We start from the raw sequence: 109,459 nt of genomic DNA, 5'->3' as shown, positions 1-109,459 counted from the left end.
AGGCGCGGCGAAGCTCGCCGATCGGGCGCCCCGTGAGCACTACGCCGATGAAGCGACCGCGATGATCGTGACGAGGGGAGCTGTTGATGGCGAACAGATCCGAGCTGCCGCCCTCGCTCGAAAACCGCAGTTCGCCGTCGACGACATCGGAGGCACCACGCGGCTTCAGCAGCGGCACCAGTCTGGCATTATCGGCGTCGTCGATGACATCGGCGATGTTTTTGCCGACGATATCGGTCACACTGCGGCCAAGCGTATGCTGGAACGCGGAATTGACCTGCTGCACGAGTCCCTTCGCGTCGCAGACGATGAGGATGTCGGAGACGGATTCGATGACGTTGGTGACGAAGGCCTGGGCCTCCTCGAGCTCCGCATTCTTGTGCTCGAGGTCGACCTCGTAGCGCAGGAGGTCCGAATAGACCTCGTCCATCTTACGGATGACTTCGATCCAGGCGCCCTCGCGCTCGTGATCGAACTCGATCGCACCGCGATTGGTGATCAGCTTGAGCAGCGATTCCGTCTCGCCTGCTTCAGGAGAATGCGTCGCCTTTGGCATTTTTTCTCAAATCATACCTGGACAACTTGTTCCTGAGACCAACGCGCGACAGCCCAAGCTCGCTCGCGACCCGGCTGATATTGCCTTCGTACCGCTCCAGATAGCTGATGATAACCGACTTCTCGAGATCTTCCACCTTGTCCTTGAGGGTCGCCGAGCCGTTCATCTTGCCATGGACCGCCATGGCTGGCTGCTTGCCGTTGCGCCGGCCGAGCAGCGGCGGGGCGCGCAATTCGTCGGCATCGGCCAGAACGGCCATGCGCTGGATCTCATTCTGGAGCTCGCGCACATTGCCCGGCCAGTGGTATTTGACGAACGCCTCGAGGGCCGAAGCCGCAAAGCGCAGGCTCGGCCGGTTGAATGAGGTCTTGACCGACGACAGCACCCCTTCGGCGATCAGAGGAATGTCCATCGGGCGCTCGCGCAGCGCCGGCATGTGAACGGGAAACGCCGCCAGGCGATAATAGAGATCGCGCCGGAAGCGGCCCGCTTCGACCTCAGCCTCGAGATCCCTGTTGGTGGCGGCTACCACGCGGACGTCGACCTTGCGCACCCGCTGCGCGCCGAGCGGCCGGATTTCGCTCTCCTGGAGCACGCGCAACAGTTTCACCTGGAACGCCGGCGAGGTCTCGCCGATCTCGTCGAGGAAGATGGTGCCGCCATCCGCGACCTCGAACAGGCCGATGCGGTCCTGGTAGGCGCCGGTGAAGGCGCCCTTCTTGCAGCCGAACAACTCGCTTTCGAGGAGTTCGTCGGGCAGTGCGCCGCAGTTCTCGACCACGAACGCCTTGCTGGCCCGCGCCGAGCCGTAATGGATGGCGCGCGCCAGCAGCTCCTTGCCGGTTCCGGACTCGCCGGTGATCAGGACCGAGATGTCGTAGTCGGCGGCGCGCCGGCCGAGCTCGATCACCTTGTGCATCGGGCTTTCCGTCGTATGCACGATGCGGTCGAAGTCGTAGAGCTGCTTGGCCACGCCGCGCTTGACGGAGACGACCTTCTTGATGTGACCCGACGTCGCCTTGACGTCGACGCCGGCGGTCTCGGTCTCCTTCTGCAATCGATAGAGCTGGACCGCTTCCTTGACGGTGTCGACCAACTGGTCCGGCTGCCAGGGTTTCGTGATGTACTGATAGATGCCGGCCTCGTTCAGTCCTGCAATGATTTCCTCGGAGTCGGAATAGCCCGAAATGATCATCCGCACCGGATCCGGCCAGAGCTCCCGCACGCGCTTCAGGAAGCTCACGCCGGATTCGTGCGGCATCCGCTGATCGCAAAGGATCGCGTGGACGATCTCCCCCTCCAGCAGCTTCTCCGCGTCGGCTGCGTTGCCGACGCAGAGCACCTCGAAGTCTTCCCTGAGCACGCGTCGCAGCGCTTCCTGCGAGCGCACTTCGTCGTCGACGACGAGAACGGTCCCCTGAGCGCTCATGACGGCACCGCCTTGGCAACAGGCCGCTCGGACACCCGCCTTGACCGGTGGTTCGCGATGGTCAACGGCGTGCGCGATTTCGGCACCTTGTGAATGAAGTTGTAGCGTGCGACGTGGTAGCTCGGATCGAAGCCGTAGAAATTCTGTTTCATCTGCCGCAGCTCCTCGTCGCGGTAGGCCTGCAATGGCTTCGCGGCCTCGTCAGCCGAGCGCCGCTCCTGCTTGTCGGCAAGACGCGCGGCAAGGCCGGTATCCGACGCCATGGCTGCGGCGCGCTCAATGAGGCTTGCGTCCGCAAGCTCCACGCCCGACAGGATGCGATCGACGATGCCGAGACGCTGGGCCTCCTCCACCCCCATCGGCAGCCGGCATTGCGTGATCCGGCTCGCGTTCGCTAGCCCCGCACGGCGCGGCAACAGATAGGTCCAGTACTCCGAGCCGTAGAGATTGCCCATGTCCTTGTAATGCGGATTGAGGACGATCTGGTCGCTCGCCCAGACCTCGTCGGCGGCAAGACTCAGAAACACGCCGCCCGCCCCAGCATTGCCTCTGATGACCGACACGACCAGCCGGTCGGTGGTCTCGATGATCGCGCGGGCAAAGTCGTCGATCGCGTTGATGTTGCGCCAGGACTCATCCGCAGCGCTTCCGGCCGCCTCGATTTCGGCAAGGTGGATGCCGTTCGACCAATAGTCAGGGCCGCCGGTCAGGAGCAGCACCTTGGTCGGCCGCGCCAGCGCGGCGCGATAGGCGTCGAGCAGGGCCTCGCAGTCGCCGCTGCTCATGGCGCCGTTGTAGAAGGAGAAGCTGAGCTTTCCGACCTCGCCATGCTCACGATATTCGATCGGTGCATAGCCGCAACCGGGCCGGTGCGGCAGATGTGCGGCTTCCGCGGCGAAGATCTTTGCCGCCGGCAGCTTCAGACTCTTCGGCGCGAGCCGCCTGACATGGCCGATCCAGACCGCACCGTCGACCGTGGCGCGCGCCAGCGCACCGTCGCATTGTGCGACGACGGTTCCGGGCACACCGGAGATGTCGTGCGCTTCATGCGCATCGAACAGTCTGACGTCCTGGAAGAACAAGCTGTCGAGGAGGCCCGGCATGCCGTCGGCGCTGTCGATCTTGCGCAGGACGGTCGCGGTCGTGTCGTGCTGCCAGTCGATCGTCCGGTCCGCCTGACGGCAAGGTCCCCGGACACGAATGCGCGGGTCGTCCGCGCGCATCGGCAGCGGAGCCGCTCTTCCGGCCTCGATCGCCGCGACGGCTTCGAGCACCGCCTCGACCGCGCCCGAGGTCACCTCGTTGCGGTAAATGCTGGACTTCGCTGCGCGCCGCATCGGGAAAGTGCGAAACGCCCAGACCGGCCCGGCGTCAAACTCGCCGTCCGCCTGGAGCACCGTGACGCCCCACTCGGCCGCGCCTTCGAGAATGGCCCAGTCGAGCGCGGCCGGACCGCGGTCGCCGGGCGGGCCGGGATGGACGATCAGGCAACGCACGCTCCGCCAGACGTCGTCCGGGATCGCCCGCTTCAGGAAAGGCGCGATCACCAGATCGGGTCGATGCAGCGTCACGCTCTCGCGGGTGACGTCGGCATGGATGTCGAGCTCGACGGAGACCCCATGGCCCCGCTCGCTGAGCTCGACGTGAAGCCGCTGCGTCAGGCTGTTGAAGGAATGCGACAGGAGAAGGATGCGCATCGTCGGCCTCAGCAGATTCCTCAACAGATTCTTGGCAATTGCTCGCCCGACAGCCAGTCGACGATCCGCCCGCCGCCAAAGCTCGTTGCCATCTGCACGAAATGATGGTCGTCGGCCACGGCCTCGCCGATGTCGGCGGCTTCGTGGCCGAGCGGATGCGCCCGCATCGCGGCCAGAACGGTTTTGGCAACCTCCGGCGCGACGATAGCGACCAGCTTGCCCTCGTTGGCGACATGGAGCGGATCGAGCCCGAGCAGCTCGCAGGCCGCGGCCACGCCCGGCTTCACCGGGATCGCCTCCTCCTGGAGACGGAAGCCAAGGTCGGACTGCTGGGCGATCTCGTTCAGCGTGGCGGCAAGCCCGCCACGCGTGGGATCGCGCATCAGGCGGATGCCGCGGCCGCAGGCCTGCACCATTTTAGCGACGAGATCGTTCAGCGACGCCGAGTCCGAGACGATCTCGGTCTCAAAGGCCAGGTTCTGCCGCTTGGACATGATGGCAACGCCGTGATCGCCGAGCGTGCCCGAGATCAGAACGCGATCGCCGACCCGCGCGTTCTCGGCCGAGAGATCGAGCCCGTCGGGCACGACCCCGACCCCCGCGGTCGAGATGAACAAGCCGTCGGCCTTGCCGCGCTCGACCACCTTGGTGTCGCCGGTGATGATGTGGACGCCTGCCTCGCGCGCCGCTTGCCCCATGGACTCCGCGATCAGCTTGAGGTCGGCGAACCGAAACCCCTCCTCGATGATGAAGCTTGCCGAGAGATAGAGCGGTTTTGCACCGGCCATGGCGATGTCGTTGACGGTGCCGTGCACCGCGAGCGAGCCGATATTCCCTCCGGGAAAGAACAGCGGCGAGACCACATAGCCGTCGGTCGTCATCACCATGCGTCCGGCACCGACGTTGAATGCCGACTGGTCGTTGCCGCGCGCCAGCCATTCATTGCCAAAAGCTTCGTGGAACAGGCCTGAGATCAACTGCGCCATGGCGCGCCCACCCGAACCGTGGGACAGATCGACGCAACCGTTCTTGATATCAAGCTTGCGCTGATAGGACTTCATGACGCCCGCCTCTGCTGATGGTCGCGGAAGCGTCCATAGGTCCAGTGCGCGGCACAGGCGCCTTCGGACGAGACCATGCAGGACCCCATCGGCGTCTCCGGCGTGCAGACGGTGCCGAACAGTTTGCAGTCGACCGGCTTCTTCACCCCGCGCAAAATAGCGCCGCATTCGCAGGCCGGATTGTCGTCGACGCGCAGCTCGTTCATGTCGAAGCGAACCTCGGTATCGTATTTGGCGTAAGCGCGCTTCAACTTCAGCCCGCTATAGGGCACCTGACCGAGCCCGCGCCATTCGAACTGGTCGCGCAGCTCAAAGATGTCGGAGACCTCTTCCTTGGCGCGCAGATTGCCGTCGCGGGTCACGGCGCGGCTATACTGGTTCTCGACCTCGTGCCTGTTCTCGTTGACCTGACGCACCAGCATCAGGATCGCCTGCATCATGTCGAGCGGCTCGAAGCCCGAGATCACCACCGGCTTGCCGAATTCTTCCGCGAAGAATTCGTAAGGCGCGGTGCCGATGATGGTCGAGACATGCGCGGGGCCGACAAAGCCGTCGATCTCGACCCGGCCGATGTTGCGGATGTCGGGGCTCTCCAGGATGTTCTGCATCGCCGGCGGCGTCAGCACGTGGTTGCAGAATACGCTGAAGTTTGCGAGCTGCTTCTTCTCGGCCATGCGGATCATGACCGCGGTCGGCGGCGTCGTGGTCTCAAAGCCGATGGCGAAAAATACGACCTCGCGCCCCGGATTCTCCTCCGCGATGCGGATCGCATCGATCGTGGAATAGACCATGCGGATGTCCGCTCCGCGCGCCTTCGCCTTCAACAGCGAAGCGCCCTGCGAGCCCGGCACCCGCATCAGATCGCCATAAACGCACAGGATGATCTCCGGCCGCATCGCGAGCCGGATCGCCATGTCGATGCGGCCGGCCGGCAGCACGCAGACCGGACAGCCGGGACCATGGATCATCCGCACGTTCTTCGGCAACATGTCCTCGAGGCCGTAGCGCGAGATCGCGTGCGTGTGACCGCCGCAGAACTCCATGAAGCGATAAGGTCTTTCAGGATGGGCCTCGGCGCGGATCGCCTTGGCGAGCCCGAGCGCGATCTCCTTGTCGCGAAACTCGTCGGCATATTTCATGGCGCAACTTCCTGTCCCTCGGCGCTGAGCTCGCGCAACAATTCGAGCGTCCGCCGCGCCTCCTCTGGGTCGATCTTGGTGAGGGCGTAGCCGACATGGATGATGACGTAGTCGCCGACGGCGAGGTCCTCGATCAAGGCGACCGAGATCTCCTTGCTGACGCCGTCGATGGTGACTACGGCCATCGCGTCGGGCAAGAGTTTCGTGACCTCAGCGGGTATCGCGAGACACATCAGGCGTTTCCTTCCAGGCCTTGGTGTTCGAGGAGTTGGAGGGCGGCGACCCAGGCCTGCCCCAGGCTGAGGCCACCGTCATTGGGCGGCACCTGGCGGGACAGCAGCGGCGTGAGGCCGGCCGCGATGCAGCCGCGTTCGATCCCGGCGCCGAGGATCGCGTTGAGGAAGCAACCGCCGCTCAAGGTGACGGTGGTGATCCCGGCCTGGCGCGTCGCACGCACGATCCAGTCGACACAGGCGGCCGCAAACGTGCCATGGAACAGCTCGGCGCCGCTGATCGGATCTATCCGGTCGATCGCCAGGCGCTCAAGCAACGGACGCAGAGACAGCACGTTATTGTCGATGGTCCAGCCCTCTTGCGCGATACGCGGCGTGCGCACCAGCGCTTCCAGCTTCATCGCGGCCTCGCCCTCGTAGCTCTGCACCGGGCAGAGGCCGAGCAGTCCTGCCGCCGCGTCAAACAACCGGCCAGCGCTGGTCGTCAGCGGTACGCCTGACTGCCCGAGCAGGACGGAGAGACGCGCTGCCTGCGGCTGCGTCGCAAAGCGTGTCGCAATCGTCTCGTCGCGCTCGAGCGTGTGCAGGACGCCGGCGGCCATGCGCCACGGTTCGCGCGCGGCACGATCGCCGCCCGCCATCTTCATGGGCGCGAGATGTCCGAGCCGCCGGAAGCGCGCGCCTTCGCATAGTAAGAGCTCGCCGCCCCAATTGCCGCCGTCGCTACCATAACCGAAACCGTCGAGCACCAGCGCCAGCGCCGGTCCGGCGATGCCATGCTCCGCCATCACCGAGGCCGCATGGCCATGATGGTGCTGAACCGCGATCAGCCGCTTTCCGCTGGCCTCGGCAAAACGGGTCGAGGCCATGTTCGGATGCAAATCATGGGCGATGGCGATCGGCTCGACGTCCAGCGTGGACAGCAGGTGATCCACCGTCTCCTCGAAGAAGCGGATGCCTTCCGCGCTGTCGAGGTCGCCGATGTACTGGGAGACGAAGGCTTCGTTGCCCCGCGTGACCGTCACGGTCGATTTCAGGCTGCCGCCGACGGCAAGGATCGGTGGCACGAAGCGCGCGAGGCGGATCGGCTCGGGCACGTAACCGCGGGCGCGACGGATGAATTGCGTCCGGCCCGCCACGACCGATGCGACGGAATCATCGGCGCGGGTGACGATGTCGCGGTCGTGGGTGACGATGAGGTCGGCGATGCCGGCAAGACGCCGCTCGGCCTCGTCATTGTCGATCAGGAGCGGTTCGCCACCGAGATTGGCGCTGGTCGCAACGATGACCCAGCTCTCGCCGCTGCGGGGATGCGCCGATTGCAGGACATGGAAAATCAGGTGATGCAGCGGGCTGACCGGCAGCATGACCCCAATTCGCGTCAGTCCTGGCGCGATCGTGGGCGCGAGGCGCCGGTGCGAATTCATCAGCACGATCGGCCGCGCCGTCGTTTCGAGCAATGCAAGCTCGGCAGCATTGGCCTCAGCGATCTCCGCGACCACACCCTTGGAGCCCACCATCACGGCGAACGGCTTCCGGTCACGATGCTTGCGTTGCCGTAGCCGCACTACGGCGTCATCGTCGCGGGCATCGCAGAGCAGCTGATAGCCGCCGAGCCCCTTGATCGCCACGATGCTGCCCGCGGCGATCGCAGCCGCGATCTCCGCGATACCATGGCTGAGCCGCGGGCCGCATTGCGGGCAGGCAATCGCCTCGGCATGGAAGCGGCGGCTTGCCGGATCGGCATAGTCGGCGGCGCAGGCCGCGCACATGGCGAAGCGCTTCATGGCGGTCGTCGCACGATCGTAGGGCAGCCGTTCGGCGATGGTGTAGCGTGGACCGCAATGGGTGCAGTTGACGAAGGGATAGAGGTGGAAGCGACTGGCCGGATCGAACAGCTCGCCCAGGCAGTCCGAGCAGGTCGCGGCGTCCGCGACGATCCGCGTCGACACCCTGCCCTGCTCGCTGGCGCGGATGCAGAACGCGCCGCCCGCGACAGCGCCGATCGGCTGCACCGAAATCTCGTCGATCCGCGCGAGCGGCGGCTTCTCCAGCGGCAGGGCCGCGACGAAGTCCGAGGCGCGCTCGCCTTCGACCTCGATGACGACGCCGTGCGGATCGTTGGCGACGAAGCCGCCGAGGCGGTACCGGGTGGCGAGACCATAGACATAGGGACGAAAGCCGACGCCCTGCACGGCACCGCGCACGTGCAGACGCAGCCTCTTGCCGTCTCGTGCCGTGGCCTTGCCGCCCATCATCCCTGCGCCACCATTTCGGTCTGCTTCAGCTTCGCCCAGCGCCTGCGGATCCAGGCATAGAAGGCCGAAAATCCTTCACCCGTACGCGCCGACACCGTCAGCACCTCGATCTTCGGATTGACCCGCCGCGCATATTCGACAGTCCTGGCGAGATCAAAATCAAGCACCGGCGCGAGATCGATCTTGTTGATCAACATCAAGGACGAGGCTGCGAACATGTCGGGGTATTTGAGCGGCTTGTCCTCACCCTCGGTGGTCGAGAACACCACGATCTTGCAGGCCTCGCCGAGGTCGAACGCCGCGGGACAAACCAGATTTCCGACATTCTCGATGAAGAGGAGGCCGCCGTTCAACCAAGGCAGCCGGTCGTAGGCCTCGCCGACCATGGCCGCATCGAGATGACAGCCCTTGCCGGTGTTGACCTGGATCGCCGCGACGCCGGTGGCGCGGATGCGTTCGGCGTCGTTGGAGGTCTGCTGGTCGCCCTCGATGACACCGACCGGAAAACTGTCCTTCAACTCCGACACCGCGCGGACCAGGAGAGAGGTCTTTCCGGCGCCGGGGCTCGACACCAGGTTGAAGGCGAGCACCTCGTCGGCACGGAATCGGGCGCGATTGGCGGCGGCCAGGCTGTCGTTCTTGCCGAGAATGTCGCGTTCGACCTGGATGATGCGGTCGCTGCTCAAGCCGGCAATCGTCTGCCCGGCCGGATTGGCGCCGCGATCGAGCAGGCCGGCATCCGCGGGAACGTGATCATGGCCCGGACCATGGTGATCTCCGTGATGATGATGGTGGTGATGCCCATCGTGCGCATGGTCGTGATCATGGTGATGCCCGTCATGCCCATGATGATGATCATGCGCATGTTCGATGGACGTCTTGCCGTCGCTACAGCCACAGACCGTGCACATCAATCGACCTCCAGTTCCCTCACACGCATCTCTTCGCCGCCGGTCACCTGCAATTGGTGGCTGCCGCAGGACGGACACGGCTCGTAACGCTGCTTGATCTCGACGCTGGTCGAGCAGGCCATGCACCAGGCGGTCCCCGGCGTCTCGATGATTTCGAGCTTTGCGCCTCGCGCGATGGTGCGCGCTGCAACGGCCTCGAAGCAGAACTGCATCGCTTCCGGCGCGACATGGCTGAGCACGCCGATCTCGAGGCACACCACCTTCACCTTCGAGAACGAGCGCTTGCGCGCCTCGTCCTCCACGATCCCGATGATGCCCTCGCACAGCGCCATTTCATGCATGGGCGGCCTCGCGGAAGCTGAGGCTGAAGCCGACGCAGGGATCGAAGGAATCGACCAGCGCACGCACCGCATCCTGTCCCCGCCGCCCGGAAGCGAGCACCGCGCCTTTGAGGCTGCGGACCAGCGGCCCGCGCGCGTGAAAATTCCATTCGGTCGGTGCCAGGAATTCGAAGCGGACGATGCGGTCCCCCTCGTCGAGCTCGACGGCGTGGTAGAGCCGGCCGCGCGCGCATTCGACCGCGGCCGCACCCCTGCCGGTGCCGAGACGATAGCTGGCAACGGCGCCGTCGTCGTGATCCTGCCCGCTGCCATCGAGCCAGGCGCAGAGCCGGCCGGCCTCGGCGATCCGCGCCTTGAGACGTTCGGCAGCGCCGGCGCCCAACGGCACGACCGGCTGCCGCCCAACCCTGCGGGCCCAGACTCCGGTCTCCGGAATCCGGCCATGGAGGTCGGGCGCATCGGAAAAGTCCGCGCCCTCACGCGACAGCCGCGTGATGATGTCGAGATCATCGGCTATCGTCAGGAATGACTGCTCGGCCATCGGCGGCGACAATGCCTCACCGTCGAGGCCGGCGAGATACGCTGCGAGCATGCTGCTGGGCACCGGATCTTCGCCCGCGATCCCGAGCTCGCCGAGAGCAGACTTGATCTGACGCACCGCCTCGCGCCGCGGCGTGTCCGACCCGCTTTCGTCGACGCCACCGCAGAGCACCGCGCCCGCCTGCATCATCGCGCGCACGGACGCAGCTCTCGCGCCGTCGAGCGCGAACCGTCCGACGAACAGGCTTCGCAACAATTCCGTCAGCCGTTCGGCAATGACGGCCGTGACGCGGCGCCGCACTGTCGCGGGCGCAGCATCTTCGCCGCGCGCAGCTTCGACCGCCGAGCGATACGCCACCTGGTGCGCCGCCGAGCAGAGCGAGAACAATCGCGGCAGCACCGGGAGCAGCGAGGCGGCCGGCTTTCCCGCGAACAGACGCGTCAACGGCGGCCGGCTCCGCGGCTCGACCTTGACGTCGGCGATCGCACCGCCCGACAGCAGCACCGTGATGGCGATCTCGTTGCGGAAGGCCAGGTTCATCCGCCCCGCTCCGTCAGAACGCCACGCAGGAAATTGCGCCGGTCGATCGCAGGCGTCGCGGGGGCGCGACGACGGACCGCTTCGTCGCTGTCGGCCGGCAGCATCAGCTCGGCAAGCGCGGCTTCGGCCGTTGCAAGCGCCGCCGCCATGTCGGCGAAGGCGAACATCGGCGAGAACAGCGAGCAGCTCGCGATGCGGCCCACGGGCTGGACCTCGCCGAGCGCGAACTCGATGTCGCCGGCGGGCAGATGGACGCGCAGGCTTGCGCCGATGGCATCCCGCGCCATCTGGTCCGCCGGCATCACCACGTTCATGAACCACGGCGTGACCATGATGCCGACGATCTGTCCGTTGAAAACACGAAAGCCGACCGCCTCGACGCCGAGCGCATCGTTGTAGATCGGCAGATCGCGCATCGCCCGCGCGCCGATCTCGCGATAGGCCTCGGCCAGCCGCGCGCCCCATATAGCCGCATCGGCGTCGGTCGGCAGCCTGTGCGCCTCGCTCATCATGACTCGATCGCCATGAATTTGGATTTGGGAGCATCGCAGTTCGGACAGTGCCAGTCCTCCGGCAACGCCGCGAATGGCGTGCCGGGCGCGATCTGCGCCACCTCATCGCCATCGACGGGATCATAGACGGTCCAGCAGATGCCGCATTCCAGCCGCGTGAGCTCGGCGACATCCTGGCGCACGCCGAAATTCTCGAACCCGCTCATTTGAAATAGGCCTCGATGATTTCCTTGAGGCGTTCGGCCGAGTCCTCGAAATCCTCGTCCGCCGCGATCGCGACCGTGGGCACGCCACCGACCTCGAGCGTATCGAGGATGATGGTGTCCATGGCGTTGAAGAACTGCACCGACCAGACGTTGCGGATTCCGGTCGCAAGCACACGGCAGGTGCCGTAACCGCGCGAGACGAGTTGGATCGGCCCGTTGCCGATCGTCTCCTGCAGGAAGCTCATGTCGATGGGACTCATCGGCAGCAGCGTGAAATTGATGATCTGCGAGCGAATGCCGGGCCGCCAGGCCAGCGCCCGCTCGCGGATCTCGGCGAGCACCGGCAACACGTTCATGGCGCCCTCCGGCGGCTGCCCGATCTCGAAATCGGCGGATGTCAGATCGGCGGCCGCGCGCCTTACGATCTCGGGGATCGCGCCGACCTCGAGATATTCGTGATGGCCGTCGGTCTCGATCCTGATACGCCAGAGACCGGCGAGCACCGATTCCTGAATCTGCGCAAGCGAGCCGTCCGGCAGCGCGACGACGCCAGCCACCTCGCCCTCGCCGAGCACGTCGGCAATCAGCCGGCGCTCGAGATCGTTGAGATTGCCGAGCCGGAACAGCTGCGTCGGCGCATCGGCCTTCTGCCCGGCGATGACATCCGCGACCTTCGACAGCAGCTCCACCGCATTGGGGCAGCTCCTCGCGAGTTCCGCGCTGTCGAGCGTGGCGAGCTTGGCGAGGGCGCCGGCCGCCGTCAGGCTGCCGCTCGCGGCATTGAGACTTTCCTCGCCGATCGGAAACACGCTGATCGGCTGCTCGGCGCCTTCCGGCGCAGTCCAGAAACCGGCTTTCATAGTTCGACACCCTGTCCGCGATGCTGGGGAATGATGGTGGCCGCGACGGCCGCGCTGTGTCCGCGCGGACGGTCGATCAGCTTGGTGATGCGATCGATGTAGACCGACCAGTCCTGGATCTTGGCGATCAGCCCGAGCGTCTCGCCCTTGGCGACGAAGATCAGCGTCGGCTGCACGCGCACGCCAAAGCGCTGGCCGAGCTCGCTCTCGGCCGCGCGCGCGATCACCGCACCGCGCAGCCGTCCCTGGAAGGCGTCGATCAGCTCCGGCAGCACCACCGCAACGTCGATGGCCTCCGGGAAGCGCTTGGGGTCGCCCGCCGACAGCAGCACCGCGACCGCGCCGGCCCCGTCGGCCGCGCCGAGAAACCCATCGACCGTCGCGACATCGATCTCGGGCAGGCCGCGCCGCGCCAGATCCTGCCTTCCCTCCTGGAATTCCATCAGACCTCCCCTGACAAGCTTATGATTCTGCTCGGATTAGAGGTTAGCAAGGCACGTGCCAGGATCGACTATCGCCTTTCCGGATTTATCTCGTTGATCTGGATCAGATATTTTCTGAGGCGGAAGGCAAGGCAAGCTCCAATGAAAAGTTACTTTCCATATCGTCTGAGAGCTATCCTTACAGATAGAAAGCCACCTTCCAGCCGCGTTGCGGCTCCCGCAAGCCCGGTTCGCGCCCTGCTGTCGCGGCGCTTGATGCGAGGGGTCGGCAGCGCCTAGTCGAGCCGAAGGTGCTCGGGGAGCTGCGGCTCGCGGTCGATGAGGTCGGCGAAGAAGCGGTCGCAATCCTCGCCGTTGAGTGCCGCGCCGAGGCCTTCGATCGCATCCGCGATCAGGCGCGCCTCGGCGTCATCGAGCAACCGGATCGCGGTGTCGATATAGACCAGCACTTTGGCGCCGACCGGAGGACTGGACAGCAGCAGCATGGAGACGCGACGCTGCTCGCCGCGGAATTCGCACAGGGCAGAGACACCATCCGTCTCGACAATCGTCATCGGCAGGCCGAGGCACATCGCGATCTTCTCCGAAAGCGGTCAGGCCGGCCGCATCTCGTAGCTGAGATGGTCGATGTCGTTGGCGAGCAGGCGCTCCGAGGCCGGCAACGGCTCGTTGCGCAGGGTCACCGCGACGCCCCACCCGGCCAGCACCTCGCAGGCGAGCGCGATCGCCGGCGCGATCTGATCGCGCACCGGCTGCGTCAGCGGCCCGCCCCAGTCCTCCAGGTCGAGCGGCTGGCAGCCGATCAGTGCCAGATGCTCCGGGCAGCGGCCGAGCAGGTCGGCCGCGGAGATCACCTCCTGGAAACCGGTCTGGTGCAGGCTCATCTTCTTCGCGCCGGTGAAGCGCGGCACCTCGTCATCGCGCACGAGCTTCAACCGTCCCGGCTCGAGCCCGTAATCGATGGCGTCGAACACGATCAGGCAATCGGCCTCCTCGAGATAGTTGACGAGGTAAAGCCCCTGCGTGCCGCCATCGAGAATGGTGACATTGGGGGGCACGACGTAGCGGCGGTGGAATTCCTCCACCGCGCGCACGCCAAAACCTTCGTCGGCCCACAGGATGTTGCCGATGCCGAGCACCAGGATACGGTTGTCTAGTGAGGATGTCGGCATCGGTCTCACTTCTCTTTTCAGTCGCGGAACTGCCGCTCGCCGGAGACCATCGAGGAGATGATGCTCTGGCGCGACATGATGTCTTCGCGAATCGCGGCGTAGATGTGCACCGATACGAACATCACCAGCGCCCACATGCCGAGATGATGCCAGGTGTGCACGTCCTGGCTGTTCGGCCAGATCGCGAACACCCAGCCGAACAGCTTGTGCTGCCAGCTGTCGATCCCGGTGCCCTCCGAGTACAGCGCAAAGCCGGTGATGATCATGAAGGCCACGAACAGGGTGAAGCCCGTGAACATCGCGGTCTGCGCCAGCGGATTGTGGCCGACATACATCTTCGGCTCGCGCTCCAGGAACGCGTACCACCGGATCTCGTGTAGGACCTCCTTCCAGAACTGCTTGCGATGCACGGGAATGTAGAAGATCTGCCGCGAATGGTGGTTGCCGACGAAGGCCCACAGGATGCGGGCAAGGAAGAACACCGCCAGCACCTGTCCCGCCGCGAAATGGGCAAAGCGGATATAGCCCATCACGAAGTTGTCGGAAGCCTCGCCGGCGACCGTCGGCAACGGCGTGCCGATCAGATAACCGGTCACCATCAGGACCAGAATCGAGACCGCATTCACCCAATGGCAGATCCGCACCGGCGCCTCGTAGACGTAGACGGTGGGCCGGCCCACCGCCTGTTCTCCGGCGGCGTCGGCGGCAATCGCCGTGAGGTCCGGCTTGGCTTCGGAGGTCGGAGCAACTGCATCCATCATGGTGTCCCCTCCCTATCTGACCTTGACGGTCGCCATCTCCTGGCCGTCCGGGCTCATCACATGGGTCGAGCAAGCCAGGCACGGATCGAAGGAGTGGATGGTGCGCAGGATCTCGAGCGGCTGCTCCGGATTCGCCATCGGCGTATCCATCAGCGAGGCCTCGAAGGCGCCGATATTGCCCTTGGGATCCCGCGGCGAGCCGTTCCATGTGGTCGGCACCACGCACTGGTAGTTGTCGATCTTGGTCTCCTTGATCTTGATCCAGTGCGCGAGCGCGCCGCGCGGCGCCTCGGTGAAGCCATAGCCCTTGGCTTCCTTCGGCCAGCTCTCGGGCTTCCACTTCTCGACATTGGCGGTGGAGCTGTCGCCGGCCTTGATGCGCGCCACCAGCTTGTCCTGGAAGTAGCGCATCTGGTGCGCGGCCCATTCGCATTCCAGCGCGCGCGCGGCGGTGCGCCCGAGCGTGGAGAACAGGGCGGACACTGGCAGGCCGAGCGTCTTGAGCAGCTTCTCGGTCGGCTCCTTGAACTCGGGCTTGTTCTGGGCGTAGCCGATGATGTAGCGCGCGAGCGGCCCGACCTCGACGGCGTTGCCGCGCCAGCGCGGCGCCTTGATCCAGGAGTACTTGCCGCCCTCGTCGAGCTCCTTGATGTCGGTCTTGGTGCCCTTGGCGTTGGGGCCGAGCACGTAGTTCGGCTCGGTGACGCCGTCCCAGGGATGCAGTCCCTTGGACTCGTCGGGGTATTTGTACCAGGAGTGCGTGACGAACTCCTGGATCTGCTCGGGATCGCCGTGATCGATCGGCAGCACCTCGTTGAGATTGCCGTTGAGGATCACGCCGCGCGGAAGCTTCAGGCTCTTCGCCGAGTAGTCGTTGGCCGTCTCGGGGATGTCGCCGTAGGACATCACGCTCTTGCCGGACAGGCCGCCGCCATAGAGCCAGTCCTTGTAGAACGAGCCGATCGCGACGACATCGGGCAAGTACACCTTCTCGGTGAATTCGATGCAGCGATCGATGATCGAGGAGACGAGGTTGAGCCGCTCCATGTTGATGGCGCCGACCGCACCGGTGCCGTCGATGTTGATGGCGCAGGGCACGCCGCCGACCAGCCAGTTCGGATGCGGGTTCTTGCCGCCGTAGATGGTGTGGACCTTCACGATCTCCTTCTGGAAATCGAGCGCCTCGAGATAATGCGCGACCGCCATCAAATTGGCTTCGGGCGGCAGCTTGTAGGCGGCATGGCCCCAATAGCCGTTCTTGAACGGACCGAGCTGGCCGGACTCGACGAATTTGGTGAGCCGGATCTGCAGGTCCTTGAAATAGCCGGGCGAGGACAAGGGCCAGGACGAGATCGACTGCGCCAGCACCGAAGTCGCCTTCGGATCGGCCTTGAGCGCCGAGACGATGTCGACCCAGTCCAGCGCATGCAGGTGGTAGAAGTGCACGAGGTGATCGTGCACCTGCAGGCAGAGCTGCATGATGTTGCGGATCGAGTTGGCGTTGTCCGGAATGGTGATGGAGAGCGCGTTCTCGACCGCACGCACCGAGGTGAGCGCGTGGGTTCCCGTGCAGACACCGCAGATCCGCTCGGTGAACGCCCAGGCGTCGCGCGGATCGCGGCCCTTCAGGATGGTCTCGATACCGCGCCACATCGTGCCGGTGGAGACCGCGTTGCGGATGACGTTGTCGGAGTCGACATTGACCTCGACACGCAGGTGACCTTCGATCCGGGTGAGCGGATCGACGACCACGCGCTTGCCGGAATTGTCGAGCTTGAACCCGTTAGGTGTCTGGATGCCCATCGTTTGCGCTTCCTGAAATCGATTAATGATCTTGCTTGGCGTCTTCGCGCTTGCTGGCGAGCCGCTTCACCGCCGTCACCGCCGCATGCGCCGCGACCGCGGCTCCGACGGCGCCGGCCGCCGCCATGCCGATCTGGTCGGCGTTCTTCTCGATACCGAACTGCTTGATGTTGGTGAGGCGGTCGTAGAACGAGCCCTTGTCCCAGAAGCCGTCCTCAGAGCAGCCGATGCAGCCATGGCCCGACTGGATCGGGAAGGACACGCCGCCGTTCCAGCGCACCGTCGAGCAGGCGTTGTAGGTGGTCGGGCCCTTGCAGCCCATCTTGTAGAGGCAATAGCCCTTGCGCGCGGCCTCGTCGTCCCACTCCTCGACGAACTGGCCGGCGTCGAAATGCGGGCGTCGGTAGCACTTGTCGTGGATGCGCTGCGAGTAGAACATCTTCGGCCGGCCCTGGCGGTCGAGCTCGGGCAATTTGCCGAAGGTGGTGATGAAGGTGACGACGCCGGTCATGACTTCCGCGATCGGCGGACAGCCCGGCACCTTGATGATCGGCTTGTTGGTGATGACCTTGTCGATCGGGGTGGCCTGGGTCGGATTGGGCTTGGCCGCCTGCACGCAGCCCCAGGAGGCGCAGGCGCCCCAGGCGATGATCGCCATGGCGTCCTCGGCCATCACCTTCAGCTTCTCGACGAACGGCTTGCCGCCGTCGATGCAGAACATGCCGCCCTCGTTCAGCGGCGGATTGCCTTCGACCGCGAGAACGTATTGTCCCTTGTACTTGGCGCGAGTCTCTTCGAGAATCGCCTCGGCCTGGTGACCGGCGGCGGCCATGATGGTGTCGTCATAGTCGAGCGAGATCATCGACAGCACGGCATCTTTCACCAGCGGATGCGCGGAGCGAATGAAGCTCTCCGAGCAGCAGGTGCATTCGAGGCCGTGCATCCAGATGACGGGCACGCGCGGCCTGGTCTCGAGCGCATTCGCAATGCGGCTCGCCGCCAGCGGACCGAGCCCGAGGCTCGTCGCGGTCAGGCTGCAGAATTTGTGAAAGCTTCGACGCGTGATCCCCTGCCGCCTGATCACGCTGTAAAACGTCTCCGTCGCCGCGCCCATGAATCCTCCCGTCTTCGGCTTTGACTTTTCGATGCCGAAGGACAGCAAGAAGCAGGCCAACAGCCTGGAGTGATTCAAAAGTGAAACGATTCCAGAATGTTGGGATTCAAATTCCGCGCACAGGCGATACGCAAAAGCGCTGAAACGACGAGAAGCGGAAACAACTCGATTTGCAGGCGGCAACGAAGTTTCCGGCATCTCGCCGGAAATATCTTTCCTAAAGCGCGATGAGATTCGGATGGATCGTCATCGCGCTTCGGGTTGTCGTCTACGCATGATCTTTCCGGAAAACCGCTTCGCACTTTTCCGGATCATGCTTTAGTGCGCGGTGCACACCATGCAGGGATCGAACGAGCGGACGATATGCTGGATCGCGACGGCACGCGGTCCGGCGTCGCCGACATCGGTGCCGACCAACGCCTGCTCCAGGGGACCGCCGATGTCGAACGAATCGCGCGGCGAGAAATTCCAGGTGGTGGGTGCGATGATCTGGTAGCGCTCGATCTTTCCGTCACGCACTGCCATCCAGTGCCCGAGACTGCCGCGCGCGGCCTCCACCAGTCCGACGTAAGGGCCGTCAGGCATCGCCTGCGAGGGATTGCAAAAGGGCTCCGACAGCTTCAACGCGCGGGTCCATTGCTCCATCGCGAGCGCGATGCGCGCGAGCTCGATCAGTCGCGCGATCACGCGGTTGCGGACGTTGGTGCCGCCGGCCCCGACGAGGTCGTTGATCAACGGCTGCCCGGCCACCGTCTGGCGCGCGATCGCGCCGACCTCGATCGGCTGGCCGGACAGCCGCGGCGCCTTGCACCAGCTATAGGCGCTCGCCTTGTCCGGGTCCGGCACAGTGGTGCTGTGCGCGGGATCAGCGGATGAATCTCGCATCCAGGCGTGCGAGACGTCCTCGGTGATCTGCGCCAGCGGCAGCGGCTCGATCATGGCGCGTGGCCCGAACAGGCCACGCGGAAACAGCTCGCCCTCGGCGCCATGATAGGCGCCATAGCTCATCAGCAGTCCCGGGCCCTTGCCGAGCTCGCTCAGGGACAGCACGTCCGCGAGCCGGAGGAAGTGCGAGAAATCACCGCCGCGGCCGTCCCGCCAGCGATCAAGCTCTTCGGCGGTCGAGATCGCCAGCACGTTGTCCAGCGTGTCCGCGAAGACAATGCGCTCCAGGAACGAGCGAAAGGCTGCAGCGATCGAGAATAGCCGCACGCGCTCGCCGAGATCGATCGCCCGCGTCGTGCCGCCGGGCTGGAACGCCAGGCTGTGCGGCCATTTGCCGGCAATGATGCCCATGGTCTCGAGCAGCCGCGCCCGCGCCGGCAAGGCATCGCGCGAGGCACTGCCGCGCGTCGCCGCAAAACGTTCACGGGTCGCCTCGTGCCAGGGGTGCGCGGCATAGGCCTCGCGGGCGAAGTCCGGCATGAAGAAGATGTAGAAATGCGTGAGGTGATCTGCGGCATTCTCGGCCGCGTGCGCGATGTTGGTGGCAAGCAGCCCGTTCGGCGCCGCATCGATCGCCATGGCGTGGCGAAGCGCGACTGCTGCCGCCACCGATTGCGAGACCGAGCAGATGCCGCAGATTCGCGGCGCCAGCGCCAGCGCATCAAGCGGCGGACGCCCTTCCAGGATCTGCTCGAAGCCGCGATAGAGCGGCGCTGTGACCTCGGCCCGCGCGACGCGACCGCCCTCGACATCGAGCCGCACCTCGAGATCGCCCTCGACGCGGTTGAACGGACCGATCGTGATCCGGGTCATGGGGTGCGCTTGCCCGTCGGGCGGCCGGGCGGCACGACCACGTGATCGGCGGTCGCGTTCAGCCGCACGCGCCGCGGCGTTGCAGATTTCGACAAGGCGGCGAGCGCCACGAACCAGGCTTTCGGCATGTCGGTCGGCAGGCCGACGGGGATGCCGGCAAGCTTGGCGGTCTCCAGGAAATTCTGCGCGCCCTCGAAGCCCGGCGAGGTACAGGCGATGCAGGCATAGCCGCCCTTGGTGCAGGAGCCGCCGCCGTTCCATGAACGCTGATTGCAGTCGCCGACCGCCTGCGTCGCCTTGCAGCCGAGATGCTCCATCAGACAGCCGCGCTCGGACATCGTCTCGGCGCTGGCCTTGAACTCATAGAACTCGTTGCGCGAGCAGCCATGATGGGCGAGATGGTTGGCGATGAATTTCGGCCGCCCGTAGCCATCGAGATCGGTCGCGGACAGGTCCTTGGCCGTCAGTGCCAAAATGGTTTCCATCATCCAGCCCGGATGCGGCGCGCAGCCGGCGATGTTGATCACCGGCAGGCCAAGCCGGGAGCGGAAGCCGGCACCGAGCGCACCGCCGGACTCGGTGCCCTCGAATTGCAGGCCGACCGCGTCGGTCGGGTTGATGCCCGCCGCCGGCACGCCGCCATAGGCGGCGCAGCTTCCGACCGCGACCACATAGTCCGCCCGCGGCGCGAGATCGAGCATCCAGCGATAGACCGAGCGGCCGGTACCCGCCAGCATGTTGAAGCGGCCGCTGTCGTTCGGGCCGCGCGCGACGGAGCCTTCGAGCAGCAGCAGGTCGAGCGGCACGTCGCCGTCCAGCACCGATTGCAGCACCTCGACCGCTTCCTCGCCGGTCTCCTCGCTGACCGAGGGATGCCACAAGAGGTTGATGCCGAACTGCCTGAGTTCGTCGAACCAGCCGGAGGCGCCGCTTTCCAGGATCGACATGGTGCAGCCGCCGCAGCTTGCGCCCTGCAGCCAAAGCACGTTGGTCATCCCATCCGATCGGCTCATGGCTCCTCCTGAAGGCCCCAATCCCAAAGCCCCCGAGCATCGGCCGCTCCTAGCACAACAGCAAGGCCCCGGCTTGAGGGAACTCAATCATGTCCGCCCGACGTGCCCCCGTCGTGCTTCAGATGCCGCTGGCGGATCCGGTGCGTGACGATCCAGACCAAGCCGACCGCCACCGGCACGAACAAGGCGGTCGCCAGCGACGGCTCGACATGCAGGCCGCCGTCATGCGCGCCCTTGGCAAGATAGCCGAACAGGCTGACGACGTAATAGCCGATCGCCGCCACCGACAGGCCCTCGACGGTGCTTTGCAGGCGCAGTTGCAGCTTGGTGCGCTCGTTCATCGAACGCAAGAGGTCGCGGTTCTGCTCCTCGAGCTCGACGTCGACACGGGTGCGCAGGAGATCGGCGGCGCGCGCGAGCTTGATCGACAAATCGGCCTGGCGATCCCCCAGCGCAGCACAGGTCCGCATCGCCGGCGCCATCCGGCGGGCAAGAAACGACGACCAGGTCGGATAGCCCGCGATCTCGCCGCCCTCGATCACCGCAAGGCGCGCCTGCACGATGTCGTAATAGGCCCGGCTGGCTCCGAACCGGAACAGGCTACCGGCCGCGCCGCGCTCGAGCGTGGCGGCAAGCGCCGTCAGTTCGGTCAAGAGGTGGTTGTTGAGCTTGAGATCCGCCGAGCCCTGCATCTCCTCGAGCACATCGACCAGCCGGCGCCCGATATGATCGACCGACGGCGCCAGCTCGAGCGCGGCCGGCAGGCCGAGCAGAGCCAGCGTTCGATAAGTCTCGATCTCCAGCACGCGCTGCACCAGCGCGCCCAGACGGCCCGGCGACAGGCCGTCGTTGCAGACCAGGATACGCACAAAACCCTGCTCGTCCGCGCGGAAGTCGGAGGCGACGACGGCAGGACCACTGCGCACAGTGGCCATGGCAAGGCTGCCCCTCTCGAACAGCTGCTCGGCGCGCTCGACCGCGGCCGACGTCTGCTCGACCTCCAGCTTGAGCGCGACCAGCAATTGTCCGGCCTGCGGCAGCGCGCGGATCAAGGCGGCAAGCTCCTTGTCCATGGCACCGAACGGCTGCGCGGAGCTCGCGCGGCTCCAGATCCAAGTGAACGTCGTGAATTCGGAATGCTGCTCCCAGCGCAGCATGATTGCGCCGATGGTCACCTGATGGTGCTTGGCCGAGACCTCCGGTGTGGGTAGCCCTTGCGCCGCACAAAACGCCGCGAAGCTTTGCCGATCGCCGGCGGCGACATCGCCCTGGCTGAGAAATGCAAAGCGCAGCACGCCGAGCGGGGCGGTCAGCCGCGTGAACGGGCGGGCGTGCACCTCGCTCAGCACCGCGTCGCGCTGCGGATGCAGCGTAAAGTCGGCGAGATCCGGACCGTTGTTCATCGACAAGTCCTCGGCTCCTGGTTGCACGGCGTGCCTCTTCTAGAACGTCCCGGCCACAGTGACGCGAAACGTCAGCGGCTCGACCGGATGCAGCAAATAGTCCATCACGCCGCTCCGGCACACGGCCATGGGCGCTGCGCCTGACGTACAGAGAGTGTAGAGCGTATCGGTCTTCAGCAAGGAGCCATAGACATAAGTGATCTGGTTGGCTCTCGTATCGAACAGATTGAGCACGTCGAGCTGGATACGCCAGCCATTGTCGGCACGGTAGCCGAGGCGTCCGTTGAAGATGCTGGTGGCAGACGAGCGGAACGCGTTGTCCTCCGTCAGCGGGCTGGCGGCGAGATAGCGCCAGCGCAACGTCCCGAACCAGCCCGTCTTCTCGCCGAGTGTGATGCCGGCCGATGCCACCATGGGCGGCGCGTTCGGAATGTAACGGCCGGGCGCATTGCCTGCTTGCGCCTCCGGATAGCCGGCCAGCGAGGCATAGACCGCAGCCTGGTCGCCGTCATAGCCGCGAAAGCGTGCATGGGTCATCGCCAGATCGGCGTCGATGTCGATCCAGGATCGCGGGCGGTAATGGTTGGTCCATTCGAAACCATAGCGGCGGCTGGCGCGCCTCGCCTCGGTGTCGCCGGCGTCGCCCAAGAACAGGATCTCGGAATCCTGGTCGAGGATGAAGACGCTGAACGAGCTGTCGAGACCGGGAATGAACCTGCTGCGGACGCCAATCTCTGCGCCCCTTGTGCGCACCAGCAGTGGCGACGGGGAGACTCTTGTCGCGGGATCGCCCGGATCTTCCGTCGTCGTGGCACCGCGGGCGTCGTTCGAGTGCAGGCCGTAGCCGGCACCGAAGAAGAATTCAGTCCGGTTGAAGGGGCCGAGCGCCATCCTGAATTTCGGGCTGCCGAGCACGGCATCGGCGCGGCCGGAATTATTGGAGTTGAACAGCGAGGTGACGTTGGCGGCGTAATAATCGCCGCGCCAGCCGAGCGTGGTCCTGAACCAGTCGGTCCAGCGCACCGTGTTCTCGGCATAGACGCCGACACTGCCCTCGCCGACCCTGTCGCTGCGGACATTGGCAAGGAAGTTGCGCTGGAAGGTGCCGGTGAGCGCCAGGTCGATCGCGTCGTAGCGCGACTGCAGGCCGAAGGTGGTCTGCATCGGCAGACCCGCAAACGAGCCGCTCAGCGTGCGCGCCACGTTGGCACCGGCCATCACGCGGTCGTCGTGCTGGTGGAACTGGTCGCCGAGCACGGGATCGCTAAGGAAATAAGTGAAGTTGTTGAAGAGATCGAGCTGGCTCTTCACGACATAGGCATTGGCCTTCCACGACCCCGCATCGTCGCTCTGCGCGACGCGCGCCGACAGCGCGAAGCGATTGGTGTTGCCGCCGTCGGTGGGATCCTCCGAGCCGAACCGGCCGAGCAGGCCGGCCGCAAGCGCGCGCTGCGGCACCTGGTCGGTCGAATTCCATCTGTTGACATAGGCCATGCCGGTGACGGACACGCCGTCAGTCGCGGTGCCCTGGCTGTAGCGCATGAGCCCGTTCAGCTTGCGGACATTGTCCGGATTGTCCCAAGGACCATTGTAGGTGCCGACTTCGCCGGCAACTAGCAGCGAGCCGTCGCCGGCCTTGGCGGAGTCCATGCCGAGCAGCCGGCGATAACCGAAGCCGCCGGCCGTCACCTGCGCAAGGCCCTTTTCGGTGCGGTCGATCAGGCCGATATGGACGCTGCCGACGGATGCGAAATCGCCCTCGTCGGCGAAATACGGCCCCTTGCGAACATCCATCGCACCGATGGTTTCCGGGATCAGCCAGTTGAGATCGGCATAGCCTTGGCCATGCGCGTGGGTCCGCATGTTGACCGGGACGTCATCGACATAGATGGCGAGGTCGGTGCCGTGGTCGAGATTGTAGCCGCGCAGAAAATACTGGTTGGCTTTGCCCTCGCCGGAGTGCTGGGTCACGATCAGCCCCGGCACGGCTTCGAGCACCTCGCCGGGGCGCGCCACCGGTCGCGCGTTCAACGCCTCACCCGACACCGTCAACTGGCTCGCCATGCTCGGCGCGACGGCCGGGCCGGAGGCCGTGCCGCGGCCGTCCGATGCGACTGATGTCACGACCGGATGGACCACGATGCGGCTCGTGGGCGCGGCGTTTCGTTTGGGGCGGCGCGTCGATGAGTGTTGCTTCTGCCGCGGGGTGTCGTCAGGAGTCACTTGGACCGGCGGCAAGTTGGTGTGATCGCCGTCATGCGCAAAGCTGCGCGCGCCATCGATCAAGAGGACGCAGGCGCTTAGCGCCGAAACCCTGCCACACTGCCGGCCGAGTGCGGCAGCCCTAGGCCACCTCGACCGCATCCGCGCACTCCAACATTTCGGGCTCGGCGCGGACGAAGGCGCACGACCAGCCCTCGCCCCTGGACGCAGCGCGATACAGCAGGAAGGATACAAGCCAGGCGACCGCGAACAGCGCGATCACCGCAAAGCCGAAACTGGCAAGGGAGTCGTTGAGATGATCGACCAGCGTCCAGAGCCCGCCGGGCAGCCCGAACCGCTCGCCGATCAGGCCAAGCGCCTCGACACCGCCGATGAACAGCGCGACCGCGATGGAGGCGCCGGTGATCGTGAGGTTGTACCAGAGCTTTCGCATGGGATCGACAAGGGCCCAGCGATAGGCGCTGACCATGAGCGCGGAATCCGCGGTGTCGACCAGGGCCATGCCGGCGGCGAACAGCGCTGGAAATACCAGCACATGCGACAGCGACAGGCCGCGCGCGGCTTCGGTGGCGGAGATGCCGAGCAGGCCGATCTCGGTCGCGGTGTCAAAACCGAGCCCGAACAGGAAGCCCAGCGGATACATATGCCAGGACTTCGCCACCATGCGGAACATCGGCGCGAGCAGATGCGCGAGGAAGCCACGGCCGGCCAGCAGCGTGTCGATCTTCTCGGCGTCGTGGACGCCGCTGTCGCGCAGCGCGCGCATGGTGCGCCACAGGCTGACGAAGATGATGAGGTTGAGCACCGCGATCAGCAGCAGGAAGATCGCGGAGACCGACGTGCCGATCAGCCTGCCGATGCTCTTGAGCAGGCTGTCGCCGCCAAGACTCACCGCGCTCACGGCGAGCAGCACCGTCGCGATCACGACCACGGTGGAATGGCCGAGCGCAAAATAGAGGCCCGCGGTCCGCGGCGCGCCGCCGGCATGCATCAGCTTGCGCACGACGTTGTCGATGGCCGCGATATGGTCGGCGTCCACGGCGTGGCGCAGGCCGAACACCCAGGCGAGCAGCGCGGTCGCCATGACAGCGGGCCGGTCTGCGAACACGGCGAAGGCCCATGCCCAGGCCGCGACATTGGCCGCGACGAGCCCGCCGAACAGCAGGAGCGTGCCCGGCTCAACCGCGCGCAAAGACAACCTCGTCAATTGCTCCATCTACCCGAGCCTTACGGTATGACGTCTATCACAAACCATCATACCCACAGCAAGAGACAGGCCACTCTTGATCTAGTTCGCACGGACACCGCATCGATGGCCGCCAAATTGTTGTCGCTACGACAGAATTTTGCGCCAAACTCATCAAGATGCCGAAGCAGCGTGTATCGCCTTTGCTGGCAACAAACTATCCATCGAATTTGCCAAGTGACCGGCCGGCTGCCGCGACAAGTTCAAGCAACCTGACCTGCATCGCCAAGGCGCCGACGAAATTCGGGACACGGACCTCGGTGCCCAGTCAGGGGTATGAGTTCGCAGGCAATCCTATGGGCGTTCGAGATTGTACGATTGGCAGCGCAAGCGCTGCCAATCGCGCTCCAAGAGCTCTCAGTTGGATCAGCGGAGCCACGCTAATGCGCGCATACATGGCCCTAGACGAGTGCATGAATTGGAAGCGAAAATCACATCTTCGGATTATTCGCGAGAGGAGCGGCCTCAGCACGCAGCATGCATATGCGCTCCGCACGATTGCGTGCCGACCTCAGGTTACGCAGATGGTCGACGGCAACAAGGGCGTCCACTGCGTCCTAATCCCGCATGCCCTGATTGCGCCCTCGCCAGGCTAGAACTGCACGCCGCGCGTCAAGGCACCGTCGACGACGAGGTTCGTCCCGGTGATGAAGCTCGCCGCGCGGCTCGCGAGAAATACCACCGCGTTGGCCATCTCCTGCGGCGTGCCCATCCGTCCCGTCGGATTGAGCGCCAGCGCGGTCTTGTAGAGCTCGGGGTTGTTGTCCTTAATCATGTTCCAGACGCCCCCCTCGAAATAGGTATTGCCCGGCGAGACCGAATTGGCGCGGATGCCCTTTCCCGCGAGCTGATTAGCGAGCCCTTGCGTGTAATGGACGATCGCTGCCTTGAAGGTGCCGTAGGGACCGGCGGCGAAGTCGACCTCGCGACCGGAGACGCTGGAGATGGTGACGATCGCGCCGGCCTTGCTCTTCTCCAGATACGGCATGGCTGCATTCACCAGCCGCACCGTGCCCATCATGTCGGTCGAGAACTCCTTCTGCCAGCTTTCGTCATCCTGTCCGATCGCGAGCGCGCTGACATTGGCGACGACGACATCGACGCCGCCAAGCTTTGCCGCCATATCGCCAACCCAGGCGTTCAGGACGGCTGCGTCCGCGACGTCCACCGCACCGCCATAGGCTGCAACGCCCTTGGCCTTGAGCGCAGCGACCGTGCTTTCGACCTCGGCCAGATTGCGCGAGCACACACCGACATCGGCGCCCTCGGCGGCAAATGTCTCGGCGATCGCGCGGCCGATTCCCTTGGTGCTTCCGGTGACGAGAACCTTGGCGCCCTTAAGTCCCAAATCCATGGTCGGCTTCCTTTTCTTGGTTCAGTAGTTCTTCGCAGCCACTTTGACCAATCCGCGATAGCTGTGCGGCATGCGCATCGACACCAGATCCTTTCGGCGCACCACATTGGTCGGATAGACGCTGTCGAGATTGGTGGTGTCGACCAAAGCGGTTGCAAGCCCTGTGCCTCCGGCCGCGATCGCCTCCCGTCGCGGAAACGCGAACGTGTCAGGCCCGAATACGCCGCTCAGCCCGGGATAGCCACGCTTGGGATCGACGACATTGGCGAAGGCGACGAACAGATTGTTTTCGCCCGCGCGAACGCGGAGATGATGCCAGTGATGCGGATCCGGGCCGGTCGGGATCGGCTTCGGCTGTTCGACCTCCGTGCCGGCATGCGACGAACTGAAGCGTCCCTTGATCGCGGCAGGACAGGCGATGAGATCGCAACCGCGTAGCGCGAGCACCCGGCCCGCCTCCGGAAACGAGGCGTCGTGACCGATCAACAGCCCGATGCGGCCGACCGAGGTGTCGACGACGGTCCAGCCTTCTCCGGCCGTCGCCCAGCTTCGCTCGTCAGCGGTGAGATGCGTCTTGCGATAGACCGAGATGTCCCCATCCGGCGCGACAAGGCAGGCGCTGTTGTAGAGCGTGTCGCCGGCGCGCTCCGCAAGGCCGCAGACGAGATAGAGACCCAGCTCCTCGGCGAGTTCCGCAAGGCAATCGGTCGCCGGGCCAGGTATTGGCTGCGCCGTTCTTGCGGGATTGCCGAGACCGGTCACCGCGAGCTCCGGGAACACGACGAGATCCGCGCCTTCCGCGCTGGCCTTGCGCGCGAATGCCGCGATCTCCGTGAGATTCTGGTCGATGTCATCGCGAGGTGAAAATTGCGCGACACTGACCTGCGATGTCTTTCCGGCCGGCCACGGCTCATGACCATAGAGACCGAAGAAATCGCACGGGTTCCAGCTGAATGTGTCGGTCAAGAGCTCCGGATAGAGCTCGGGCCGGCGCTGCGCGAAAACGGCTTCGCCGAGCACGCGGCGCGCCCGCGCGGCATCGAGATCGATCTCCGAGAGCAGCACGCCGTCGCCCTTGTCAAGCACGGCGATCACCTGCCCGTCCGGCGCGATCACGCAGCTGCCGCCGCTGAACTGTACGGTGCGTTCGATTCCCCATCGGTTGCTTTCGATGACGTAGCAGCCGTTCTCAAAGGCGCGGCTGATCCAGTAAGGCGCCGGCGTGCGCTCCGCCAACCAGTTCGAGATGTGGCAGATGACGTCGGCGCCGCCGAGCGCCATCAGCCGCGCCGTCTCCACGAAGTGAATATCCATGCAAATCAGCAGCGCGATGCGCCCGATCGGCGTCTCGAACACCTGGTTATGCAGATCGCCCGCCGCCGCCCATTTCGGCTCGGAGATATAGGGATGCGTCTTGCGGTGACGGCCGACGATGCCGTCAGGCCCGATCAGGACGGCCGCATTGAAATAGATGTTGTCCTCGTCGACCTCGGGCATGCCGACCACGATGTAGCAGCCATGTTTGCGCGCCAGCGCTGCGAAACGATTTGTTGTCGGTCCCGGGATGGTCTCGACGAACGGTGCGACCTCGGCCCGGTCGAACCAGCAATAGCCCGTCGTTCCCATCTCCGGCGTGACGATGAGCTTTGCGCCCGCCAACGCCGCCCGCTCGCAGAGCTCGAGCAGGCGCGCGATGTTGCGCGCCTGCTCGAACATGGTCGGCTCGAACTGGACGGCGGCGACCTTGTGAAGGGTAGACATTCCGATCGGCCTCAAGCGAGATAGGACTTCTTGATGGAGGCGCCCAACGTGTATTTGGGATCGACCATGTTGCCGAGCCTGACACGGCCAGCCTGGGTCAGCAGCATGTAGGCATCGATCTCGTCGAAACCGTAATCGGCCGCCATCCAGCGGCACAGCTCGCGATAAGCGATGCGGGCCGCATCCTCCATCGGCCTGGCCGAACCGATGGTCATGATGAAGTCCTTCGTTTCCAGCCGCGGCCAAGCGATGGTCCAGTTCTTGATGAGGTCGACCTGCACCGTGGTAACGGTCGGATGCTCGATGGCGACGCCGCAGAGCTCGCCATCGCCTTGCGCGGCATGACAATCGCCGAGATAGAGCAGCGCGCCCTTGGTGTTGACCGGCAGGTAGATGACGGCGCCGACGCCGATATCGGGCAGATCCATGTTGCCGCCGTAATAGTCGGGGACCAGCGAGGAGATCGCCTCGATCTCCGGCGAGGTGCCGATGGTGCCGATGAAGGGCTCATAGGGGAGCGTGATCCTGTCGTTCCATTTGGTGCCGGTCTTGGCGTCGATCTCGAGCTTCTTGACCCGCTCCGGCAGCGCCGGGTTGAGCAGCGCCGTGTTGCCCGTACTGACCAGGCCACCGAATTCCGGCATGATCACCGTGGTCCCACGCGGCTGCGGCCCTCGCGGCACGATACTCTCGATGTAGACCGCCAGCGTGTCGCCCTTCTCGGCGCCGTTGACGTGGATCGGCCCGTTCTGCGGATTGAGGAACGGGAAGTTGAGGATCTTCGACGGGCTGTCGGTCTCCTTCTTGATGGCGCCCTCGAACGCGTCATGGGTCTCTGCGGAGACGACGGCGCCGGGATCGACGGTCAGCACCGGCTTCACATAGGGGCCGTAGACATAGTGGTACTTGCCCTGCTCGCTCTCGGTGATGGTGTACATTGTGCCGCGCTCGCCTTTGGCGACGCCCTTGCGGGCCATGATGGAGTCTTTCTGCCAGGACATTTGCTTTTCTCCTTCTGTCGTTGGCGTCAATCTTCAAACCGCGAGATGACGGCGCATCTCGGCTGCGTCGTCGAGCGCCGTGCGATCGAGGTTTGCGACGATGCGGCCCTTGTCCATGACGTAGCAGCGCTGCGCCATGGCGCGGATCATGTCGAGATTCTGCTCGACCAGGATGATGGTCACGCCGGTCCTGCGATTGAGCTCGACCATGTTGCGCGCGATGTCCTGGACGATGTTGGGCTGGATGCCCTCCGAGGGCTCGTCGAGCAAAATCAGATTGGGATCGGCGATCAGCACGCGGCCAATCGCAAGCTGCTGCTGCTGGCCGCCGGACATGGTGCCGGCGCGCTGATGCCAGCGCTCTTCGAGGATCGGAAAGGCCTCGACGATCTTGCGCCGGCCGGCTTCGGGAATGCCGCCGCCCTTGATCGCAGCGCCAACAGCGACGTTCTCGCCGACGGTCAGGCGCGGAAACACGTCGCGCCCTTGCGGTACATAGCCCATGCCGAGACGCGCCCGCTTGTGCGCGGGCAGCGATTCCACCGCCTCGCCGCGATAGACGATCGAGCCGCCCATCGCCGGCACGAGCCCGATCAGGCTCTTCATCAGCGTCGACTTGCCGACGCCGTTGCGTCCGATCACGGCGACGATCTCGCCTTCCCGCACCTCGATCTCGAGGCCCTGGAGCACCGGCTTGCCACCATAGCCGGCGCGCAAACCAAGAGTCGAAAGGATCACTTCCTTGCGCGGCGTATCAAGCATGGGCCTGCCCCAGATAGATCGCCGCCACGCGCTCGTCGGCCACGATCTCGTCGATGGAGCCCTGCGCGAAGACCTGGCCGAGATGCAGCACGGTGACGCGGTGCGCGACCTGGCGCACGAAGGCCATGTCGTGCTCGATCGCCAGCACCGTCATGCCGTCGGCATTGAGACGCTGCACCATCTCGCCGGTCATGTGGGTTTCCTCCGGCGACATGCCGGCGGTGGGCTCGTCCAGCAGCAGGAGGCGCGGCTTCAGGCTGATCGCCATGCCGATCTCGAGCCATTGTTTCTGGCCATGGCTGAGATTGCCTGCGGTCTGCGTCTGCTCGGATTCGAGGCCAAGGAAGGCCAGCAGCCGGCCGATCTCCGCGTCGAGCTCTGCCCCGCGGTGCCGACTCTGAAGGGCGATTTCGAGATTCTGACGGACCGACAAGCCCTTGAAGACGCCGGGCACCTGGAACTTGACCGAGAGGCCCCGGTGAATCCGTGCGAAGGATTTCAGCGCGGTGATATTCTCTCCGGCGAAGAGAATGTCGCCGCTGCCGGGATGATGCTCGCCGAGGATCAGGCGGAACAGTGTACTCTTGCCGGCGCCGTTGGGGCCGATCAGGCAATGGATCTCGCCCGCCCGCAGCGTGAGATCCACGGAATTGGTCACGTGCAGGCCACCGAAATGCTTGTTCAGCTTGCGCAGCTCGAGCAGCGACATCAGCCGGCCCTCTGCGTGAGGCGGGTGGCGATGCGGCCGAGCCAGTTCATCACCCCGAGCACGAGACCGTTGGGCGCGATCAGGACCGTGAGCACCAGCAGCACGCCCATGAAGACCAGCGCGTACTGGCTGCCGTAGATCGTCAGCGCCTGGAACGCGGCCAGCACCACCAGCGTGCCGATCACCGTGGACGTCAGATCGCTGCGGCCGCCGACCGCGACCCAGATCAGCGGCAGCGCCGCCGCGGTCATGCCCATGCTGGACGGCGTGATGTACTGTCCCCACACCGTGTAGAGCACGCCGGAGAGTCCTGCGAGCGCGGCGCCGATGACGAAGGTGATGAGCTGGTACTTGCGCACGTCATAGCCCAGCATCTCGGCCCTTTCTGGGTTCTCGCGGATCGCGACGATGATGTTGCCGAACGACGAGTTCATCAGAATGCGCAAGGCCAGATAAACAAAGACCAGAAGGCCGAGCACGAGGTAGTAGAGGCCGACATCGGCGAACAGCACGATCGGCTCACCCGGCCACGGGATGGTGAGCGGCGGCATCGCACTCATACCGTTAAAGCCGTTGAGCCGTGCACTGCCGATGTGCCATTCCGGCCCAGCAGTCTGCGCCATAAAGCGCTCCAGCATCAGCGTCACCGCGAGCGTGACGATGCCGAGGAAGACGCCGGCGATGCGGCCGAAGAACATAAAATAGCCGAGCAGCACCGCGACCAGCGCTGCAATCGCCACCGCAATCACCAGCGCCAGCAGCGTGAAGCCGTAAGCGGAGCCGAAATTGATCGTCAGCACGCCATAGCCATAGCCCGCGATCCCGAAGAACGCGGTCTGTCCGAAGGAGAGCGAGCCGCCATAGCCCCAGATCACGCAGAGGCTGAGCGCGATGAAGACCCAGACGAAGAAGTACACCGTGTTGCCGACGGTGTACCCGTCGCTGAACAGCGGATAGGCCAGCGCGACGGCGAGCACGAGCGCGAACAGACTCCAGAAGCCCGGACCGCGGCCGACGGTCTGCGGGCCTTCGAGACGGCGAAACAGCGAGAGGAAACCGGTCACGACGCCATCACTCCGTCAGGTGCGCTCGCGCAGCACGAAGCCGGAGATGCCCTTCGGCAGAACCCGGACAACAATGATGACGGCAACCAAAAGGCCGATCTGGCCGAACAGCTGCCCCTGCCAGGACGTCATTACCGATTTCACCACCGCAAGGACCCCACCGGCCGGCGCCGTGCCGAGGAAGACGTCGGCGCCGCCGATCACCACGGTCACGAAGGCCTCCATGATAAAGGTCGCCCCCATCGTCGGCACCAGCGTCATGGTCGGCGCGTAGAGCCCGCCGGCGAGGCCGGCGAGCCCGGCGCCGCAGGCGAAGGTGAGGCTGTAGATCAAGCGCGTATCGACGCCGAGAGCCGCCGCCATGTGCGGCACCTGGATGGTGGCGCGCGCCAGCACACCGAAGCGCGTCCAGTTGAACAGCGCGTAGAGCGCAGCGAGCACGCCGAGCGCGGCGCAGAACAGGACGATGCGGTAGATCGAATAGGAGTAGTCGCCGACCTGAAAGCTGCCGAAGGGCGTGCCGACACCGGCCATGGTCGAGCCGACCATGATCAGCGTGCCCTGCGTTGCGATCAGGCTGAGCCCCCAGGTGGCGACGATCGTATCCAGTGGGCGGTCATAGAGATGGCGGATGACCGCGAGCTCGACCACGACGCCGACAAGCGCGGATACGATCGTCCCGGCCAAAATGCCCAGCGGTAACGGCAGGCCGGCATGCACGGTCGCCGCGGTGACATAGGCGCCGCACATGATGAACTCGCCATGGGCGAGATTGATCACGCCCATCATGCCGAAGATCACCGCGAGCCCGCAGGCCGAGAGCACCAGGAACGCAAAAGCGTCGCCGAATTGATAGAGCGCCGAGAAAACGTGGGTCGCGATATCCATGAATCAACCGATGTGTGGGGAGACGCGGTGAGGTATCCGTGATCGCCCCGGCCCGCCGCGAGGGCCGGAGCGACCAGCCGCCGGGTCAGGGTTTCGGCGGGGGATTCGATGGCGTGTACTGCGCCATCGGATCTTTCTTGGTGAGATCGCAGCCGGCTTCACCCAGCCAATACGGCTTGATGTCCTCCCAGACCTTCGGGAAGGAGATCGAGTGATCGGCACCGACCTTGGCGAGGTAGATCGTATGCGACATGTGCTGGCTCTTCGGGTCGATGCAGACCTTGCCTTCCGGCGCGTCCATGCAGACATCGCCCATCGCGATCACCTTGCGGATCTCCTCGCGCTTAGTCGACTTCGCCCGCTCCACCATCTGCTTGTAGAGATAGACGGCGAGATAGGAGTTCTCCGCCTCCTGGTTGACATAGGGCTCGCTCGGGAATTTCGCCTTGAACTTGGCGTAGAACTCCTTGCTCTTCGGGGAGTCGATCTCCTCGATGTAGTTGGTGGTGACGTACATGTCCTTCAGGCTCGGCGGCTTGAACCGCTTGTGCTCGTAGCCCTGACCGACGTTGACGGAGGATGCCATCGGCAGGTTGACGTTGGCGGAGGCCGCCTGCTCGTAATAGGAGGCCTGCGCAGTGCCGACCAGAAGCGTGACCACGAAGTCGGGCTTGGCTTTCTGGATGTTCTGAATGCTCTGCGAGAATTGCGACACGCCGAGCGGGATGAACTCCTCGCCGGCCATCTTGCCGCCGTTCTCCTTGACGATCTTGCGGACCCATTCCGCCGAGATCTGGCCGAAATTGTAGTCGGCTGCGAGCGTGTAGACGTTCTTGCCGTACTTCTCCATCATGTAGGGGATAAGCGTCGAGAACTGCTGCTCCGGCACGGCGCCGGTGACGATCATGTGGCCGTCGCAGACGCCGCCTTCGTACTGGTTGTTGTAGAAGGCGAAGCCGTTGAACTGGTCGACGATCGGACGGTACGCCTCGCGCGAGGCCGAGGAGAAGCCCGCGAACACGACGTCGACCTTGTCGCGTTGGAGCACGCGCCGCATGAATTCCTGGTAGCGGGTGTTGTCGGATTGAGTGTCGTAGGCCACGAGCTCCAGCGGCCGGCCCATGATGCCGCCGGCCTTGTTGATCTCGTCGGCGGCGAGCTGGATGGCGTGGACCTTGCCTATCGTCGCCGCGGCGAAATCGCCGGACTGATCCTCCAGCACGCCGAGCTTGATCGGGTTTTCCGCTGCGAGCGCCTGATGTAATCCGAGGACAAGCGTCCCCGTGAGGGCTGCGGCGCGCAGCCCCCGCAATACAGACTTGCTCATTTTGCTTCTCCTAGATGGCCTGCTTGTTGCCGCCTTGCAGCATGATGCCGGTCGTGCGGCCGGACGTGTCGGGCGGCTTCGCCCGCCTGCTCAGAAACTCCTCGCAATAGAGTTCCATGTTCTGCCGCGCGTGCATGCTTTCGCGACGGAGCTGGGAATAGGCACCCTCCTCGTCGAGACTGTCCTGCTGCATCAGCAGGATGACGGCCCGGATCACCGCGCGGCGGCCGCGGCGGCGTTCCTCGAGGCCCTGCAGGCGCTCGTACATCTCGGCGCGCAGCAGGAACTGGTTGATGCCCATGAACAGGGATGTGTAGACCGCGCCGCCATGCACCGGCTTGCGCAGGAACGAGGTCGCGCCGAGATTGACCAGCGCCTTCAGTCGGCTCGGCGCCTCGACGCCGACCAGGCCGATCACGGGTACCGGCGGCAACCGCGAGGCCGGGTTGATCTCGATCGCAACCGCGCCTTCGAGATCGCCGTCGACGAACAGGATGTCGCGATCGGCCTGGAGGCTCGCAGCGTCGATCAGGGCGCGGCCGTCGATGATTTCAGGATATTCGGTCGAGACGCCGAGCTTGGCCAGCGTGGTTTCGAGCGTGCTCTCCCATCCCCCTCGCCGTGTGACGACGATGGCGCGGCCGCCCTTGAAGTTCTGTAGCAGTCGAGAGCTCATGATTGCACCACTTTCAAAAGCGGAGAGCGCATTGCGCTGGCAAAGCGCGGCGACGACTGGACGAGATAGGGATCGGGCGCGATCGGCTCGCGGGATTCCAGCAGCACCTCGAATTGCCCGTTGGCGGCCGAGCGGCCAATCCGCGGCGTGAGCCAGGCGTGAAAGGTCTGCCGGTCGATACGAACCTCCCCTTGCGGCGCGCGCAGCCGCTGGTCGGCGACGGCAGCCCGCACCGTGCGGGCATCGTCGGTGCCGGCCTGCGACAAGGCCGCGGCGAGCAGCTTGACGGCGATGTAAGAGGCTTCGGCATCGGCCGAGGACACCGGTCCATCCGGAAAGGAGCGCGTATAGGCGCCGATGAAGGCAGCGTTTTCGGGCGAGTTCAGTGACGAGAAATAGACGCTCGAGGACAGGTGTCCATCGACCGCATCAGGACCGATCTCCGGCAGTTCCGGTTCCGACAGCGTGCAGCTCGCAACCGGGATTTCCGCAGCCTGGTCGATGCCCTGCGCGCGGCAGGCTGCACGGAACGCGCGGAAGAAGGCGTAGGCGCTGGTGCCGATCAGATTGTTGAAGACGAAATCGGGGCGCTGGTCGATGATCGCCGCGATCACCTGGTCGACCTCGGTGTCGCCGACCGAGAGATAGCGCTCGGCAAGCACGGTACCGCCGCGCGCCGTCAACGCCTCGCGAAAGATGCGGTTGTTCTCCCACGCCCAGATGTAGTTGGAGCCGACGCAGAAGGCGCGGCCGCCGACGCGTGAGGCGAGATAATCGACCAGCGGAAGGACGTGCTGATTGGGCGCGGCGCCGGTGTAGATGACGTTATCGGAGCTCTCGAACCCTTCGTAGTGCGACGGATACCAGAGCAGGCCGTCGAACTTCTCAAAGCAAGGAATGACCTCCTTGCGGCTCGACGAGGTGTAGCAGCCGACAACCTGACGGATCCCCGAATTGAGCAGTTCGTGACTGAGCGCCCGGTACCGGGCGAGATCGCCGGTCGGATTGACCACGACCGGCTCCAGCGCGATAGCACCAGCGCCGGCGTTGATCTCGTTGAATGCGAGCAGTGCCCCATTGAGCATCGAACGCGCGACGACGCTGTACGACCCCGTCGTCGAGAACATCACACCGATGCGATACTGCGTCCGCGCCATAACTCAATCCAAAACAAAAAAGCGCCCGCCGGCCGTTAAGCCGAGGGCGCCCTCGCCGCCAACCGAACACGCGAGATGCGCGTGGTGTTGGAAATGATTTGAACTCGTCGCGTTGACGGGCTGAGCTGCCCAACGCTTGAACGATACGGTCGTTGAGATCGAAAGCGAAGTCAAGCGCGTTATTGCAGCGAAGATTGCCGCAATTCGTGTCGACGTGTAGCAAAACTGTGCAAGTGCGAGCCCGTTGCAACGACGCTCCACCTCGCCGAGCACGAGCGGCCCGGTCAGTCGAACTGGACCGGTTCCGATCCGGGATAGGAATGAGCGACGAACTCGCAGAACGCACGCGCCGCCGGAGATAGCTCTGCCTTGCTCTTCCAGGCAAGCCCGACATCCATGGTGTGGACATCGTCATCGAGCGTCTTGAGATCGATGCGATGTCCCTCGAGCGACCAGGGCCGGTAGACCATGTCAGAGAGAATGGTGATTCCCATACCGGTCGCGACCATGCTGCGAACAGCTTCGACCGACAGGGTCCGGAAGATGACGTTTGGGACGCGCGCCGTGTGCTGCCAGTAGCGCATGGCGGAGCGCTCGGCCTCGTCGACGGTCAACATCAGATAGGGTTCGCTCGCCAGATCTTCCAGCTTGATACTGTCCTTTCGGAGCAGAGGATGATTGGCGCAGGTCCATAGGCGGCGGGGCGAGCGTAGCAACAGACGAGACCGGATAGAGAGTCGATCATGCAGGTTGGAGACCAGCATCACCGCCGCATCGACACTGCCGCTGATCAGGCTCTGCTCGATCGCATCGCGCTGAAACTCGTGCAGACGCACCGTGATCCCTGGAAAGGACCGCCAGAAGCGCGACAACAGCGGCGGCAGGAAATATCCGGCGATCGTATAGCTGACCGCCACATCGACCGTCCCATCAACCTGTGATCCCCAGCGATGCGGCCCCCGCATCGCGTCGGACACGCTGGCCTCGATGGTGCGGGCGCGCTGCAAGAACTCCTGTCCGTCAAAGGTCAGCGTCACGCCGTTCGAGTGGCGATCGAACAATTTGCGCCCGAGCTCGGCTTCGAGCGCCTTGATGGACGCCGTGACTGCCGACTGCGTCACGTTCAGAGCTGCCGCCGCAGCCGAAACCTGTCCTGTCTCAGCCGTTGCAATAAAGTGCCGAACCTGACGGAACGTCAGAGACATCAAAATTTCCGATATCAGTGAACGATATTTCGAATTTTACAATCCCCCGGTGGAACGGAAAAATCAATCCATCGGTTCGTGGGTGAGAAGGCGCTGATAGATGTCTGATGGCTTGGAGTTGGTCGCTCGCGATGTCAGCGTCCAATTCGAAGGCTTGAAAGCGCTGTCGGGCGTGACGCTTGCCGTGCCGCGCGGGGGCATCACCGGCCTGATTGGTCCCAACGGGGCCGGTAAGACCACGCTTGTCAATGTGCTGACAGGCTTCCAACCGGTCGGCGCTGGCGCCTTGGAACTGGAAGGCGAGCCGATCAACGGCATTGCGGCGCACAAGCTCAGACGAACGGGTGTTGCACGCACATTCCAATCAGGTCGCCTTTTCCGCGACCTCCCGGTCATCGACAACCTCGAGGTGACAGGCGTAGGCCTTGGCCAGACCCGTCGCGACGCGATCGCGGAAGCCGATCGCGTGATGGCCTGGCTCGGCATTTCTCATCTCGCAAACACCGTCGCGGGCGCCCTGCCCTACACCGACGAACGCCGCGTCGCTATCGGCCGCGCCATCATGTGCGCGCCGCGCTACCTCCTGCTCGACGAGCCCGCAGCGGGAATGTCGGAGCACGAGAGCCACGATCTGGCCGCCATCATCCGGCGAATCGCCCGAGAGCTCAACGTCGGCGTGCTGCTGATCGAGCACAATATCGGCCTCGTGCTCGAACTCTGCGAACGCATCTTCGTCCTCGATTCCGGACAGATCATCGAGGTCGGCTCTCCCGCGCAAATTCGCAACAGCGACGAGGTGCGGCACGCCTATATGGGCACACAACGCGACGAATTGATTCCGCCGATTACCTCCGAAGAGGCGGCCGTATCATGACGTTGCTCGCGGTCAACGACATCACGGTCAGCTATGGGCGCCTGACGGCCCTTCGCGGCATCACGCTCAATATCGACGAGGGCGAGGTCCTGTTCGTGACCGGCCCGAACGGCGCGGGCAAATCGACTTTGCTCAACGCTATCGCCGGCGTCGTGCCGCCAGGATCGGGCTCCATCACCATCGACGGCGCGAAGGTAACGGGCGCCGCGCCCGAGGACATCGCGCGACGCGGCTTTTCGCTGGTGCCCGAAGGTCGCAATGTCTTCGGCGACTTGACGATCGAGGAGAACCTGAAGGTCGGTACCGGCATGCGGACCGACCGCAGGAAGATCGCCGACGACCTTGAATCCGTCTACGAGGAATTCCCGATGCTGGCCGGGCGCCGCCATACTCCCGCAGGGATGCTCTCCGGCGGCCAGCAGCAGATGCTCGTCATCGGTCGCGCCTTGATGGCCGCGCCCCGCATCATGGCGATCGACGAGCCATCGCTCGGGCTTGCGCCGAAGATTATCGACCAAGTCTACGAGATTCTGGTGCGGCTGCGCGCCCAGCGCAAGCTGACCCTGCTCATCGTCGAGCAGAGTTCGACGCGCGCCCTCATGACGGGTGGACGAATGGTCCTCGTCCGGGGCGGCCGTATCGTGCTCGAGGGGGCGGCCGCCGACATGGTCAAGGACGACCGCCTGAAGCAGGCCTATTTCGGGTTTGGAGACCACTGAGATGACAGCGGTCCTCCAGATCGTCTTCGACGCGTTGAGCCTCGGCAGCCTGTACGCTCTCGGTGCGCTCGGCATCGCGCTGATTTTCGGCGTGATGCGGCTCGTCAACTTCGCGCACGGAGACTTCATCGCCTTCTGCGTTTTCGCCATGCTGTGGCCCTCGACCGACGCGGCGGCGATCGTGTTTGCCGGTCAACTGCCATCCTATCTGCTGATCCCGCTTCTGCTGCTGATCGGCGCTGCGCTGTCGGTTCTATCGGAGCTCATCGTCTTCCGCCGCTTCCGCAACACCAATCCCGCGACGATGATGATCGCCTCATTCGCGCTTGGCTTCGTCATCCGCCACCTTCTGCTGATGCTGTATTCGAGCCGGCCGAAATCGGTCACGCTGTGGCCGAGCCTCGGCCTGCCGGTCGAATTCCTGGGCGCCCACATCCCAATGCTCCAGGTCGTGACCATCATTATCACGCTGATCGTGCTCGCCACGCTGGTGCTCTTTCTGAAGCGCACCCGTTATGGCCTGGAGATGCGTGCAGCAGCCGAGAATTTCACCATGGCGCGCATGCTCGGCGTCCGCGCCAACGGGGTGATACTGCTCGCCTTCGCCATTAGCGGCATGCTGGCGGCGGCGATCGGTCTGATCCTCGCCACCAATTCCGGCACCGCCGACATCGGCATGGGCGCCAATGTGATGCTGATCGCGTTCATCGCAACCGTGATCGGCGGTCTCGGCAGCATTCCCGGCGCCGTTGCCGCCGGCTTTCTGATCGGCGCGGCGAGCGTCGTGTTCCAGGCCACCCTACCGCACGACGCGCGGGTGTTCCGCGACGCCTTTGTATATGGCGCCGTCATCGTCGTCCTTCTGGTGCGGCCGCAGGGCCTATTCGCACCGAAATCCGCCAAGCAGAGAGTCTGATCGATGTCGCAGCGGCCCTCCGTCATCCGGCAAACGATCCTCACGCCGATCGTGCTGATCGCGGCGCTGCTCGTCATGGCCGCCCTCACCTATTATTTCGGCAGCCGGGCCTTCAACCGCACGGCCGTCGAGATGTTCATCAACATCATGATCGTCGTCGGCCTCTACGCTTTCGTTGGCAATTCAGGCCTGCTGTCGTTCGGTCACATCAGCTTCATGTGCCTCGGCGCCTATATGACCGCCTGGCTGACCATCCCCCCGGTGATGAAATCGATCACGCTCAAGGGACTTCCCGTCTGGCTGTTGCATACGCAGTTGCCGATGTGGATCGCGACGCCGATCTCGGGATTTTTCGCAGCGCTGATCGCGTTGATCATCGGACGCATCATCATGCGGCTGTCGGGCATTGCCGCATCTATCGCGACTTTTGGCCTGCTCGGTGTCGTCAACAACATCTATTCGAACTGGGATTCCGTCACGGGCGGCCAAGGCTCCATCGTCGGCATTCCGCCCACCATGAATGTCTGGACCGGATGGATCGGCGCGGCCGTTGCCATCGTGATTGCCTATCTCTATGCGATCTCGCGCTCGGGGCTGGCGCTGCGCGCCACACGTGACGAGGCGGTCGCGGCAAGCGCCTCCGGCATTGATATCGTTCGCGAACGGCTGATCGCCTTCGTCGTCAGCGCATTCATCATCGGCCTTGCCGGCGCGCTCTACGCGCATTTCCTGAGCATCGTCAATCCCGGCTCATTCTATCTCCGGACGACCTTCGTCACCCTGTCGATGCTGGTGGTCGGCGGCATGTATAGCCTCACCGGCGCGGTCGTCGGCGTGGTCGCGATGTCGGTCCTGATCGAGCTGTTCCGCAACCTGGAGAAAGGCGTCAGCTTCGGTAGCCACACGGTTGCGCTGCCGAACGGTGTCCAGGAAATCGCGATCGGCATCATCACTATCGTCATCTTGATGTACCTGCCGACGGGATTGACCCGCAACCTGGAATTCCGCTGGCGCGGATGGCCGTTGCAGCGGCGCCTGCAGCGCCCTGCACAGACGGCATTGAAAGAACTGAACTGACGTCCTTTCGTACAAATCAGAGGAGTTGCTCATGCATTGCAGATCAGTACTCGGTGTTCTTGCCGGCGCATCCATGCTCTGGTTCACACCCGCCCAGGCGGCTAACGAAATCGTCGTCGGATTTGCAACGGCCGCATCCGGCTTCATGCAGGCCTACGACAAGCCGGCGCAGGATGCGGCTCTGATCCGGATCGACGAGATCAACAAGGCCGGCGGCCTGCTCGGCAAGAAGATCAAGCCTGTCTTCGCCGACACCAAGACCGATCAGGCGGAAGGTGCGAAGGCCGGCCTCGCCGTGCTCGACCAGGGCGCCGACCTCGTCATTGTCTCCTGCGACTATGATTTCGGCGCGCCCGCGGCTCTCCAGGCACAGGCCGCCGGAAAGGTCTCCTTCTTCCTGTGCGCCGAATCCATCAAGGCAGGCATTCCCGGCGTCGGTCCGTTCTCGTTCTCGGCCTCGGTGCTGGCGGCCGTGCAGGGCGCGACCATGGCGGAATGGGCTTACGAAAAGAAGAACGCACGTAACTTCTACCGCCTGCTCGATAGCTGGACCGTCTACAACAAGGGGATCTGCGACGGCTTCGACTGGATGCTGCCGCGCCTGAAGGATGCCAAGCTTGCCGGCAGCGACACCTTCAAGAACGATGACGCCTCGATCGCCTCGCAGATCACGCGCATCAAGAGCCTGCCCAAGGAACCGGACGCCATCATGCTCTGCACGATGATGCCGGGCGCCGTCTCCGCCATCAAGCAGATCCGCGCCGCCGGCATCAAGTCGATGATCGTCAACGGATCCGGCGTCGACGGCAGCTATTGGCTGAACGCCGTGCCCGACCTGTCGAACTTCTATGTTCCCGTGCAAGGCTCCGTCTACGGCGACGATCCGAACCCGAAGGTCAACGAGTTCAACAAGAAGTACAAGGACGTCACCGGCGGTGATCCATCCAGCCAATATGTCTATCCGGGCTATGTCCTGATCGACGTCTGGGCCAAGGCGGTTGAACGCGCCAAGTCGACGGACGCCGCGCCGGTCGTGGCCGAGCTCGAGAAGATGACCAGCGAACCGACGCTGTTCGGGCCCCGCACGTTCACCAAGGACATCCACCACCAGAACCAGGGTCGTTACCTGATCGTCGATACGGAAGCCGGCAAGCCGCGCGTGATCGATCAGTGGACGATCTCGGAAAAGATCCCGCTGGATTATCTGGTGTCCAAGTAAACCGACAACGCGCCTCCCGAAGGGCAAGCCCCCGGGAGGTTCACCTCGGATCAACGCAAGCGCTGTTGGGAGGAAATCAGGAGATGGTCGTGATCAACTGCGACATGGGCGAGGCCTATGGCCTCTACAAGATGGGCGACGACAAGGCGCTGATGCCGCATATCGACGTCGCAAACGTCGCGTGCGGCTTTCATGCCTCGGACTTCAACCACATGCGTAAGACCGTGCGGCTCGCCAAGGAGTTCGGCGTCAAGGTCGGTGCGCACCCCTCGCTGCCGGACTTGCAGGGCTTCGGTCGCAGGGAGATGAAGATCAGCCGTGAGGAGCTGGCCAATTGTCTGCTCTATCAGATCGGAGCGCTCAAGGCGTTCCTGGATGCGGAGGGCATGGCACTGAATCACATCAAGCCACACGGTGCGCTCTACGGGATGGCCTCGCGCAACGAGGAGATCGCCGAAGCCGTGGCGGACGCGGCCGACGTCTATAGGGTGCCGTTGCTCGGCATGAAGGGCACGTTGCACCAGAAGGTCTACGAGCGGCGTGGCCACACCTTCGTCGCCGAGTACTACGCCGATCTCGACTACAATGCCGACGGCAGCCTGATCATCACGCGCGAGCACGAGGCCAAGGATCCGACCGATGCGGCCTCCCGCTGCGCAAGAGCAGTCAATGAAGGCAAGACGCGCTCGGTGGCCGGAAACGACATTGTGGTCGGCGCCGATTCAATCTGTATCCACTCCGACACCCCCAACGCCGTCGCCATCGCCGCGGCCGTTCGCGAAGCGGTCCGTCCCTATCTGACCGCTCCTTGAGCTGGCGCGCCAAGATCCCAAGCAAAGACATCACGAGGACAGCATGACAACACAGCAAATCTTCTCGCCGCTTCCGGGCATCTTCTATCGCCGGCCCGCGCCCGACAAGCCGGCCTACAAGAACGACGGAGATGTCGTCGCCGATAGCGACACGATTGGCCTCATCGAGGTGATGAAGTCCTTCAACGAGGTGAAGGCCGGCACTACCGGCAAGATCCTGCGGTTCCTGGCTGAGAACGAGGAAGCCGTGATGGCTGGCCAGCCCATCGCCGAAATCGACGTTTGAGACCGCCCGTTCCCTTCATGGCCATCAAAAAGCTCCTCATAGCCAATCGCGGCGAAATCGCCGTGCGTATCAACCGCGCGGCGCGCGAGCTCGGTATCGCGACCGTTCAGGTCTACAGCATGGCCGACAAGGACTCGCTCGCGGTCAGGCTCGCGGACGAGTCGGTCGAAATCGGCCCGCCACAGGCATCCAAGTCCTATCTCAACCAGGCGACCATCCTCGCCGCGGCCAAGGCCACCGGGGCCGATGCCGTCCATCCCGGCTATGGCTTTCTGGCGGAGAATGCCGAATTCGCTGCGGCCGTCGAGGCGGCGCATCTGACCTTCGTTGGCCCAACCGCACAATCGATCCGGCTCATGGGCGACAAGGTCGCAGCACGCGAGGCCGCTGCTGCGGCCGGGGTGCCGACCGTTCCGGGCAGTCGGGGGCGCCTCGAGTCGACGGAAGCCGCCTTCGCATTGGTCGAGACCACCGGCTTCCCCGTCATGATCAAGGCGGCCGCCGGCGGCGGCGGACGTGGCATCCGCGTTGCACGGTCGGCGGACGAGTTCAATCATCTGATGCCGCAGGCACAGGCCGAAGCGCTTGCCGCCTTCGGTGACGGCGGGCTCTATATCGAGAGACTGATCGAAGGCGCGCGGCACATCGAGGTGCAGGTGCTTGGCGACGGACACGACGTCATCCATTGCTTCGAGCGCGAATGTTCGTTGCAGCGCCGCCGCCAGAAGGTCTGGGAAGAGGCCCCCTCACCGTCGCTGACACCGGCCATCCGTGAAAAACTCTGCGCATCTGCGATCGCGCTCGCCAAGGCTGTCAATTATCGCGGCGCCGGGACGCTCGAATATCTTTACGACGACAGGACCCACGAGTTCTATTTTCTGGAGATGAACACCCGCATCCAGGTCGAGCATCCCGTGACCGAAATGGTGACGGGCATCGATCTCGTTCGCGAGATGATCCGGATTGCCGGCGGCGAGCCCCTGCGCGTCCGCCAGGACGACGTCCGCGTGACCGGACATTCGATCGAGGTTCGCATCAATGCCGAGGATCCCACCAGGAATTTCATGCCGAATCCGGGCACGGTGAGCGCGCTCAGCATCCCCGGCGGTGACGGCGTGCGCTTCGATAGCATGCTCTATCAGGGCTATACCGTGCCTCCCTTCTACGACAGCCTGCTGGGCAAGTTGATCGTGCACGACAAGGATCGGCCGAACGCAATACGAAAGCTCTCGCGCGCGCTTGCCGAGCTCAGCGTTGAAGGCCTTGCCACGACGAAACCACTGCATCAGGCGCTCGCCCGCGATGCCGACGTACAGGCCGGACGATTTCATACCGCCTGGCTCGAACCGTGGCTGGAGCTCCATGCATCGAGCATCATCACGGACCAAGCGTCACCGGTCGCAAGAGCGATCCTATGATCGCGAGAGAACCTGCCCCGCCCACAACAGGAGGCTGCTAGCCATGCAAACTCGATTTTCCTTCGGCGGCGACGAGCACATTTTCGCCGAAGTCGGCGAGGCAATGTCGCTCGAGGCCTTCTTCAAGAGTCTCTTCATCACCAACGCCGTGCGCGACGCCAAGATCAAAGGCGTAACCGAGATCTGCCCGGCGAACGCGTCCTATCAGGTCAAGTTCGATCCCGATCAGATCAAGCCCGATGATCTCCTCGCGGAATTGAAGCGGCTGGACACCGCGTCCGAAAAGTCCGAGCCGGTGATCAAGACGCGGATCATCGAAATCCCCGTGCTCTACAATGATCCCTGGACGCACGAGACCCTGATGCGCTTCCGGGAACGCCATCAAAATCCGAACGGCACCGATCTCGAATATGCCGCGCAGATCAATGGCCTCGACAGCGTCGATGCCTTCATCAAGGCGCACTCCAGCGCACCCTGGTTCGTCTCCATGGTCGGCTTCGTCGCCGGCCTGCCCTTCCTCTACCAGATGGTCGAACGCCAGCGGCAGATCCAGGCGCCGAAATACCTGCGCCCGCGCACCGATACGCCAAAGCTCACCATCGGTCATGGAGGATGCTTCTCCTGCATCTACTCGGTGCGCGGAGCCGGAGGATACCAGATGTTCGGCATCACGCCGATGCCGATCTACGACCCCAATCAGAAGATCAGCTATTTGCGCGACTTCATGTGCCTGTTCCGGCCAGGCGACATCGTGAAATGGAAACCAATCGATCGGTCGGCCTATGACGCGGCGGTCGCCGATGTCGACGCCGGACGCTTCGCACCCGTCATCCGCGACGTCTCGTTCTCGCTGACCGAGTTCAACCGTGACATTGATGCCTACAACCGCAAGCTCGATGGAGTCCTCCATGGCCATTAAGGTTTTGAAGCCGGGTCTTGCGACCACCGTCCAGGACCTCGGGCGTCCCGGCTATTATCACATCGGTATCCCCCTCTCCGGCGGCATGGACCGTCATGCGCTCGTCGCCGCCAACCTCCTTGTCGGCAACGAAGAAGGCGCAGCGGTCCTGGAAGCCGTCTTCATGGGGCCGGAGCTCGAATTCACCGAAGATGCGACCGTCGCGATTACCGGCGCCCAGCTGCCGCCGAAGCTCGATGGCGAGCCGCGCGAAACCTGGACGAGCTTCAAGGTCAAGCGCGGCCAGGTCCTCTCTTTCGATTTCCTCAAACAGGGCGCACGCGGATATATCGCCATTGCCGGCGGCATCGATGTGCCGGTCGTCCTCGGCTCGCGCTCGACTTACGCGCTCGGCGCGCTCGGCGGGTTCAAGGGGCGCAAGCTCGAGGCTGGCGACGAACTGCCAGTCGGTAAGGCTGCGGCCTCCGTCAAGGACGGGCGCGTGGTCGCGAACGACCTGCGTGGCCTGCCAACGGCAATGCCGACGGAGTTGCGCGTCATGCCGGGCCTCTACTGGCACCGCATTACGGAGGCGGCCGGCAACGACTTCTTCGCCGACACGTGGAAAGTCGCACCGGAGGCGGATCGCATCGGCTATCGCTTCAAGGGCGGCAAGGCGCTTCAATTCGTGCCGCGCGAGCCGCCATTCGGCGCCGGCTCCGATCCATCCAACATCACCGACGCCTGCTATCCCTACGGTTCGATCCAGGTTCCCGGCGGCACCGAGCCGATCGTGCTGCATCGCGACGCGGTTTCGGGCGGCGGTTACTTCATGGTCGGTACGGTCATCTCCGCGGACATGGACCTGATCGGCCAACTTCAGCCGAATACGCCGGTGCGGTTCGTCAAGGTCGGGATGGATCAAGCCTTGGCAGCACGCAAGAGCCGTGCGGAGCTGCTTGGCAAGCTGCGCAACGCGCTGACGTAAGCTGCGCCGATTGCACGACATTTGCTACACCTCGGCCAGCGATGGCCGGGGTGCTAACGCATGGTGCGGTCCTCAAACCTGCGGCTGTCCGTGATCGCCCCCTAAATCTAACGTGGCGCGACCGTTATCTTTCCGACCCTCGGCACGAGAGTTGCAGCGGATGCCGCTGGGCTGAGGAGTAACGCTCAACTGCGCACGACTTGTGCAAACATCGGATCAACCGCGATGTCAGTTTCACTGAAACAGATCCGCTATTTCGTCGCCGCGGCCGAAACCGGCCGCATCAGCCAGGCGGCCATGGCCCTCAACGTCTCGCAATCCGCGGTCACGGCAGCGATTCAGCAGCTCGAAGCGACCGTCTGCACGCGCCTCCTCGAGCGCGCGCCCAACGGCGTCACGGTGACCATGGAAGGCAGCCGTTTCCTGTCCCAGGGCCGGCAGATCCTGGCAGCCGTGGCCGAGGCCGTCCGCGGCACTCACATGTCCGCGGGCCCGTTGTTTGGGACGGTTCGCATCGGTGTCACCTACACCGTGTCCGGCTATTTCCTGCCTCGCCACCAGATGCGCTTTCAGGCGAGCTTCCCGGGCATCACGATTGAGCTGTTCGAGGCCCCGCGCGACGTGCTCGAACGTGCTCTTGTGGACGGCGCGCTCGATCTCGCGGTGATGCTGGTCTCGAACCTGCGCGACAACGCCATGCTCGGCAGCGAAACGCTGTTGCGCTCGCCCCGCCGCCTGTGGCTCGCTCCCGATCATCCGCTCACCCGCGCCGAGCACGTCCGCCTCGCCGAAATCGCGACGTATCCCTACGTCATGCTCACCGTGGACGAAGCCAAGCACACCTCGATGCGCTATTGGAACAACGCGTTACTCGAGCCAAAGACCATCTTCCGCACGTCTTCGGTCGAGGCCGTGCGCTCCATGGTCGCCGGGGGAATGGGCATCGCAATCCTCTCGGACCTGATCTACCGGCCCTGGTCGCTGGAAGGACAGCGGATCGAGACCCGGGTGATCGAGGACGAGATACCGACCATGGACATCGGCCTCGCCTGGCGCCGCGACATCAAGCTGTCGGAAGCCGCGAAGGCATTCCGAGATTTCATGCGCTTCGCGGTGGCCGGCGTAGGTCCCGGCCGACCGCCAATCGGCGTCGACCACCGGCATCACGCCGAGGAGAGGATCGTAATCTGAGATATCTGTTTCCGTTTCATTCGACTTGACGCGATCCAGCCGTCCTCGCCACACTCACCATGGGCTTGGCGGCCGGAGAAGCAGCCGGTAGCGGGGAGCGCAGCAATGCAAGTCACTTACGCGACCAACGACATTCCAGCGCACAGCCGGCAGCAATACTGGCAGGACATCGTCTCCAGGACCTATTTCTCACTGGACTTGCGCTTTCCGAGCGGCCGCGATTTTGATGCGCGCCTCGGCGCCTGGGCGATGGGGCCCGTTGCAGTATCCCGCAACATCGCAAATGGCCTGCTCTACAAACGCCATGAACGGCATCTCCAGGGCGAGCGCGAAGAATCCTTCCTGATCACGGTGCCGGAGCTCGCCGAAATCCGCTTCGAACAGGACAACAAGGTTGTGCAATGTCGACCAGGCGCGTTCCTGATCGAGCGCAGCCATCTGCCATACGAGTTCAGTCATCAGGATACGACGGCGCTGTGGGTTCTGAAGATTCCAAGCGCGGTCCTGCGTGCGCGCATCTCGCGCCCCGAGCGTCTCGCGACGCTTCAGTTCGATGCGAGCCGCAGCGTCGGCGCCTTGTTCGTCGACACGCTGCGCCTTGCCGGCGAACGCATCAGCGAAATGGACGAGATGGCGCGCACGATGATGGGCAAGCACCTCGTTGAGCTCCTGGCGATGGCCATCGAATCCGACGACCGCGTCCTGACCGGCCACTCGTCCTCCGTGCGTAACGGCCATCTGCTCCGCTGCGAGCATTTCATCCGAACCCGCCTCGAAGACATGCGGCTCACGCCGCAGACCATCGCCGACGGCTGCGGCATCTCGCTTCGATATCTGCACCAGATTTTCGAAGGCGAAGGCCTGACGGTCTGTGCCTATATCCGCAATCAGCGTCTGTCGATGTGCGATACCCTGTTGCGCGATCCCAACTGCCGCAAGAGCATTTCAGAAATCGCCTATCAATGGGGATTCTCCGACCAGGCGCAATTCAGCCGGAGTTATCGCGGCCGGTTCGGGTGCACCCCGAGCGAAGCGCGCGCGGCCTCACGCATCCCGACGTCCTGACGGCCCCACGCCGCACCAGTCTGGCCGATCCTTAGGCAACCAGCCGTCGATCCAGGCACGGGCGAGGTTCGCTCTCTCGCACAAATCTTCCTGCACTCAGCGTCAAGCGCCCAAGCCGCCGGTCTGCCTATGATCGGCGAAACGCTTGCCGGAAAGGAAGACGCATGGTGCAGAACCTTCGTGTGGCCGTCGATGTCGGGGGGACCTTCACCGACATCTGCATCATGGACGAGGCGACCGGCCTCATCCGCATCGAAAAGACTTCGTCCACGCGCGACCCGATCGAAGGGATCATGGGCGGCGTATCCAAGGCCGGCATCGATCTTTCCAAGGTGGCCCTGTTTTCGCACGGCACCACGGTTGCGACCAACGCGTTGATCACACGCAGGCTGCCGCGCACCGCCGTGGTGACGACCCAGGGCTTCCGCGACGTGATCGAGATCCGGCGCGCCAACAAGGAAGATCTCTGGGATACCTACAAGGATGTTGTGCGACCTTACGTGCCGCGGCGCGACCGCCTGACCGTGCCCGAACGGGTTGATGCGGGCGGCGCGGTGATCGAGCCGCTCGACGTCGAAGCAGCACGCAACGTCGCGCGGATTCTCAAGCGCCGGGGCGTCGCCGCGGTCGCCGTATGCTTCATGAACGCCTATCTCAACGGCGCCAATGAACGCGCCATGCGCGATATCCTGCTTGCTGAGATGCCCGACGTACCCGTCTCGATCTCCTCGCAAGTCCTGCCCGAGATCTTCGAGCACGAACGCTTTTCGACGACAGTAGCCAATGCCGTCGTGAGCCCGGTCGTTGTCAGCTACACGAGCCGGCTCGGCGACCGCCTCGCCGATGAAGGATACACCCGCGATCTCCTGCTGCTCCACACCGGCGGCGGCGTCATGACGCCGGCCTCCGTGAAGGACTTCGCCGCCCGTCTCGCGGGTTCCGGCATTGCCGCTGGCGCCATCGCCAGCCGCTACATCGCCGGCCTCTGCGGCTATCCCAATTCAATCGGCCTCGACATGGGGGGCACCTCGACCGACGTGTCGCTGGCCTACGAAGGCCACTCACGCATCACCAAGGATTGGTACATCGAGTTCGGCTATCCGATCCGCTTTGCCTCGATCGAGGTGCTCACCATCGGCGCCGGCGGTGGCTCGCTGGCCTGGACTGATCCGGCAGGCTCCTTGCGAAACGGCCCGCAATCGGCAGGCGCCTATCCGGGCCCCGCCTGCTACGGCAACGGCAACACCCAGCCAACCAACACCGACGCCAACGTCACGCTGGGCCGGCTCGGCACCGACCTCGCCGGCGGCAAAGTCAAGCTTGATCCCGCCCGCGCCCGCCAGGCCGTGGAGGAAGGCGTCGCAAAGCCGTTCGGCCTCGGCCTGCATGAGGCGGCGGACGCGATCGTCAAGGTCGCCAATGCCAATATGTCGGACGCGGTCCGGCTGATCTCGATCAGTCGCGGCTATGATCCGCGCGATTTTGCGCTGGTTGCCTTCGGCGGCGCCGGGGCCCTCCATGGTGTCGACGTGGCGCGCGAGCTTGCGATCCCCGTCGTGATCGTGCCGCCAAATCCCGGCGTCACTTCCGCGCTCGGCTGCCTGCTGGTCGACATGCAGCACGACTTCTCGCAGAGCTGCATGGTCGGCGCCGACGAAGCCGACTCCCCAGATATCGAAGCGCAGTTCGGCGCGCTGGAGAAGGAAGCGCTCGCCCGGCTCACCCATGAGGGCGTCGCAGAGCGCGACATCGTGCTGCAACGTTCGATCGACATGATGTATCGCGGCCAATGGCGCTCGCTCGCGGTCCAGGCACCGCGCCCGATCGGCGCGATCTCCGACCTGGTCCAGAGTTTCCATGCCGAGCACAAGCGCGAATACAATTTCCGTCGCGACGACTCGCCCGTGAGCTTCTTCCGGCTGAACCTGAAGGCGATCGGCGTCGTGCCCAAGGCCGAATTCGCCGTCCACAAGCCGACCGGTGCGATCCCTGAGCCGGTCAGCCGCCGCAGGGTGTGGTTCGAGGGTAACGGCCTCGATACGCCCGTCTATGCCCGCGACGACCTGCCCTGCGGCTTCACTTTCCAAGGGCCCGCGATCGTCGAGCAGGTCGACGCGACCACCGTCGTGCCGCCCGGCGCCAGCGCCGAGGTCGACAAATATCTGAACATCATCATCCGCGTGAAGGAATGAGCCATGGCAGGAGATCTCCCGCTCGACCCCGTGACCTTCGAGGTTCTGAAAAACTCCTTCATCACCAGCGTCGACCAGATGGGCGAGCAGGTGCTGCGCACCTGCTACTCCTTCGTGATCTATAATCGCGATTTCTCCAGCGCCCTGCATGACGCCAAGGGCGAATGCGCAGCCCAGGGCAATCAGGACATCGCCGTTCATGTCGGCACGCTGCACTTCACCTGCCAGGACGTCATGCGCCACTTCGAGGGCGACATGCATGAAGGCGATGTGTTCGCGATCAACGATCCCTATGCCGGCGGCACCCACTTCTCCGATGTGCGGCTGATCCGCCCGATCTTTGCCGACGGCAAGATCATCGCCTTCAGCCAGTCCAACGGTCATTGGTCCGACATGGGCGGCAGCGTTCCCGGCTCATTTGACGTCGCGGCGCGCGACATGTTCCGAGAAGGCCTGCGCATCACGCCGATCCGGCTGTTCGACAAGGGACGGTTCTGTAAGGACGTCGCGCATTTGATCGCGTCCAACACACGCGATCCCGCCTCCATCATCGGTGACATCCAGGCGCAGGCCGAGGCGACTGCCGTCTGCGGACGCGAGATCCTGCGACTCGTCAACAAATATGGCCGCGACACGGTCGAGGCGGGTCTGGCCGCAGTCCAGGACTATGTCGAGCGCTCCGCGCGCCAGCGTATCGCCGCGCTGCCCGACGGCGAATGGGAGACGGTCGACTTCATCGATCGCGACCCGGCCGGCGGCGAAGGCATGATCCCGATCCGCATCAAGATGACGATCAAGGGCGACAAGGCGATCTACGACTTCACCGGGAGCCACCCGACCATAGGCTCCATCTACAACTCCGCGTTCGGTGCGACATTCTCGGCCGTCGCGGCCGGGATGAAGACCTTCTTCCCGGACCTACCGCTTAACTCCGGTTTCTATCGCTGCTTCGAGATCGTCGCTCCTGAAGGCTCGATCGTCGACGCGAAGTGGCCGATCGCGGTCACTGGCTTCCTGATGCCGTTCGAGAAGATCATGAATTCGATCTACGAGATGTGGTCGAAACTGATGCCCGAGCGCGCGCTCGCCTGCGCCTTCAATCTCGAATATCTGCTCACCGGCGGGTTCGACGGCCGTAGCGCCGACAAACCGATCTTCATGTTCTACGACTGGCTGCCGGGCGGCTGGGGCGGTCGCAACGGCAAGGACGGCAGCAACGTCACCACCGCCTGCTTCGGCACCGGACTGATGTCGCAGCCCGTCGAAGGGCAGGAGCGCGCCAATCCGATCCTGACCACGAAGTGCGAGATCCTGACAGACTCACCCGGCCCCGGCAAATGGCGCGGCGGCGCCGGCGTGATGAAGACCTCGCGCATGTTGCAGGCCGAAAAGACCGTGATCTCCTACATCTGCGACCGTGAACGCGCCGTGGTGTGGGGCATCGAGGGCGGTCTGCCTTCCATGCCACACGGGCTGACGCTGAAGCGCAAAGGCAGCGCGAGCGAGGAACGCCTCGGCTCGATCTTCTCCGACGTGCCGATCGGCGAAGGCGACGTTTTCTCCCGGCCGACCGCAGGCGGCGGCGGCTTCGGTGACCCGCTCGACCGCGATCCGCGCCTCGTGATCGAGGACATCAAGGACGACTACGTCTCGGTCGAGCGCGCCGCAAAGGACTATGGCGTCGTCGTGCAGATCATCGACGCCGAACTCTGCGAGTACGAGGTGGACAAGACGGCAACCGACGCACTCCGCGCCAGGATCAGGGCGGAGCGGGTCGCCAAGGTCAGGCTCGATCCGGAACTCGTCGCGCAGCGCTTTCGCGGCGGCGAGATCGATGCCCTCGATGTCATCCGCCAGCACGCCGTGATCCTCGATTGGGGAAGCGGCGCCCTCCTTCCCGAATCCACACGCCAGTTCCGCGAAGTCTTCGAGCGGCGCTCGGTCGCAAATTGGGCAACGGGCTGATCCCCGTCGACGACGCGTCGCCCAAGGGCGGCGTGGCACTTGCCTGCAACAGAGGAACCGAAGCCGTCGGCCCTCACCCTTTCATTCGAACCAGGAGGATAGAGCTATGACTCATGCGACGTGCCTTTCCATCGAGCGGTTTCGGCCGATCTGCTCCACCCTCGGCATCGCCGCAGGCCTCGCCTTCGCCGCGACGGCGCCCGCCGCGGCCGAGACGCCGTGGTTCCCCATGAAGGTCTACGATGCCTCCTCAGGCACACCGAAGCCGGCCGAGTACACGGCACTGGCGAAGGCCGAGAAGCCCTACAAGCTCTGCGTCCTGTTTCCGCATATGAAGGACAGTTTCTGGGTCGCTGTTGCCTACGGCATCGTCAAGCAGGCCGAGGCGATGAACGTCAACATGACGCTCTATGAAGCCGGCGGCTACGAGAATCTGCCCAAGCAGCTCTCGCAGTTCGATGACTGCATGGCGAGCAGTCCCGACGCGATCATCGTGGGTGCCATCTCGGGTGCAGGCCTCAGCAAGAAGTTCGAGGAGGCCAAGGCCAAGGGTGTGCCCGTGGTCGGCGTCGCCAACCCGCTGCCACCGAATGCCTTGCCTGCCGCGATCTATGTCGACTTCGTCGCCATGGGCGAGGTCACCGGCGAGGGTCTGCTCGCGCAGGCCAAGCCCGGCGACAAGCTCAACATCGTGACCTTCCCTGGTCCGGCCGGCTCGGGCTGGGCGGAATCCTTCAACGAAGGCTTCAAGAAAGCGGTGGCGAAGAATCCCAACGCCAAGGTCCTGGCCGAGAAGTTCGGCGACTCCGGCGTCGCGGTCCAGTTGCAGTTGATCCAGGACGCGCTGCAGGCCTACCCGAGCATGAATGTGATCTGGGGCACCGCCCCGACCGCGGAAGCCGCCATCGGCGCGGTCGCCGAAGCCGGCCGCAGCGACATGAAGATCATGTCCTCCTACGAGAACCAGGCGATGCTCGACGCGCTGAACCGCGGCGATGTCCTTGCCTTTGCGACGCAGTACCCGGTCGGAGAAGGCGCCGTCTCGGTCGACCAGGCCGTGCGCCTGATCGAAAAGAAGCCGGTGATGAGCCTCGCCCAGCCGCTGGCGTCGGCCGTCGACAAGACCACCGTTCCGAAATTGCAGATGGACCTCGTGCTGGCACCGGGCAACTGGAAGCCGGTCTATTCGGTCAAGGCCAAGTAGCCGGCAAATCATCGAGGCGGGAGACCTGCGCTCTCGCCTCATTCAACGCCCGTGGAGAGCAGATGGACCTCGACGCTGACCTGAAACCGGCCGAACCCTTGCTCGCCTTGCGCGGCATCTCGAAACGATTCACCGGTGTTCGTGCGCTCGACCGGGTCGATCTCGATGTCCATGCCGGCGAGTTGCACGTGCTGTTCGGCGAGAACGGTGCCGGCAAATCGACCCTGATCAACGTGGTGTCAGGGACGTTCCCGCCCGACGAGGGCACATTCCATTTCGGCGGTGAGGACATCCGCCATCTTACGCCGCAGCGAGCCCGGTCGATCGGCATCAGTCCGGTGTTTCAGGAGTTCTCGCTCGTTCCAAGCCTCACGGTGGAAGAGAACCTGTTCCTCGGCCGCGAGGTCACTCGCGGCGGCATATTGCATGCCCGCGAGATGCGCAAGCGTGCGACCGCGTTGATCGATGAGCTCGGCTTCGATCTCGATCCCTCGCAGCGGGTCGACGACCTCTCACGAGCGCACCAGCAAATGACCGAGATCGCCAAGGCGCTGCTCGGCCGCGTGCGCCTCCTGATCCTCGACGAGCCGACGGCGTCGCTGACCGAGCGCGAAACCAGCCGGCTGTTCGAGTTGATCGCCCGGCTGAAGAGCCAAAATGTTGGCCTGATCTACGTCTCGCACCGCATGCGCGAGATCCGCGCACTCGCCGACCGCGTGACCGTGCTGCGCGATGGCCGCCACATCCGCACCCTCGATGCCGCGACCTCGACCGACAGCGAGCTGGTCGAGCTGATGACGGGCCGCAAAATCGACCTGCTGTTTCCGACCATCACGCACAAGCCGGACAAGGTCATGGTCGACGTCGAGAACCTGACACTGGCCGACGGAAGCGTGCGCGATGTGAACTTCCACGCCCGCGCCGGTGAGATCACCGGCGTCGCCGGCCTCGTCGGCTGCGGCAAGTCCGAGCTGATCCGCGCCATCTACGGAATCGAACCGATCGTCTCCGGCACGATCCGGATCGACGGCCTACCTTACGACTTTCCCGCGCCACGGCGAAGCCTGAGGAATGGCGTCGCCTACTTCCCTGCCAACCGGGTCGCCGAAGGGCTCGCGCTGTCGCGCCCGATCCGCGAGAACGCATCGATGACCGTGCTCGACCTGCCCGCCTTCGCCCGCTTCGGCGTGCTGCGGCAGGCGGTGGAACGCACCACGATCCAACGCGTCATGGAGCAGTTGCAGCTCAGGCCGCCGAACATCGAACGGACCGCCGGCGCCCTGTCCGGCGGCAACCGTCAGAAGGTGATGCTCGGCCGCGCGTTGACGCGCGAGCTGAGCGTGTTCCTGTTCGACGAGCCGAGCGTCGGTATCGACGTCGGCGCCAAGCTCGAGGTTTACGAATTCATGAAGCGCCTGGTTGAGGCCGGCGCTGGCGTGATCGTGGTGTCGTCTGAGCTGCCGGAGGTGCTGGCGCTGTCGAACCGGCTCTACGTCATGCACCACGGTCGGATCGCCGCAGAGCTGACGGGGGCCGAGAAGACCGAGCAGAACGTGCTGGCGAGCTTCTTTAGAGAGCATCTTGTCGCGGAGGTCGCATGAGCGCGGTTGTGACCGCCGGAATGCCTCGACGGTCGATAACTCTCGGCCGATCCATCGTCGGGCGGATCGGACTCCTGCCGGCATTGCTGGTCGCCCTCGTCGTTGGCATGTCGGCAATCGATCCCCAGTTCTACGGCCTCATCAACATCCTCAACATCCTGCGTAACGCTTCACTGCTGGCGATCGTCGCCTGCGGCCAGGCGCTGGTGATCGTCGCGGGCGGCTTTGACCTTTCGGTCGGCGCGGTCGTCGCGCTGGCAAGCGTGGTGACCGCCAAGACCATGGCAGCGACCGCCGCGGCATTCCCCGGCAACACCGCTCTGATCATCGCAAGCGGGGCCGCCGCAGGGATCGGCTGCGGGCTGGCGGTCGGGCTCGTCAACGGCTTCTGCGTCGCGAAGCTGAAGGTCTCCGGATTCGTGGTCACGCTCGGCACGATGTCGGCGACTGCCGGCGTCGGTCTCATGATCACGAGCGGCATCCCGGCTTATGGCATGCCCGACAGCTTCGTGAAGGGATTTGGCCGCGCACAGCTGTTCGGCCTGCCGACCGCCGTCTACGCTGCACTTGCCGTCATTGCCGCGATGATGTTCGTGCAGCGGCGCACGCTGTTCGGCCGCTACGTCTATGCGATCGGCGGCAATGTCGATGCCGCCGTCGTCTCAGGCGTGTCGATCCAGCGCCACATCGTCGGCACCTACGCCGTGTCAAGCGTGCTGGCAGCCCTCACCGGTATCCTGCTCACCGCACAGGTTGGCTCCGGCCAGGCTAGCTTTGGTGGCGACCGCATGATGCTGCAGTCGATTGCTGCGGCCGTGATCGGCGGCGTCTCCTTGCGAGGCGGTGTCGGCCGCGTCGAGATTGTGGCCATCAGCGCGCTGTTCCTGACCATTCTCGGCAATGCGCTCAACCTGCTGCATGTCGACTCCCGCCTGCAACCGGTCTTCCTCGGCGTCATCATGGTGGCGGCTGTGGCGCTGGATGAACTGAGCCGACGGAGCAAGGCCCGTGTCTGACCTGGAATTGTCCATGACAACCGAGCAGAGCAGCCACAAGAACTCGTTTTCGAGCGAATGGCTGTGGCGCGCGGTGCTGCCGATCGCGCTGGTCGTGCTGCTGCTCGGCTTTGCAGCCGTCGATCGCAGCGTGCTCTCGCCGGCCAATCTGCTCAATATCGCGCAGCAGACCAGTTATCTGGCGCTATTTGCAATGGCGCAGACCGTGGTGATCCTCACCCGCGGCTTCGACCTCGCCCTTGGGCCGGCCGTTTCGATGGTCAGCGTCGGCACCGCGCTGGCGATGGCCGGCGCCACGGCAACCGGCCATGATCCCTCCATCGTGGTGCTCGCCGGGCTCGGCACCGGCTTCGGCCTCGGCATCGCCTGCGGTCTGTTCAATGGCGTGGTCATCGCGCTGCTCGGCGTCAGCCCGTTCGTTGCAACGCTCGGCAGCTACAACATCGCGATCGGCGTCGCGACCACCCTGTCCGCCGGACGTCCGGTCCAGGGGGTGCCCAAACTGTTCTCGCAGCTCTTCTACGGCGGCAGCATTTTTGGCATCCCGGCGGCTATCATCATCACACTGGCCATTGGCTTGGCGCTGCACCTGATGCTCAGCCGCACGGTGTTCGGCCGCTCGCTCTACATCATCGGGACCAACCCACGCGCCGCGGCAGTCGCCGGCCTGCCGGTCAAGCGGATCCTGGTCGCGACTTATGTGCTGTGTTCGACGCTCGCCGCGCTCGGCGCGATCATGATGACCGCGCGCACCGGCTCGGGAGAACCGAATCTCGGCGGCTCGCTATCATTGCAGGCTATCGCCGGCGCCGTGGTCGGCGGAACGAGCCTGGCAGGCGGACGTGGCGGGGTCGGCACCGCCGTGCTCGGCGCCCTGTTCGTCACGATCCTGTCCAACGGCATGAATCTCACCCGCATCGACGGTTACATCCAGATGGTCGTGCTCGGCGCCATCGTCATCATCGGTGTGCTGCTCGATCGCCTGCGACTGGAGCGACGCCGATGACAACTGGACCTCTCGCACAAGGCGATGCGACTGGAACATTCTATATCGCATCGTCATTGGCCGCAGCCCTCGACGCGCTGAACGACTACGGCCCGGAAGGCGCGGCCTTTGCCGGCGGCACCTGGATCATGCGCGCGCCGATCCGGCACCAACCGCTCAAGGCCCGCCATGTTGCGATCGGGAAAATTCCCGAACTGACCGAGATCCGGATCGGCGCCGATGCGATCGAAATCGGTGCGGCAGTCACGCACGCCGCGCTGGCCTCGGCTGTGGCCGATCTGCCCGAGTTCGCGGTCCTCGCGGCGGCCGCGGGCCGGTCTGCGAACCCGGCGATCCGGGCGCTGGCGACGATCGGCGGCAATCTTGCGACGTCGGACTTTTCCGCGGCGGATTGCGTGCCCGCCCTGCTCTGCCTCGACGCCCAGACCGAGGTCTCGAGCCGAAGCGGCCGCGAACGCATGAGCCTCAAGGCGTTCTTGACGCAGCGATCGGCATTGGCCCCAGGCCAGCTGCTTACCAAGATCGTGGTGCCGCGATCCCGGCACAAGACTGCGCATGCACGACTGCCATTGCGTAAGGCTGGCGACTATCCAGTTGCCATCGTGAGCCTGTCCTTGGATGTCGATGCGACGAACCATGTACGTGCGGCGCGGATCGCGATCGGTTCGGTCGAAGCGGTCGCACGCCGCTGGGGACGGCTCGAAGCAGCTCTGCTTGGCCGCCCACTCGACCCCGCACGGGCCGCGGAGATCGCCGCCGATCTGGCTGGTGAATTCGTCGGCCGCGAGAGCGTCGAGGTTCCCCCCTGGTATCGCGTCAGTGTGCTGCCCGGCCTCGTCCGGCGAGCGACTGCCGCGGCGCTTGGCGCCTGAACGAGATTGCGGAGGTGAACATGGCCCTGAGCCTGATCGTGAATGGTGACCGCCGCACTTCGGCCGCCGATCCCGTGACCCCACTGGTCGACATCCTGCGCGAGGAATTCCATCTCACCGGCACCAAGCCGGTGTGCCGCGAAGGCTTTTGCGGTGCCTGCATGGTGCTGGTCGACGACAAGCCGACCCCATCATGCCTGATGCCGGCAGCGCTCGCCGAGGGTTCTGATATCCGAACCATCGAGGGTCTTGGCACTGGCGGTGCGCCGACCGCAATCCAGGTCGCGCTCGAAGCCTGCGATGCAGTCCAATGCGGCATGTGCTTCCCGGGCATGGTGGTGACCCTGACACATCTTCTGGCGACCTCCCCCGAAGCAACGCGCGACGACATCCGCGCTGCGCTGAGCGGCAACATCTGCCGTTGCACCGGATATGAGCGCATCGTCGACGCCACGCTGTCCGCACTTGCCGTGAAATGACCGAGGGCTGCCCATGTCCGAAATCTCCGCCACCATGGATTTCCGCCGCCGCGATGCGCGTGACAAGCTGCGCGGCCGCACGCGCTACACCATGGATCGCTACCTACCCGGGATGCTGCACGCGGCAGTACTGCGCGCCGACGTGGCCTCAGGGCGCATCGTCCGCCTCGACACGTCGCGTGCCGCACGCCTGCCCGGCGTGCGCGCGATCGTCACCGCGGCGGATGCTCCCGGCAAGATCGGGATCGGTATCGCCGATCACCCGCTATTTGCCCGCGACGTGATCCGCTATGACGGCGAGCCGTTGGCGGCGATCGCAGCCGACACGCTTGCACAGGCGCAGGCTGCGCTTGCGGCGATCGATGTCGAGTTCGCGCGGCTGCCGGCCGTGCTCACCATGGCGGAATCCCTCGCACCGGCCGCGCCGCTGGTTCATCCCGACTGGAGCGACTACGAGGTGCTGTTCGAAGGCGGCGCGCGTGCGGGCAACGTGGCCTGGGAGGCTACCGTGGTGCGTGGCGACGTCGACGGCGCCTTCGCCCTTCCCGATGTCGAAATCATCGAGAGCGCATTCCGCGTCGGCCGTCAGAACCATGTCACCTTCGAGCCGCGCGCGGTGGTCGCGAGCTATGAGGACGGGCGGTTCCATATCGAGACCTCGACCCAGGTTCCCTGGACGATCCGCAATGCGACCGCGCGGATCCTCGGCGTTGCCCCCTCGCTGGTACGGGTCACAGTGCCGCCGGTGGGCGGGGCCTTCGGCCTCAAATTCGATCTCGCCATCGAACCATTCGCGGCCCTGCTCGCGCGCGCCAGCGGACAACCGGTGCGGCTGGTCAATTCGCGCGAAGAGGAGATGCTGACCTGCCTGTTCCGCGAGAACGCCGAGCTTCGCATTCGCTCGGCAGTAACGCGCGATGGCGAGATCGTCGGACGCGAAGCGGTCGTCCTGATGGATTGCGGCGCCTATGGCGGCGAGCAGATCTTCCTGACCACGATGACCGCCCATACGCTTGGCGGAAACTACCGACTCGGGTCGACGCGCCTGGTCTCGCGCGCGGTCTACACCAACACCGCACCGAACGGTGCCTTCCGCTGCTGCAATGGTGTCTATTGCACCTTCGCGCTGGAGCGGCACACCGACGAGATCGCAGCGCGAATCGGCATGGATCCCCTCGCCTTCCGCCGCCGCAATGTGCTCGGCGACGCCGACCTGGGCGCCACCGGCCAGGTGTTCGAGGGCAATGTGCTCGGCCCGATGCTCGATCGGATGGATACGCTGCGCGAAGCGGCCGTGCCCTCCCGCAAGCTGGCCGACGGCCGATTGTTCGGACGCGCCACCACGGTCGGCACATGGTTCGTGTTCGTCGGCCCTTCAGCCGCAACTGTCAACATGAACGCCGACGGGACAGCCACGCTCGTGACATCGGGTGTCGAGATCGGTTCCGGCTCGATGATGCAGAGCCTTCCCCAGATCGTCGCCGGCACGCTCGGCCTCAAGCCCGACGACGTCGTGGTGCGCGCGGCCGATACCGACGCGGCCGGCTACGACGTCGGTGTCGGCGGCGGTCGCACCACAGTGTCGCTCGGCGCGGCGAGCCTTTCGGCAGCGCAGGAGGTGCGAACCAAGCTGCTGAAGGTCGCCTCGGAGATGATCGAAGCGGCGCCCGAAGACCTCGTGATGCGCCAGGGGCGGATCGAGATCGCCGGCGCGCCCGGCTCTGGTCGTACAATCGCTGACGTCGCAACCCGCGCACAGGCCCAACTCGGTCCGGTTTCCGGCACTGGCGCCTTCACGGGCGCGGGCGTGCCGGCGATGCCCGGTTGTGTCGCCGGACACTTCATCGACGCGATCGATATCCCGGTGTTCGCGGTCCATGACTGCGACGTCGCGGTCGATCCCGAGACGGGACATGTCGAGGTGCTGAGCTATCGCGTCGTGCAGGATGTCGGCCGCGCGCTGAATCCGCGTGCGATCCATGGCCAGATCCAGGGCGGGGTCGTGCAAGGCCTGGGCTATGCTTTGCATGAAGAGGTAACGATCGGCACAAGTGGCCGCGTCTGCCAGAACGGCTTCGAGACGTACCGCCTGCCGCTGGCGCTCGACGTCGTGCCGGTCGAGATCAGCCTGTACGAAGGCGCGCCGTCGGTCGGACCGCTTGGCACCAAAGGTGCCGGAGAGGTGCCGATCCTGAACGTCGGCGCGACCATCGCCTGCGCGGTGGCGAACGCAACCGGAAAGCGTGTCCAGGAACTGCCGCTGACGCCGCCGCGGGTGCTCGAACTGCTGCTGGACCGCAAGGGTGAGCTCAGCCTTCCCCACATCGCCGAGGCCTGGGTCGACAATCTGGTGCGACCGCACGGCACGGCTGCACAGAATTTGAAAGTGACGCATTTTGGCCATTGAAACCAGCGTATCCGCCGCGCCGTTCGATCCGGTCACCTACGAAATCATCCAAGGCAAGCTGCTCTCCGTCGTCGATGAAATGGCGATCGTGATGACGAAGACCAGCATGAGCCCGGTGATCTACGAAGTGCTGGATTTCGCTTGCGGCATCTGCAATGCGCACGGCGAGCTCATCGCGCAGACCAACGGGATTACGCTGTTTACCGGAACGTTCGGCACGCAGATCCGCAGCGTCATCGACCGGTTCGGTGGGTCGATTTTTCCCGGCGATGTAATCGTCACCAACGACCCCTTTCGCGGCGGCACCCATGCCTGTGATTTCGCGATCGTGCGTCCGGTGTTCGCCGAAGGCCGACTGATCGCGTTCGCCATCAATGTCGCGCATTGGTTGGACGTCGGCGGCGCGATTCCGGGAAGCCTGCCGCCCGATGCGACCTCGATCTTTCAGGAAGGGCTACGACTGCCCTGCGTGAAGATCGCCGAAAGAGGTCATTTGGTCGAGAGCATCGTCGAGATCATCCGCGAGAACGCCCGGCTTCCCGATATGGCCATCGGCGACCTCCATGCCCAGCTCGCCACCGTCCGGATCGCCGATCAGAGGCTGCAGGAGGTGGTCGGTCGATACGGTGCCGACACACTGCTCGCTTCGTTCGATCAGCTGCTGCGAGATTCCGAGACCAGAGCCAGGAAACTCATCCGATCGCTGCCGAATGGCGAGTACATCGCCACCGACGTGATCGACGGCGATGGCGTCAGTCCGCTTTCCATCGAGGTCAGGGTTGCGGTCCGTATCGACGGTGACAGCATGGAGGTCGACTTCACGGGCTGCCCCTCGGCATGCACCGGTCCGATCAATTGCGCCCGCGGCGCACTGCACTCCGCAGTGAAGACCGTCTTCAAAGCCCTGGTCGCGCCCTACGAACCCTCGAACGAAGGTTGGTTTCGCCCATTGTCGATCTCGGCCCCGCAAGGCACGCTGTTTACCGCTGAGCGGCCGTCTCCCACCGGCTGGTATTACGAAGGGTCGGTGCACGCGTCCGAGCTGGTCTGGAAGGCACTGGCGCCGATCCTGCCCGAACGATTTTCCGCCGGCTCCTACACCAGTCTCTGCGTCACCTACATCGCCGGACATGATGAAGCCGGCGACTTGTTCGTCCATATCGAACCCGAGCACGGAGGCTGGGGCGCTTGTCACGACAGCGACGGCGCCAATGCGTTGATCGCGCTGACCGACGGCGATACTTACAACTATTCCGTCGAACTGATCGAAGCCAAGTTTCCGCTGCTGGTCGAACGCTACGGCTTCAATGTCGAAGGCGGTGTCGGTGCCGGCCGCTTTCGTGGCGGATACGGTTTGGTGAGGGAGTATCGGATCCTGGCCGAGCGCGCCGAGGTCTATTGCGGCTTTGGGCGGACGGTCACGCCGCCATGGCCAATGGACGGCGGCAAGTGCGGATCGGTCAACTATCTTGAAATCGTGAAGCCCGACGGAGGCGTCCTGAAGCTCGGACGATCGCCGACCAAACCAGTTGGCCAGGGGGACCGTATCAAGATCGTGACGGGCGGCGGCGGCGGTTGGGGAGCACCATCGGACCGGGCCCCCGCAATGGTGACGGCCGACATCGAGAGCGGATTGATCTCCCGGGAAGATGCACAGCGCATTTACGGAAGACAGCAATGACACTTGGCCAGGGGTCCACGACATGATTCGCCTTGCCACGGATGTGGGCGGCACTTTTACCGACTTGATCGCCTATGACGACACCAGTGGCGCAGTCGTCTTCTCGAAGAGCCTGACAACCGTCGATGACCAATCCGTCGGGGTACTCGACACCATCGCCATGGCCGAGCGATCCGGATTGGGCGTCGACGCCATCGGCTTCTTCGTTCACGGCGGCACAACCGTCATCAACGCCATAACCGAGCGCAAAGGTGTCAAGACTGCGCTGATTACGACGGCTGGTTTCCGTGACGTGCTCGAAATCGGCAGGGGCAACCGCCCCGATCTGTACAATTTGCGCACCAGGACTCCGGCGCCCTTGGTACCACGTCACCTGCGATTCGAGGTGAGAGAGCGCATGAGTGCATCGGGCGGGGTCCTGCACGCCCTGGATGAGGAGGATGTCGCGCGCTGCGTCCGGCAATGCCGCGAGCAGCAGGTTGCGGCCGTCGCGATCATCTTCCTTCATAGCTACGCCAATCCCACCCACGAGAAGCAATGCGCGGAATTGCTGCGCAAGGAGCTGCCTGGGATATCAGTTTGTGCCAGCCACGAAATCTCGCGGCAATGGCGGGAATACGAGCGATCCAACACGGTCGCGCTCAATGCCTATGTTCAGCCCATCATCAGAAGTTATTTCGACAACCTCGATATCGCGCTGCGAAGGAAGGGGATAAATTGCCCCACCTATGCGATGCAATCGAACGGCGGCATCGCAAGCTTCGAACAGGTGGTAACGGCTCCCCTCACGTTGGTCGAATCCGGTCCATCCGGCGGCGTGGCTGGCGCGGCGCGTATCGGATCGGAGATCGGCGAAACTGACGTTCTGTACCTGGACGTCGGCGGCACGACCGCGAAATGCTCGCTGATCAAGGCGGGACAGCCCAAGGTAGACGCAGAATATCGCCTCGAGAAGACCCGAAGCTCCCCTGGTTACACCATTCAAGTCCCGGTCGTTGATATCGTAGAGGTCGGGGCCGGCGGGGGCTCGATAGCCTGGCTCGACCCAAGCGGCAGGCTGCGGGTCGGCCCCCAAAGTGCGGGATCCAGCCCAGGGCCAGCCTGTTACGGCAGAGGCGGCGCCGACCCGACGGTGACGGACGCCAAACTGGCCCTCGGAATTCTGGACCCGCTCACCTTCGCCGACGGCCGCATGCCGCTCGACGTCGATCGTGCGCGTGCGGCGATCGCCCGTGTCTCCCTGCCGATGAAGCTCTCGATCGAACAGGCCGCGCTTGCGATCGTCAAGGTGGCCGAAGAGTCCATGACCAACGTACTGAAGCTGATCACGATACAGCGGGGACACGATCCGCGCGACCTCGTATTGATCGTATCCGGAGGCGCAGGACCGCTGCTGGCTGCCAGCCTCGGGCGAGAACTGAACGTCAAGCGGACCGTGATTCCCACGCATCCCGGTATCTTCTCTGCCTGGGGAATGCTTGCGGCGCGGCCACGCGCCGACATCAGGCGTACAGTGTTGAAGAGGATCAGCGAGCAGGAAATGGATTCGATTGCGCAATTGTTCGCGGAGCTCGAACAGGAGGCCATCGCATATTTCGGCGGAACCGACACGGCCAAGTTGAAATTCCATCGCTATGCCGAGATGCGATATCACGGCCAGGAGCACAGCGTCTCCGTGGCCATTTCCGGCGGCAGTGCCGAGGAACTGTTATCCGACTTCCATGCCACCCATCGGAAGGCTTTTTCGTTTGCGTTGACGACCGCAACAGCCGAGATTACGACGCTTCATCTGCAAACCGAAATGCTCAGCGAAGTGATCGGCCTGCCGAACATCCGGGGCGATTCGCAAAACACGCTCGACAGTGCCCTCAAGGCCCAACGCTTCGTTTTCCTGGCAAGGGAGAATGGTTGGGTCGCCTGCAACGTCTACGATCGAAACCGGCTTCCGATCGGATCGTTAGTTCCAGGCCCAGCGCTCGTCGAGGAAACCACGACGACGACGTTCGTGCCGTCCGACCATACGTTCACTCGCGATGAGACGGGTCAGCTCATCATCTGGGGGCACACATCGATGGCGGACTCGGGAGGAGGAGCGGCCTAACAGGCAAGACTAAGCCCTTACCCAACTTCGGGAAATCGACGAGCTCGCGAACTCCGTCGGTGTTTTTCCTCGGCATATCACGGCTCTCGCGGAGCCCAACGCGGCAATCGCCAGAGATCACAGTCATTGGCGATGAACGCAATACCGCCGCTCCAGTAGATGCCCTTGCGGCTCCAGCCAAGCTGGCGCAAACCACAGCAAGCTTCAGCCGGTGCACGCTGCGGACTGTGACTTTACATCACCTCTTGGCAGCTTGTCGGTGGTTCGAGTTGAGGGTCCGCTACATCGTTAGACCTACGATTGCGGACGCTCTCTCTTATTGTCGGCAAGCCGCGATCCGCACCTGCACGTCCTTCGGCTTGGCCAGATAGGGCGATGACGTGACAAGGACATCGGCGCCCGCCTCCGCATAGTCCGCAGCATTCGCCGCGTTGACGCCACCGGCGGCAGCAATGATCGGACGGGCCCGCGTATAGGCCATGGATGCGATGCGCTTGACCACCGCGGCGATGTCAGCTGGTGAAAACTTATCGGCCTGAATGACGTCGAAACCGGCGACCGCCGCGGCAAGCGCGGCATCGGCGGTCTTCACCTCGATCACCAGCTTCTTCTCCGGCGCCGCCCGCCGCAACCGCTCGACTGCCTGGAACAACGGCAGTTCACCGAGAAAGGCGCGGTGCTCAGCAAACACCAGCACGGTCTCGGACAGGCCGAGGCGGTGCATCACGGCACCGCCGGCCTGCACCGCTGCGACCGCAAAGCGCTTGGTGCCCGGCACGTTCTTGCGCGTGCAGGCAACCGGAATCTGCGGCGCGACCGCCCTCGCCGCGTCGACGATGGCGCGGGTCTCACTGGCGACACCCGACCAGATCTCGATCAGGGTCTGCGCGACCTTCCAGCTCCGCAGCAGGCTCGCGGCCGGACCGTGCGCCTCGAGAATCGGGTCGCCCTGCTTCAACGTCGCGCCGGATGCGGCCAACAGCTCCACCTCACAGCCAGCGAGCGTGATGATCGCGGCGGCATCCTCGGCGAGCGCCAGCACCATCGGCGTGCGCGCGGCGAACTGCATGACGCCCCTGATCGCGCCTACCCCGAGCGCCCCGGTGGTGAGATCGCCGTAGGGCACGTCATCCTCCAACAGACGCTCGAGCTCGGCGCGCGATGCCACGGTTGCCATATCGTGCCTTCCCTTCATTGCTGTCGGCTAGCCGACGACCTTGTCGCAAACCCGACACGGATCATCGGTCCCGCTGCCGCAAGGGGCGGGAAGCTCCGCTTTTGACGCACATTTCTGCAAGGCGCGCACCAGACTCTGGTCGGCGCATCCGGCACGCCGATTGCTGAGCCCATCATGGCCGTCGCCTCGCAGCAATCAGGCTGGCACGGAGGCGGTTACCGTCCGCTGGAGTTCATCATGAAACTGTTTCACTCGATTGCCGTCGTCGCCGGGCTGCTGTTCGCATGCGCGCCAGCGCAAGCCGCGCAAACCAACGTCGCCGTGGCCGCCAACTTCACCGATGCCGCCAAGGAGATCGCTGCCCTCTTCAAGCAGAAGACGGGACACGAGGCTGTGCTGAGCTTCGGCGCTAGCGGACAGTTTTACACCCAGATCACGCAGGGCGCGCCGTTCCAGGTCTTCCTGTCCGCCGACGATTCACGACCGAAGAAGCTCGTCGAGGACGGCCTTGCCGTCGTGGACAGCCGCTTCACTTACGCAATCGGCAAACTCGTGCTGTGGAGCAAGTCGCCCGGCATCGTCACGGGCGAGGAGACGCTGAAGGCGGCCTCCTTCGCAAAGCTCTCGATCTGCAATCCGGCCGCCGCGCCCTACGGGCTCGCCGCCGTGGAAACCATGAAGTCGCTGAACTTGTACGACGCCCTGAAGCCGAAGCTGGTGGAGGGTGCGACCATCACCCAGGCCTATCAGTTCGTCGAGACCGGCAATGCCGAGGTCGGCTTCGTCGCGCTGTCGCAATTGACAGGCAGCGATACCGGCTCGCGCTGGGTGGTGCCGCAGGCGCTCTATAATCCGATCCGCCAGGACGCGGTGCTGCTCAAGACGGGTGCCGGGAACGACGCCGCCGGCGCATTCATCGCCTTCCTCAAGGGTCCCGAGGCGCGCGTCATCATCGAGAAATACGGCTACGTGCTGGACGGGCAGAGCTGACGCGCATGGAGATCTGGTCACCGGAGATCCGCCAGTCGGTCTTGCTGACGGTCGAGCTCGCCACGATCTCGACCGCGATCCTGCTGGTGCTGGCGACGCCGCTCGCCTGGTGGCTGGCGCACGCCAAGGGCTGGTGGACCGAGATTGCCGCGAGCATCATCGCACTGCCGCTCGTACTGCCGCCGACCGTGCTCGGCTTCTATCTCCTGGTCATGCTCGGCCCCGACGGACCGGGCGGATGGATCGCAAGCTTCTGGGGCGGACGCACGCTCGCCTTCACCTTCGAGGGCCTGGTCATCGGCTCGGTGGTGTATTCGATGCCCTTCGTGGTGCAGCCGATCCGGAACGCCTTCTCCGCCACGGGGGAGCGTCCGCTCGAGGTCGCCGCCACCTTGCGCGCTTCGCCCTGGCGAACCTTCTGGACCGTCGCGGTGCCACTGGCGAGGCCCGGCTTCCTCACCGGCGCCGTGCTCGGCTTCGCGCACACCGTCGGCGAGTTCGGCCTGGTGCTGATGATCGGCGGCAACATTCCCGGCCGCACCAAGGTGCTGTCGGTCGCGATCTTCGACTATGTCGAGACCTCCCGCTGGCGCGAGGCGAGCATTCTTGCAGGCTTCATGGTGATCTTCGCCTTCGCCGTGATCCTGACCATGACGCTGGTCGACAAGCGCGCTGCGAGGGCTGCGGCATGAGGACGGCCGAACCCGGTCGCATCAACGCGGCCTTCCGCGGCAGGCTCGGCAATTTCATGCTCGATGCCGAACTCAGCCTGCCCGCTACCGGCGTTACCGCGATCTTCGGCCCTTCCGGCTGCGGCAAGACCACGGTAGCGCGCTGCATCGCCGGCCTGCAGCGCATGGCCGACGGCTTTTGCGCAGTGGATGGTGAAATCTGGCAGAACCATCATTCGTTCCTACCCGTGCACCGGCGGCCGATCGGCTACGTGTTCCAGGAAGCCAGCCTGTTTCCGCATCTCTCGGTCCGTCGCAATCTGCTGTTCGGTGCGCCGAAGGCCGTGGGCGCGCAGATTGCCTTCGACGAGGTCGTGGACCTGCTCGGCCTTGCCGCCCTGCTCGATCGCTCGCCGCACCGCCTCTCCGGCGGCGAGCGGCAGCGCGTTGCGATCGGCCGCGCGCTGCTGTCACAGCCGAAACTGCTGCTGATGGACGAGCCGCTCGCCGCGCTCGACCGCGCCACCAAGAACGAGATTTTGCCGTTCCTCGAGCGGCTGCACGGCCGCCTGTCGCTGCCGGTGCTCCATATCAGCCACGACATGGCTGAGATCGAGCGCTTTGCCGATCATCTGGTGCTGATGGAGCAAGGCCGCGTCGTCGGCTCCGGCCCGCTGCATAGCCTCCGTCCGATACCGCCAGCCGGGAACCGCGATCGGTACGGAGATTGCTCGCCACGACGGAAGAGCGTAGGAAACCGGACGAGGATGACTTCCATGCCGATCGACTTCCACGACATCGACCCGAACCGCGTCGCCGCAATCCTTTACCGCTCGCAGGACGACGTCGATACCTTGCTCGCCGACTTCGCCGAGACACTGACGCGATCGGGCGAACGGATCGGCGGAGTCGTCCAGCGCAACATCAAGGACGGCGCCGGCTGTCAGGTCGGCATGCAGGCGGTCGACCTCATGACCGGCCGCGAGATCTCGATCTGCCAGCCGCTCGGCTCGGGCGCGATGGCCTGCAAGCTCGACGCTGCGGGATTGGCCGAAGCGGCGGTCGCCGTCACACGCGCGATCGCGGCGGATGTCGATCTCGTCGTGATCAACAAGTTCTCCAAGCAGGAAGCGGCCGGCGAAGGCCTCCGCGACGAACTGGCCGACGCCATCGCCGCCGGTATCCCCGTGCTGACGGCGGTGCCGGAAAAATGCCTGGACGCCTGGAACGATTTTACCGGCGGTATCGGCACCAGCCTCTTGTGCGAACGAAGCGCGATCGAGGGCTGGTGGCAGGACCTGTCATCGCGCATGAAGCGTGCACGCGCGGCACGCCTGGCCGCCGATGCACCCGCGGCGTTACTTACCGATCATCACGTCGGATGACTTGATCACGGCCGAGACGACGTCGCCCACCTTCAGGGCAAGGTCGTCCACGGCCTCGTTGGTGATCGCGGAAAATACGACCAAGCCCGGGGCGAGTTCGATCTTCACATGGGCTGTCGTCGTCCCCTTGGTGACGGCGATGATCCGCCCCGGGAGAATGTTGCGGGCGCTGAGCTTCATGGATCAGCCGAACTTGAACAACACACCGTAACCACCGCGCGGATAGCTCCACTCGATGTCGCCGCTCCCCTCGCAGATCACGCGGCAGGTGCCGCACTCGATGCAGCCGTCGACGGTGATCTCGACCTGGCCCTTGTCGTTGAGCTCGTAGCAGCGTGCCGGGCAGGCCTTCAGCATGCTGAGAAGCTCCGGCGACGGCGTCGTATGCGGCCGCACCTTGATGTGGGCCCGCCCGGCATCGACCAGATAACGGTTGTAGAACAGCTTGTCCTCGACACGTACGGATGGCTCGATCGACATGGTTTGGGTCTCCATCGCTAGTGTTGCGTTTCCTTGTCTCATCGCCAGGCGCGCGCGAGGCGGAAGGCGTCGCCGAACAGCCCGCTCCAGGAGCGCGCCTTGATGAACGATTTGAACGTCGTCTTTTCCTTCTCGACCTTTGGCGTACCGTCGACGCGCAGGAAATTCTGCATCGCCTTCGAGACGAGCTCCGGATAGGTCAGGAAGAAGTTCTGCGACTGGGTGTGCATCAGCGCAGGCATGTCCTTGTACTTCTTCAGGTCCTTGATGACGAAGGACTGGTCCAGCATGGTCTTGTAGAGCGACAGATTCTCCGCCGTCATCGGATCCTTGCGCGACTTCACCTGGAAGATCGCCTCCGCCGCGATCCGGCCCGAGGTCATCGCCAGATTCGAGCCTTCGCGATGGATGGCATTGTTGAGCTGGGCGGCGTCGCCGACCACGACCCAGCCTTCGCCGTAGAGCTGCGGAATGGCCTTGAAGCCGCCTTCGGGAATGAGATGCGCGGCATATTCCTTCACCTCGGAGCCCTCGATCAGCGGGGCGACCGAGGGGTGCCGCTTGAAGCGATCGAGCAAGCCATACGGCGTCTCGCCGGTGCGCTGGAAGTCTGCGACGAGGCAGCCGATGCCGAGCGAGATGCATTCCTTATTGGCGTAGATGAAGCCCATGCCGGTCATGCCGCGGGAGATGGTGCCGGCGGCCTCGATAACCATGCCTTCGTCGCCCTTGAGATTGAAGCGGGCTTCGATGGTTTCGCGCGGCAGGAAATGCATCTCCTTCACGGCGAGCGCCACCTTGTCCGGCGTCGGTCGCTTGCGCAGGCCGGCCCGCGTGCCGAGCAAGCCGTTGACGCCTTCAGCCAGCACGACGACGTCGGCGTGAATCTCGCCGTCCGCACGGTCGGTGCGCACGCCGATCACCTTGCCATAAGCGTCCTGCGCCAGCTCCGTCACCGTCGTCTCGCACAGCACGGTGGCCCCGGCCTCGCGGACCTTCTGCGAGAACCATTTGTCGAACTGGGCGCGGATAATGGTGTAGCGATTCGGCTTCTCCTCGTTGAAATCGTCGGAACGATAGTGCAGCCCCGTATGCGAGCGGTCGTCCATCATCCAGAAGCGCTGCTCGACCAGGTGCCGCTCCAGCGGCGCGTCCTCGCGGAAATCGGGGATCAGCTTCTCCAGCATGTCGGCATAGAGAATTGCGCCCTGCACGTTCTTCGAGCCGGAATATTCGCCGCGCTCGAGCTGGAGCACCTTCAGGCCGCGCTGGGCGAGCGTAAGCGCCGCGGCATTGCCGGCCATGCCGGCGCCGACGACGATGGCATCGAATTTCTCCTCGATCATGGCGCCTCTCCTTATCCTAGCTCGCGATCCGGTCGCGGGAATGCGGTGACAGCCGGGCGCGGAACGCCGCGGTCAGGGCCGGAAGCAACCGGATTGCGTCGGCGACGATGCCCATATGCGCGAAATCGAAGATCGGCGCGTTCCTGTCGGCGTTGATGGCGACGATCAGATCGGCGCCTTCGACGCCGACGCGATGCTGGATCGCGCCGGAAATGCCCGCAGCGATGTAGAGCTTGGGCCGGATGGTCTTGCCGGTCTGGCCGATCTGCCGGTCGGAGGTGACCCAGCCCTTCTGCACCAGCGGCCGCGAGCAGCCATATTCGGCGCCGAGCACGGTGGCGAGTTGGCGCACCAGCTGGAAGTTCTCCGGCGATCCGAGCCCAAGGCCGCCTGCGACGACGACATCGGCATAAGCCAGATTAGATTTCGCGGAATCGCGATCGGGAAGGAATGACAGCACCTTCGTCACGATGTCGTCCTCGACGAGTCCGAGCGGATGGCTGACGACGCGGCCGACGGGGCGCGCGCTGCGTTCCGGCATCGGCATCACGCGCGGGCGCACCGTCGCCATCTGCGGCCGGTAGTTAAGCGTATAGATCGTGCAGAGCAGCGAGCCGCCGAAGGTCGGGCGCGTCGCGGCGAGCGAGCCGTCGGCATCGACGTCAAGCTCGGTGCAGTCGGCGGTAAGGCCGGTGAGCAAGGTCGTCGCCACGGAGCCCGCGAGATCGCGGCCAAGCGTCGTGGCGCCGAGCAGCAGGATTTCGGGCTTGTAGGTATTGACGACGTCGGTCAGCGCCTTGGTGTAGGACTCGTTGCGATAGTCGGCGAGCAGATTGTCGGCGATCATGTAGACGAGATCGGCGCCATAGCAGAACGACTCCGCGGCGGCGCTCTGTGTCGCCTCGCCTTCCGGCCCGACCACGACGGCGGCGAGATCGACCTTGAGCTTGTCGGCGAGCTTGCGGCCGGCGCCCATCAGCTCCCAGGAGACGGGATGAACCTGGCCGCGCTCCTGTTCGATAAAGACCCAGACGTGCTTGTAGGCCTTGAAGTGCTCGGGTAGCTCCTTCTTGGTCGCAGCGCGGCCGGCAGCGGGAGCTGTGGTTTTCGGTGCGGTGCTCATGATGCTTGCTCCCCTCGCCTCAATAGCCGCGCGCCAACGCCGCGAGCTCGGTCTCGAGCCCCGGCTGGCGCTTGAAGATGGCGTCGATCACCGCCTCCGCCGGCTGCTCGCCGCCTTCGATTAGCTCGGCCTTCTCACTGCGCGCGGCCGGCGCGAACACCCGCTTGACGATGGTGGGCGAGCCGCGTAGGCCGCACTTCGAGATGTCCTCGACGCCAGCATCCTGCGCGCTCCATTTCACGATCGGCGCACGTGCGGCGCGCAAGGCGTCGGCCATCGCACCGCGGCGGATCTGGTTGGTCGCCTCCAGCATGGTAACGAGGCACGGCAGCTTGGTACGCAGGATCTGCACGCCGCCTTCCGAGCGCCGTTCTGCGTCGATGGTACGGGCCTGAAGGTCCAGCGCGCTGATCTTGGCGACGTAGGTGAGCTGCAACAGGCCGAGCCGCTTGGCGATGCCGGGACCGACTTGCGCGGTATCGCCGTCGATGGTCTGCTTGCCGGTGAAGACGAGATCTGGCGCGCCGAACTCGGTCGAGATCTTGCGGATAGCGGTGGCCAGCGCATAGGTTGTGGCGAGCGTATCGGCGCCGGCAAAGAAGCGGTCGGTCAGCAGCACGGCGCGGTCGGCGCCGAAGGTCAGCACCTTGCGAAGACTGTCCTCGGCCGAGGGCGGTCCCATGGTCAGCACCGTGACTTCGCCGCCGAACTGGTCGCGCAGCTCGAGTGCGGCTTCCAGCGCAAACAGATCGTAGGGGTTGATGATGGTCGGCACCCCCTGACGCATGATGGTGTTGGTCACGGGATGCACGCGAATCTGCGCGGAGTCAGGGACCTGCTTGATGCAGACGACGATGTGCATGCGCTTCTCCAGGACTCGTCTTCAGACTTGGTTCACAGGACAAACAGCAAGTGTCGTACCAACTGCGCGAAGGATGGAAATCAGACGTCGATACAGAGACTTAGAAGAGCGACGGTATCGCTTGCATCCGCTTCAGGCAGTGGAGCCGACAACGCCGCTGCGACACGCGTCGCAAATGCGACAGAGCGCGGATTCATTTCAGCGTTCCAATCTGCACCAATGTCGGTGTCTGCTTCGGCTGCGGGGCGACGGCGTCCTTCAGGACCTTGAAAACACGCTGGTCGATCGGCGAGGATGCAACGAAGTCCGCATAGGCCCGTTCCAGCACGGTCTTGCACCGTTCCGCCACGGTCTCGTCGGTCGCGCCGGCAAAGTCCTCTGCGGCAAGATATTGCCCCATGCGCCGCAGAATGTGCAGCCGCGCCACGTTGACGATCCCCGGGTCGTAATCGACGCCGAGCAGCGTGAAGAACTCTTCGGCCGCCGAGGCCTTGTTGAGTTGCGCGAGGATTCCATCAGCCATTGTCGGTCTCCATCAGACTCTGCGGCGCCATACCGGTCGTGCTCTGCATCGCGGGCGCGCCGGTGTCCTTGACGCGCCTCTGCATGTGGGTCAATCGCGCCTCCAGGAACTCGACGCGGTCGAGCAGCACTTCGATGGCGTCGCCGACGGGATCGGGCATGAGATGATGATCGAGGTCGATCTTGCCGACCACGCGGCGATGACTGAGCTGTGGCCGCACCACGCGTGCGGGGATTCCGACCACGGTGACGTCGGGCGGGGTGCTATCGATCACCACTGAATTGGCTCCGACGCGCGATCCGGCGCCGACCGTGATCGGCCCGAGGATCTTCGCGCCCGCCCCGACCACGACGCGATCTTCGAGCGTCGGATGGCGCTTGCCGGGAGACCACGACGTGCCGCCGAGCGTGACGCCGTGATAGAGCGTGACGTCGTCACCGAGCTCCGCGGTCTCGCCGATGACGACGCAGGCGCCATGGTCGATGAAGAAGCGCCGGCCGATGCGCGCGCCGGGATGGATGTCGACATTGCTCGCGAAGCGCCCGAACCAGGACAGGAGCCGCGCCGGAAAGCGCCAGCCGCCAGTCCACAGCCGATTGGCGATGCGATACCAGATCACGGCATGGATGCCGGGATAGGTCAGGAGCGTCTCAAGCTGGCTGCGCGCGGCGGGATCGCGCTGACGCACGCAGCCGATGTCCTCGCGGAGCAGCTTCAGCAAGGACGGCTTTGCCGGTCCGGGAGGGGACGGTTCAGCGAGCGGAATGTCGACGACACAGGCCATGATACCCTCACGCGCAATTGAGAAGCGAGCGATCACGCACCTCGCGCCAGATCGCCGCCACCGTCTCGTGCGCAACCGCGCCCTTGTGCTCGACGGCATGCTGGCGGACTCGGGCGAGAACGGACTTTGCTTCTTCCGTGCTGACGGACAACTGGAGTTCGCCCAGCAGCGCGGTGATCGCGGCAAGCCCCGAATGCTTACCGATCACGATGCGGTTGGATCGGCCGAGCAGTCGCGGATCCAGCGCCTGATAGGTGCGCTGGTCCTTCAGGAGACCGTCGACGTGAATGCCGGATTCGTGGGTGAAGACGTGCTCGCCGACGATTGCCTTGTTGAGCGGGATCGCGCGCGCGGCTGCGGCTGCAACCACGGCCGCGACATTCTCCAATTCGGACAGAACCACGCCGGTATCACGACCGTAGAGCTGTTTCAGCGCGACCGCGACCTCCTCCAGCGGAGCATTGCCGGCCCGCTCACCGAGACCGATCACGGTAACGGACGCATGGGTCGCGCCGGCCTTGATTGCGGCGAGCGTGTTGGCGGTCGCCAGACCGAGATCGTCATGGCCGTGAAATTCGAGCTCGAGGTCGGTCGTGGCTCGTAGCGCGGCGATCAGCGCAAAGGCGGCGTCCGGATCCAACACACTCAGCGTATCGGCGATGCGGAAGCGGCGCGCGCCCGCGGCTTTTGCGGCTGCGATCAGCTCGACCAGGAAATCGACGTCGGCGCGCGAGGAATCCTCACCGCCGACCGCGACATCGAGGCCTCTGTCGCGGGCATAGCCGACCACCCGCTTCACCTGTTCCAGCGCCGCTGGCCGGCCGCCGCCGAGCTTGGCGGCAATCTGCACGTCGGATGAAGGAATCGACACATTCACCATGGAGACGCCGGCCTCGATGGCGGCATCGACGTCCGCGGTCCGCATCCGGCACCAGCCGATCGCGGTTGCCGGCAGGTCGGCCTCGACGATGGCGCGGATCGCGCTCACCTCATCATGACCCATCGCAGGGGTGCCGGCTTCGATCTCGGTGACGCCGGCGGAGGCCAGCGCACGGGCAATCGAGACTTTTTCGGCGGTGGTAAAAGCAACGCCGGGCGCCTGTTCGCCATCGCGCAATGTGGTGTCGTTGAGGACGATGGGTCGGGGCTGAACCCCGTCCGATCGGGTCGTTGGGCCGGAAAGCGCCATCCGCGTACTCCAATCATTCATTCCGATCAGGAGTTCAGCAACCCCCGTGCCATCTACAGAACGACCGCCAAGCATCTGAAATTGATGGGCTTATCGGCGCCCGCCGGCTTTGTCGCAAATGCGACAGCGTCAGACGGGCGTGTCAGATGTCGGCAGGCTTGCGGCGGATATGGATGATGATGTCGAGCCGCGAGATCTCGTGGCCCGCCAAAGGCTCGGGCACCTGCTCGAGAACGAGCGTCTCCGGCACGTCGATCAACCTGTCCTCGCCGTGAAGATAGAAATGCGGATGGACCGTCGTGTTGGTGTCGAAGAACGAGCGTGAGCCATCCGGCCCGATGCGGCGCAGCAGTCCGGCCTGGGTGAATTGGTTCAGCGTGTTGTAGACCGTCGCCAATGAGAGCTGGATATTGGCTGCCGTCGCTTCGGCAAAGAGCATCTCGGCAGTGACATGCCGGTCACCCTGGCCGAACAGCAATTCTCCCAGCAACACGCGCTGACGCGTTGGCCGCAGGCCCACATCGCGCAGGCGACGCGACGTGACGGCTCTGTCCTCGCCGATCTCATCGCAGGTCGACGGCGACAGATCCGCCGCGTCGAGGAAAGACATTTGAGCGGAAACGTCCATGATCATCTCACACTGACCTGCCACCGGCATCGGCATGATCATCACCGCCGCGCAAAAATTCCCGCCGGCGCTCGGCCATGCGGCTCTCGCCGCTCTCCTCGCCGAAGCAGAGGTCGAAATCGTTGCATTGCGTGCAGACCGGGGTCGTGCACATCACGAAGCCGTCATCCTCGCAGAGCATGCGATAAAAGAAGCGCTTCCAGCGCATATTCCTGGTGTTGCGAGCCGCCAGGGGCGCGAAATGACGCATCAGGAGGCGCGATAGTTCCGCCCGCTCGCGCAAGCCGAGATCCTCCCAGAGATGGTTCGGCTCCATCGCGCGCCGCGCCACCATCGCCGCCAGCCAATGGCCGACATCTCCTTCGGTCGAACGCTGCGCGAGCAGGAGATCGCGCACCATGATCGTCTCGTCGTCGATCTCGGAGATCGATTTTGGTATCCACGCGAAGGCGCGGACCATGGCCGACGGGAAACAGCCGGTGAGCAGGTCGTTGAGCTCCTGCGCGGAGAGGCCGGCGCGCTCCGCAATCGAGCCCCCATCCATCACGGCTGCGGCCAGGATCGAGGCCAACACGTGGCGGTCGAAATTATCGTCGGCGCTGATATCGGCTTCCGCCGGATCGCAGCCCGTCAGCAGGCGGTAAAACTCAATTCCGGCATGCGGCCGATCGACTTCGAGCCCTACCGGGAGGTGCATCGTCGCTTCGATCGTACTCGCTCGCGCCGCAGTCACGGAAGGCTCCGTCGGTTATGCCGCTGGGGTCATCGAGAAGTGCCGGCCTCCCCGGGGAGCAGGGAGGCCGGCAACCTGGTCAGGCCGTGGCGAGCTCGGCCGCGGTCTTGCCGATCTGACTTTCGTCGACCGCCTTCATGATGCCGTGCTCCATCAGCATGTCCTCGAGCTCGTCCATGCTGATCGGGGTCGGGATGATGCCCTTGCCGCCGTTGTTGTGGATCTTGTTCGCGAGGTTGCGATAGTGATCCGCCTGCTTGGATTCCGGTGCATATTCCAGCACCGTCATGCGGCGCAGCTCCGCGTGCTGCACGATGTTGTCGCGCGGCACGAAGTAGATGAGCTGGGTACCGAGCTTCTTGGCCAGCGCTTCCGCCAGCTCCAGCTCCTTGTCGGTCTGGCGCTCGTTGCAGACCAGGCCGCCGAGGCGGACGCCGCCGGAATTGGCGTATTTCAGAATGCCCTTGGAGATGTTGTTGGCGGCATACATCGCCATCATCTCGCCGGACATCACGATGTAGATTTCCTGCGCCTTGTTCTCGCGGATCGGCATCGCAAAGCCGCCGCAGACGACGTCGCCGAGCACGTCGTAGGACACGTAGTCGATGTCCTCATAGGCGCCGTTCTCCTCCAGGAAGTTGATCGAGGTGATGACGCCGCGGCCGGCGCAGCCGACGCCCGGCTCCGGACCACCGGACTCGACGCAGCGGATGTTCTGGTAGCCGACCTTCATGACGTCCTCGATCTCGAGGTCCTCGACGCTGCCGGCGTTGGCCGCCAGGCTCAAAATGGTGTCCTGTGCCTTGGCATGCAGGATCAGGCGGGTCGAGTCCGCCTTGGGATCGCAGCCGACGATCAGGATCTTGTGACCCATCTCGGCAAGCGCCGCGAGCGTGTTCTGCGACGTCGTCGATTTGCCGATACCACCCTTGCCGTAAAACGCGATTTGTCTCAGTGAAGACATGTTGCTCTCCATCAACCGATTGCCAATGACTCCGCGCTTCTCGCGCGAGATTGCTTCTCTCTCAGAAGCGTGGGCCCGCGGGGTTCGGGAAGGAGAACATCGCTCGCCAGCGGCGTCGGCGTGCTCTCAGCCCTCACTCGTCGTTGCTGCATCCAAATAGCAACTGGCGTGCCATTCGCTGCGCGCGCACTAAAGCGCTGATCGCGCTCGGGAAATATTTCGACGCGGGCGACCGACAGAAGCTGTGTCGAACCCTACAGAGGTAGGGCCACTGTCAGGAACCGGACAACGATCGCAGCGATAAGCGGTGCAAATGCACCGCGATTGCCGCTGCGCGGATGCGGAATGGAAATTGCTAACTCTCTTTCGAAGCGATGTGAGGAGAACGACAGATGCAGATCGGTGTCGAGACAGCCAAGGCCGTCGACCAGCGGCGCGTGTTCGTGGTCGACGAGGACGAGATCACCCGCGCGGCGCTCCAGTTCATGCTGCATGACGAGATCGAGACCCACGAGCTCGCCACGCCGGAAGAAGCCTATGCCAAGGGCGTCGACTGGCTGAAGCCGGACGTCGTGCTGCTCGGGGTCTCCTTCCTGAAGGCGCGCGGCTCTGCCCTGATCGGCGAGCTCGGCACCAGATTTCCGGGCGTGCGCATTCTCGTCGTCACCGACAAGTCCGACGAGACTACCGCGGTCGAAGCCATGAAGGCCGGCGCCCACGGCGCGGTGGTGAAACCGCTGACGCTGGAAGGCGTCCGCAAGAAGGTCGACACCATCCTCGGCCGCGGCGGCGCCGCGCCGCTGATCCAGCTCGGCATGATGAAATAGGAGCCCGGACGTGGCGACAGTCCTGTTCTACCAGAAGCCCGGCTGCGGAACCAACGCCCGGCAGATCCGCGCATTGGCAGCGGCCGGCCATCAGGTGATCGCGAAGAGCCTGCTGGCCGAGCCCTGGACCGCAGAGCGTCTGCTCGCCTTCTTCGGTGCGACACCTACCGCGTCCTGGTTCAACCCGGTCGCGCCGCGGATCAAATCCGGCGAAGTAAAGCCGGCGGAGATCGACGCGGCGGGAGCGATCGCGTTGATGCTCGACGATCCCTTGCTGATCCGGCGTCCGCTGATCGAAGCCGATGGCACAAGATGCGCCGGCTTCGACCGTGAGCCGGTTCCGTCGCTGCTCGGCGGCGCGCGAGGCGACCTCCAGGGCTGCACGCGGCCGGAGGCGATGCCGCGTTGCGCGGAGTCGTGAAGCTCAGCTCCGCGCGAGCACCATGACCAGGCGATCGACGCGACGGCCCTGCTGCAGGTGCTCCTCGACGATCCCGTCGATGTCTTCGGGCGTGGTCGGCCGGTACCAGACACCGTCGGGATAGACGACCATCAACGGACCCGCTCCGCAGAAACCGAGACAGCCGGATGCGGTGAAACCGATGTCGGTGAGTCCTTTCGTCTCGATCGCCTTGCCGAGCCGCTCCCACAACGGGCCGCCGCCGGCCGCGCCGCAGCTGCCACGCGGGTGGCCCGGCGGGCGCTGGGTGTGGCAGGCGAAGACGTGATGGCGATAAAGCTGCGGCAGCTCGAACTCTTCGGTCATTCCGTCGCTCATGACACCGCCACCGCAACGCCCTTGTCATTCAGCACCGCAGCTAACTCGCCCAGCTTAAACATCTCGCGCACGATGTCGCAGCCGCCGAGGAACTCTCCCTTGACGTAGAGTTGGGGAATGGTCGGCCAGTTCGAGAACGACTTGATGCCCTCGCGAATGTCAGGATCGGCGAGCACGTTGATGCCCGTAAAGGGCACGCCGAGACCGGTCAGGATCTGCACAACAGTTCCGGAGAAGCCGCATTGTGGCGCGGCCGGAACACCCTTCATGAACAGCACGACGTCGCTGCCCGTGATAATGTCCTTGATGCGTCGTTCGGTCGGTTCACTCATGCCTTCATCCTTTCCTATTCATGTCGGCACCGCCGTTTCGAGCGCGAGCGCATGCAGCGCACCGCCCATTCGTCCCTTCAGGGCGGCATAGACCATCTGGTGCTGCTGAATTCGGCTCTTGCCGGCAAACGCCTGCGAGACCACGCGTGCGCCGTAGTGATCGCCGTCGCCGGCAAGGTCGGTCACGATCACATCGGCGTCCGGAAACGCTTCCCTGATCAATTGTTCAATGTCCGGTCCCGCCATCGCCATGTCGCACACTCCTGCTCCGGGACGGCTCCATGCAAGCGCCAAACCAGTTCCGGAACCCCTGCTTTCATAGGGACTTGCCTGCTTGGCGCCAACGTCATGTCCGACTTCCGACAACGCCGCGCGTGTCCATGTCGATGACGTGACGAACGCGGATCACCTCGCCCCGGACGCGACGGCGATGCCTCGCGGCACCTCGAATCGAAGCGCTTTCGCAGCGTTTCTCGTCCGGCCCGGCTTTTGCTTCGTAGGGGTACGCCCGTGTTCCGATACGCAAGACGAGGAACTGAAATTGTCCCACACAAATTCCAGCGGCCTCGACGCTCGACGCCGCATCCCGACGACGGCGAGCGGCGCATGACGGCCGTTCTCGTCGATTCCGACGGCATCAATTTCGGTGAGCTCGCGCCCGAAATCGACTCGCTGCTGCAGCAGGGTGTGGTCAGCTATCGGCGCGACCCGCTCGAAGCCGATCGCATCTTCCGCCAGGCCCTGGATGCGGCGCCAACGGAGCTTGCGGTCTATTTCTGCCTCTACAAGACCCACACCTATCGCGGCCGTCTCGACGAGGCCCAGAACATCGCCGAGCGCGGCTTGCGGGAGGCCGCGCATCAGGCCGGCTGGAGCTCCGATTGGCGAAGCTGGCAACCGCAGGCCGAGCTGCCCGACGGCGCCGGCCGCTTCGCGCTTTATACGTTGAAGGCGCTCGCGTTCATTCATCTGCGCAAGGACGAACAGAAGCAGGCCCACGAACTGCTCGCCGCCCTGCGTCGGCTTGACCCCACGGGCGCGGTCGGCTGGCCGGTCGTTGCGGCGCTCGCCGAGGGGCTCCAGTGAGGTGGCGATGACGACCATAGAGCTTGCCGACAACGAGGCGCTGACTGCCGGCATCATCGCCGCGCTGCGTACCGTTCACGATCCCGAAATCCCCGTGAACATCTACGACCTCGGCCTGATCTACCGGATCGAGCCGAAGGACGGCGGCCTTGTCGAGATCGACATGACGCTGACCGCGCCGGGCTGCCCGGTCGCCGGCGAGATGCTGTCCTGGGTGGAGAAGGCGGTGAGCGAGGTCGGCGGCGTCGAGAAGGTCGCGGTGCGGCTGGTGTTCGATCCGCCGTGGGACACATCGCGGATGACCGACGACGTCAAGCTCGAGCTCGGCCTGCTCTAGGAAACAACCAGAGGCCACCGGAGAGGAGAGGATGCAATGATCGAACTGACCGCCAGCGACGGAGCGAGTTTCTCCGCCTATCGTGCCGAGCCCGCGGACACACCCAAGGGCGCCGTTGTGGTCCTCCAGGACGTTTTCGGCGTCACGCCCGAGATCTGCAAGGTCGCCGATGCTTTCGCGGCCAAAGGCTATGTCGCGATCGCGCCATCCCTGTTCGATCGGGTGAAGCCGGGCGTCAGTCTCGGTCACGATGAGGGCGGCAAGGCCGAGGGCGCAGCCATCAGCGCGCAGATCGGCAACGAGCAGGCGATCTCCGACATCCAGACGACCGTCGACGCGGTGAAGAGCGCCGGCAAGGTCGCGGTCGTCGGCTATTGCTGGGGCGGCGACCTCGCCTACACCGCGGCCAACAAGGTCAGCGGCATCGCCTGCGTAATCGGCTACGACGGCCACGGGACCGTCGCCGACTATCGCGAAAAACGCAAGGTGCCGACGCTCCTGCATTTCGGCGAGAGCGACCCGGAGCTGCCGCCGGAGGCCATCACGCAATTCCGCGCCTGGCGTCCCGACGTCAGCGCCTTCACATATCCCGAAGCCACCCAGGGTTTTGGCTGCGACGAGCGCGGCAACTATCGCGAGGACGCGGCGGCGACGGCACTGGAACGGACCCTGTTCTGGATCTCGCAATATGTCGAAGGGCAGAAACCGATCCAGCTGAAGAACGCCGGCGCCTATGCCCAGGCGAAGACCGAGAAGAAGAAAAAGAAGAAGGCCGACGACGATCTCGGACCGCCGCTGGATTGAGGGAGCCCCGCGAGATGCTGCCGACAACCATCCTCATCGACGACGCGCCGCGCTGCGTCGTGCGGCCAACCGACACCAAGGACCTCAATCGCTTCATCCGCAATGGCAAGACCTTCCTGCTGGCCGAGCGGCCCGAGGGAAAGATCACGCACCGGGCGGCGACCGAAACCGAGATGGGCAAGTGGCAGAGCGGCCTTGCGTTGCACAAGGCCTGGGGCGGCGCCGAGGAAGAGTTTTTTGGACTGCCGCTGTCGGACTGACGCTGCGCCCCTTTCAGGCTGGCCCGCCGCGCGCGTCGTGCGGATTTCCGGCCTGGTTGCGCATCCAATCCGCGAGCTTGGTGAGTGCGGCATCGAGCTCCCCGCGCGCCGATTCGTCGGCAACCGTCTCCGCCAGCGCACCGCGCATGCAGAGCAGCCACGCGTCGCGCTCGGCGCTGCCGATCGGGAAGCCGATGTGACGCTGGCGCAGCCGCGGATGGCCCTTCTCCGGCGAATAGAGCTTTGGGCCGCCGGTCCATTCGGTGAGGTAGCGCTTCAGCACCTGCTTGGTTGATGTCAGGTCGTCCGCATGCATGGCGCGAATGCCGGTGGCTTCGGGAGCCTCGTCCATCCGGCGATAAAAGCTTTCCACCAGGCGGTCGATGACAACAGGACCGCCGATCCGCTCGAACATTGAAACAGTCACCGCCGTATCGCTCATGCCGATGCCTTCCGCTGCGCGCGCCTACTCGTCCATGCTCGGCGACAGGATAACCTCCGCCGGCGCCCCTGGGCCTTGATCGGCGACAAATTCCAGCGTGGATACGCGCGAAAGTCCGTCGCCGCTGTCCATCAGCACCACAGCATCGTCCGGCAATCCTTTCAGTCGATCGAGCAGTTGCGCAACGGTCACAACCGGTCCCCCCGCTAATCCGGATGGATCATGATTTCCATGGTCTCGTCATGATCGTCGAAAGCATTGAACGGGCGGTCGTCCTCGACCAGCCGCTCGCCGCACAGGCAGACCTCGCCGTCGATCACGGCCAGCGCGATCGGCTGGAGATTCCTGCCGTTGCAGGGTCCATCGATGCAGAGCCCGCTGTCGATCTCGAACGTGGCGCCGTGGCGGCCGCATTTCAGGAACGCGCGGTCCTGCGTGAAGAACTCGCCGCTGCCAATATTGAGCCAGACCCCGTCATGCGGGCAGGCATTGACATAACCGACATAGGTGTTGTCGTGGGTCCGGATCACGACGATCGGGAACGGCCGGCTCTCGCCGGACGCATCAAATCGAGACAGGCTGAAGGCCCTCGCGCCGCCGCGCTCGATCTCGTCGCTCGCGCAGATGACGAAGACGTCAATCTCTTCCGGGCCCATGGGGCACTCCTCCCGCGGGTCAGGCCGCCGCCGGTGTGGCCGCCTGCTTCAGCGCCGTCAGCTCATCGCGCGTCAGCCGGAACACGCCCCGCCCGCCCGCGAGCGCCTGGTAGACGTCGCCGGCCTTGTCGCTGAGGAAGTTGAACCAGGCCTGAGGCGTGAGGCCCTCCGGCCGCTCGCTGATCTCGACCACGGTGCCGTTCGGCGCAAAGCGCACGTGAAGAATGACGTTCTGCGTGTCCATCGTCCCGCTCCCGCGCTCACAGACCCGACGAGAAGCCGAGCAGCTCGATCTTGACGTCTTCGGTGCCGAGCACGGTGGCCTGGCAGGCGAGCCGCGATTTCGAGCCGACGCCAACGATCGAATCGAGCTTCTCGTTCTCGAGCTTTGCGATCTTCGACAGGCCTTTGCGCCCCTCCTGCACGAAGATATGGCATGAGCCGCATTTGGCCTGGCCTTCGCACTTGTGGAGTATCGCGATCTCGGCGCCTAGCAGCGCGGCGAGCAGCGTCGTGCCTTCCGTAACCTCGATGGTCCTGCCTTCAGGCATGACGGTCAGTGTGGTCATGATCTTCATCCTCTCTGTTGTGCGTGTCTGTGGTTCAGTAGATCGCCGCGCCTGCGCCCACATTGATCGAGGCGTCTTTCATGGTCTCGACGATGAATTCGATCTCACCGTCGGTCAGATGGGTGTGGAACGGCAACGCGACCGCTCGGTCCGCGATCTTCTCGGTCACCAGGAGATCGCCGCGGCGATAGCCGAGGTCGAAATAATGCCGCTGCAAATGCAGCGGATGGCTGTAGGCCGCGGCCTCGACCTGCTCGACCCGGAGGTCCTCGGCGATGGCATCCCGGCTCGACCGGGTGAAGCGGGTGCCGAGATGCACGAGATAGAGGAACCAGTTCACCTCGGTCACATCGGGCGCGATATAGGGCGGCTTGATGCCCTCGAAGGACTGCACATGCGTCGCATAGAGCTGCTCGACCAGCCGGCGGCGTTCGATGATCTCGTCGATGCGCTTCAGCTGTGCCAGCCCGAGCGCGGCCGCGAGATCGCTGATCCCGGCCTGGTAGGGCGCCGCCGAGCCGACCACGACCGAGGAGCGTTCGCTCAGCCGGTGCGCGCGGTGACGCCGCAACGTCACGGCAAGGTCGATGTCGTCGGTAACGACCATACCGCCTTCACCGCAAGTCAGCAGCGACGGCTGCGCGAAATCGAATACGGCGACGTCGCCGAAACTACCGACCAGGGAGCCCTTGTAGCGCGAGCCGATCGCCTCGGTGGAATCCTCCAGCAGGACGAGACCGTGCCGGGTCGCGATGTCGCGGAGCTCCGACCAGGGTGCCGGATGGCCATTGGTATTGCCGGCGAGGATCGCCCGCGTCGTCCGCGTGATGCGCTCCTCCACCTTCACTGGCGCCAGGTTGCCCGACCAATAATCGATATCGGCAAACACCGGCCGTGCGCCGGTAAGGCTGATCGCATGCGCGGTCTCGCGAAACGAGTAGGCTGAGGCGATGACCTCGTCGCCGGCGCCGATGCCGTAGGCTTTCAGGGCGAGCAGAAGGCCGATGGTGCCGCTCGGTACTGCGACCGCATAGGCGCGGCCGACATAGGCGGCGAAAGCCTCCTCGAACGCTTCGGTAAGCGGGCCATTGGAGAGCCGCGGCGAGCGCAGGACGGCATCCACCGCCCCGATCTCGGCCAGCGTAATATCGGGGTCGGACAGCGGAATGAAGTCATGGCCGGCTTCGACCGGCGCCTCGGCGGCCTCCGCAACGTCGTCATAAACGAGAGCCGGTTCCGTCATGACTTGACCGCCCGCTTTGCCAGCACGATGCCGGTCGCGCGCGCCGGATCGTCGGTGATCTGCGCGCAGTGATCGGCGCTGTCGAGCAGATGCAGGTCGAACGCCCCAAGGCTGCGGAATGGCGTCTCCGTCACGTCGGAGGCGTCGCAGCGGATCCAGGCGAGATGTGGAAACCTCCGACGAAGGGTCGAGAAGACCTGTGGCGCCGCATCCGGTGCGGCGAGCGCCTGCTCGATCTCGGTCAGTTCGTGCGCTGCCAAAGCCATCCCGCTCCCCCTACTGCCAGAACACGCGTTCGGGATCGGCGTTCAGCACCTCCGTCACCGAGTTCAGCCGCTGGTGTGTCGAGTGCAGCATCCAGACGCCCCGTTCGTGATCCTTGCGGAGCAGATGCCAGGTTGCGCTCGCGCCATCGTAGTGCAGCAGCGCGATTTCGATCACGCCCCCCTCGGCGTCGATGTTCCGCGAGCAGCAGGGGCTCTGGATCAGATAGCCGCCGGCGACACCCGCGACGTTCGGCGAAACGTAGCGATAACGCTGCCGCGACCTCAACGCGCGCTCGATTCGCCTGCAATCGAGCTCGTTCGGATGTGCCGGCACAGCGGCATCGGTTCGTCTGAGGACTGCAGCATTCATTGTGGCATCCCTACAGCGGACTGATTTCTTCTTCGAGGCAGCCGACCACCAGCCGCTCGCCGAACTCGACGAGATAGATCGGCAGATTGGCGTCGGTATGCCGGCCGACTTGCACGATCTCCCCGGTGTGGCCGACGCCGACGAGCAGACCCTCGGCCGGCGCATCGGGAAACGAGCCGTCATTGTGCAGGTCCACCGCCGCCTTCACGCGCTGGCCCCATTGATATTTCGGCAATTTGGGTTCGATCATCATGATGCAGCCTCCGGCAGCGGAATATCCTCGACCGCATCGCGCGGGGTGACGGGATCGAGCTCCTTGCGCTTCATCCCGACGCGATTTCCGCTTTCGAGGAATTCGACGCCATAGATGTAGAATTGCTGCAGGAACGTGCCGATCGAGACCACGTAGCCGATCTCGCCCTTCTTGGCGAGGACGTCACCAATCTCCTTGCCGGCATAGGTGCCGTCATTGCGGATGGTGCGCTTGGCCCGCACCTTCTCGCCGAAGGAGAAGAACGGCGGTGCCGTCAGTTCGACGACGTCGCTGTCACGGACGATGTTGCTCATGCGGATGTCCCCGTTCCTCGTTCGATCCGCACAGCGATGCGTGATCGCGCAACCTCGCGCACCAGACTGTCCTGATCCTCGACAAGCCCCGTGAGCTCGCCGGCCGCTACGCGGCTCGCGACCTCGTAGCGGATGCGCCAGTCCGGATCGCGGCGCATGAGCGCCAAAAGCTCAGGCGACAAGCGCTGCGCGACCTCCAGCCGCACGGCCGCGTCGCGGTCGTCGATCATGCCGAGCAGCCATTCGTCCGGAACACGCCGGGCCACGACGCGGCGGACTTCCGTCTCTTCGTCATTGATCATCCGGCCGAGCAACAGCGGCGCCAGCCTGCGCGCGACGACGAGGCGGACATAGTAGTCCTCGTCGGAGGCCATCGGCAGCAGCACGTCGCCCTCGATCAGGGTGGCCACCCGCATCCTGACCTCGCGATGCGGATCCTTGCGCAGTTGCAGCGCGTAGCGCTTGGGCAAACGGCGAACCGCGTTCCAGCGCACGGTCTCATCGGCGTCGTCGAGCAGCGGCGGAAGCAGGAACAGATTGGCGAATTTTGCCGCGATCGCGCGCACCTCGAAATGCGGATGGCCGAGGTAGCCGTCGGCGAGACCGGGATTCCAGTTGAAGAAGCGGTCGATCCGGCGGGCATAGCGATCGTTGACACAGGCGTGCCTGATCCGGCAGCCGCCGGTACCGTTCAGCGCCAGATGCGCGCATCCGGCGCAGTCGACCTGGTTGCCCTGCCAGTCGAGGGCTTCGTCGATGTCGTCATTCATCGTCCTGCCCCATCCGGTCGAGCACGCCCAGGAGGACCTTGGCACCGATCTTGTCGGTGGGATCGAGTTCGAGCAGCTTCCGGACCGCGATCCGCCCTTCTTCGGTCTGCCCCAGGCGCATCTGCAGATAGGCGTAGCCCTTCAGCGAGAACAGGAAGAAGCGCGCGAGGATATTTTCATAGCGGCCGAACTCGGCGTCGCCCGCCCGCACGCAGCGCCAATCGGCAGGAAGGTTGTTCTCCTGAGCCGCCTTGAGCAGACAACGCCGGGCGACATCGAGTGCCTCGGCGAGACGTCCCTTGTAGAAATAGAACCGATAGAGGCCGATCAGCACCGCGGCGTGGCCGGGGGCGAGTGCCTCGGCTTCACGCAGATGGCGCTCCGCGATGTCGTCCAGGTGATAGGACAGACCCGCCTCCCACAAATGGTGTTCGGCCTCGCTCGGCAGCCCGCGGCCGAGCAAGGCGCTGGTGACGAGCGCCTCGTTGATCTCGACCTGCGGGCTGACGAACGTGTCGGGCATCATTTGCGTCTGTTCAATGGTGGCCGCAGGAAACCTGCTTCGGATCGTGGAACACGAGCCCCGTCTGGGTCGGCGTATCCGCGAAATCGATGGTCACGCCGTCGAGCAGCAGCCGGCTTTCAGCCGGCAGGAACAGCTTGACGCCGTCGCGCTCGACCACGGCATCGCCGGCCCGGGGCTCGGCGAGCACGTGGATGTCGGCGGCGAGGCCCGAGCAGCCACCCGGGCTGACTGCGAGGCGGAAGCCGCTTCCCGCAGCACCATCCACGCGGAGCATCATGCGCATGAATTTCTGCGCCGCCGGTGTGATCGTGAAATTCATCCCATCCCCCTCAAGCAGGCGCCTGGTAGCGCGGCAGTGACGTATCGATGACGCAGGTATTGTCGACCGGGCATACCGCCACGCATTGCGGCTCGTCGAAATGGCCGATGCACTCGGTACACTTCTTCGGATCGATCACGAACGTCCCGCCCTTCTCGCGGATGGCGACGTTCGGGCATTCCGGCTCGCAGGCCGAGCAGCTCGTGCACTGCGAGGCGATGATCTTGAACGGCATCAGTCTCTCCTCAAGCTGCCGAAATCAGCGCACCCTGGCGGATGGCGGCATCGCCGCGCTCAACGTGCTCGATCTCGCCGCTGTTGACCTTGTCGAGATAGGCCTTGAACCATGCGATCGCGGACTTCTCGATGAACTCGTGGGCGTATTGATCGACCGGCTCGATGCCGGCCTTGATCAGGTCGCCCTTCGGGCAGCCGCCGATCTTGGCCACGAACACCGCGTGGCAGTCGTTGATGGCGCGGATGATGGTCTCCAGGCTGTCCTCCTCGCCATAGCCGCCCTGGCAATAGAGGTCGACGCGGCGATGACCGACGAATTTCGCACCTGCGGTGGAGAGCTCGTAGACCTGGAACTCCTTGGCATGGCCGAAATGCTCGTTGATCAGGCCGGAACCCTTGGTCGCAACCGCGGCCAGCACCTTGATATCGCTGGATGCACCCGCGAGCTCGGCGAGTTCCTCCTGCTTGGCCGCGACCTTGGCGACCCGCTCCTCCTCGACCTTTTCCTGATAAGCCTTGCGGGTATCGGCGTCGTATTTCACCTCCATCGCCATGATCTTTTCGGTGGTGAACTCTGCGCTGCGGTCTTCTCCGAGCAGGCCGACCGCGTCGGCGCGACATTGGCGGCAGTGCCGCATCATATTCATCTCGCCTTCGCAGGAATCCTGCAGCGCCTTCAGCTCCTGCGCCGTGGGGCCACGCTGGCCGTTCAGACCAAATACCGTGCCGTGCTCGGGCGAGGAGATCAGCGGCATGATGTTGTGCAGGAAGGCCCCGCGCGACTTCACGGCTCTGTTGACCTCGACCAGATGCTGGTCGTTGATCCCCGGGATCATCACCGAGTTGATCTTGCAGAGGATGCCGCGCTCGGTGAGCATCTCGAGGCCCTGGAGCTGCCGATCGGTGAGGATCTTGGCGGCCTCGTAGCCGGTGTAGCGTTTGTGCTTGTAGAAGATCCAGGGATAGATTTTTGCGCCGATCTCCGGATCGACCATGTTGATCGTGATCGTGACGTGATCGACGTTGAATTTTGCGATCGCGTCGATGTGGTCTGGCAGAGCGAGCCCGTTGGTCGACAGGCAGAGCTTGATGTCCGGCGCGGTCTGGCTGATCAGCTCGAAGGTCTTGAACGTCTTCTCCGGGTTGGCAAGTGGATCGCCGGGGCCGGCAATGCCGAGCACGGTCATCTGCGGGATGGTGGAGGCCACAGCCAAAACCTTCTTGGCGGCCTGCTCGGGCGTCAGCTTCTCGCTGACCACGCCGGGGCGCGATTCATTGGCGCAGTCGTATTTCCGATTGCAGTAGTTGCACTGGATGTTGCAGGCCGGCGCGACCGCAACATGCATACGCGCGTAGTGATGATGCGCCTCCTCACTGTAGCAGGGATGGTTCTTTACCTTCTCCCAGATCTCGGTCGGCAGGTCACCCTGGCCGGCCTGCGATCCGCAGCTTGCCTTGCCACTGCCGCCCGTCGTACCGCAGCCTTTGTGCTCGGCGATGGCCTGCATGATCTCGCCGACGTCGTCGACATTGCCGCTGCTGCTCGCGTCGTGTTGCGCTGAAACGTCCATGTGCTCAGTTCTCCTTGCAAGCCGAACAGATTTTGCGGGGCTCGGATTTCGAGAAGCGTCCTAAGAGTCGTTCTAGAAAGGTATTAGCAACCCGCATGCCATCGCCGCGCCCGCGACTTTCTTCGCTTGCTTCAAGGGGTTAGCGCACTCACGGAAGAGTGTCGGGTTGTCAACGCATGTTGGAAAGGTGACAGACGCGACATCGTCGATGAGATGCGTCGATGCACGCGCGATCTCCGCGCGAAGACCATTCGCGCGGAGATCGTCAGATCGACGACTCGATGGAGGATTCAGCCCGCCAGCACGATCTCGATTGCGCGCACAAGCGGGATTGCAAGTGGAGTCAGGCCCTGGCTCACCAGGAAGCGCAGCTCGTTCTTCGACAGCGCGTCGGGCTCGACAACGGCATAGTGGGTGTCGGTCGATCGCTTCGAGACCTGTCGCGCATAGGTGCGCAGCAGTTGGTCGTTGAAGCGACAGCCGAGGAACAGGAAGCTGCGGCCCGTGCGCCGCGCCTTCACCTCGTCCGGAATCGGCGTCTGGATGTCGATCTCGGTCAGCACCTCGACATAGTCGGCATCGGAGATCAGAAAGTTCTTCGCCGGCGCAACGCTGCCGTGAGGCTTGTAGAGGATCGTGGTCCAGTCCCTGGCCTGCGTGCGGTCAACCTCCTGGCCGGCGGCAGCGTAGAACCGGTACCAGCGGTCCTCGCCGATGCCGGCGCGGGTGATGCCCTGGATCTCGCCCCAATCGCCGCGCTCCGCGAGTGCACTTCGCATCGCGCCGTCGTACCAGCTGTCGACGATCAGCGGCAGCGGCATGGTGGCGAGATGGCGATGCAGCGCCGTCGGTGCCACCGGACTGGCAAACGCATCCGCCATCAGCGCCGTCACGGTGGCTCGGTGCCTGGTGCTTTCGATGTGCTGCGCAGAGGCCCAGGCATTGCCGCGGGCACGGCGCGGCAACGCGACCTTGGTGCCGAAATATGCCGCGAGCGCTTCCGGGTTCATCGGCACGGAAGGCACGGCGAGTTCGGCGACACCTGGCCCGAGATAGGGAATCACGTCGCCACGGCGCAGCCGCGCGACAACGCCGCCAAGGATGGCTTCGGCATCTGCGGGGTTGGCAAAGTCGATCTGCGGAACCGGTGCGTTCATCACTCGTCTCCCTCTCCGCCGCGCTTCCTGGCGTTGATGGTGATCGGCAGGTTGGTATCGGCGGCCATCTGCGGCAAGTCGAGCACCCAGCCATTGGCGATCTTGATCCAGCCGCCCCACAGCGTCTCATGCTCGGATTCGACGATCGGCTCCTCGAGATCCTTCTTCGGCACATAGATCGACAGGCCGGTCTCCGGCGAACGACGAATCATGACTTTCATGAGCTGAGCTCCTCGGTAAGAGAGGTGTCGCTCGCGCGCTCTTGCCACGAAGGAGACAATGCTCTCAGTTTCGATAGGATATCCGGCAGCACGTGCAGGACGCGGTCGATCTCGTCTTCCGTGGTTTCGCGGGACAGCGAGAAGCGGATCGCGCCGCGCAGCGCTTGCGGCGGCACGTTCATTGCGCGCAGCACATGCGATGGCTCCATCGATCCGGAAGCGCAGGCCGATCCCAACGAGGCAGCAATGCCGGCGCGGTTCAGATGGTGGATGATCGCCTCGCCCTCGATGTGCTCGAACGCGATGTTCGACGTATTCGGCAGCCGGCTCTTGACGTCGCCGAGCACCATGCAGTGGCCGAGCTGAAGGATCCCCTGCTCCATCCGGTCGCGTAGCGTAGCGACCCCAGTTCGCTCCTGCTCCAGTTGCGCCGCGGCGAGCTCGGCTGCCTTGCCGAGACCGACGATGCCGGGAACGTTCTCGGTGCCGGCGCGGCGGCGACGTTCCTGCGGGCCGCCCAGGATCAGCGGCTTGAATTTCGTGCCCTTGCGCACATAAAGCGCGCCGATCCCCTTGGGACCGTGCAGTTTGTGGCCGGAGAGCGAGAGCATGTCGATCTCGGTGGCGTTGAGGTCGATCGGAATCCGTCCGACGGCCTGCACCGCATCGGTGTGAAACAGTGCGCCGGCTGAACGGGCCATCTTGGCCAGGAACTCGACCGGGAAGACCGTGCCGGTCTCGTTGTTGGCCCACATCACGGACGCGATCGCGGTGCGCGGGCCGAGCGCACGCCGAAAGGCGTCGATGTCCAGGCGGCCACGTGTATCCACTGGGATGAGATGGCTCTTGATGCCGCGGCGGGCGAGATCCTCGACCAGCGACAGCACGGCAGGATGCTCCACCGCGGTGGTGACGAGCTCGTCGCGCCCCTCCTGCACGGCGAGCGCCGACAGGATCGCAGCGTTGTCGGATTCTGTGCCGCCCGAGGTGAAGACAATCTCGTGATCGAACGCTGCGCCGATCAGGCCCTGTACGCTGCGCCGCGCCTCCCTCACCGCCTGCGCGACGTCACTGCCGAAAACATGCACTGAGGACGCATTGCCGAACTGCTCGGAGAAGAACGGCAGCATCGCCGCGACGACGGATGGGTCCGTGCGGGTCGTCGCGTTGTTGTCGAGGTAGATCGGCCGCACGGAATCCCTCTCTCGGTGTCGGGGCCTGCTCAGTGACGGGGCTTGGCCGCTCCGGCAACGGGAATCAGACGGACAAACTCGCCGAGCCGTTCGATCAGGCGAGCCTGGATGCCCTCCAGCGTCGCGCTCGCGAGCTTGCAGAACACGCAGGCCCCGGTGAGCCTGACCATGATCTTGTTGCCGTCGATCTCGAGCAGCTCGCAATCACCACCGTCCCGCTTGAGATTAGGTCTGACCTCGTCGAGCACGGCGCGAATGATGCGCTCACGATCGCCGGGTTCGGCGGCCGGCGCCTGCTTGAGATGTTCGGATTCGACGAGCATTTCAGATTTCTCTTTCTTGCGGATTGGATCGAAGGGGATGGTTCAGCTGAACGACTTGCCGCAGGAGCAGCTCGACTTCGCGTTGGGATTGTCGAAGGTGAAGCCGGAGCCTTCCAGTGCGACGACGAAGTCGATCGTGGTGCCGTTGAGATGCTCGTGGCTCGCATTGTCGACGAACACCTTCACGCCGCCTCGCTCGATCACGGTGTCGTCGGGCTTGGCCTCTTCGGCGAGACCCATCATGTATTTGAAGCCGGCGCAGCCGCCGGTTTCGACCATGATGCGCAAGCCGCTCGCCGGCTGTGCCGCGGAGGAGATCGCAGTCTTCACCGCATTCACCGCGCTGTCCGTCAGGTTGATCATCGCTCGCCCTCGCTGTCTGGGTCTGTCGCAATGAGAGATCGCAAGTCCCGTGCCAGAGCGCATATGTCTGAAACCGCTGCGTTTTCGCGATAGCCGAGCCTGTTGTCTTTGCGACGCTTGTCGGGTTTGCGACATGCGACCATGGCGACGCCGGGACAGGGGGAATGGCAAACCTATACCGGGCGATGCACAACGGCCGCACTAAAGCAGTCCGGATTCCCGCTGCATTCGAACTTTGGACGCATACGCGTGCGGTCGGCAAACTCCTTGCATAAGGGCCATCGAAACCTTCGCGCCGGCCGACAGCCGCGCTGCCAACAAGACCAGGAGAAATCCATGACGTCGATCGACAACACCGCCCTTGGCCGCCTGGACAAGGAGGGCCGGCTCCTGAACGCGGTGCTGAAGGGCGACACCACCAAGCCCGGGCGCTTCGGCTTTCGCGGCGACATCGCGCTGAAATTCCAGGCCCAGGTCGCCGACGAAAAACGTCCGCCGGACTACTCGATCGAGCAGGTGCTGACCGTGGCGCAGGAGGGCGAACCGACCATTCCGGTGCTCGCCGGGTACCTGCACTCCTTTGCCTATCTCGCCGACGTCGCCAAGGTGCTGGACGGCGCGCTCAGCCCGAAGGGCAGCTATTTCATGTTCTGCAACAACATCGACTTCCTGGCGAAATACCGCACCAGGATCGGCGACATCGAGTTCCGGGTGCTGCCCTGCGATGAATCGACGGTCTGGAAGGAGATGATGGACCTTGCCGGCGTCGACAAGAACGACATCAAGAAGCTGGATACCGCCGGCAAGCTCGACTACCTGCTCGACGCCGCAAAGGATCTCGACGGCTCCTATACCGAGATCTCCTTCGAGGAAGGCGTCGCCAAGATGGAGCCGGTGAAGAACCGCAACGAGAACCGCCCGGTCTGACGCATCCGCGTCAGACTTCCTCTTCGCAGGCCGTCTCGTCGTCCTCGACCAGCGTCACGCCGGTGATGCAGATATCGCCGTCGAGGACAGCAAGTGCGATCGGCGTCAGGCTCTCGCCCTTGCATGGCCCGTCCACGCAATGGCCGGTGCCGAGCTCGAAGGTGGCGCCGTGCTTGCCGCAGAGCAGCCGAGTGCCATTCCCGTCGAGGAACTGGTTGCGCTCCCAGTCCAGGTTCACGCCATTGTGTGGGCAACGGTTGAGATAGCCGAACACCTGCTTGCCCCAACGCACGATCACGATCGGCCAGGGCCGCGGTGCGCCGTCCTCGCCGACGATCATGAGATGGAAGCCGATCGCCCGCTGGCTCGGAATGTCGTTGAAAGCGCAGATCGCATAGGCGGTATTCTGGTCCATGCTGTCCTCGTTTGCGGTCGGATATCTCGAACGCTGCAAGAATCGCGCTAGGCGCTGCGTCCCGTTTGTTCTGTACGGAATCCGACATAACGACGCCGTTGCTACGACGACCCGACCTAGCTCGGCATACCGGCGCAGATTGCAGGCCGATTCACTCGGATTCGGCGACGTCGTGGCCCTCGGCACGCACGCGCGAGGTGGCATGGAAATTGATGTTGTCCAGTCAGGCCCGCTGGCATGGAGAATGACATGAACGTCGCGTCCGAATTCACCGCCTGCTCGGAAGACGAGATCAGGGCGTTGCTCGATGGCGGCACGTTGACCGTCTATTCGGTCGCGCGCCCGATCACCGCCGATCGCCCGGTCGATCGCAGCGGCGTGCTGGCAACCTTCAAATTCGCCAGCCCCGCGTTCAGTGGCGATGCTGCCGGCGCGGTCTTCGCGGCCAATCCCGTGCCCGCAAGCAGCGTCGGCACGCCGGGCTTTGCCCGCGCCTGCAAAGCGGACGGCACCGTGGTAGCGGATTTTTCCGCCGGCCCCGGCCCACGCGAGATCAAGTTCGCCGAGGTCTCCTGCTCGCAAGGTGCGCCGGTGAAGATCATCGCGTTCAAGTTCATCGCCGAAGGCGGCTGGCCGGAACGACCCGACTATTACGACGCACATCCCCGTCCCGGCTTTGCCATGCCAATGGTGCCGTGATGGCGATACTGGTCAAGACCACGCAGGACGGCCGCAAGCTCGAGGTGGTTGGACTTGCGATCACACTGGGCGGCAAGCTCGAGGCGAACGAGCTGATCGAGGTGAAGGACCACCCGTATCGCCGCGCGATCCGAACCGCCGCGCCGGAGGCGACCCACATGGCCGGCCGCGTACCCCTGACCCGCCAGGAAGCCGACATCGTGCTCGCCGCATTCAAGCAGGCGGAAGCCGACATGCTCGCCAATCCGGTCGCCATCCACGAACGGTTCCGGATCGCTGCGATGATGAAGGCGCGCGAGCAGGGGATCGAATAGACCGTGCCGCGGCGCCCGTCTCGCGTCAGTTCATCACGTGCCTGCGCCGGCGATAGCCGCCCGCCTCGCCGACCTCGAACATGGCCCCGATCCCAGGATGGCTGACGGGCTCGCCGGAATCATCGGGCTCCAGGTCGCGTTCCGCAATACAGGCCACATAGGGGACCTCATCGTCTTCGGCGAACAGCCGGTAGACCAGGCCCGTCGCCGCGCCGTCGGGCACTGGCTCGCCATCCGTGCCAGCGAACGACGTATCGACGTCGAAGATGACACCGCGCATCGCGTAGAGCCGGTGGCGGATCACCTGGCCGATATTGTACCTGGCGAACCGGGTCTTGCTCATCGCTGGTCCCGCACGCCTCAGGCGGCCGCGGGAGCGTGGGTCTGGCAGTTGGTCGGACAGACCCGCGCGCAGGCACCGCAGCCGATGCAGGCGCCGTCGTCGTTCATCACCATGACCTTCTTCTCGACCTCGTCATCGTCGTCATCGAGGTCGATCATCTCACCGTCTTCGTTGATGCCCTTGAGCGTCATGACCTCGCGGCCGCACACCTTGTAGCAACGGCCGCAGCCGATACACTTCTGGGCATCGATCGACACCAGATAGTCCGGCTTCCAGTCGCGGCCGTCGCGTGTTGCGTAGGACATGGTCGGGGTCCGGTTATGCCTTTTCCAGCGTCTTGAGGTCCTCGCGCTTGCGCTCGAGCTCGGCAAAGGCGTCGTGGGCCTTCTGCGCCACGCTCAGGATCGAGGTCCAGTTGATCGGAAGCTCCTCCGAAAGATCGTGGAGGTCCATCTTGGCCTGCGTGGCCTTGGCCGACAACTTCTTGATCTCGGCCTTCAGGGTTTCAAGATCGCTCATGCTCAAACCTCAATAGTTCGCCACATCTGGAAATTTGCGGATCATCTCGACCCCGCTTGCGACGTATTTGTCGCCTTCGGCCGCGAGCTTGCCGAGATTGTCGAAGCCGAAGCGGTGCACGTCGCGGAGCTGCTTGTTGACGACGATCAGCCGCCCGCCGATGAGGACCATGCGGCCGAAGCCTTCATGGTGCATCTTCAGCATCGGCGAGATCATCACGCCGGTCGCCTTCTCGATCGAGAGCGCGACCGCGTTGAAGAACAGCTCCATTCGCCAGATCGTGTCCGGATCTGGATCGCCGACGATCGGCAGGGCACGGCGCTTCTCCTTGTCGAGGATATAGGGCTCGAGCAGGTCGAGGTCCTTCTTGCCTTCCCAGGCACCATGGGTGTCCTGGGCCCGCCAGATCTTGACGAGCTCTTTGACGAACGGCGTCTCGGCCGCGGCGTCCGGTTGGATCAGTTCAGCCGCTTCAGTCATGGCGGTTTCCTTCAGTCTTCGAAATCAAAGCTGCGTTCCTGCCCTTTGGCGAGCACCTTGCGCAGCCACGGCGGCGGCGAACCCTTCAGCACGTCTTCGAGCTTGACGCAGAGGTCGTCGATCGCCTCGGGCTGCGCCACCTTCATCGGGTGAATGTTGTTGGCGACGACCCGCGCGGCGCCCGAGCCGCCGATTGCTGCGACATAGAGGATCACGCAATCCTTGATCGCCTCGATCTTCGGCGCCAGCTTGTCCTCGTTGCCGTCCTCCTTGAGATCGCCGTCGAACTGGATGGCCTCGACGAAATGATGGCCATCCGGATTGACGTCGTAGATGGCGATGTTCTTGGCCCAACCGAAATGCGCATCGACGCGCTTCAGGTCCTGGGTGGCAAATGCGACTTTCATCGGTCTGGTCCCTCTTCTTGCGTCAATGCAGTTGTGGCGGGACGACCTCAAGGCCGCTCTCCGTGGTCCGCCAGGTATCGGGCGTTGGCTGGTGGTTGGCCTCGCGGTCGCCGATGACGAGATTGGCGAGATCGAACACCAGATCGCGCGTGCCGCGGTAGCCGACCGACAGCTGGTGCCCGGCGCCAAGCCGGTCGAACATCGGAAAGCCCGCGCGATAGAACGGGATCTTCAGCCGCGAGGCCGCCTGGCGGCCGTGCGAATGGGTGATGAGGAGATCGCAGTCGCGGGCCTTGGCGAGTTCTTCGAGATCCTCGAGGTCGCCGATCAGGACCTCCTGCGTCTTGACGCGCTCGAGCACAGGCGAGACCGTCGTGGTCACGGCGACCGCGACCTCGGCCCCCATCTCGTGCAGCATGCTCGAGAGATCGAACAGCAGGTCCGGCTCGGCGCCGATCGCAAGCTTGCGGCCGCCGATGTGGAAATGCGTGTCAAGCATCGCATCCGCAAGCTGGCCGCGCTGGCGGCGATATTTTGACGGCACCGGCCGGCCGCTGATCTCGCTGAGGAAGGCGATGAATTCGTCGTTGGGGATCAGGCCACAAAGCCGCTCGAACAGCCGGAACGGCACACCGGTCTTCTGCTGCATGGCTTCCGCCGCGCGCTTCATCTGCGCGCCGATCGCGATCGTCCAGCCCGCCTGCCCCATGGTCGCGATCTCGTCGACCCCGATGCCGCCGATCGTGGTGGGCGTGAATTCGTCTGGGATGTGGCCGTCGAGCGACCCGGCAAGATCCGGCAAGAACGACGGCTTGAGCCCGAAATCCTCGATGATCGTGCGCAGTTCGTCGAGATCGCCGGGCGTAAGATGGCAGCCCGGCAGGACGTTGACGCGAACCGGGTCACGTGCAGTGCCCGCCTCGACGGGATCGACCAGCACCTCGACCATGCGCGCCACGGTCTTCTCCCAGCCGTCCTGGAAAGCGTCCTTGAAATCGGGCGTGGAGACGTAGACCAGCGGGAATCTTTCGAGTTGCGGATGCTTCTGCCGGATCAGGCGGATGAAGCCTTCGACGTCGTCGCCCTTGGTCTCGGTGACCCCGGTCGAGTTGATGCCGATGATCTCCGGCTTGGTGCGATTGTAGATGTTGAGGATCGCCTGCTCGACATTCTCATAACCGCCGAGCACGGTCGCGACCTCGCTCATCGCGGTGGTCTGCATCGGCACGGCTTCCTTGAAGTGCCGCACGAACAGCGTCAGGCCGAACGAGGTGCAGCCTTGCGAGCCGTGCAGCAGCGGCATCGCGCCGCGCAGGCCCATGAAGGCGAAGGAGCCGCCGATCGGCTGGCTCATCTTGAGCGGATTGACCGAGCAGGCCTTCTTCGAGGTCGTGACGATCGCCATCGGCTGCGCCCTATTCCGCCGCCTGGAGGACCGGCGCCGGCTGCGCAGCGAGGATGTCCTCGATCCGTCCCTTGCAGGCGCCGCAGCCGCCTGAGGCGTTGGTATGCTCCTTCACCCCGTCGACGGTGGAGAGGCCGTGGGCGACGATCGCATCCTCGATGCTGCCGAGGTCGACGGTCTTGCAGTGGCAGATCTTCCTGGCGCGCCGCGCGGCCTCGGCGAGCGCCGGATCGGCGGCGATCTCGGCTGCCTGCGCATCCATCTGCGCGATCGCCTTCGCCTGCCAGTTCACGCCCGCATCGTCCCATGGCGCCGGACGGCGGAGCTGCGCCCACATCGGATTATAGAGCGCCTTCTCGATCTCCTCCATGAGCTTGACCATGCCGATATAGCCCATATAGCCGTGGCAGCGCTCCTGGTTGATGTCGAGCCACGGCATCGCCGCCTTCAGTGCGACGAACTGCGACTTGCCGCCGGACAGCATGATGTCGGCGCGCGCGTCCTTCAGCATCTTGTACATTTCGCGCGGCGTCATGTCCTCGATCATGTGGGCGTCCTGTCCCATCAGCTCCTTGATCCGCTCCTTGTCCTCCTTGGTGGACTTCTTCACGGAAGTGCCGACGATCTCGAGCCCCGCCTCCTGAAGCGCCGCAACCACCGACCACGACTTCACGCCGCCGGTGATCAGCAGCACCTTCTTGTCCTTGAAGCGTGGCTTGAAGCGCTCGATCGCGGCCCAGGCCTTGGCCTCCTCCCGCGCAATTACCGCCTCGGTGCGGTCCATCAGCTCCGCCGGTGCGCCGCGCTCGATCAACATGCGCGCGATCTCGCGCAAGGAATCGCTGGAATCCTGGATGCCGTAGAACGATCCCTCGAAGAACGGGATGCCGTAGCGTTCCTCCATCTTGCGGGCAACGTTGATCATCGCCTTGGAGCACACCATCATCGCTGCTTTTGCGCGATGCGAATAAGCAAGCTCGCGATATTTGCCGTCGCCGGAGATGCAGGACAGGATGCGGATGCCGAGCTCATCGAGCAGCGGCTTGATCTGCCAGAATTCGCCGGACAGATTGTATTCGCCGATAATGTTGATGTCGTAGGGCGTGGTGTAATCCGGCTCTTCGGTGCCGATCACGTGCTCCAGCAGCGCCTCGCCGGCGAGCTTGTTGCCGAGGTTCTTCGGGCCGACGAAGCCCGGCGAATTGACGGGGATGACCGGCTTGCCGAACTTGGTCGCCGCCGCCTTGCAGACGGCGTTGATGTCGTCGCCGATCATTGCGGGCACGCAGGTCTGGTAGACAAAGATCGCCGGGGGATCGTATTTCTCGATGACCTCCTTGATCGCCTTGTAGAGCCGCTTCTCACCGCCGAACACGATATCCGTCTCGTTCATGTCGGTGGTGAAGCTGCGCCGCCAGAGATCGGAGCCTGAAGAGGCAGATCCCCGGTTGTCCCAGGAGTTGCCCTCGCAGGCGATCGGGCCGTGGACCAGATGGGCAACATCCGTGAAGGGCTGGAGCGCGATCTTGGCGCCGTCGAAGGCGCAACCGCCGGCGGCCCCGCCCGGCTGGAGCTGCTTGGTGCAGCCCTTCTTACGCTCGGCTTCGGTCTTGTTGGCGTTCTTGCCGCAACCCGGCTCGTTGAAGACGTCCTGGATGGTGGCCGACAGCGAGCTCATTCGTCTCTCCCGTTCCTGGACCCGCTGCGCGAGCGCTCTTGCCCCGCAGTCTCGATCGCGCTGGCTAGACTTGTCCCCTGCCGCCGCCGTTCCGGCGGCGGCAGATCTTTCGCGACATCAGCGGATGATGTCGAAGCTGTAGTCGGTCTTGGCGGGCACGTTGGTGTTCTTGTCGATCTCGTCGAAGATCTTGTCGAGGATCTTCACCAGCACGTTCATGCCGCCCTGATAACCCCACACCGGATAGCGATGGTGGTGGTGGCGGTCGAACACCGGGAAGCCGATGCGGATCAGCGGCGTGCCGGTGTCGCGCTCAAGGTACTTGCCGTAGGTATTGCCGATCAGGAAATCGACCGGCTCGGTGAACAGCAGCGAGCGCATGTGCCAGAGATCCTTGCCGGGATAGGCATGGCAGTTCTTGCCGAACGGCGAGCTGGCGAACAGCGCCTCCATCTTCTCCGCCCAGGCCTTGTTGCCGTTGGTGGAGAGAACATGGGTCGGCTCGGCGCCGAGCTCGAGCAGGAAGGCCGCAAGCCCGTAGCAGAGGTCCGGATCGCCGTAGATCGCGAACTTCTTGCCGTGGATATGCGCGCTCGAGTCGGCCATGGCGTCGACGAGCCGGCCGCGCTCCTGCTCCAGCGCCTTCGCGATCGGCTTGCCGCTGATGCGCGACAGCGTCATCAGGAAGTCGTCGGTGGCGCTGACGCCGACCGGGTGGTTAAAGGCCGCGACCTCGTGGCCGTGGTTTTCGATGAACGGCAGCGTCTTCTCGGTGCAGTATTGCTGCATGGAGATGGTCGCCTTGGCGTGGATCGCGTTCGCCGCGTCCTCCAGCGTGGTGCCGCCGTCATACATGCGGAACTCGCCGTCGGTGGGGGTATCGAACACGTCGCTGTTATCGGCGAGGATCGTGTATTCGATTCCCATCAGCTCGAAGATGCGCTTGATCTCGCGGATGTTGCCGACGGTGTACCCGTCGAAGCCGCCGATGAAGTTGATCTTGCCGTTCTCCTTGCGCTCGAGCTTGGGCGCGGTGCCGGCCTTGCCGTCCCAGAAATGCTCCAGAATGCCCTTCAGCGCGTTATCGTAGCCGGTCACGTGGCTGCCGACGAAGGCCGGCGTATGGGCGAAGGGAACGTCGTACTCCGCCGGAACCGATCCCTTCTCCTTCGCTGTCTTGATGAAGGCGTTGAGGTCGTCGCCGATCACTTCCGCCATGCAGGTGGTGGAGACGGCGATCATCTTCGGCTTGTACATGTTGTAGGTGTTGGCGAGGCCGTCGATCATGTTGTTGAGGCCGCCAAACACTGCCGCGTCCTCGGTCATCGAGGAGGAGACGCAGGAGCTCGGCTCCTTGAAGTGCCGCGACAGATGGCTGCGGTAGTAGGCGACGCAGCCCTGGGAGCCGTGCACGAAGGGCAGCGTGCCCTCGAAGCCGACCGCCACGAACACCGCGCCGAGCGGCTGGCAGGCCTTGGCGGGGTTGACGGTCAAGGCCTCGCGAGCAAAATTCTTCTCGCGGTATTCGGGCGTCTTGGCCCATTCCCTGATCCGCTCGACTTCCGCAGGATCATGCGGATTCTCGAACAGCGTCTTCTTGTTGGCCAGCATCTGCTGGTATTCGGGACCTCGGAACAGCTCGAAGTGATCGAGCACGTGTTCGGCATTCTGTGTCATCGTGGCACCTTGGTTGGATGTCGTGTTCGATCGCCTGCCCCGGCTCCTCCCCGAACGGGAGGAGTCGGGCCTTGCTGTTTATTCCGCCGCCATCAGGCTCGGCCGCGGGGCATCCTTCCAGGGTGCCTTGGTCTTCTTCCAGATCGGGGAGTTGATCGCCATGTCCATGTCGCGGGCGAAGATCGCGAACCCGTCGTAGCCGTGATAGGGACCGGAATAGTCCCAAGAGTGCATCTGACGGAACGGCACGCCCATCTTCTGGAAGACGTACTTTTCCTTGATACCGGAGCCGACCAGATCCGGCTGGATCTTCTCGACGAAACGCTCGAACTCGTAGCCGGTGACGTCGTCATAGATCAGTGTGCCGTCCTTGACGTAGTGCTGGGCGGTGCGCTGGTAGTCGTCGTTGTGGCCGAACTCGTAGCCGGTGCCGACGACCTCCATGCCGAGGTCCTCGTAGGCCCCGATGACGTGGCGGGGACGCAGGCCGCCGACGAACAGCATCACGGTCTTGCCTTCGAGGCGCGGACGATACTTCGCAATCACCGCATCCATCAGCGGCTGATATTTCGCGATGACGCGCTCCGCGCCCTCCTTGATCTTGTCGTCGAAGAAGCTGGCGATCTTGCGCAGCGATTCCGCGATCTTGGAGGGGCCGAAGAAGTTGTATTCGCACCAGGGAATGCCGAACTTCTCTTCCATGTGACGGGAGATGTAGTTCATCGAGCGGTAGCAGTGCAGCACGTTGAGCTTCGCCTTGGGGGTCGCCTCCAGCTCGGCGAGGCTGCCGTCGCCAGACCACTGCGCGATCACCCGCAGGCCCATCTCTTCGAGCAGAATACGCGAGGACCATGCGTCGCCACCGATGTTGTAGTCGCCGATGATCGCAACGTCATAGGGTGTGGACTCGAACGCCGGTTTGGCATCCGGGGAGACCTTGTCAAAAATCCAGTCGCGCACGGCGTCGTTGGCGATGTGGTGGCCGAGCGACTGCGAGACGCCGCGGAAACCTTCGCAGCGGACCGGGACGATGGTCTTGCCGTCATACTCCTTGGACTTCACCTTCGACACCGCCTCGATGTCGTCGCCGATCAGGCCGATCGGGCATTCAGACTGGATAGTGATGCCGTGGTTGAGCGGGAACAGCTCCTGGATCTCGTCGATGATCTTGGCGAGTTTCTTGTCGCCGCCGAACACGATGTCCTTCTCCTGAAAGTCGGAGGTGAACTGCATCGTGACGAAGGTGTCGATGCCGGTGGTGCCGATGTAGTAGTTGCGCCGTGCGGCCCAGGAGTACTGGCCGCAGCCGACCGGGCCGTGGCTGATGTGGATCATGTCCTTGATCGGCCCCCACACCACGCCCTTGGAGCCGGCATAGGCACAGCCGCGAATGGTCATCACGCCGGGGATGGATTTCAGGTTCGACTTGACGCCGCAATCGGACTTGCCGGCCTCGTGCACGTTGAGGTGCTTGGCGCGACGCTTGGCAGTCTTCTCCGGATAGACCTTCAAGACTTCGTCGATCAGTTGCTTGTTGCGGGCCTTGATCTCCGCGACGCTCTGGGTGGTTGCTAGGCTCATACGAATATCCTTCGGTTATCCCTGTGCGAGGGGTCGGACGCCTCCTCCGAAGCGCCTGATAGACGATCGACAGGCCTCACAACGCGACCTGTCCCGGTTCAGTCACTCTGCTCTCCTTCGGCCGATTGCCCTCAACCGGCGCGCCGCTCTCGCGATCTCTTTGCGCGAGGTCGCCTTGCAGAAGGACTTTTGCAACGAGTGTGCCAGCGCCCGCCGATTACGAAAAATGAAGCGATTGGAGAGAGATAGCGCCGCGCCGCACCTTTGTTGCAAACCCGACATCGCTTCATGCCGACATGTGCGTGCACGGACGGCTGTTCGAAACAAAACAATGCGCGCGTCGCCAAATGGCGCCGAATATGCACTTTCCTGCACGACAGCACCGGTCCGCGCCGCGGTATGGAGCTTGCTTGATGCCTCTCACCTACGCATCGAGGCGCTCATGCAGTCCGAGACGAGATTTCACCCAACCGGCGAGCCGACGACCGTATTCGTGATCGAGCGCGAACAGGTGGTGCGATCGGCGCTAGACTTCATCCTGCGCGATCGCTACCGGACCTGCGCGTTCGCATCCCTCGACGAGGCATTGGCTGCCGTCACGGATGCGCCCGATATCGTGCTGCTCGGGAGCTCGTTCCTGCAAGGCCAGCGGGACCTGCTCCCGGCCGTGCTAGCTACGCGGTTCAGTAGCGCCGCGATCCTGGTCATCGCCGATAGCGACGGTGCCGCCGCTGCTCGGCACGCTCTCGAACGCGGCGCGCACGGCATCATCGGCAAGCCGATCTCGTTTGATACGGTTTGCGACGCGGTCGAGCGGGCGCTCGCCGGCGGCATTCCCCGCGGCAAGGCCTCGCGCCTCGCCCGCACGTCCCTTGGCTGACGCCGCCCCATCCCGGAGACCGTCCATGACCCCATCTCAGCCTGCGCCGATTGACGACATCATCGAGAATTTCTCCCTGCTCGAGGACTGGGACGACCGCTATCGCTACGTGATTGAGCTCGGTCGCAAGCTGACACCGTTTCCCGAAACGGAGCGCACGGATGCCAACAAGGTGCAAGGCTGCGTCAGCCAGGTCTGGCTGGCAACCACCATCGCGCACCAGAACGGGCAACCGTTCCTCACGTTCATCGGCGACAGCGATGCCCACATCGTCCGCGGCCTGGTTGCAATCTTGATCGCACTCTTGTCGGGACGGCCGGCCTCGGAGATCTCAGGCGAGAATCCCCTCGCGTTGTTCGAACGGCTCGGGCTCGGCGAGCACCTGACGCCCCAGCGGTCGAACGGTTTCCGGTCGATGGTCAAGCGGATGCACGCTGATGCGACGGCCACACTAGCGGAAACAGTGTGATATCCGCCGGGCCTCAGGCGACGTCGAACGCCGTTCCCATCCGCTTCATCTCGCTGCCCTGCATGATCACGAACACCGAGCGGGCCACGAACTCGACCGTGTAGTAGACCTCGCCGAGGAAGCGCCAGCTCTCGCGAACGACGCCGGCGTCGCCGGGATGCACCAGCGGCTCGCCGATGTCCTTGTGCGGATACATGCCGTCGTTCCTGATCAGGGCCGCCGCGCGGACCGGCTCGCCGGGCGAAAACTCGCCGGTGAACCGCCGCTCCATGTTCCGCACCGCACGGCGTCGATGGGCATCGCAGACGATACGGGCCACAGGCCGTGGTTTGGTAGCGATCTGGTCGCTCATGAGAACATCTCCTGGGCCTTGACCAAGGCCTCGGCCAGGGCGTCGACCTCTTCCATGGTGTTGTAGAGCGCGAAGGAGGCGCGGCAGGTCGCGGTCACGCCGAAGCGGTCAAGCAGCGGCATCGCGCAATGGGTCCCTGCCCGCACCGCAACGCCGGAGCGGTCGATGACGGTTGCAAAGTCATGGGCGTGGGCATTCTTCATCTCGAACGACACGACCGGCCCCTTGTCGGCGGCCGTCCCGATGATCCGCAGCGAATTGATCCCGCGCAGCCGCTCCTGGGCATAGGCGAGCAAACTGCCTTCGTGCCTGCGGATCCGCTCCTTGCCGATCGACTCGACATAGTCGATGGCGGCGCCGAGGCCGATCGCCTGCACGATCGACGGCGTACCGGCTTCAAAGCGGTGCGGTGGCTCACCATAGGTGACGGCGTCGCAGGAGACCTCACGGATCATCTCTCCGCCGCCGTTGAAGGGTGGCATGGCCGCCAAATGCTCGTATTTGGCATAGAGCGCGCCAATGCCCGTCGGCCCATACAGCTTGTGCCCGGTGATGACGTAGAAGTCGCAGTCGATATCTCGGACATCGACATCCATGTGGACTGCCGCTTGCGAGCCGTCGACCAGGACGGGAATCCCGCGCGCATGCGCCAGGCGAACGACCTCCTTGACCGGGACGACGCTGCCCAGCACGTTCGACATCTGGGTGATCGCGACAAGCCTGGTCCGCGCGTTCAGCAGCTTCTCGAATTCCTCGATCAGGAAATTGCCGTCGTCGTCGACCGGCGCCCATCTGATCACGGCGCCCTGTCGTTCCCGCAGGAAGTGCCACGGCACGATGTTGGCGTGGTGCTCCATGATCGAAAGCACGATCTCGTCGCCCTCGCCGATGCGCTCGCGGCCGAACGTCTGGGCCACGAGATTGATCGCCTCCGTGGCGCCGCGGGTGAACACGATCTCCTCACGCCGCTCCGCGTTGAGGAACGCCGCGACCTTGTCGCGCGCCCCCTCGTAGGCCTCGGTGGCAGCGTTGGCGAGGTAATGAAGGCCGCGATGGACGTTGGCGTATTCGCTGGTATAGGCCTGCGTCAGCCGGTCGAGCACCACCCTCGGCTTCTGGGCCGAGGCCGCATTGTCCAGATAGACCAGCGGCCTGCCGTGCACCTGCATCGACAGGATCGGGAAATCCTGACGAACGCGGGTGACGTCATAGCTTCCATTGCTCACCGCCGGATGCATGACCTTATTCCCGTCCCTTGAGCCAATCGTGCATCGTCCGCGACAATGCATCGCGCAGATCCTCGCGCGCGACGGCGTCGATCACCTCGCCGACGAAGGCCTGGATCAGCAGCGCTTCGGCTTCCTTCTCCGGTATGCCACGGGCCATCAGGTAGAATTTCAGCTGATCGTCCAGCGCGCCCGTCGTGGTGCCGTGCCCACACTGCACGTCATCTGCGAAGATCTCGAGCTCCGGCTTGCAGTTGGCGACGGCCTCGTCGGACAGGAGCAGCGCCCGCGCCATCATCCTGGCATCGGTCTGCTGTGCGCCGGGATGCACCGTGATCCTGCCCTGGAACACCGCACGTGCCTCGTCGTCGACCACCGCCTTGAACACCTCGCGGCTCTGCGAGCCTGCGGCTGCATGATCGACGGTGAGCGTGATGTCGGCATGCTGGCGGCCGGACAGAAGGCTCGCCTGGTGCACGCTGGTGATGGTCCCCTCGCCGGCGAGTCTCAGGAAGAGCTGGTTGCGCACCACGGCACCGCCTGTCGTGAACCCGAATTCACGGTAGTTCGCGCCCGCACCGATCGACGCCTCCAGCGTCGTGACATGCAGTGCGGCCGCACCTTCGCTCGTGATCTTGATGTGATCCAGGCTGGCCTTGTCACCGACGTCCATCTGCAAAGCCGCATTGACCTGGTAGTCGGACTGATCCGGTCCTTCATGCGTCTCGACCAGCGTCAGCGAGGCACCGTTACCAAGCTCCAGCCGCGACCGTGTAAACATCGCCGCCGGCGCAGCACCCGTCGTCACGAAGACGAGATGGATCGGCCGCTCCACGACGACATCGGCGGCAACCGTGATCACGACGCCGTCGCCGGCGAGCGCGGTATTGAGCGCCGCAACCGGATCGGCCCCAGCCATGCCAAATGGGAGAACCATTTCCTCCGTCCCCAGAGCCTCGACCGTCGCACGAATGGCGACACCGGCTTCGAGAGCAGCGAGATCGGAGAGTTCGGGCACGAAGGCGCCGTCGACAATCAAGAGCCGCCGAACGTCGAGACCGGCGAACACCGCCCCGGCCCCGCTGGCCGCGGTTTTGGCGGCTGCATCAGGCCGCGACGCCAGAGGCTTGGCATCTCGCACCAGGCGCCGTAGGTCAGTGTACTTCCACGCCTCAACGCGGGAATTGGGCAACCCCTGGGCCGCGAAGCGATCGAAGGCATCAGACCGTATCGCCTCGATGCTGCTCCCCCCGGGCAGGTCCTTGCGCACAGCCGCGAACAGATCGGCAAGGCCGATTTCGGCGGCAGTCTTCACGGGACGGATCTCGGCATTCATGGGATCACGCCGCTTCGCTCTGGTACTGCGCGTAGCCCGTCGCCTCCAGCTCGAGCGCGAGCTCCTTGCCGCCGGTCTTGACGATGCGTCCCGCCGAGAGCACGTGCACGACATCAGGCACGATGTAGTCGAGCAGTCTCTGGTAGTGCGTGATCACGATCATGCCACGGTCGGTCGCGCGCAGGCGATTGACGCCGTCGGCGACGATGCGCAGCGCATCGATGTCCAGGCCCGAATCGGTCTCGTCCAGCACGCACAGCTTCGGCTCCAGGAGCGCCATCTGAAGCGTCTCGTTGCGCTTCTTCTCGCCGCCGGAGAAGCCGACATTGAGCGGCCGCTTCAGCATCTCCGGGTCGATGCTGAGCTGCTTGGCAAGCTCGCGCACCCGCTTCAGCACGTCGGGCGAAGACAGCTCGTCCTCGCCGCGCTTCTTGCGCTGGGCGTTGAGCGCGGTCCGCAGGAAGGTCAGCGTGGCGACGCCGGGGATCTCGAGCGGGTATTGAAAAGCCAGGAACAGCCCCTTGGCGGCCCGTTCATCGGGGTCCATCGCAAGCAGGTCCTCGCCGTTGAAGAACACCTCGCCGCCGGTGATCTCGTAACCCGGCTTGCCCGACAGCACATAGGACAGCGTCGACTTGCCGGCGCCGTTCGGGCCCATGATGGCGTGGATCTCGCCCTTGTTCACGGTGAGGTCGAGGCCGTTGAGAATCTGACGGCCGTCGATTTCGGCCTTGAGCCCGCGAATGTCCAGGAGCGCCGTCATCACACTTCTCCTTGCCTGTTGGGTTCGAAGATGGTCATCCGACGCTCCCTTCAAGCGAGATCGAGATCAGCTTCTGCGCTTCGACCGCGAATTCCATCGGCAGCTGCTGCAGCACGTCCTTGACGAAGCCGTTGACGACGAGGCCGACGGCTTCTTCCTGCGAAAGGCCACGCTGGATGCAGTAGAACAGCACGTCCTCGGAGATCTTCGACGTGGTCGCCTCGTGCTCGAACGTTGCCGAGGAGTTCTTGGCCTCGATGTACGGCACGGTGTGCGCGCCGCATTTGTCGCCGATCAGCAGCGAATCGCAGGCGGTGAAGTTGCGCGCGCCGGTGGCTTTCCGGTGCGCGGTGACGAGGCCGCGATAGGTGTTCTGCGACTTGCCAGCGGCGATGCCCTTGGAGATGATGCGGCTCGACGTGTTCTTGCCGAGATGGATCATCTTGGTGCCCGAATCGACCTGCTGGAAGCCGTTCGAGATCGCGATCGAGTAGAACTCGCCACGTGAATTGTCGCCGCGCAGGATGCAGCTCGGATATTTCCAGGTGATAGCAGATCCCGTCTCGACCTGAGTCCAGGAGATCTTGGAGTGGTTGCCGCGGCAGTCGCCACGCTTGGTGACGAAATTGTAGATGCCGCCCTTGCCTTCCGAATTGCCGGGGTACCAGTTCTGCACCGTCGAATATTTGATCTCGGCGTCATCGAGCGCGACGAGCTCGACCACGGCCGCGTGCAGCTGGTTCTCGTCGCGCTGCGGCGCGGTGCAGCCTTCGAGATAGGAGACGTAGGAGCCCTTGTCGGCGAT

General features: G+C 64.3%; 122 protein-coding genes and 1 pseudogene (1 of these 123 cut by a window edge). 38 read left to right on the top strand and 85 right to left on the bottom strand.

Annotation, left to right across the window (positions count from 1 at the left end; genetic code table 11):
* The 35 genes from JQ592_RS26660 to JQ592_RS26490 all read right to left on the bottom strand — a co-directional run.
* Positions 1-556: the start of a sensor histidine kinase gene (locus JQ592_RS26660; RefSeq protein WP_211405747.1), read on the bottom strand. The gene continues 812 nt to the left of window position 1, outside the view; the window shows 556 of its 1,368 coding nt (coding positions 1-556); its start codon is at positions 554-556; the stop codon falls past the left edge of the window.
* Complete coding sequence (locus JQ592_RS26655) at positions 531-1,985, bottom strand: sigma-54-dependent transcriptional regulator (RefSeq protein WP_211405746.1); 1,455 nt, start codon at positions 1,983-1,985, stop codon at positions 531-533. Before JQ592_RS26655 ends, JQ592_RS26660 begins: the two co-directional genes overlap by 26 nt.
* Positions 1,982-3,682 (bottom strand): hydrogenase maturation protein, encoded by a 1,701-nt coding sequence (locus tag JQ592_RS26650; RefSeq protein WP_211405745.1) that lies wholly within the window; start codon positions 3,680-3,682, stop codon positions 1,982-1,984. Before JQ592_RS26650 ends, JQ592_RS26655 begins: the two co-directional genes overlap by 4 nt.
* 20 nt (positions 3,683-3,702) lie before the next feature.
* Complete coding sequence (gene hypE, locus JQ592_RS26645) at positions 3,703-4,743, bottom strand: hydrogenase expression/formation protein HypE (RefSeq protein WP_211405744.1); 1,041 nt, start codon at positions 4,741-4,743, stop codon at positions 3,703-3,705.
* Positions 4,740-5,882 (bottom strand): hydrogenase formation protein HypD, encoded by a 1,143-nt coding sequence (hypD, locus tag JQ592_RS26640; protein ID WP_211405743.1) that lies wholly within the window; start codon positions 5,880-5,882, stop codon positions 4,740-4,742. The genes hypE and hypD overlap by 4 nt, the downstream gene beginning before the upstream one ends.
* A complete protein-coding gene (locus tag JQ592_RS26635; RefSeq protein ID WP_211405742.1) occupies positions 5,879-6,115 on the bottom strand; it encodes a HypC/HybG/HupF family hydrogenase formation chaperone in 237 nt (78 codons plus the stop codon). Before JQ592_RS26635 ends, hypD begins: the two co-directional genes overlap by 4 nt.
* Complete coding sequence (hypF, locus tag JQ592_RS26630) at positions 6,115-8,370, bottom strand: carbamoyltransferase HypF (RefSeq protein WP_433996438.1); 2,256 nt, start codon at positions 8,368-8,370, stop codon at positions 6,115-6,117. Before hypF ends, JQ592_RS26635 begins: the two co-directional genes overlap by 1 nt.
* Complete coding sequence (gene hypB, locus JQ592_RS26625) at positions 8,370-9,284, bottom strand: hydrogenase nickel incorporation protein HypB (RefSeq protein WP_211405740.1); 915 nt, start codon at positions 9,282-9,284, stop codon at positions 8,370-8,372. Before hypB ends, hypF begins: the two co-directional genes overlap by 1 nt.
* Positions 9,284-9,625: a hydrogenase maturation nickel metallochaperone HypA gene (gene hypA / locus JQ592_RS26620; RefSeq protein WP_211405739.1), complete on the bottom strand. Its 342-nt coding sequence runs from the start codon at positions 9,623-9,625 to the stop codon at positions 9,284-9,286. Before hypA ends, hypB begins: the two co-directional genes overlap by 1 nt.
* Positions 9,618-10,706 (bottom strand): nickel-dependent hydrogenase large subunit, encoded by a 1,089-nt coding sequence (locus JQ592_RS26615; protein ID WP_211405738.1) that lies wholly within the window; start codon positions 10,704-10,706, stop codon positions 9,618-9,620. Before JQ592_RS26615 ends, hypA begins: the two co-directional genes overlap by 8 nt.
* Complete coding sequence (hybE, locus tag JQ592_RS26610; protein WP_433996436.1) at positions 10,703-11,218, bottom strand: [NiFe]-hydrogenase assembly chaperone HybE; 516 nt, start codon at positions 11,216-11,218, stop codon at positions 10,703-10,705. Before hybE ends, JQ592_RS26615 begins: the two co-directional genes overlap by 4 nt.
* The gene (locus tag JQ592_RS26605) at positions 11,215-11,424 is read right to left on the bottom strand and encodes a rubredoxin (RefSeq protein ID WP_211405736.1); all 210 of its coding nucleotides are present in this window, start codon (positions 11,422-11,424) and stop codon (positions 11,215-11,217) included. The genes hybE and JQ592_RS26605 overlap by 4 nt, the downstream gene beginning before the upstream one ends.
* A complete protein-coding gene (locus tag JQ592_RS26600) occupies positions 11,421-12,284 on the bottom strand; it encodes a hydrogenase expression/formation protein (protein WP_211405735.1) in 864 nt (287 codons plus the stop codon). The genes JQ592_RS26605 and JQ592_RS26600 overlap by 4 nt, the downstream gene beginning before the upstream one ends.
* Positions 12,281-12,727 carry a hydrogenase accessory protein gene (locus JQ592_RS26595; protein WP_211405734.1) on the bottom strand — a complete coding sequence of 149 codons (447 nt, stop codon included), beginning with the start codon at positions 12,725-12,727 and terminating at the stop codon, positions 12,281-12,283. Before JQ592_RS26595 ends, JQ592_RS26600 begins: the two co-directional genes overlap by 4 nt.
* A 275-nt stretch (positions 12,728-13,002) precedes the next feature.
* A complete protein-coding gene (locus JQ592_RS26590; protein ID WP_211405733.1) occupies positions 13,003-13,299 on the bottom strand; it encodes a HypC/HybG/HupF family hydrogenase formation chaperone in 297 nt (98 codons plus the stop codon).
* Between the two features lie 21 nt (positions 13,300-13,320).
* The gene (locus JQ592_RS26585; protein ID WP_211405732.1) at positions 13,321-13,899 is read right to left on the bottom strand and encodes a HyaD/HybD family hydrogenase maturation endopeptidase; all 579 of its coding nucleotides are present in this window, start codon (positions 13,897-13,899) and stop codon (positions 13,321-13,323) included.
* Between the two features lie 17 nt (positions 13,900-13,916).
* Complete coding sequence (cybH, locus tag JQ592_RS26580; RefSeq protein WP_211405731.1) at positions 13,917-14,660, bottom strand: Ni/Fe-hydrogenase, b-type cytochrome subunit; 744 nt, start codon at positions 14,658-14,660, stop codon at positions 13,917-13,919.
* A gap of 12 nt (positions 14,661-14,672) precedes the next feature.
* Complete coding sequence (locus JQ592_RS26575) at positions 14,673-16,463, bottom strand: nickel-dependent hydrogenase large subunit (RefSeq protein WP_211405730.1); 1,791 nt, start codon at positions 16,461-16,463, stop codon at positions 14,673-14,675.
* A gap of 22 nt (positions 16,464-16,485) precedes the next feature.
* Entirely contained in the window at positions 16,486-17,577 is a 1,092-nt protein-coding gene (locus JQ592_RS26570; protein WP_211405729.1) for a hydrogenase small subunit, read from the bottom strand.
* A gap of 318 nt (positions 17,578-17,895) precedes the next feature.
* Positions 17,896-19,335, bottom strand: coding sequence for a nickel-dependent hydrogenase large subunit (locus tag JQ592_RS26565; protein WP_211405728.1), 1,440 nt, complete (start codon positions 19,333-19,335; stop codon positions 17,896-17,898).
* Complete coding sequence (locus JQ592_RS26560; protein ID WP_211405727.1) at positions 19,332-20,348, bottom strand: HupU protein; 1,017 nt, start codon at positions 20,346-20,348, stop codon at positions 19,332-19,334. Before JQ592_RS26560 ends, JQ592_RS26565 begins: the two co-directional genes overlap by 4 nt.
* 83 nt (positions 20,349-20,431) lie before the next feature.
* A complete protein-coding gene (locus tag JQ592_RS26555; protein WP_211405726.1) occupies positions 20,432-21,751 on the bottom strand; it encodes a DUF3422 family protein in 1,320 nt (439 codons plus the stop codon).
* Positions 21,752-21,790: 39 nt separating this feature from the next.
* Positions 21,791-23,815, bottom strand: a complete 2,025-nt coding sequence (locus tag JQ592_RS26550) for a TonB-dependent receptor (RefSeq protein ID WP_433996437.1) — start codon at positions 23,813-23,815, stop codon at positions 21,791-21,793.
* Positions 23,816-24,095: 280 nt separating this feature from the next.
* The gene (locus tag JQ592_RS26545; RefSeq protein ID WP_211405724.1) at positions 24,096-25,190 is read right to left on the bottom strand and encodes a HoxN/HupN/NixA family nickel/cobalt transporter; all 1,095 of its coding nucleotides are present in this window, start codon (positions 25,188-25,190) and stop codon (positions 24,096-24,098) included.
* A gap of 622 nt (positions 25,191-25,812) precedes the next feature.
* A complete protein-coding gene (locus tag JQ592_RS26540; protein ID WP_211405723.1) occupies positions 25,813-26,574 on the bottom strand; it encodes an SDR family NAD(P)-dependent oxidoreductase in 762 nt (253 codons plus the stop codon).
* Between the two features lie 21 nt (positions 26,575-26,595).
* Positions 26,596-28,335 carry a nitrilase-related carbon-nitrogen hydrolase gene (locus JQ592_RS26535; RefSeq protein WP_211405722.1) on the bottom strand — a complete coding sequence of 580 codons (1,740 nt, stop codon included), beginning with the start codon at positions 28,333-28,335 and terminating at the stop codon, positions 26,596-26,598.
* Between the two features lie 11 nt (positions 28,336-28,346).
* Positions 28,347-29,336, bottom strand: a complete 990-nt coding sequence (locus JQ592_RS26530; protein WP_211405721.1) for an acetamidase/formamidase family protein — start codon at positions 29,334-29,336, stop codon at positions 28,347-28,349.
* Between the two features lie 33 nt (positions 29,337-29,369).
* Positions 29,370-30,098, bottom strand: coding sequence for an ABC transporter ATP-binding protein (locus JQ592_RS26525; protein ID WP_211405720.1), 729 nt, complete (start codon positions 30,096-30,098; stop codon positions 29,370-29,372).
* Positions 30,091-30,807: an ABC transporter ATP-binding protein gene (locus JQ592_RS26520; protein ID WP_211405719.1), complete on the bottom strand. Its 717-nt coding sequence runs from the start codon at positions 30,805-30,807 to the stop codon at positions 30,091-30,093. Before JQ592_RS26520 ends, JQ592_RS26525 begins: the two co-directional genes overlap by 8 nt.
* The gene (locus JQ592_RS26515) at positions 30,807-31,871 is read right to left on the bottom strand and encodes a branched-chain amino acid ABC transporter permease (RefSeq protein WP_211405718.1); all 1,065 of its coding nucleotides are present in this window, start codon (positions 31,869-31,871) and stop codon (positions 30,807-30,809) included. Before JQ592_RS26515 ends, JQ592_RS26520 begins: the two co-directional genes overlap by 1 nt.
* A 15-nt stretch (positions 31,872-31,886) precedes the next feature.
* Entirely contained in the window at positions 31,887-32,759 is an 873-nt protein-coding gene (locus JQ592_RS26510) for an ABC transporter permease subunit (RefSeq protein WP_211405717.1), read from the bottom strand.
* Between the two features lie 85 nt (positions 32,760-32,844).
* Positions 32,845-34,086 carry an urea ABC transporter substrate-binding protein gene (locus tag JQ592_RS26505; RefSeq protein ID WP_211405716.1) on the bottom strand — a complete coding sequence of 414 codons (1,242 nt, stop codon included), beginning with the start codon at positions 34,084-34,086 and terminating at the stop codon, positions 32,845-32,847.
* Between the two features lie 10 nt (positions 34,087-34,096).
* The gene (locus JQ592_RS26500) at positions 34,097-34,762 is read right to left on the bottom strand and encodes an ANTAR domain-containing response regulator (RefSeq protein ID WP_211405715.1); all 666 of its coding nucleotides are present in this window, start codon (positions 34,760-34,762) and stop codon (positions 34,097-34,099) included.
* The gene (locus JQ592_RS26495) at positions 34,759-35,919 is read right to left on the bottom strand and encodes a transporter substrate-binding domain-containing protein (protein ID WP_211405714.1); all 1,161 of its coding nucleotides are present in this window, start codon (positions 35,917-35,919) and stop codon (positions 34,759-34,761) included. Before JQ592_RS26495 ends, JQ592_RS26500 begins: the two co-directional genes overlap by 4 nt.
* A gap of 284 nt (positions 35,920-36,203) precedes the next feature.
* On the bottom strand, positions 36,204-37,124 hold the full coding sequence (locus JQ592_RS26490) for a LysR substrate-binding domain-containing protein (protein WP_211405713.1): 921 nt from the start codon (positions 37,122-37,124) through the stop codon (positions 36,204-36,206).
* A gap of 118 nt (positions 37,125-37,242) precedes the next feature.
* Between JQ592_RS26490 and JQ592_RS26485 the strand changes: the two genes are divergently transcribed.
* From JQ592_RS26485 to JQ592_RS26375, 23 genes are all read left to right on the top strand, one after another.
* Positions 37,243-37,998, top strand: coding sequence for an ABC transporter ATP-binding protein (locus tag JQ592_RS26485; RefSeq protein WP_246820679.1), 756 nt, complete (start codon positions 37,243-37,245; stop codon positions 37,996-37,998).
* A complete protein-coding gene (locus tag JQ592_RS26480) occupies positions 37,995-38,717 on the top strand; it encodes an ABC transporter ATP-binding protein (protein ID WP_211405711.1) in 723 nt (240 codons plus the stop codon). The genes JQ592_RS26485 and JQ592_RS26480 overlap by 4 nt, the downstream gene beginning before the upstream one ends.
* 1 nt (position 38,718) lies before the next feature.
* Positions 38,719-39,633: a branched-chain amino acid ABC transporter permease gene (locus JQ592_RS26475; protein WP_211405710.1), complete on the top strand. Its 915-nt coding sequence runs from the start codon at positions 38,719-38,721 to the stop codon at positions 39,631-39,633.
* Positions 39,634-39,636: 3 nt separating this feature from the next.
* Positions 39,637-40,710: a branched-chain amino acid ABC transporter permease gene (locus JQ592_RS26470; protein WP_211405709.1), complete on the top strand. Its 1,074-nt coding sequence runs from the start codon at positions 39,637-39,639 to the stop codon at positions 40,708-40,710.
* Positions 40,711-40,741: 31 nt separating this feature from the next.
* Positions 40,742-41,929 (top strand): ABC transporter substrate-binding protein, encoded by a 1,188-nt coding sequence (locus JQ592_RS26465; protein ID WP_246820678.1) that lies wholly within the window; start codon positions 40,742-40,744, stop codon positions 41,927-41,929.
* Between the two features lie 83 nt (positions 41,930-42,012).
* Entirely contained in the window at positions 42,013-42,741 is a 729-nt protein-coding gene (gene pxpA / locus JQ592_RS26460; RefSeq protein ID WP_211405708.1) for a 5-oxoprolinase subunit PxpA, read from the top strand.
* 43 nt (positions 42,742-42,784) lie between these two features.
* Complete coding sequence (locus tag JQ592_RS26455; protein WP_211405707.1) at positions 42,785-43,027, top strand: acetyl-CoA carboxylase; 243 nt, start codon at positions 42,785-42,787, stop codon at positions 43,025-43,027.
* Positions 43,028-43,044: 17 nt separating this feature from the next.
* Complete coding sequence (locus tag JQ592_RS26450; protein WP_211405706.1) at positions 43,045-44,445, top strand: acetyl-CoA carboxylase biotin carboxylase subunit; 1,401 nt, start codon at positions 43,045-43,047, stop codon at positions 44,443-44,445.
* 43 nt (positions 44,446-44,488) lie between these two features.
* Positions 44,489-45,364 carry a 5-oxoprolinase subunit B family protein gene (locus JQ592_RS26445; protein ID WP_211405705.1) on the top strand — a complete coding sequence of 292 codons (876 nt, stop codon included), beginning with the start codon at positions 44,489-44,491 and terminating at the stop codon, positions 45,362-45,364.
* Positions 45,354-46,331 (top strand): biotin-dependent carboxyltransferase family protein, encoded by a 978-nt coding sequence (locus JQ592_RS26440; protein ID WP_211405704.1) that lies wholly within the window; start codon positions 45,354-45,356, stop codon positions 46,329-46,331. The genes JQ592_RS26445 and JQ592_RS26440 overlap by 11 nt, the downstream gene beginning before the upstream one ends.
* A 225-nt stretch (positions 46,332-46,556) precedes the next feature.
* Positions 46,557-47,522 carry a LysR family transcriptional regulator gene (locus tag JQ592_RS26435; RefSeq protein ID WP_211405703.1) on the top strand — a complete coding sequence of 322 codons (966 nt, stop codon included), beginning with the start codon at positions 46,557-46,559 and terminating at the stop codon, positions 47,520-47,522.
* A 105-nt stretch (positions 47,523-47,627) separates the two neighbouring features.
* Positions 47,628-48,587, top strand: a complete 960-nt coding sequence (locus JQ592_RS26430; RefSeq protein WP_211405702.1) for a helix-turn-helix domain-containing protein — start codon at positions 47,628-47,630, stop codon at positions 48,585-48,587.
* A 167-nt stretch (positions 48,588-48,754) separates the two neighbouring features.
* Positions 48,755-50,779, top strand: coding sequence for a hydantoinase/oxoprolinase family protein (locus tag JQ592_RS26425; protein ID WP_211405813.1), 2,025 nt, complete (start codon positions 48,755-48,757; stop codon positions 50,777-50,779).
* A gap of 3 nt (positions 50,780-50,782) precedes the next feature.
* Positions 50,783-52,744 carry a hydantoinase B/oxoprolinase family protein gene (locus JQ592_RS26420; protein WP_211405701.1) on the top strand — a complete coding sequence of 654 codons (1,962 nt, stop codon included), beginning with the start codon at positions 50,783-50,785 and terminating at the stop codon, positions 52,742-52,744.
* A 106-nt stretch (positions 52,745-52,850) separates the two neighbouring features.
* Positions 52,851-53,948, top strand: coding sequence for a TMAO reductase system periplasmic protein TorT (gene torT, locus JQ592_RS26415; RefSeq protein ID WP_211405700.1), 1,098 nt, complete (start codon positions 52,851-52,853; stop codon positions 53,946-53,948).
* Between the two features lie 62 nt (positions 53,949-54,010).
* On the top strand, positions 54,011-55,549 hold the full coding sequence (locus tag JQ592_RS26410) for a sugar ABC transporter ATP-binding protein (RefSeq protein ID WP_211405699.1): 1,539 nt from the start codon (positions 54,011-54,013) through the stop codon (positions 55,547-55,549).
* Positions 55,546-56,565 (top strand): ABC transporter permease, encoded by a 1,020-nt coding sequence (locus JQ592_RS26405; RefSeq protein ID WP_211405698.1) that lies wholly within the window; start codon positions 55,546-55,548, stop codon positions 56,563-56,565. The genes JQ592_RS26410 and JQ592_RS26405 overlap by 4 nt, the downstream gene beginning before the upstream one ends.
* Positions 56,566-56,578: 13 nt before the next feature.
* Positions 56,579-57,571: an ABC transporter permease gene (locus JQ592_RS26400; protein ID WP_211405697.1), complete on the top strand. Its 993-nt coding sequence runs from the start codon at positions 56,579-56,581 to the stop codon at positions 57,569-57,571.
* A gap of 56 nt (positions 57,572-57,627) precedes the next feature.
* Positions 57,628-58,443 (top strand): FAD binding domain-containing protein, encoded by an 816-nt coding sequence (locus JQ592_RS26395; RefSeq protein WP_246820676.1) that lies wholly within the window; start codon positions 57,628-57,630, stop codon positions 58,441-58,443.
* Positions 58,444-58,463: 20 nt separating this feature from the next.
* Positions 58,464-58,922 carry a (2Fe-2S)-binding protein gene (locus tag JQ592_RS26390; protein ID WP_211405695.1) on the top strand — a complete coding sequence of 153 codons (459 nt, stop codon included), beginning with the start codon at positions 58,464-58,466 and terminating at the stop codon, positions 58,920-58,922.
* Between the two features lie 13 nt (positions 58,923-58,935).
* Positions 58,936-61,329, top strand: coding sequence for a xanthine dehydrogenase family protein molybdopterin-binding subunit (locus JQ592_RS26385; RefSeq protein ID WP_211405694.1), 2,394 nt, complete (start codon positions 58,936-58,938; stop codon positions 61,327-61,329).
* Positions 61,319-63,010, top strand: a complete 1,692-nt coding sequence (locus tag JQ592_RS26380) for a hydantoinase B/oxoprolinase family protein (RefSeq protein ID WP_246820675.1) — start codon at positions 61,319-61,321, stop codon at positions 63,008-63,010. Before JQ592_RS26385 ends, JQ592_RS26380 begins: the two co-directional genes overlap by 11 nt.
* A gap of 22 nt (positions 63,011-63,032) precedes the next feature.
* On the top strand, positions 63,033-65,111 hold the full coding sequence (locus tag JQ592_RS26375) for a hydantoinase/oxoprolinase family protein (RefSeq protein ID WP_211405693.1): 2,079 nt from the start codon (positions 63,033-63,035) through the stop codon (positions 65,109-65,111).
* A gap of 316 nt (positions 65,112-65,427) precedes the next feature.
* On the opposite strand, the gene modD is transcribed toward JQ592_RS26375, so the two are convergent.
* Complete coding sequence (modD, locus tag JQ592_RS26370; protein WP_211405692.1) at positions 65,428-66,288, bottom strand: ModD protein; 861 nt, start codon at positions 66,286-66,288, stop codon at positions 65,428-65,430.
* Positions 66,289-66,525: 237 nt separating this feature from the next.
* On the opposite strand from modD, the gene modA reads away from it, so the two are divergent.
* The 4 genes and pseudogenes from modA (at position 66,526) to JQ592_RS26350 (ending at position 69,334) form a co-directional block, all read left to right on the top strand.
* A complete protein-coding gene (modA, locus tag JQ592_RS26365; RefSeq protein WP_211405691.1) occupies positions 66,526-67,278 on the top strand; it encodes a molybdate ABC transporter substrate-binding protein in 753 nt (250 codons plus the stop codon).
* Between the two features lie 5 nt (positions 67,279-67,283).
* Positions 67,284-67,970: a molybdate ABC transporter permease subunit gene (gene modB / locus JQ592_RS26360; RefSeq protein ID WP_211405690.1), complete on the top strand. Its 687-nt coding sequence runs from the start codon at positions 67,284-67,286 to the stop codon at positions 67,968-67,970.
* A pseudogene (modC, locus tag JQ592_RS26355) lies at positions 67,967-68,662 on the top strand (molybdenum ABC transporter ATP-binding protein); the annotation flags it as partial. The gene modB and the pseudogene modC, both read left to right, overlap by 4 nt.
* A gap of 54 nt (positions 68,663-68,716) precedes the next feature.
* Complete coding sequence (locus JQ592_RS26350) at positions 68,717-69,334, top strand: DUF2478 domain-containing protein (RefSeq protein ID WP_349630497.1); 618 nt, start codon at positions 68,717-68,719, stop codon at positions 69,332-69,334.
* On the opposite strand, the gene JQ592_RS26345 is transcribed toward JQ592_RS26350, so the two are convergent.
* From JQ592_RS26345 to nifH, 11 genes are all read right to left on the bottom strand, one after another.
* A complete protein-coding gene (locus JQ592_RS26345; RefSeq protein WP_211405689.1) occupies positions 69,308-69,514 on the bottom strand; it encodes a TOBE domain-containing protein in 207 nt (68 codons plus the stop codon). The two genes, JQ592_RS26350 and JQ592_RS26345, sit on opposite strands and share 27 nt — an antisense overlap.
* 3 nt (positions 69,515-69,517) lie before the next feature.
* Complete coding sequence (locus JQ592_RS26340; RefSeq protein WP_025037776.1) at positions 69,518-69,814, bottom strand: ferredoxin family protein; 297 nt, start codon at positions 69,812-69,814, stop codon at positions 69,518-69,520.
* Positions 69,815-69,852: 38 nt separating this feature from the next.
* The gene (locus JQ592_RS26335) at positions 69,853-71,160 is read right to left on the bottom strand and encodes an FAD-dependent oxidoreductase (RefSeq protein WP_211405688.1); all 1,308 of its coding nucleotides are present in this window, start codon (positions 71,158-71,160) and stop codon (positions 69,853-69,855) included.
* 16 nt (positions 71,161-71,176) lie between these two features.
* A complete protein-coding gene (locus JQ592_RS26330; protein ID WP_211405687.1) occupies positions 71,177-72,283 on the bottom strand; it encodes an electron transfer flavoprotein subunit alpha/FixB family protein in 1,107 nt (368 codons plus the stop codon).
* 19 nt (positions 72,284-72,302) lie between these two features.
* Positions 72,303-73,145 carry an electron transfer flavoprotein subunit beta/FixA family protein gene (locus JQ592_RS26325; protein ID WP_211405686.1) on the bottom strand — a complete coding sequence of 281 codons (843 nt, stop codon included), beginning with the start codon at positions 73,143-73,145 and terminating at the stop codon, positions 72,303-72,305.
* A 193-nt stretch (positions 73,146-73,338) separates the two neighbouring features.
* Complete coding sequence (nifW, locus tag JQ592_RS26320) at positions 73,339-73,668, bottom strand: nitrogenase stabilizing/protective protein NifW (protein WP_211405685.1); 330 nt, start codon at positions 73,666-73,668, stop codon at positions 73,339-73,341.
* Positions 73,661-74,452 (bottom strand): serine O-acetyltransferase, encoded by a 792-nt coding sequence (cysE, locus tag JQ592_RS26315; protein ID WP_211405684.1) that lies wholly within the window; start codon positions 74,450-74,452, stop codon positions 73,661-73,663. Before cysE ends, nifW begins: the two co-directional genes overlap by 8 nt.
* A 7-nt stretch (positions 74,453-74,459) precedes the next feature.
* The gene (nifV, locus tag JQ592_RS26310) at positions 74,460-75,641 is read right to left on the bottom strand and encodes a homocitrate synthase (RefSeq protein ID WP_211405683.1); all 1,182 of its coding nucleotides are present in this window, start codon (positions 75,639-75,641) and stop codon (positions 74,460-74,462) included.
* Positions 75,642-75,783: 142 nt separating this feature from the next.
* Entirely contained in the window at positions 75,784-76,269 is a 486-nt protein-coding gene (gene irr, locus JQ592_RS26305) for a Fur family transcriptional regulator Irr (RefSeq protein WP_211405682.1), read from the bottom strand.
* Positions 76,270-76,276: 7 nt separating this feature from the next.
* Positions 76,277-76,966, bottom strand: a complete 690-nt coding sequence (locus JQ592_RS26300; RefSeq protein ID WP_211405681.1) for a nitrogen fixation protein NifQ — start codon at positions 76,964-76,966, stop codon at positions 76,277-76,279.
* Positions 76,967-77,081: 115 nt separating this feature from the next.
* Entirely contained in the window at positions 77,082-77,966 is an 885-nt protein-coding gene (gene nifH, locus JQ592_RS26295; protein WP_211405680.1) for a nitrogenase iron protein, read from the bottom strand.
* A 392-nt stretch (positions 77,967-78,358) separates the two neighbouring features.
* Between nifH and JQ592_RS26290 the strand changes: the two genes are divergently transcribed.
* Positions 78,359-78,793: a response regulator gene (locus tag JQ592_RS26290; RefSeq protein WP_211405679.1), complete on the top strand. Its 435-nt coding sequence runs from the start codon at positions 78,359-78,361 to the stop codon at positions 78,791-78,793.
* Between the two features lie 10 nt (positions 78,794-78,803).
* Positions 78,804-79,214, top strand: coding sequence for an ArsC/Spx/MgsR family protein (locus JQ592_RS26285; RefSeq protein ID WP_211405678.1), 411 nt, complete (start codon positions 78,804-78,806; stop codon positions 79,212-79,214).
* 3 nt (positions 79,215-79,217) lie between these two features.
* On the opposite strand, the gene JQ592_RS26280 is transcribed toward JQ592_RS26285, so the two are convergent.
* The 3 genes from JQ592_RS26280 to JQ592_RS26270 are packed head-to-tail and all read right to left on the bottom strand — an operon-like array spanning position 79,218 to position 80,155.
* Positions 79,218-79,571, bottom strand: coding sequence for a (2Fe-2S) ferredoxin domain-containing protein (locus JQ592_RS26280; protein WP_211405677.1), 354 nt, complete (start codon positions 79,569-79,571; stop codon positions 79,218-79,220).
* Positions 79,568-79,903: a Grx4 family monothiol glutaredoxin gene (grxD, locus tag JQ592_RS26275; protein WP_211405676.1), complete on the bottom strand. Its 336-nt coding sequence runs from the start codon at positions 79,901-79,903 to the stop codon at positions 79,568-79,570. The genes JQ592_RS26280 and grxD overlap by 4 nt, the downstream gene beginning before the upstream one ends.
* 18 nt (positions 79,904-79,921) lie before the next feature.
* Complete coding sequence (locus tag JQ592_RS26270; RefSeq protein WP_211405675.1) at positions 79,922-80,155, bottom strand: BolA family protein; 234 nt, start codon at positions 80,153-80,155, stop codon at positions 79,922-79,924.
* Positions 80,156-80,509: 354 nt separating this feature from the next.
* Here JQ592_RS26270 and JQ592_RS26265 point away from each other — a divergent pair, with 354 nt between their 5' ends.
* Genes JQ592_RS26265 through JQ592_RS26250 form a run of 4 tightly spaced genes read left to right on the top strand, consistent with a single transcriptional unit; the run spans position 80,510 to position 82,390 of the window.
* Positions 80,510-80,989: a hypothetical protein gene (locus JQ592_RS26265; RefSeq protein ID WP_211405674.1), complete on the top strand. Its 480-nt coding sequence runs from the start codon at positions 80,510-80,512 to the stop codon at positions 80,987-80,989.
* A 7-nt stretch (positions 80,990-80,996) separates the two neighbouring features.
* Complete coding sequence (locus JQ592_RS26260; RefSeq protein ID WP_211405673.1) at positions 80,997-81,326, top strand: DUF59 domain-containing protein; 330 nt, start codon at positions 80,997-80,999, stop codon at positions 81,324-81,326.
* A 36-nt stretch (positions 81,327-81,362) separates the two neighbouring features.
* Positions 81,363-82,130 carry a dienelactone hydrolase family protein gene (locus JQ592_RS26255; protein ID WP_211405672.1) on the top strand — a complete coding sequence of 256 codons (768 nt, stop codon included), beginning with the start codon at positions 81,363-81,365 and terminating at the stop codon, positions 82,128-82,130.
* Positions 82,131-82,144: 14 nt separating this feature from the next.
* On the top strand, positions 82,145-82,390 hold the full coding sequence (locus tag JQ592_RS26250) for a hypothetical protein (RefSeq protein WP_211405671.1): 246 nt from the start codon (positions 82,145-82,147) through the stop codon (positions 82,388-82,390).
* Between the two features lie 13 nt (positions 82,391-82,403).
* On the opposite strand, the gene JQ592_RS26245 is transcribed toward JQ592_RS26250, so the two are convergent.
* The 20 genes from JQ592_RS26245 to JQ592_RS26150 all read right to left on the bottom strand — a co-directional run bounded on the left by JQ592_RS26245 (position 82,404) and on the right by JQ592_RS26150 (position 93,183).
* A complete protein-coding gene (locus tag JQ592_RS26245) occupies positions 82,404-82,832 on the bottom strand; it encodes a group II truncated hemoglobin (RefSeq protein ID WP_211405670.1) in 429 nt (142 codons plus the stop codon).
* 24 nt (positions 82,833-82,856) lie between these two features.
* On the bottom strand, positions 82,857-83,024 hold the full coding sequence (locus JQ592_RS26240; RefSeq protein WP_211405669.1) for a hypothetical protein: 168 nt from the start codon (positions 83,022-83,024) through the stop codon (positions 82,857-82,859).
* Between the two features lie 14 nt (positions 83,025-83,038).
* Entirely contained in the window at positions 83,039-83,488 is a 450-nt protein-coding gene (locus tag JQ592_RS26235; RefSeq protein ID WP_211405668.1) for a Rieske (2Fe-2S) protein, read from the bottom strand.
* A gap of 19 nt (positions 83,489-83,507) precedes the next feature.
* Positions 83,508-83,732 carry a hypothetical protein gene (locus JQ592_RS26230; RefSeq protein WP_211405667.1) on the bottom strand — a complete coding sequence of 75 codons (225 nt, stop codon included), beginning with the start codon at positions 83,730-83,732 and terminating at the stop codon, positions 83,508-83,510.
* 16 nt (positions 83,733-83,748) lie between these two features.
* Positions 83,749-84,057, bottom strand: coding sequence for a 2Fe-2S iron-sulfur cluster-binding protein (locus JQ592_RS26225; protein WP_211405666.1), 309 nt, complete (start codon positions 84,055-84,057; stop codon positions 83,749-83,751).
* 34 nt (positions 84,058-84,091) lie between these two features.
* Positions 84,092-85,300 carry a DegT/DnrJ/EryC1/StrS family aminotransferase gene (locus JQ592_RS26220; RefSeq protein ID WP_211405665.1) on the bottom strand — a complete coding sequence of 403 codons (1,209 nt, stop codon included), beginning with the start codon at positions 85,298-85,300 and terminating at the stop codon, positions 84,092-84,094.
* Positions 85,297-85,566 (bottom strand): hypothetical protein, encoded by a 270-nt coding sequence (locus tag JQ592_RS26215; RefSeq protein ID WP_211405664.1) that lies wholly within the window; start codon positions 85,564-85,566, stop codon positions 85,297-85,299. Before JQ592_RS26215 ends, JQ592_RS26220 begins: the two co-directional genes overlap by 4 nt.
* A gap of 10 nt (positions 85,567-85,576) precedes the next feature.
* Positions 85,577-85,936: a hypothetical protein gene (locus tag JQ592_RS26210; protein ID WP_211405663.1), complete on the bottom strand. Its 360-nt coding sequence runs from the start codon at positions 85,934-85,936 to the stop codon at positions 85,577-85,579.
* A 10-nt stretch (positions 85,937-85,946) separates the two neighbouring features.
* Positions 85,947-86,186 (bottom strand): nitrogen fixation protein NifZ, encoded by a 240-nt coding sequence (locus JQ592_RS26205; protein WP_100181328.1) that lies wholly within the window; start codon positions 86,184-86,186, stop codon positions 85,947-85,949.
* Entirely contained in the window at positions 86,186-86,503 is a 318-nt protein-coding gene (locus tag JQ592_RS26200; protein ID WP_211405662.1) for a nitrogen fixation protein NifZ, read from the bottom strand. Before JQ592_RS26200 ends, JQ592_RS26205 begins: the two co-directional genes overlap by 1 nt.
* A complete protein-coding gene (locus JQ592_RS26195; protein ID WP_211405661.1) occupies positions 86,500-87,273 on the bottom strand; it encodes a 4Fe4S-binding leucine-rich repeat protein in 774 nt (257 codons plus the stop codon). Before JQ592_RS26195 ends, JQ592_RS26200 begins: the two co-directional genes overlap by 4 nt.
* Positions 87,266-87,796: a tetratricopeptide repeat protein gene (locus JQ592_RS26190; protein WP_211405660.1), complete on the bottom strand. Its 531-nt coding sequence runs from the start codon at positions 87,794-87,796 to the stop codon at positions 87,266-87,268. The genes JQ592_RS26195 and JQ592_RS26190 overlap by 8 nt, the downstream gene beginning before the upstream one ends.
* A gap of 13 nt (positions 87,797-87,809) precedes the next feature.
* On the bottom strand, positions 87,810-88,118 hold the full coding sequence (locus tag JQ592_RS26185) for a HesB/IscA family protein (RefSeq protein WP_211405659.1): 309 nt from the start codon (positions 88,116-88,118) through the stop codon (positions 87,810-87,812).
* A gap of 10 nt (positions 88,119-88,128) precedes the next feature.
* A complete protein-coding gene (locus tag JQ592_RS26180) occupies positions 88,129-88,353 on the bottom strand; it encodes a 4Fe-4S binding protein (protein ID WP_080136056.1) in 225 nt (74 codons plus the stop codon).
* A gap of 10 nt (positions 88,354-88,363) precedes the next feature.
* On the bottom strand, positions 88,364-89,926 hold the full coding sequence (gene nifB, locus JQ592_RS26175; protein ID WP_211405658.1) for a nitrogenase cofactor biosynthesis protein NifB: 1,563 nt from the start codon (positions 89,924-89,926) through the stop codon (positions 88,364-88,366).
* A 290-nt stretch (positions 89,927-90,216) separates the two neighbouring features.
* Positions 90,217-91,083, bottom strand: a complete 867-nt coding sequence (locus tag JQ592_RS26170) for an SIR2 family NAD-dependent protein deacylase (RefSeq protein WP_211405657.1) — start codon at positions 91,081-91,083, stop codon at positions 90,217-90,219.
* Positions 91,083-91,304 carry a putative nitrogen fixation protein NifT gene (gene nifT / locus JQ592_RS26165; RefSeq protein WP_211405656.1) on the bottom strand — a complete coding sequence of 74 codons (222 nt, stop codon included), beginning with the start codon at positions 91,302-91,304 and terminating at the stop codon, positions 91,083-91,085. The genes JQ592_RS26170 and nifT overlap by 1 nt, the downstream gene beginning before the upstream one ends.
* The gene (gene nifS / locus JQ592_RS26160; RefSeq protein ID WP_211405655.1) at positions 91,301-92,497 is read right to left on the bottom strand and encodes a cysteine desulfurase NifS; all 1,197 of its coding nucleotides are present in this window, start codon (positions 92,495-92,497) and stop codon (positions 91,301-91,303) included. Before nifS ends, nifT begins: the two co-directional genes overlap by 4 nt.
* Positions 92,498-92,526: 29 nt before the next feature.
* Complete coding sequence (locus JQ592_RS26155; protein ID WP_211405654.1) at positions 92,527-92,820, bottom strand: NifU family protein; 294 nt, start codon at positions 92,818-92,820, stop codon at positions 92,527-92,529.
* Positions 92,821-92,862: 42 nt separating this feature from the next.
* Positions 92,863-93,183, bottom strand: coding sequence for an iron-sulfur cluster assembly accessory protein (locus JQ592_RS26150; protein ID WP_080136068.1), 321 nt, complete (start codon positions 93,181-93,183; stop codon positions 92,863-92,865).
* Positions 93,184-93,519: 336 nt separating this feature from the next.
* Between JQ592_RS26150 and JQ592_RS26145 the strand changes: the two genes are divergently transcribed.
* Positions 93,520-94,110, top strand: coding sequence for a hypothetical protein (locus JQ592_RS26145; protein WP_211405653.1), 591 nt, complete (start codon positions 93,520-93,522; stop codon positions 94,108-94,110).
* 10 nt (positions 94,111-94,120) lie between these two features.
* Here the strand turns inward: JQ592_RS26145 and JQ592_RS26140 are convergent, their stop codons facing one another.
* The gene (locus JQ592_RS26140; RefSeq protein WP_211405652.1) at positions 94,121-94,525 is read right to left on the bottom strand and encodes a Rieske (2Fe-2S) protein; all 405 of its coding nucleotides are present in this window, start codon (positions 94,523-94,525) and stop codon (positions 94,121-94,123) included.
* 249 nt (positions 94,526-94,774) lie between these two features.
* Between JQ592_RS26140 and JQ592_RS26135 the strand changes: the two genes are divergently transcribed.
* Positions 94,775-95,224 carry a hypothetical protein gene (locus tag JQ592_RS26135; protein ID WP_211405651.1) on the top strand — a complete coding sequence of 150 codons (450 nt, stop codon included), beginning with the start codon at positions 94,775-94,777 and terminating at the stop codon, positions 95,222-95,224.
* The gene (locus tag JQ592_RS26130; protein WP_246820674.1) at positions 95,224-95,538 is read left to right on the top strand and encodes a hypothetical protein; all 315 of its coding nucleotides are present in this window, start codon (positions 95,224-95,226) and stop codon (positions 95,536-95,538) included. Before JQ592_RS26135 ends, JQ592_RS26130 begins: the two co-directional genes overlap by 1 nt.
* Positions 95,539-95,563: 25 nt before the next feature.
* On the opposite strand, the gene hspQ is transcribed toward JQ592_RS26130, so the two are convergent.
* From hspQ to nifD, 9 genes are all read right to left on the bottom strand, one after another.
* Complete coding sequence (gene hspQ, locus JQ592_RS26125) at positions 95,564-95,881, bottom strand: heat shock protein HspQ (protein ID WP_211405649.1); 318 nt, start codon at positions 95,879-95,881, stop codon at positions 95,564-95,566.
* 17 nt (positions 95,882-95,898) lie between these two features.
* Complete coding sequence (fdxB, locus tag JQ592_RS26120) at positions 95,899-96,186, bottom strand: ferredoxin III, nif-specific (protein WP_188096640.1); 288 nt, start codon at positions 96,184-96,186, stop codon at positions 95,899-95,901.
* Between the two features lie 13 nt (positions 96,187-96,199).
* The gene (locus JQ592_RS26115; RefSeq protein ID WP_028137114.1) at positions 96,200-96,400 is read right to left on the bottom strand and encodes a CCE_0567 family metalloprotein; all 201 of its coding nucleotides are present in this window, start codon (positions 96,398-96,400) and stop codon (positions 96,200-96,202) included.
* 9 nt (positions 96,401-96,409) lie between these two features.
* Positions 96,410-96,880, bottom strand: a complete 471-nt coding sequence (locus JQ592_RS26110; protein WP_211405648.1) for a NifX-associated nitrogen fixation protein — start codon at positions 96,878-96,880, stop codon at positions 96,410-96,412.
* 11 nt (positions 96,881-96,891) lie between these two features.
* Positions 96,892-97,287 carry a nitrogen fixation protein NifX gene (nifX, locus tag JQ592_RS26105; RefSeq protein ID WP_211405647.1) on the bottom strand — a complete coding sequence of 132 codons (396 nt, stop codon included), beginning with the start codon at positions 97,285-97,287 and terminating at the stop codon, positions 96,892-96,894.
* A 22-nt stretch (positions 97,288-97,309) separates the two neighbouring features.
* The gene (gene nifN / locus JQ592_RS26100) at positions 97,310-98,692 is read right to left on the bottom strand and encodes a nitrogenase iron-molybdenum cofactor biosynthesis protein NifN (RefSeq protein WP_211405646.1); all 1,383 of its coding nucleotides are present in this window, start codon (positions 98,690-98,692) and stop codon (positions 97,310-97,312) included.
* A 10-nt stretch (positions 98,693-98,702) separates the two neighbouring features.
* Entirely contained in the window at positions 98,703-100,370 is a 1,668-nt protein-coding gene (gene nifE, locus JQ592_RS26095; RefSeq protein WP_211405645.1) for a nitrogenase iron-molybdenum cofactor biosynthesis protein NifE, read from the bottom strand.
* A 117-nt stretch (positions 100,371-100,487) separates the two neighbouring features.
* The gene (nifK, locus tag JQ592_RS26090) at positions 100,488-102,047 is read right to left on the bottom strand and encodes a nitrogenase molybdenum-iron protein subunit beta (protein WP_211405644.1); all 1,560 of its coding nucleotides are present in this window, start codon (positions 102,045-102,047) and stop codon (positions 100,488-100,490) included.
* 78 nt (positions 102,048-102,125) lie between these two features.
* Positions 102,126-103,628: a nitrogenase molybdenum-iron protein alpha chain gene (nifD, locus tag JQ592_RS26085; RefSeq protein WP_211405643.1), complete on the bottom strand. Its 1,503-nt coding sequence runs from the start codon at positions 103,626-103,628 to the stop codon at positions 102,126-102,128.
* A gap of 442 nt (positions 103,629-104,070) precedes the next feature.
* Between nifD and JQ592_RS26080 the strand changes: the two genes are divergently transcribed.
* Together JQ592_RS26080 and JQ592_RS26075 are read left to right on the top strand one after the other, a co-directional pair.
* The gene (locus JQ592_RS26080; RefSeq protein WP_211405642.1) at positions 104,071-104,508 is read left to right on the top strand and encodes a response regulator transcription factor; all 438 of its coding nucleotides are present in this window, start codon (positions 104,071-104,073) and stop codon (positions 104,506-104,508) included.
* Positions 104,509-104,533: 25 nt separating this feature from the next.
* A complete protein-coding gene (locus JQ592_RS26075) occupies positions 104,534-104,977 on the top strand; it encodes a SufE family protein (RefSeq protein ID WP_211405641.1) in 444 nt (147 codons plus the stop codon).
* A 13-nt stretch (positions 104,978-104,990) separates the two neighbouring features.
* On the opposite strand, the gene JQ592_RS26070 is transcribed toward JQ592_RS26075, so the two are convergent.
* The 5 genes from JQ592_RS26070 to JQ592_RS26050 all read right to left on the bottom strand — a co-directional run.
* Positions 104,991-105,329, bottom strand: coding sequence for a nitrogen fixation protein NifZ (locus tag JQ592_RS26070; protein ID WP_211405640.1), 339 nt, complete (start codon positions 105,327-105,329; stop codon positions 104,991-104,993).
* Complete coding sequence (locus JQ592_RS26065) at positions 105,326-106,567, bottom strand: cysteine desulfurase (RefSeq protein WP_211405639.1); 1,242 nt, start codon at positions 106,565-106,567, stop codon at positions 105,326-105,328. The genes JQ592_RS26070 and JQ592_RS26065 overlap by 4 nt, the downstream gene beginning before the upstream one ends.
* Positions 106,568-106,571: 4 nt before the next feature.
* On the bottom strand, positions 106,572-107,891 hold the full coding sequence (sufD, locus tag JQ592_RS26060; RefSeq protein ID WP_211405638.1) for a Fe-S cluster assembly protein SufD: 1,320 nt from the start codon (positions 107,889-107,891) through the stop codon (positions 106,572-106,574).
* A gap of 4 nt (positions 107,892-107,895) precedes the next feature.
* Positions 107,896-108,654, bottom strand: coding sequence for a Fe-S cluster assembly ATPase SufC (gene sufC / locus JQ592_RS26055; protein ID WP_211405637.1), 759 nt, complete (start codon positions 108,652-108,654; stop codon positions 107,896-107,898).
* 34 nt (positions 108,655-108,688) lie between these two features.
* The coding region (locus tag JQ592_RS26050; RefSeq protein WP_211405636.1) for a SufD family Fe-S cluster assembly protein at positions 108,689-109,459 on the bottom strand (771 nt) is incomplete at its 5' end.

Source organism: Bradyrhizobium iriomotense (genome assembly GCF_018129405.1).
In the GTDB taxonomy this organism is placed as follows: Bacteria; Pseudomonadota; Alphaproteobacteria; order Rhizobiales; family Xanthobacteraceae; genus Bradyrhizobium; species Bradyrhizobium iriomotense_B.
Note: the sequence above shows the minus strand (reverse complement) of the source record. Positions and strands in the feature narration are given on the sequence as shown.

What these genes read in the sequence shown, in the direction of transcription:
- JQ592_RS26655 (WP_211405746.1), bottom strand. Translation starts at nt 1,985, where the DNA reads ATGAGCGCTCAGGGGACCGTTCTCGTCGTCGACGACGAAGTGCGCTCG.
- JQ592_RS26650 (WP_211405745.1), bottom strand. Translation starts at nt 3,682, where the DNA reads ATGCGCATCCTTCTCCTGTCGCATTCCTTCAACAGCCTGACGCAGCGG.
- hypE (WP_211405744.1), bottom strand. Translation starts at nt 4,743, where the DNA reads ATGAAGTCCTATCAGCGCAAGCTTGATATCAAGAACGGTTGCGTCGAT.
- hypD (WP_211405743.1), bottom strand. Translation starts at nt 5,882, where the DNA reads ATGAAATATGCCGACGAGTTTCGCGACAAGGAGATCGCGCTCGGGCTC.
- JQ592_RS26635 (WP_211405742.1), bottom strand. Translation starts at nt 6,115, where the DNA reads ATGTGTCTCGCGATACCCGCTGAGGTCACGAAACTCTTGCCCGACGCG.
- hypF (WP_433996438.1), bottom strand. Translation starts at nt 8,370, where the DNA reads ATGGGCGGCAAGGCCACGGCACGAGACGGCAAGAGGCTGCGTCTGCAC.
- hypB (WP_211405740.1), bottom strand. Translation starts at nt 9,284, where the DNA reads ATGTGCACGGTCTGTGGCTGTAGCGACGGCAAGACGTCCATCGAACAT.
- hypA (WP_211405739.1), bottom strand. Translation starts at nt 9,625, where the DNA reads ATGCATGAAATGGCGCTGTGCGAGGGCATCATCGGGATCGTGGAGGAC.
- JQ592_RS26615 (WP_211405738.1), bottom strand. Translation starts at nt 10,706, where the DNA reads ATGAACCTGGCCTTCCGCAACGAGATCGCCATCACGGTGCTGCTGTCG.
- hybE (WP_433996436.1), bottom strand. Translation starts at nt 11,218, where the DNA reads ATGATGAGCGAGGCGCACAGGCTGCCGACCGACGCCGATGCGGCTATA.
- JQ592_RS26605 (WP_211405736.1), bottom strand. Translation starts at nt 11,424, where the DNA reads ATGAGCGGGTTCGAGAATTTCGGCGTGCGCCAGGATGTCGCCGAGCTC.
- JQ592_RS26600 (WP_211405735.1), bottom strand. Translation starts at nt 12,284, where the DNA reads ATGAAAGCCGGTTTCTGGACTGCGCCGGAAGGCGCCGAGCAGCCGATC.
- JQ592_RS26595 (WP_211405734.1), bottom strand. Translation starts at nt 12,727, where the DNA reads ATGGAATTCCAGGAGGGAAGGCAGGATCTGGCGCGGCGCGGCCTGCCC.
- JQ592_RS26590 (WP_211405733.1), bottom strand. Translation starts at nt 13,299, where the DNA reads ATGTGCCTCGGCCTGCCGATGACGATTGTCGAGACGGATGGTGTCTCT.
- JQ592_RS26585 (WP_211405732.1), bottom strand. Translation starts at nt 13,899, where the DNA reads ATGCCGACATCCTCACTAGACAACCGTATCCTGGTGCTCGGCATCGGC.
- cybH (WP_211405731.1), bottom strand. Translation starts at nt 14,660, where the DNA reads ATGATGGATGCAGTTGCTCCGACCTCCGAAGCCAAGCCGGACCTCACG.
- JQ592_RS26575 (WP_211405730.1), bottom strand. Translation starts at nt 16,463, where the DNA reads ATGGGCATCCAGACACCTAACGGGTTCAAGCTCGACAATTCCGGCAAG.
- JQ592_RS26570 (WP_211405729.1), bottom strand. Translation starts at nt 17,577, where the DNA reads ATGGGCGCGGCGACGGAGACGTTTTACAGCGTGATCAGGCGGCAGGGG.
- JQ592_RS26565 (WP_211405728.1), bottom strand. Translation starts at nt 19,335, where the DNA reads ATGACCCGGATCACGATCGGTCCGTTCAACCGCGTCGAGGGCGATCTC.
- JQ592_RS26560 (WP_211405727.1), bottom strand. Translation starts at nt 20,348, where the DNA reads ATGAGCCGATCGGATGGGATGACCAACGTGCTTTGGCTGCAGGGCGCA.
- JQ592_RS26555 (WP_211405726.1), bottom strand. Translation starts at nt 21,751, where the DNA reads ATGAACAACGGTCCGGATCTCGCCGACTTTACGCTGCATCCGCAGCGC.
- JQ592_RS26550 (WP_433996437.1), bottom strand. Translation starts at nt 23,815, where the DNA reads ATGGCGAGCCAGTTGACGGTGTCGGGTGAGGCGTTGAACGCGCGACCG.
- JQ592_RS26545 (WP_211405724.1), bottom strand. Translation starts at nt 25,190, where the DNA reads ATGGAGCAATTGACGAGGTTGTCTTTGCGCGCGGTTGAGCCGGGCACG.
- JQ592_RS26540 (WP_211405723.1), bottom strand. Translation starts at nt 26,574, where the DNA reads ATGGATTTGGGACTTAAGGGCGCCAAGGTTCTCGTCACCGGAAGCACC.
- JQ592_RS26535 (WP_211405722.1), bottom strand. Translation starts at nt 28,335, where the DNA reads ATGTCTACCCTTCACAAGGTCGCCGCCGTCCAGTTCGAGCCGACCATG.
- JQ592_RS26530 (WP_211405721.1), bottom strand. Translation starts at nt 29,336, where the DNA reads ATGTCCTGGCAGAAAGACTCCATCATGGCCCGCAAGGGCGTCGCCAAA.
- JQ592_RS26525 (WP_211405720.1), bottom strand. Translation starts at nt 30,098, where the DNA reads ATGCTTGATACGCCGCGCAAGGAAGTGATCCTTTCGACTCTTGGTTTG.
- JQ592_RS26520 (WP_211405719.1), bottom strand. Translation starts at nt 30,807, where the DNA reads ATGTCGCTGCTCGAGCTGCGCAAGCTGAACAAGCATTTCGGTGGCCTG.
- JQ592_RS26510 (WP_211405717.1), bottom strand. Translation starts at nt 32,759, where the DNA reads ATGGATATCGCGACCCACGTTTTCTCGGCGCTCTATCAATTCGGCGAC.
- JQ592_RS26505 (WP_211405716.1), bottom strand. Translation starts at nt 34,086, where the DNA reads ATGAGCAAGTCTGTATTGCGGGGGCTGCGCGCCGCAGCCCTCACGGGG.
- JQ592_RS26500 (WP_211405715.1), bottom strand. Translation starts at nt 34,762, where the DNA reads ATGAGCTCTCGACTGCTACAGAACTTCAAGGGCGGCCGCGCCATCGTC.
- JQ592_RS26495 (WP_211405714.1), bottom strand. Translation starts at nt 35,919, where the DNA reads ATGGCGCGGACGCAGTATCGCATCGGTGTGATGTTCTCGACGACGGGG.
- JQ592_RS26490 (WP_211405713.1), bottom strand. Translation starts at nt 37,124, where the DNA reads ATGTCTCTGACGTTCCGTCAGGTTCGGCACTTTATTGCAACGGCTGAG.
- JQ592_RS26480 (WP_211405711.1), top strand. Translation starts at nt 37,995, where the DNA reads ATGACGTTGCTCGCGGTCAACGACATCACGGTCAGCTATGGGCGCCTG.
- JQ592_RS26475 (WP_211405710.1), top strand. Translation starts at nt 38,719, where the DNA reads ATGACAGCGGTCCTCCAGATCGTCTTCGACGCGTTGAGCCTCGGCAGC.
- JQ592_RS26470 (WP_211405709.1), top strand. Translation starts at nt 39,637, where the DNA reads ATGTCGCAGCGGCCCTCCGTCATCCGGCAAACGATCCTCACGCCGATC.
- JQ592_RS26465 (WP_246820678.1), top strand. Translation starts at nt 40,742, where the DNA reads ATGCATTGCAGATCAGTACTCGGTGTTCTTGCCGGCGCATCCATGCTC.
- pxpA (WP_211405708.1), top strand. Translation starts at nt 42,013, where the DNA reads ATGGTCGTGATCAACTGCGACATGGGCGAGGCCTATGGCCTCTACAAG.
- JQ592_RS26455 (WP_211405707.1), top strand. Translation starts at nt 42,785, where the DNA reads ATGACAACACAGCAAATCTTCTCGCCGCTTCCGGGCATCTTCTATCGC.
- JQ592_RS26450 (WP_211405706.1), top strand. Translation starts at nt 43,045, where the DNA reads ATGGCCATCAAAAAGCTCCTCATAGCCAATCGCGGCGAAATCGCCGTG.
- JQ592_RS26445 (WP_211405705.1), top strand. Translation starts at nt 44,489, where the DNA reads ATGCAAACTCGATTTTCCTTCGGCGGCGACGAGCACATTTTCGCCGAA.
- JQ592_RS26440 (WP_211405704.1), top strand. Translation starts at nt 45,354, where the DNA reads ATGGCCATTAAGGTTTTGAAGCCGGGTCTTGCGACCACCGTCCAGGAC.
- JQ592_RS26435 (WP_211405703.1), top strand. Translation starts at nt 46,557, where the DNA reads ATGTCAGTTTCACTGAAACAGATCCGCTATTTCGTCGCCGCGGCCGAA.
- JQ592_RS26430 (WP_211405702.1), top strand. Translation starts at nt 47,628, where the DNA reads ATGCAAGTCACTTACGCGACCAACGACATTCCAGCGCACAGCCGGCAG.
- JQ592_RS26420 (WP_211405701.1), top strand. Translation starts at nt 50,783, where the DNA reads ATGGCAGGAGATCTCCCGCTCGACCCCGTGACCTTCGAGGTTCTGAAA.
- torT (WP_211405700.1), top strand. Translation starts at nt 52,851, where the DNA reads ATGACTCATGCGACGTGCCTTTCCATCGAGCGGTTTCGGCCGATCTGC.
- JQ592_RS26410 (WP_211405699.1), top strand. Translation starts at nt 54,011, where the DNA reads ATGGACCTCGACGCTGACCTGAAACCGGCCGAACCCTTGCTCGCCTTG.
- JQ592_RS26405 (WP_211405698.1), top strand. Translation starts at nt 55,546, where the DNA reads ATGAGCGCGGTTGTGACCGCCGGAATGCCTCGACGGTCGATAACTCTC.
- JQ592_RS26400 (WP_211405697.1), top strand. Translation starts at nt 56,579, where the DNA reads ATGACAACCGAGCAGAGCAGCCACAAGAACTCGTTTTCGAGCGAATGG.
- JQ592_RS26390 (WP_211405695.1), top strand. Translation starts at nt 58,464, where the DNA reads ATGGCCCTGAGCCTGATCGTGAATGGTGACCGCCGCACTTCGGCCGCC.
- JQ592_RS26385 (WP_211405694.1), top strand. Translation starts at nt 58,936, where the DNA reads ATGTCCGAAATCTCCGCCACCATGGATTTCCGCCGCCGCGATGCGCGT.
- JQ592_RS26375 (WP_211405693.1), top strand. Translation starts at nt 63,033, where the DNA reads ATGATTCGCCTTGCCACGGATGTGGGCGGCACTTTTACCGACTTGATC.
- modD (WP_211405692.1), bottom strand. Translation starts at nt 66,288, where the DNA reads ATGGCAACCGTGGCATCGCGCGCCGAGCTCGAGCGTCTGTTGGAGGAT.
- modA (WP_211405691.1), top strand. Translation starts at nt 66,526, where the DNA reads ATGAAACTGTTTCACTCGATTGCCGTCGTCGCCGGGCTGCTGTTCGCA.
- modB (WP_211405690.1), top strand. Translation starts at nt 67,284, where the DNA reads ATGGAGATCTGGTCACCGGAGATCCGCCAGTCGGTCTTGCTGACGGTC.
- JQ592_RS26350 (WP_349630497.1), top strand. Translation starts at nt 68,717, where the DNA reads ATGACTTCCATGCCGATCGACTTCCACGACATCGACCCGAACCGCGTC.
- JQ592_RS26345 (WP_211405689.1), bottom strand. Translation starts at nt 69,514, where the DNA reads ATGAAGCTCAGCGCCCGCAACATTCTCCCGGGGCGGATCATCGCCGTC.
- JQ592_RS26340 (WP_025037776.1), bottom strand. Translation starts at nt 69,814, where the DNA reads ATGTCGATCGAGCCATCCGTACGTGTCGAGGACAAGCTGTTCTACAAC.
- JQ592_RS26335 (WP_211405688.1), bottom strand. Translation starts at nt 71,160, where the DNA reads ATGATCGAGGAGAAATTCGATGCCATCGTCGTCGGCGCCGGCATGGCC.
- JQ592_RS26330 (WP_211405687.1), bottom strand. Translation starts at nt 72,283, where the DNA reads ATGAGCACCGCACCGAAAACCACAGCTCCCGCTGCCGGCCGCGCTGCG.
- JQ592_RS26325 (WP_211405686.1), bottom strand. Translation starts at nt 73,145, where the DNA reads ATGCACATCGTCGTCTGCATCAAGCAGGTCCCTGACTCCGCGCAGATT.
- nifW (WP_211405685.1), bottom strand. Translation starts at nt 73,668, where the DNA reads ATGGCTGATGGAATCCTCGCGCAACTCAACAAGGCCTCGGCGGCCGAA.
- cysE (WP_211405684.1), bottom strand. Translation starts at nt 74,452, where the DNA reads ATGGCCTGTGTCGTCGACATTCCGCTCGCTGAACCGTCCCCTCCCGGA.
- nifV (WP_211405683.1), bottom strand. Translation starts at nt 75,641, where the DNA reads ATGGCGCTTTCCGGCCCAACGACCCGATCGGACGGGGTTCAGCCCCGA.
- irr (WP_211405682.1), bottom strand. Translation starts at nt 76,269, where the DNA reads ATGGACGTTTCCGCTCAAATGTCTTTCCTCGACGCGGCGGATCTGTCG.
- JQ592_RS26300 (WP_211405681.1), bottom strand. Translation starts at nt 76,966, where the DNA reads ATGCACCTCCCGGTAGGGCTCGAAGTCGATCGGCCGCATGCCGGAATT.
- nifH (WP_211405680.1), bottom strand. Translation starts at nt 77,966, where the DNA reads ATGTCTTCACTGAGACAAATCGCGTTTTACGGCAAGGGTGGTATCGGC.
- JQ592_RS26290 (WP_211405679.1), top strand. Translation starts at nt 78,359, where the DNA reads ATGCAGATCGGTGTCGAGACAGCCAAGGCCGTCGACCAGCGGCGCGTG.
- JQ592_RS26280 (WP_211405677.1), bottom strand. Translation starts at nt 79,571, where the DNA reads ATGAGCGACGGAATGACCGAAGAGTTCGAGCTGCCGCAGCTTTATCGC.
- grxD (WP_211405676.1), bottom strand. Translation starts at nt 79,903, where the DNA reads ATGAGTGAACCGACCGAACGACGCATCAAGGACATTATCACGGGCAGC.
- JQ592_RS26270 (WP_211405675.1), bottom strand. Translation starts at nt 80,155, where the DNA reads ATGGCGATGGCGGGACCGGACATTGAACAATTGATCAGGGAAGCGTTT.
- JQ592_RS26265 (WP_211405674.1), top strand. Translation starts at nt 80,510, where the DNA reads ATGACGGCCGTTCTCGTCGATTCCGACGGCATCAATTTCGGTGAGCTC.
- JQ592_RS26260 (WP_211405673.1), top strand. Translation starts at nt 80,997, where the DNA reads ATGACGACCATAGAGCTTGCCGACAACGAGGCGCTGACTGCCGGCATC.
- JQ592_RS26255 (WP_211405672.1), top strand. Translation starts at nt 81,363, where the DNA reads ATGATCGAACTGACCGCCAGCGACGGAGCGAGTTTCTCCGCCTATCGT.
- JQ592_RS26250 (WP_211405671.1), top strand. Translation starts at nt 82,145, where the DNA reads ATGCTGCCGACAACCATCCTCATCGACGACGCGCCGCGCTGCGTCGTG.
- JQ592_RS26245 (WP_211405670.1), bottom strand. Translation starts at nt 82,832, where the DNA reads ATGAGCGATACGGCGGTGACTGTTTCAATGTTCGAGCGGATCGGCGGT.
- JQ592_RS26235 (WP_211405668.1), bottom strand. Translation starts at nt 83,488, where the DNA reads ATGGGCCCGGAAGAGATTGACGTCTTCGTCATCTGCGCGAGCGACGAG.
- JQ592_RS26230 (WP_211405667.1), bottom strand. Translation starts at nt 83,732, where the DNA reads ATGGACACGCAGAACGTCATTCTTCACGTGCGCTTTGCGCCGAACGGC.
- JQ592_RS26225 (WP_211405666.1), bottom strand. Translation starts at nt 84,057, where the DNA reads ATGACCACACTGACCGTCATGCCTGAAGGCAGGACCATCGAGGTTACG.
- JQ592_RS26220 (WP_211405665.1), bottom strand. Translation starts at nt 85,300, where the DNA reads ATGACGGAACCGGCTCTCGTTTATGACGACGTTGCGGAGGCCGCCGAG.
- JQ592_RS26215 (WP_211405664.1), bottom strand. Translation starts at nt 85,566, where the DNA reads ATGGCTTTGGCAGCGCACGAACTGACCGAGATCGAGCAGGCGCTCGCC.
- JQ592_RS26210 (WP_211405663.1), bottom strand. Translation starts at nt 85,936, where the DNA reads ATGAATGCTGCAGTCCTCAGACGAACCGATGCCGCTGTGCCGGCACAT.
- JQ592_RS26205 (WP_100181328.1), bottom strand. Translation starts at nt 86,186, where the DNA reads ATGATCGAACCCAAATTGCCGAAATATCAATGGGGCCAGCGCGTGAAG.
- JQ592_RS26200 (WP_211405662.1), bottom strand. Translation starts at nt 86,503, where the DNA reads ATGAGCAACATCGTCCGTGACAGCGACGTCGTCGAACTGACGGCACCG.
- JQ592_RS26195 (WP_211405661.1), bottom strand. Translation starts at nt 87,273, where the DNA reads ATGAATGACGACATCGACGAAGCCCTCGACTGGCAGGGCAACCAGGTC.
- JQ592_RS26190 (WP_211405660.1), bottom strand. Translation starts at nt 87,796, where the DNA reads ATGCCCGACACGTTCGTCAGCCCGCAGGTCGAGATCAACGAGGCGCTC.
- JQ592_RS26185 (WP_211405659.1), bottom strand. Translation starts at nt 88,118, where the DNA reads ATGAATTTCACGATCACACCGGCGGCGCAGAAATTCATGCGCATGATG.
- JQ592_RS26180 (WP_080136056.1), bottom strand. Translation starts at nt 88,353, where the DNA reads ATGCCGTTCAAGATCATCGCCTCGCAGTGCACGAGCTGCTCGGCCTGC.
- nifB (WP_211405658.1), bottom strand. Translation starts at nt 89,926, where the DNA reads ATGGACGTTTCAGCGCAACACGACGCGAGCAGCAGCGGCAATGTCGAC.
- JQ592_RS26170 (WP_211405657.1), bottom strand. Translation starts at nt 91,083, where the DNA reads ATGAACGCACCGGTTCCGCAGATCGACTTTGCCAACCCCGCAGATGCC.
- nifT (WP_211405656.1), bottom strand. Translation starts at nt 91,304, where the DNA reads ATGAAAGTCATGATTCGTCGTTCGCCGGAGACCGGCCTGTCGATCTAT.
- JQ592_RS26155 (WP_211405654.1), bottom strand. Translation starts at nt 92,820, where the DNA reads ATGCTCGTCGAATCCGAACATCTCAAGCAGGCGCCGGCCGCCGAACCC.
- JQ592_RS26150 (WP_080136068.1), bottom strand. Translation starts at nt 93,183, where the DNA reads ATGATCAACCTGACGGACAGCGCGGTGAATGCGGTGAAGACTGCGATC.
- JQ592_RS26145 (WP_211405653.1), top strand. Translation starts at nt 93,520, where the DNA reads ATGACGTCGATCGACAACACCGCCCTTGGCCGCCTGGACAAGGAGGGC.
- JQ592_RS26140 (WP_211405652.1), bottom strand. Translation starts at nt 94,525, where the DNA reads ATGGACCAGAATACCGCCTATGCGATCTGCGCTTTCAACGACATTCCG.
- JQ592_RS26135 (WP_211405651.1), top strand. Translation starts at nt 94,775, where the DNA reads ATGAACGTCGCGTCCGAATTCACCGCCTGCTCGGAAGACGAGATCAGG.
- JQ592_RS26130 (WP_246820674.1), top strand. Translation starts at nt 95,224, where the DNA reads ATGGCGATACTGGTCAAGACCACGCAGGACGGCCGCAAGCTCGAGGTG.
- hspQ (WP_211405649.1), bottom strand. Translation starts at nt 95,881, where the DNA reads ATGAGCAAGACCCGGTTCGCCAGGTACAATATCGGCCAGGTGATCCGC.
- fdxB (WP_188096640.1), bottom strand. Translation starts at nt 96,186, where the DNA reads ATGTCCTACGCAACACGCGACGGCCGCGACTGGAAGCCGGACTATCTG.
- JQ592_RS26115 (WP_028137114.1), bottom strand. Translation starts at nt 96,400, where the DNA reads ATGAGCGATCTTGAAACCCTGAAGGCCGAGATCAAGAAGTTGTCGGCC.
- JQ592_RS26110 (WP_211405648.1), bottom strand. Translation starts at nt 96,880, where the DNA reads ATGACTGAAGCGGCTGAACTGATCCAACCGGACGCCGCGGCCGAGACG.
- nifX (WP_211405647.1), bottom strand. Translation starts at nt 97,287, where the DNA reads ATGAAAGTCGCATTTGCCACCCAGGACCTGAAGCGCGTCGATGCGCAT.
- nifN (WP_211405646.1), bottom strand. Translation starts at nt 98,692, where the DNA reads ATGGCGATCGTCACGACCTCGAAGAAGGCCTGCTCGGTCAATCCGCTC.
- nifE (WP_211405645.1), bottom strand. Translation starts at nt 100,370, where the DNA reads ATGAGCTCGCTGTCGGCCACCATCCAGGACGTCTTCAACGAGCCGGGT.
- nifK (WP_211405644.1), bottom strand. Translation starts at nt 102,047, where the DNA reads ATGACACAGAATGCCGAACACGTGCTCGATCACTTCGAGCTGTTCCGA.
- nifD (WP_211405643.1), bottom strand. Translation starts at nt 103,628, where the DNA reads ATGAGCCTAGCAACCACCCAGAGCGTCGCGGAGATCAAGGCCCGCAAC.
- JQ592_RS26080 (WP_211405642.1), top strand. Translation starts at nt 104,071, where the DNA reads ATGCAGTCCGAGACGAGATTTCACCCAACCGGCGAGCCGACGACCGTA.
- JQ592_RS26075 (WP_211405641.1), top strand. Translation starts at nt 104,534, where the DNA reads ATGACCCCATCTCAGCCTGCGCCGATTGACGACATCATCGAGAATTTC.
- JQ592_RS26070 (WP_211405640.1), bottom strand. Translation starts at nt 105,329, where the DNA reads ATGAGCGACCAGATCGCTACCAAACCACGGCCTGTGGCCCGTATCGTC.
- JQ592_RS26065 (WP_211405639.1), bottom strand. Translation starts at nt 106,567, where the DNA reads ATGCATCCGGCGGTGAGCAATGGAAGCTATGACGTCACCCGCGTTCGT.
- sufD (WP_211405638.1), bottom strand. Translation starts at nt 107,891, where the DNA reads ATGAATGCCGAGATCCGTCCCGTGAAGACTGCCGCCGAAATCGGCCTT.
- sufC (WP_211405637.1), bottom strand. Translation starts at nt 108,654, where the DNA reads ATGACGGCGCTCCTGGACATTCGCGGGCTCAAGGCCGAAATCGACGGC.